Below are 115,343 nucleotides of genomic sequence, written 5' to 3' on the forward strand. Positions count from 1 at the left end.
CGCTTTTCCAGCAAGACGACATTGAACATATTTTAGTTCGTCATGAGCAAGCCGCCACACATATGGCCGATGGTTATGCGCGTGCTACTGGCGATGTAGGCGTAGTACTGGCAACATCAGGCCCAGGTGCTACAAACTGTATTACCGGCATTGCTACAGCCTATATGGACTCCATTCCAATGGTCGTGCTATCGGGGCAAGTACCTACCAACTTGATTGGTGATGATGCTTTTCAAGAAACCGATATCGTTGGTTGCTCGCGCCCTATAGTAAAGCACAGCTTTAACTGCAGAAGCGCAAAAGATATCCCAACTATTTTAGCTAAAGCTTTTTATATTGCCAGCACAGGCCGCCCAGGCCCAGTGGTAGTAGAGCTGCCAAAAGACATGCTAAACCCTGAGATAAAGTTTGATTATGAATTTCCTAAATCTACCGATTTAAGAACTTACAACCCAAACACTAAAGGCCACTCAAAACAAATACGCAAAGCCGTTACCGCCATACTAGAAGCAAAAAAACTGGTAGTGTACTCTGGCGGCGGAATTGTAATTTCAAACACTTCTGAGCAATTAACTCACTTGGTAGAGTCACTAAATGCGCCAATTACCAATACCCTTATGGGGCTAGGTGGCATTTCAGGTGTGCATCCAAACTTTGTAGGCATGCTAGGTATGCATGGCACCCTTGAAGCCAATAAAGCGATGGCTAATGCCGATGTAATATTAGCATTAGGGGCGCGTTTTGATGATCGGGTCACCAATAATGTGCAAAAATTTTGTCCCAACGCCACTATAGTGCATGTAGATGTTGATCCAACGTCTATTTCTAAAACAATTAAAGCTCACATTCCGGTAGTTGGCTGTCTTGCAACCGTACTAGAGCAGCTACAAGCTGGTATTGATAAGAGCCCTATTCAAATTGATCGCAGCGCCCAAGAAGATTGGTGGCGTCAAATTATCAGCTGGCGCGAACAAAAGTGCTTAAGCTATAACACCGATGGTGATGCAATTAAACCGCAAGCCGTTATTGAAGCAGTTTATAAAGCAACCAATGGCGACGCTTATGTAAGCTCTGATGTTGGCCAACATCAAATGTTTGCAGCCCAGTATTACCCGTTTAAACATCCGCGTCAGTGGATCAACTCAGGCGGCCTTGGCACTATGGGCTTTGGCTTACCTGCAGCCATGGGTGTAAAACTTGCTTTTCCGGATAAAGAATCGGTATGTATTACTGGCGACGGCTCTATTCAAATGAATATTCAAGAGCTAGCTACGTGTTTACAATATAACTTAGCGGTAAAAGTCGTGTCATTAAATAACCGCTCTTTAGGCATGGTACGCCAATGGCAAGATATGGTGTATGGCGGGCGTCATTCATCATCTTACATGGAGTCTTTGCCTGATTTTATTAAATTAGTAGAAAGCTACGGCCATGTAGGTATTAAAGTAAACACCCTAGATGAGTTACAACCGGCTATCGACAAAGCCATGTCGATTAACGATCGTTTAGTATTTTTAGACATTCTTGTAGACGAAAAAGAACATGTATACCCAATGCAAATTAAGTTTGGTGGCATTGATGAGATGTGGCTACGTAAAGGAGTAAAAGCATAATGCGTCGTATTTTATCTATATTATTAGAAAACGAACCGGGAGCACTGTCGCGTATTGTAGGATTATTTTCGCAGCGTGCTTATAACATCGACAGCCTAACAGTTGGCACAACGGATGATCAGTCTTTATCGCGCATTACTATTACCACTATGGGTGATGACCGTGTAGTAGAGCAAATTACCAAACAGGTAAACAAGCTTGTTGATGTACTAAAAATTATTGATTTAACCGAAATGAGTCATATTGAGCGTGAACTATTATTGGTTAAAGTATTTGCCCAAGACGAAACAACACGCGCAGCGGTTACCCGCGTAGCAGATGTATTCCAAGGGACTATTTTAGATATGGGCCGGCTAAGTTATAGCCTACAGTTAGTGAGTAGCACAGATAAAATTGAATCATTTTTAGATACGCTACGCCACGAAACCGACATTATTGAGGTAGTGCGCTCTGGGGCAGTTGGCATTGGCCGTGGCGATAAAGCCCTAAAAGCCAAATAAATAACTAAAAAGTTAATCCACCTTAATAAAGGTGGATTAACTTTATTACAATTATTAAATGTAATTATAACATTAACAAGGTTGGCAAATATTTTAGGCATAAAAAAAAGGGCTAAAAGGCCCTCTTTTCATTTAATTAGATAAACCTACAATTAAAGGTTTACTTGATCTTTAAGACCTTTACCTGCTTTAAAGCTTGGGATAGTTGCCGCTGCGATTTGGATCTCAGCACCCGTTTGTGGGTTACGGCCAGTACGTGCTGCACGTTCTTTAACTGAAAAAGTACCAAAACCAACTAACGCTACTGAATCACCTTCTTTTAAAGAAGAAGTTACAGCGCCAGTAAACGCGTCAAGAGCGCGTGTAGCAGCGGCTTTAGAGATTTCTGCATCAGTAGCAATTTTTTCAACTAATTGAGCTTTATTCATTATTTGATTCCTATTCGTTATTATTTTGCCTTCGCAAAACCTATCTTTATGCATTTTTGAAGAGTTAGCAACAGCAAATTGCATTTTTTGCTTAAAATCTTATAAAATGCGTAAAATTAAAATAATTATCGGTAAAATACAGCGTGTTGAGTTAACAAAGACTTAATTTAAGTGCAATTTTAACGCAAGCTAAGCCACAAAGTCACAAGCTATATTTTTTCGATAACCAAGGTAACTTCCCCAACTTCGATACCAAACTTAACAATAGACGTACGGTTTATCAAGCGAGTTTGTGTTACCAAGTACATCCAATCATCAAAGTTTACCGTTAAAGTGCTGCCATCGTACGGCAGTTCAACAGCGTAATTCCAATGAAATACACTGCCATCACTTTTCCCTTTAGCTGTGCCTAAAACATCATCTGCAGTGCCGGTTAAACTCTTGTCATCATTGAGTGTTACTTTCCAAATACGTTTTTGAGTTTCACCATCATCATAAATAAAATCTTCTTCTATAACGCCTTGGTTGCCCTCCCAGCTTGCATGCATGTCAACCACGAGCTTGCGGGTTAATTCACCTTTATAGTCTTGTACAACGCCATAGGCTTTTAAATTTCCGCTAAAAAACGTTTTAAAGTCAAATTCTGGAGAGGTGTTATTGTAATGTTCGACATTGGGGGCAGAGCAACTTACCAATAACAGCGCACATATAGCGGCAAAGGTTACTTTTGCATAATTTAAAATCGTCATATTAATTTCCTAATAATTGCTTTCGAAGTGCGGGCTCAGAGGTATTTTCGCTCAGCCAAATCGCCAAAAAGTCAGCGGCAAAGCCAGGCTCATTAATTTCACCAATGTGTTTATCATTATGATAAAAAACACTAAGCCCTTGCTTGTCTGTTACGAGCGTTAACGACTCGCCTTTTTTTATATTTGGCCACATCGCTAATAATTTATCGCTATATTGCGTTGTTAGCTGTTTTTTACCTAAATGTTGCCACTGCTCGTTGGTCGCTTTTACTATGTCTTTAGCAGCAAAGTCACGCAAATAAGTCAGCTTAAATTTAATCGGATTATCGCCTAGCTTATACTCTCCTGTTGTAGTAAATAATGTAGCGTCGTATACATCCCAAAATAAATACTCCATCCGCGCATCCCCTACCTTCGTTAAGCTAATTTGTGCCACAGCAACACAACTCGTTGTGAGTAAACAAATACACAGTACTTTAAATATAGCGTTCATGGTAAATCCCTTCAGGTAAGTGAATAATCATACGGGAGCGGCAAGGGCGAGGATCAGCGAGTAATAAGTAATTTAAGTTTTAAATTAGCTAAAATAATTAAAGTAAATACAGCAGCCCAAAGAGCACCGTATACCAGCCAAAACTCCAATAGTGGCAGGCCTAAATTTAGCACTTCAAAGCGCGCGCCGGCCCAGTAACTTGCAGGGGAAAACACAAGGCAAATAATAAATACTTGCCAAAGTTTTAGTGAGATTAAAAAGCGCATTGAGGTGTTTATGCTAAGCAGTAATGCAAACCACAATAAGGCAAGCCAAACAGGAAATGGGGATACTTTAAACTCTAATAAGCCACTTTTAACGGCAATAAACTCGCTCAATAAAGCCAAGGGCAAAGCCACTAAAACCAGTAATGCGTCGTGCTTCTTTTGTTTTGATAAATAAAACATCAACGCAATAATAGCGCTACTAAACACAACAGAGCTTGATTCAAGCAGTAAGGATAAAAACCACACTGCTTGAAATAACACAAAATTAATAACCGAGTGCAATTTCATCATCAGTACTGATAAAACGTGGTTTACGCGCCATTAAATGCACGGTACTAGTTGCACGTGCTCTAAATGCACCTTCGCAGTAAGCAAAGTAAAATAACCACAAACGATAAAAGCGCTCATCAAATTTAGAGCTGTCTAAGTCTGGCCAGCTTTGTATAAAGCGCGTACGCCAATCGGCAAGTGTACGTGCATAATGGGCACCAATATCGTTTACGGTATGAATAACCATATCGGTATTATTTTTAATTTGTTCACTCATTTCATTTAACGATGGCAAACAACCACCAGGAAAAATATATTGCTGAATAAAATCTGAGTTTTTTAAATAATGTTTATAACGCTGATCGCCAATAGTAATCGCCTGAATAAGCATAGCGCCATCATCTTTTAATAACGCACTACATTGAGTAAAAAAGCTTGGTAGGTAATCGTGCCCTACCGCTTCAATCATCTCAATTGAAACCAGTTTATCGTATTGCCCTTTAAGTGAACGGTAGTCTAATTTAAGCAAAGTTATTTTATGTTCAAGCCCAAGTTGCTTCACTTTTTGTTCAACATAGTCGTGCTGCTCATCAGATATAGTCGTGGTAGTAACATAGCAGTCGTAATGAGTAGCTGCATAAATTGCGAATGCCCCCCATCCGGTGCCTATCTCTATTACCGAGTCGCCTTTTTGTAGTTCAACTTGTTCACAAATTCGTTGTAACTTATATTGTTGAGCTTGCTCTAAGGTTGCTTCTTTTTCGGGATAGACTGCACACGAATAGAGCATTTCTTTGCTTAAAAACGATTCGTATAAATCATTCCCTAAATCATAATGAGCAATAATATTTTTTTTCGAACCCGATTCTGAGTTTTTGTTTTTTAAGTGATTTAAGCGATTGACAATATTACTGAAAAAAGAAAATTTTTTTTCAAAAGCATCTAATTGATTTTGATTAATCGCAAATATTTCGATCAGCTGAGTTAAGTTATCGCAAGACCATTGTCCTAAAATATAAGACTCGCCTGCGCCCACACTACCCGACAAACAAAATGCTTTGTACATTGCTTTATTATTAACAGTAATCGTTACTTTTGCAGCTGACGATAAATCGCCAAAAGTACTGCGTTCGTTATTATCAACTAACGTTATTTGCCCTGTTTGAATCGATGAAAAGGCTTTAAATACTATTTTTTTATATAAATTAGTAAGCCAGCTTCGATTATTTTGACAACGTAAATGCGTCGCTTTTTCCATAAAATCACCTATATTATTACTCTTAAACAACATAACAACTTGCTTTATGGCTTACCTGAGTGGCCTAAAAAAGGCACTCTTTTAATAAACAACTTTAATGCTTGATAATAAATACCCTTAAAAATTGACCAAGTCATCGCCGGAAAACGTTTAAGCAACCTACTTACTTGTTGCTCAGTTAATTCGTGGCGTTTTAACCTTAGTGTAGCGTCGAATAATACCTGCTCGTCGCGTATATTTTTAATCTGTATTAATGCTTTATCCTGCGTTTGTCGAATATGCCAGTGGTAGTTCATGTCCAAGTCCATAAAAGGTGATACGGAAAAAGTTTTCTTAAAGTTCACTTTTTTTTCTAACGGAACTAAATAATAGTGGCGTTCATTCCAAGGTGTGTTGCTAACCTCTGCAATCATGTAGCTAAATTTTGTATCGTTATCGCCAAAAAAATAAAAATTTACTGGGCTAAAGTAAATACCTAAACAGCGTAATTGCCCCAGCATATAAACATGGCTAAAGGTTTGTTTAACACCTAGCTTTGCAAGGTGTTTGCGCGCGCGCTCTACTAACGAAAAGGTATTTAATTGAGGGTCTTTATTTAGATAGTCTGCTTGGTTAAATTTAAGAGCTTTAAAACCTGAACTGCCCAATTGGCTATGCACACCGTTTAATTGCTGTGGGTTATTTAAATCAACCCACATCATGTACAATGGGTAACTAAAGCTATGGCTTTTAACCGCAAAACGGCGATGTTTTACATCGCCTAAATATACAGCGCTAGTCAAATTCAACCCCAAGCTGTTTGGCAACGTCTACGCCACTATGCACCCCATCTTCGTGAAAACCGTTATACCAATACGCACCACAAAAATAGCTATTATTTTTCCCGTCAATGCTGTGCTTTTGTTGCTGCGCGGCTATCGATTCTTGGTTAAATACTGGGTGATGGTAAGTAAATTCACGTAATATCTTACTCTTTTCTATTCCTTGTAGATGGTTCAATGTTACACAAAACTGCGTATCTGACTGTAACCCTTGAAGTATATTCATTTGATACGTAACAACAGCCGCTTTATCGGTATTATTATTGAGTAAATAATTCCAACTAGCCCAGGCTGCTTTTCTGTCGGGTAATAAATTAGTATCGGTATGAAGCACCACTGAATTTTCGGTATAAGGAATAGCGCCCAACACTGACTTTTCTTGCTCGCTGGCATCGCCCAATAACGCTAACGCCTGATTTGAATGACAAGCAAATATCACTTTATCAAACTCGCTTTGCTCACCATTAGCAAACACAATGGTTACTTTATCGGCAGCTCTAGTTACTGATTTAATATCTGTATTGAGTTTAATTTTGTCGGCAAAGCCTCTAATTAGCGGGTTAATATATTGACGAGAACCACCGGGTATTACATACCATTGCGGCCTGTTTACTACATCTAATAAACCATGATTAAAAAAGAATTTAACAAAAAATTCAACGCCTACATTTTGCATTTCTTTAATGCTGGTAGACCAAATAGCAGCGCCCATAGGTAAAATATAATGATATTTAAAAAAGTCGTTAAAATTATGCTCACTTAGTAGCTCACCTAATGAGTGATCGGCTTTATAGCTGCCTTGCTCGTGTATTGTTTTACATAATTTATTAAACCTAACTATGTCGTACAGTAAACGCCAAAACTTTGGTCTAAAAATATTACGACGCTGTGCAAATAAACTCGTAAAGGTATGGCCGTTGTATTCAAAACCTGTGGCATCGTTATGCACACTAAAACTCATTTCTGTTTCTTGCTTATCAACGCCAATACGCGCTAATAACTTTTCAAAATAAGGGTAGGTTCTGTTATTAAATACAATAAAACCAGTATCAATAGCGTGTTCAATACCATCAACTTGCACATCAACCGTAGCCGTGTGGCCACCAATGTAATTGTTTTTTTCAAATAGCGTTACATCATAGTGCTTATGCAATAAATGCCCACAGGTTAAACCTGAAACGCCAGTGCCAATTATAGCTATTTTTTTCAACGCGCTAGTCCTTTTGCAATTTTGAGCCACAGCGGCAATGGTAATATGCGCAGTGCTTTTAATATTAGTGTAAAACGATACGGAAAATGCACTTCTTTACGACGCTTGTGTATGCCTTTTATCATGTAGTCTGCCGCTTTTTGCGCTGTAACGGCCATAGGCATAGGAAAGTCATTTTTATTAGTTAGAGGGGTTTTAACAAAACCAGGATGCACTAAGGTTACATCAACGTCATTTAAATCAATTGCTAAGCTTTTAGCCAAGTAGCTTACACCCGCTTTAGAAGCGCCATACGCCTCTGAGCGCGGTAGTGCTAAATAGGTTACACTTGAGCTGACTAACACCAGCTGGCCACCACTATTTATTTTAGGTAATAAAGCTTCTAAGCAATACCCCATAGCCAGTAAATTAACGCTAATGACTCGCTCAAATAAGGCGCTGTCAAAATTTCGTGCATCGTCAACGTATTCGCAGTTACCAGCATTGAGTATGACCCGATCAAAATGAGCAAAGCCAATGGTAGCAGATTTTATTTGTTGTAAATTTGTGGCATCAAATTGGCAGGTTTGAATGTTGTTATGCTTAGCAAGCTCAGCTAACTTTTCGCTGTTACGACCGCAAGCAATAACAGTATCGCCTTGCTCGGCATATTTTATTGCTAATTGTTCGCCAATACCTGAGGTAGCACCGGTAATAAGTGTGATCATAATTAGCCCGCCCTTTTATCTATAAGCTTAATAATACGGCCTAATAAAGGAATATGCTGATACAGTAGCTCGCCTACGTTAAAATAGTCGCGGTGCTCAATTATTTTGTCACCGTTAAATGTAAGCTTACTGTGCCCCTGCACAGTAATGGTGTTTCCTGAGGCTAATTTAGGATGCACATAATGCATACTCCAATACACAAAGGCATTATTGGCAACACTGAAAGAATCAGTTATATCAAACTGGCAATGCGTAACATTGCTATACAAATTAGCAAAGTATTTGCGCAGCTCAACAATGCCATTAATGTTGTGCATTGGGTCGGTAAATTGTATATCGTCGCAGTAAATTTCACTTAATAAATCGAGGTTACTATTATTAAGTTTTTGATATATATCTACAAACTTATCTACTGGTAACTGGTTATCCATATCATACCTTAAATGCTGCTAGGGCACGCTCTCGCGCCGCTTTATGATCAACAATTGCTGGCCAATAACACGAATCACTTTGCCCCAATGAAGCTAAATAACTATGTGGAAAGTGAATGTGTTTATCTGGCACGTTTTCAAGCTCTGGTATGTATTTACGAATAAATTCGCCGTTTGGATCAAAGCGTTCACTTTGTCTTATAGGATTAAAAACTCTAAAGTAAGGCTGTGCATCACACCCGGTACTTGCCGCCCACTGCCAACCTCCATTATTAGAGGCCAAATCGCCATCTATAAGGTGTTGCATAAAAAAACGCTCGCCTTTGCGCCAATCTATAAGTAGGTGTTTAGTTAAAAAGCTAGCAACCACCATGCGTAAACGGTTATGCATCCACCCGGTTTGCAATAGTTGCCTCATCGCAGCGTCAACAAGCGGATAACCTGTGCGGCCTTCGCACCATGCTTTAAAGTCGTCATCGCTGCTACGCCAAACTACCGCGTTATACTTTTCGTTAAAATTATCGCCACGCGAAAGCTTTGGAAATTGCGCAATTAAATGCCGATAAAATTCACGCCAAATAAGCTCATTAACCCAAGTAAAGGTTTTGCTTTTTGAAGTGCTTAAGATATCGGGGTAGCGCTGCTGTATATTTATTAATAATTGCTTAGTACTAATAATACCTAGCGCTAAATAAGGGCTAAGGCCTGAGGTGCCTTTAATACTGGGAATATCACGGTGATCGTCGTAACTTGTTAGTTTATCGCAAATAAAGTTATCGACCACAGTGGCCAATGTTTTATCATCAACGGGCCATTTTTCAGAGCTGCTATCGCCTTTGAGTAAATTTGTTTCGTTTTTGCTTAACTGCGCACCGCCGCTAACGTGCTCTACAGGCCACTGCGGCAAAGAAAAATGCACCTCAATGTACTGTTTTAACCAAGCACGTTTAAATGGCGTAAATACTTTGTACATTTCGTTGCTTTGGTTTTTAACGCTGCCTACCGGGGCAATTAAATCGCCTTCGTACAAGGTAAACGTAATAGAAAGCTCATCGCACTTTGCTAAAATGGCTTTATCGCGGTTTACTTCGTTTAGTTCATACTCGGTATTGGCAATTACATGCTTAACATTATTAGCCTTACAAAAATCAATGAGTTGAGTTTCGCAATCAGCAAAGTATGGCGCATCAATAATGTGTAAGGTAATGCCGTGATCAGCAAGTTGCTGGTGCAGGTAAGTAATGCGACGTTTAAGTAAGTCAATTTGTATTGGCGCTGCTTGATGCTGCTGCCATTGTTTTTCGCAGATAAAAAAAATAGCGTGGTTAGCGCCATTATTAAGCGCTTGAATTAGCGCCTCATTAGAAAAAAGGCGCAAATCGCGCCTAAACCAAAATAATGTGTTCATTAAATACCGTAGCGTAGTTTTAATTCATTAGGATAAGGATTAAAAAATACTTGTTTTTCAAGATACTCGTTTGGGTGCACCTTTAAATGATGCTTTAGCAAAGTAAGTGGCACGTAAAGAGGCACTAAACCATCGCTGTATTCATCAATTGCTTCTCGCATTTCTTGTTTTTCGACTGACGATAAATCTTTTTTAAAGTAGCCCTGTAAATGCATTAAGGTATTACAATTATTTTTGCGTGAGGCTGGCTTTTTAAGTCCATTCATCAAACCTAAAATGTACTTATCAGCAAGCTCGGTTACGTCATCACCTAAAAACGTGCCTAACAAATGACCTAGATCGCGGTAAGCTTGGTAATTATGCGCCATTAACAAGTATTTATATTGCGCATGAAACTGGGTTAAGCGATGAACGTTCAATGGCTGTTGTATTAATTTTTGCCAATTTTTAAACGTATACACTCGCATTACAAAGTTTTCACGCAAGTGCATGTCGTTTAAACGGCCATTTTCTTCGCACGGTAATAATGGATTGTGCTTCATTATTTGCTCTGCAAAAAAACCAACACCTTCTGATGTGTTACCAGTGCCCGCTTCGTTGTATATTTTAATGCGCTCCATGCCACAGCTTGGGCTTTTAGCACAAAACACAAAGCCGCTTAACTCTTTCGCTTGTTCGGTAGCTACTTTAATACCGTAAGCAGTAAGTTGTGGTCCAACGTCGCCAGAACCATCAGGGCGACACACTTTTATTGTATCGCCTACTCGTACTTGGCGAATAGTTGGCCTTGGAATAGGTAAACCCACCGCCACCTCTGGGCAAAAGCGCGTATATTCAACATGCTTTGCAAACTCATCCATACAAAAGTTTGAGCGTTTATGGCCTGTGTCAAAACGCACTTTTTCGCCTGCTAAACAGGCACTAATGCCTATTTTAATTGTATCAGCTTGCATAATATCCCTAATAAACTGTTTATATTAGTAAATTAAATTACCAATTGGGTTAAGTAACTTACTCAGCCCTTTATTAAAATGTAGCGCACTACTGACTACTGTAAAGCATAAACAGCCTTCTTTTGTTACCGGTGTGTGCAGATGGCTGCCATCTTGCCAAATAAAATCACCCGGTACGTAGCTACCCTCTTCGTCGCTAAACTCGCCGTTTAGTAACAAAGTAATCTCAAATCCGGTATGAGTATGCTCTGGTATTTCTCCACCCGCAGCAATGTGCAATAAGCTGGTACGTAATGGGCCATCATCTAGGGCAACGCGCGAGCGGGCTAGTTTGCCAACTTGAGTAAATTTGCTGTGCGAAATACGTGTTAAAGCACGCGGCAGTTGATAGTTTTGCTGGTTTATTTCAACAGCAATTGGTTCAACTTCGTATACTTCATCAATACTGGTATCGCTGGTTATTAAATCAAATAAGCTTGAGCTTTCTTGCTCAAAATAACCACTAGTATCATCCTTAGCCTCTGAAGGTAATGCATCGTTAAACACTTCAGCTGCATTATCAGCTTCAAGCTTTGTTACTTTTTCTTGGCATACTGGGCACATATCTACGTGTATAGACACAGCTAAACTTAACGATGCGCTAAGTGATGCACTGCAATATTGTGTCAGTAAAGTATCACTCGGGTGATGTTTAATCATGCTGATCTCCCATTTCATTACGTAATTTTTGCAAGGCTAAACGTAACCGTGATTTTACCGTGCCTACTGGAATATTAAGTTGTTGTGCAAGTTGTTCTTGCGACATATCTTGAAAATAAACACCTCTTACTACTTCCCGCTGAGCTACTGGTAGCTTTTCAAGGTAGCGTTTAATTTGTTTATCTTCTAAATGATCTGTGTATTCGTGATGCGTATTTTGCGATTCGTTCAATAACGGCCAAATATCTTCGCTGATGTTTTCTTCTTTATTGCTTTTCATTTTGCGCAGCATATCAAACGAAGCATTTCGCATTACCGTGTAAACCCAAGTAGTCGCAGCCCCTTTGTCACTATTGTACAAATGTGCTTTACGCCAAACCGATGTTAGTGTTTCTTGCACTAACTCCATTGCTTGAGCTTCAATACCAAATTGCTTGATACCAAAACGTTTAATTTTTGGCGAAAAATATTCAAATAAATAAGCAAATGCTTTTTTATCGCGGCTTTGTGCAACATCAATTAATGCTTGCATCAATTCCTTACTTGGCGTTTCTGGCATGGCAGTGTACTTACCTGTATTAGGTTCACAACGTAATGATTGTTGTTGACTTACCATAGTAATTTATCCCGTTATTGCTTTAGTACATGTAAATACGGGCAATAATTAAATAAGGATCAAATTAAATTAGGCAAATTCGTTATTAATCACAGTATGGAGGAAACTTAGTAAGTTATCAAAGTTAGTTTCAAACGCAAGTTGCTGTTTTTTCTCAATAGATATAGGTAACAGCTCAAGCCATCGAGCAGCAACCCAAGTAAGCTTGTCAAAATAGGTTTGTTTATATAATGAACTAAGCTCTGGGTTATTAGTGAACACTTCACGCAGCGTATCTTGTAGGCGTTTATGCTCGCCAATATTATTGTTTGCCTCTGTGTACCAATAAGGCGTATTACAGTTCGACATTAAACCGTAGCGCAGTTCTTGCTCGTCTTGAAACACATCGTTTATTTGCACACTTTGAGTAGCACATACATCTATAAGTAGCATGCCATTATCATCTTGATCAAAGTCAATAATGTTCATTAGGCAACCTTGGGCGCTTATGTTAAATGGCGTGTCGTGCTCAAAACTACAAAGCACAAAGCCAATGTTTTCTTTTAAAGCGCTTTTAACCATATTTAAATAGCGAGGTTCAAATATGCGCAAACGCGTATAACCGTCAGGGAGCATAAATAAGGGTAATGGAAAAATCGCACGTTTCATAAAGTCTACTTGTTTAAAACATTCTGCCTTCATTTACGTGCGCTTTAACTAAGTCGATCAGCTTTTATTAAACCAATGTTAAATATTAAACCACGCTCCCATACTTTTAAGTAATTGCACCGAATAATAAGCGCTGATCATACTTACAACCGGCGCCAGCATTAAAGCAAATAATCCAAATTCACTGCTCATAGGGTTATTCCTTATAATTGACGTATATTATTGCACTGGTTTAACGGTATTTTCGGTTTTAATTTCAGCTTGAATATCGGTAATTAATGGCTCACTTAACCAGCTATTAAGCATAGTTTCGGTATTAAAAGTAAGCGTGTCTTTTATTGAGTTTTCAAGCTCTATGGTGGTTTGCGATATATAGCTGGTAATTGTTTGTGTGAGCATATCAGTTACATCAAGGTCAACTTCGGTTGCGTTTGCTTGCAACGAACCTAATACTAATAAACTTGCCATAGCGATTTTAATTGAATGTTTCATAATGGATTTCCTTGTTTGTGTATTGTTTCGACTCAATTACATATTCAAGGGATGTGCCACACTAAATTAAAAATATAACCCATTGTTTATAAAATATATTTAAATAGTAGTAGCCGAAAATGAAATTCAGCGTTGGTTAATATAACTAATTAATTTAACTTTTCAGCTAAATTTTAGTTAATATAACACGCTTTATTTATGCGCCAATACCGCTGTTTATTTAACCGCCTTTCTACCTAACCTGTAAGCATCTACTATGCTCAAAAACCAAATAACCAACATTAAGTAAATATACTGGTATTGCCCTAATGCTGCACAGTGCGCTGATGGGTGCTTTACTGCAGCCAAAATATCATCAAAGCTAGCACCGCCCCTTGTGTTTACTATGTCATTAGCTATGCATTGCGCCATTGCATACACCTCTTGTAAAGTTAACAGTAGTAAAACCGAAAATACTCCCGCAAAAATAGCGCCTATTAAATGCTTTTTTAACGCAAAGTGCCCAGCACCTGGGTAAATTAAAGCGCTAAGTAATGCTGCTTTAAAGCTTTTTTGCATAATTTTCCTTTAAGTAACAGTTGAGTGTTCAGCCTATTTTGTAGTAAAACATATTGAATTAATGAGCCTTTAAAGCAAGCGAAAGTTTGCCCTTATGTTTGCTTATAATAATTGAAAGATTCAGCGTACACACGTACACTGAAAACAATTAAAAGTGGTAGGATCAGTTATGTCATCGAATGCGCCCTATTCGCGTAAAGAAGAACAGCTCAATGTAATTAGCCATGCAATAGGTGTGTTATTTGCTTTCTGGGTAATGTGGGATCTGTTTAATCAATCAAGTAGCACTAAAGCCTATATAAGTGCAACGATTTATAGCGCCAGCATCTTTATTTTGTTTTTATCATCTACTTTATATCACGCCAGTGTACAACCTAGGCTCAGGGCATTTTATAAAAAGTGCGACCACTGCGCTATTTATATTCTTATTGCCGGTACTTACACTCCCTTTTTACACCTGTCGTTAACAGGTGTTTGGTCTTGGGCAACCCTCACCTTTATTTGGTCGGTGGCACTTGCTGGCGTAGCGTATAAAGTTTTAGTTCACAATGGTAATAAAAAAGTCTCCCTTGCCACCTACTTACTCATGGGATGGTTTGCACTCGCCATTATTTATCCGCTTTACTTAGTTATTAATGTAAACGCATTATATTGGCTACTCGCCGGCGGCATTTTTTATAGCCTAGGCACAGTATTTTACAGCGCCAAAAACACCCAATTTAGCCACGCCATTTGGCACTTATTTGTTATTGCCGGCTGCGTTTGCCACTATGTGGGCATTAGTCGTTATGTGTATTGAAGGGAAAGCGTCCTCTGATAAAGCCGATAAAATCGTGAATAAGGTTTATTTTATTTATTAAATTGATGCTTAGTTTAGCCAATTATTTAAGCCAATCTATAATGCAAAACGCCTAGATTAATTGATGCTGCCTTTTTTCGTTGGGTTCACTGCGCCTAAACCAACCTACGTAATTTCATATTAAAGCTATTGTTGTGGGGGAGTGTTCAGCAAAAATAAATTTTAAATACGCTACACTGTTTATTAATTCTACCTCTCCTAATTATGGTAAGGAAACCACACCATGGCGTTTGAATACTTTCATTTTATGAGTTTAATTGGGGTGGCCTTTTTTGCTATATCGGGCACTTTATTAGGCCACGAAAAAAACATTGGGGGTTTTGGTGTTGTAGTTGTAGGCTCAGTTACTGCGCTTGGCGGCGGTACATTGCGTGATATATTATTAAATCAGCCAGTGTTTTGGATTGCAGAGCCCGATTATTTATACGCCACCTATGGCGCAATATTTATTGCGGTGGTGTTTATTCGCCATTTACCGCACGTATCTAATTATTACATGCTGCTAGTTGATGTATTAGGCATGGCTATATTTAACATTGTCGGCATTGAAAAGTCGTTAATTGAAGGCACTACCATGATAGTTGCCATTACCATGGGTATGACTACCGGTATATTTGGCGGGCTAATGCGCGATGTAATTTGCAGAGAAATTCCGCTAGTAATGCGCGAAGAGCTGTATTCTACTGCGTGTCTGTCGGGCGGTTTAACTTATGCAGCGTTGTTTTTACTCGGAGTGTCTTATATATGGTGTATTTTAGGCTCCTTGTTTATTACCGTATTTTTACGTTTGGGCGCGCTGCATTGGGGTTGGCAGCCAAACATATTTAGAAAAAGAACAGTTAAAAATAAATAACGCTAAAAATTAACCGCTTTGTGTTTCGCTTTAGCGGCAGCTTATGCTCTACCTGCCGCTAAAATAAAATCAACGTGAAATATATAACATGAACTCTGATTAAGAGATTTTCAGTGAAAACAAGGCGAATTAACGCGCCAATAGCTAGGGGCTGTTGATCTTTGTAGTACATATATCAATCAGCCCACATTGGTAGCCACATCATAGTAAATGCTAAAGCGAGCATTGAATGATAATTTCGTTCAAGCTTTTCATACCGCGTGGCTATCCCTCTATATTGCTTAATACGGCCAAATGCATTCTCAACCAAGTGCCGATATTTGTACATGCACCAGTCAATATCTTCATTGCCTACTAAACTGTTGCCCTTACGTGGAATAACGGGTGTAGCGTTATTATCACGAACAAACGCTCTCAGTTTTTCACTGTCGTAGCCTTTATCTGCGACAACCATATTACTTGTTGGGCAATTAGCTACGAGTGACTCTGCATGGACGATATCATGCGTATTTCCACAGGATAATTCATAATAAACAGGCAACCCTCCGCTATCGACTGCAAGATGAATTTTCGTAGAATTTCCACCTCGGCTCTTTCCAATTGATTCATTGTCAGCAGTTCTTGCACCGCAACTATGTTGATGAGCCCTGACAATACTGCCATCAATGAAGACCCAATCCATGTCCGCATCACGAGATAATGCGCGAAACAGTTCATTCAAAATCCCTTTTTTGGACCATAAATTAAACCGTCTGTAGATAGCACTCCAACGGCCAAAATCAGAAGGTAAATCTCGCCATGGAATACCTGTGCGCATCTTATACAGTATGCCTTCGAGCGTTTTTCTATGGTCGGGCTTATTATAAATTCGACCACTTAAGTACATTACTTTTGATAAGACATTCCATGTCCCGTCTGTTAACATTAATCTTGGCATGTAGGTTCGGTGTAAAGTTTTCTGGCGAATTCAATTATACCTTATCTTCATGCTGTTTGTTTTTCATACCACAAAGATCAACACGCCCTAGCCTATTGCAAGTAATTTTAACGTAGTTAGCGCCGAAAATAGCTGCTTGAGATAGATTTGTTATCCATAGTTCAAGTTATGCTGGGTATTTTAATTGTACTGCCTACTTTAACGGGCTTGGGTAGTTGGCAAAATTGCTGCTCTATTACCTTTAAACGCTCTAGCACCTCACTTGGAAATGGAGATACTCGCCTGGTTGCTAAATCAATATGCAAATCTAAGTGCTCGCCCGCAGCGGCGCGATACCCTTTATTGGTGCAATATATTTCATGAAATGTATGAATACGTTTTTCATCAACGTACAACAGCCAAGACACAACCTCAATTTCATCGCCTTCGCACAACTCCCTTTCAAAAATACAATGGCTCTCTACTAATGCTTTGCTGCAGTTATTTGCATAACGGTATCGCTCACCTAAATCCAGATGTTCGGTAAAATCTATATGCGCATCGTAAATAACTAAACCATAATATTTTGTATTCATATGGCCGTTAAAATCAACCCACTGGGTGGGCACTGTGGCTGAATATTTTTTAAATGGGTAGAGCGACATTTTACTTCCTTTTAGGGTAACGATAAGGCTTAAGTTGCTATTGCTGTATTAACCAAACACTGAAAACTGGCTGTGTAATTACATTAAATAGCCGTCCTGTTGGTTGTTATTCGTTAGCGGAAAATTGATTTATATTAAATATTGAGCAGCACCAATTTCAGCATTTAATACTGTAAACCAAGCTAAATCACATAACATCCTCCATTTGTGTTAACATTAATTTCTTATGTGGGCGTTTTTGCTTACATTATTCTTTACTGATGATCGTATCAGCTATTTTTTGCTACTAGTTTTATTAAGCTATTTTATAAAGTTTTTAGTAGCCCTCTAATTATTTACGTGCGTTTTTAACTGCGTAAAATAAATAATAACCGTCACCTTATTATCTCTATTGTAATGACGAGTGACGCGGCGAAGGAGTCAAAATGTTTCAGTTTAGTACCAGCACTATACTGCTGGTTTTATTTGCTTTTTATGGTTTAACCTTTTTATTCACGCTAAGTATTGGCAAAAAACAAGAAAATGCCGATGGCTATATGGTTTCCAACGGATCCGTTGGATTTAGCATGTCTGCAGCGAGTATGACAGCCACATGGATATGGGCAGCATCGTTTTATGCTGCTGCAAGTTCGGGGTACAAATATGGTTTATCGGGGGCAATCCATTACGGTTTTTGGGGCGCACTGATGATTTTATTTATTTACCCCTTTGGTAAGCGCTTTAGAGAGCTTGCGCCAAATGCGCGTACCTTAGCCGAAATTATGCATGCGCGGCATGGCAGTGCTAGCCAAATGATTTTAGCCTCTTCAAACATAGTCGGCAGTATAATTAGTTTAATGGTTAACTTTACTGCAGCCGGTGCGCTGGTAGATATTTTATCACCACTGAACTTTACCGAAGGGGTATTAATTGCAGGCTCTGGCGTGCTTATATACACTTTTTGGTCGGGGTTTCGCTCCTCGGTTTTTACCGATTTTGGCCAGTTAATGGCTATGATGCTCGCCGCTGTGGTTATTATTCCTATGCTATTTTTTGAGCTCGACGGCCCCGACTTATTTACTCAAGGCATGAGTAACTTAACAATAGAACAAGCTGACTTTTTCTCTACTACTGCCATTTTAGAGCAAGGCGCGCCATTTTTTGTTGCAGTTCTTGCATACGCTATTGGTAATCAAACTATTGCCCAACGCTTATTTGCTGTACGCGAAGACTTAATAAAACCGAGTTTTATTACCGCAACCATAGGTTATGGCTCTATTGTTATAGGCTTAGGTATGCTGGGTTTACTGGCGTTACTAGCCGGCGTGCAACCTATAGACGGTGATTTAAATAACCTCATTCCACAGATGGCCGCCACCTACCTGTCACCTGTAATGGTATTAGTATTATTTGTGATGATTATTGGCTCGCTTTCATCCACCGCCGATTCTGACTTGTCAGCCTTATCCGCAATTATAATGACCGACGTATACGGTAAACATTTAAGTAAAAACAATCCTAACCCTAAAAAAATGCTTTGGGTTGGCCGCTTTACCATGGTTGTTGCCACCATGTTAGGCGTTATATTTGCAAGCCTTAAACTCGATATTCTCTCAATGCTAATTTTTGTTGGCGCACTGTGGGGCGCAATTGTGTTTCCGGTTATTTCTAGCTTATATTGGAATAAGGTGACAAATCTGGCGTTTACTGGCGCGGTAACCGGCGCGTTTTTACTCTTTATTATCGCACGCTTTGAGTGGCTGGAATTAACTGGCGCTGTCGCGTTATTTTTTGAGGTAATAGCAAGCGTAGGCGGCGGTGTTGTTATTGGCTTAATGTGTTTTGGCTTTTTTGGCCGCACTGCGGGGTTAATTTTGGGCGCAATAACAGCCGTAATACTACTGTTTTTTACTTTAGGTTTTTTACGCGACTATATTGTATTGCTAAGCTCACTGACCGCTTACGGTGCCAGCGCTATTATTTGTGTAGTGCTTACCTTAACCAGCAACAAAAGCGCGTTTGATTTTGCTTTAATTAAGCAACGTGTTGTTGAATTTAGTGACAATAAATAAGGAAAAATTATGTCTACAACATTACTTACTATTTATGTATTAATTTGGCCTGTGATTGCCTTTGGTGTATTTGTTATTTTACTTTGCTCACTTATAAAAGATCTTAAAAATGCGAAACAAAAAGGCAAAAACTTAGTGTAAAGCATGCACTTTACACGCAAACTAGGGCAAGCATTTAACTTGCCCTTTTTTATTGCGTTAAGCACTTAGTTATAAACACTTTAACGCTAGCACTATTTTAACAGCGCACTCATTAAGTAAGTGGCTAAGTAAACAGCAGGCAGATTAAACTTGTTATATTACTGCCATTGGTACACACGCATATTCACTCGCTCATTTTTAAATGCAATGCCTTCTAATAACAGTTTTTGTCGTTGCTCTTGATATTTATTACTGCCTATAGGAAACGATATTTTACCTTGGCTGTTTACTACTCTATGCCAAGGAATTGTTGAGTCGTTGGGCATTAGCTTTAATAACCGCCCCACTAAACGCGCATTTTGCGGATACCCCGCAATAGCGGCTACTTGCCCATAACTTGCAACTTGCCCTTTAGGAATACTACCAATAACGGTATAAATAAGCGTTTCTTTATCAATTTCCATGTTTTTTCAAATACGCCTGGCTAAGTTGAGTAAACTGCTGCCAAATAGTACGTGCTACTGGCCCATGATGGCTAGAGTGCTGCCTAAAAACGCGAATTTGCGTACTAAATTCATGCTCGCGATCAGTTATGCTGACTTTTTGTAATAACCCCGATTTAATTTCTTCAGCGCAATGCTCTAAGCTGATCATAGCCCAACCAGCGCCCGATAGTAAAAACGATTTTAAGCTCGATATATCGTCAATTTTCATCATTGCTGGGCCTTTAGAATAAGACAACCTATCACTGTCTATACTCAGGCCGCTTTCAAACATGGCTAAACACGGGTACGACTGTAATTCACTGTAGCTAAGTGTGTTGGGTATAATATTTTTTGCGCTAACAATACCAATGTCGAGCTTGCCTATGGGCAAGCTTTCTAAATCGCCGGTAGCATGAAACAAGTCAAACCAAGGGCCTATGCCAAGCTCTGCTTGGCCATTATTAACTTGCTCCAACGAAATAAAGCGTTTACCACTGGTTAAACTAAACTCAGTGCTATTAAATACTCTAAAAGTATTACTTATGATCTCATTGTAGCTTTGCACATGGCATATTTGTTCATAACAAATTCTAAATTGCGCTTCATTGCCCAGTGCTAGCTCTTTTGCAAGTTGTGCAAGCTCTTCGTTGTTATTGAGTAGTTGCTTAGCTTGGCGATGAAAAATCCGCCCTTTTTCGGTTAATTGTAAACGGTATTGCGAACGGTCGAGTAGCGCAAAGCCTATTTTTGTCTCTAAACTTTTAATTGCTAACGTAAGCGCTGGCTGCGTTTTGTGTAGTTTAAGTGCCGCTGCACTTAAGCTTGCGCTTTGTACAATGGCGTCTAATATTTGTAGCTGGTTGAGTTTCATAGCACTGCCAATAACAACATAAGTAAAACTTATTGAGTTTTTAAAATTTAATGAATTTTATTTTATATGTTTGCGGAGTATGCTGCACTGACTTTATTTAGCTTTTAATTTTCATGGAGAAAATATGCACCTCTTACGTCTATGTGTAGTAACGACGACTTTACTTGGTTTAATAGCCTGCTCAGAGCCTGAGCCGCAAGTAAAAGAAGAGCCAATACGCCCGGTAAAGTTATTTAATATTGGTCACGATTCGCAAGTTAACATTCGCAGTTTTCCTGGTGAAGTAGTTGCAAATCAAGGCTCTTACCTTGCATTTAGAGTAAGTGGTGAGCTGGTTGAGTTTCCGGTATTAGCGGGTCAGCATGTAAAAAAAGGACAGCTATTAGCTAAGTTAGACCCTGAAGATTTTCAGCTGCAATATAATGAGCGTAAAGCCCGCTACGAGCTGGCTAAATCACAATTAGGGCGCATTGAACAACTATTCGAAAAACGCATTACCAGCCAATCAGAGCTTGATCAGGCTATTGCTAACAAGCAAGTTGCCGAATCGGCCTTTAAAATTGCACAAACGAATGTTGAATATAGCCAACTTAGAGCGCCGTTTGCGGGCACGATTGCTAAAGTATTTGTAAAAAACTTTGAAAGCGTACAAGCAAAGCAAAATATACTGCGTTTAGAAACCCGCGATTTAATGGATGTTGAAATTCAAGTACCTGAAAGAATTGTGGCGCGCTTTATTAAAGGAACTCAATACCAACCAACGGTTATTTTTGACGGCTATCACGATAAAAAATACACACTCACACTTAAGGAGTGGGACACTCAAGCAGATCCCGCCACATTAACGTATAAAGTTGTGTTTTCGCTGCCAGTGCCAGAAGATTTTAACTTACTTGCCGGTATGACTGGCCGCGTACTTATCGATTTAAGTAAAGTAACGCAATCACAAACCGCTTACACTATTTTGCCCAACGAGGCGGTGTTTTCTGATCCGCAGCAATCTATTAGTAACAACGCTTATGTATGGTTATATAACGAGCAAACCGGCCAAATACATAGACAAGCAGTAAAAGTGGGCCAATTACACCGCGATGGCATTGAAGTACTCAGTGGGATTACAGAAGGACAGCAAATTGTTTCTGCCGGTGTACATTCATTAAAAGAAGGCATGCAAGTACGCCCATGGAATAAAGAGCGAGGCCTGTAATTATGAGCTTTGCACAACTATCTATAGAGAAAAAAGTTATTAGTTGGATGTTTACCCTACTGCTACTTATTGGCGGTGGTGTTTCTTATTTTGACTTAGGGCAATTAGAAGACCCTGAATTTACGTTAAAAAAAGCCATGGTTATCACCATGTATCCTGGCGCGTCGCCACAGCAAGTAGAGGAAGAAGTTACCTTTCCTATCGAAAATGCGATTCAGCAATTACCTTACGTTGATTACGTTACCTCTATTTCGTCAAATGGTAAGTCGCAAATTACCGTAGAAATGAAAAGTAACTACCGAAAACAAGAGTTAAGACAAATTTGGGATGAAATGCGGCGTAAAATTAACGACCTCAACCCATCTTTGCCCAGTGGTGTATACGCTAGTAAAATTATTGATGACTTTGCTGATGTTTACGGCGTAATGTATTCAGTAACCGGCGACGGCTATTCGTACGACGAGCTTAAAGACTACGTAGACTACCTTAAACGCGAACTAGTACTGGTTAAAGGCGTAAGTAAAGTAATTATTGCAGGAGAGCAACAAGCGCAAGTAATGGTGGAAATCTCTACGCAAAAACTTGCTCAATTAGGTATAGCGCCTAGTCATATTTTTCAATTATTACAATCGCAAAATACGGTTTCTAACGCAGGTAAAATTAGGGTCGGCAGTGAGTCTATTCGTTTACATCCTACTGGCGAGTTTAAAGATGTAAAAGAGTTAGAAACCCTGCTTATTTCTAAATCGGGTGCCAGCGAGCTAATTTATTTAGGTGATGTAGCTAAGGTATATCGCGAGTACGCCGAAGTGCCCAACAATATTATTCGTTACAACCAACAACAAGCATTGTTAATTGGCGTGTCGTTTATGTCGGGCGTTAATGTGGTTGATATAGGTAACGACATTGACGCGCACCTTGCGTCGCTTGAGTACCAGCGGCCACATGGGATTAAAATTAATGCTGTTTATAACCAACCAAACGAAGTAGAAAAATCGGTAAACGGTTTTATTGTTAGCTTAGTTGAAGCGATTGCTATTGTAATTATAGTGTTACTGCTGTTTATGGGGGTTAAAAGCGGGCTATTAATTGGCGGTATTTTACTGCTTACCGTTTTAGGTACTTTTATTTTTATGAAGTTATTTGCTATAGATTTGCAAAGAATTTCGTTAGGTGCGCTAATAATCGCACTTGGTATGCTTGTTGATAATGCCATTGTTGTTACCGAAGGTATTTTAATTAACCTCAAACGTGGGCAAACTAAGCTAAGAGCCTCTATTAATATTGTTGAACAAACTAAGTGGCCATTACTTGGGGCAACTGTGATTGCGATTACTGCATTTGCGCCGATTGGTTTAAGCTCCGACGCCAGCGGTGAGTTTGCCGGTAGTTTATTTTGGGTATTACTTATTTCGCTTTTATTAAGCTGGATCACTGCCATTACCCTCACACCATTTTTTGCCAACTTAATGTTTAAAGAAACGCAATTAAACGCTGATGGCGAGCAACAGTATGACGACCCATATCAAGGTTTTATATTCACCAGTTACAAAGCCAGCTTAAACCTTGCTATGCGCTTTAGAAAAAGCACTTTAGTTTTAATGTTAGTACTGTTGTGTAGTGCTGTTGTTGGTTTTGGCGCTGTGAAGCAATCATTTTTTCCGGCATCTAATACGCCAATGTTTTATGTCGATTATTGGCAAGAACAAGGCGCTGATATTCGCTCAACGCTTGAGGGGATTAAAAAGTTAGAAGCGTTTTTACAGCAAAACCCGCTCGTTACTGAAATAACCAGTACTGTAGGCCAAGGTGCTCCGCGCTTTATGCTTACCTATGCTCCTGAAAAATCATACCCCGCGTACGGGCAATTAATTATTCGTGTAACTGACCGTGAAGCAGTTGCCACTGTTATGCAAAAAGTACGAGACTTCGCACAGCACAATCCGGTTGCCGCACAGCTTAAAGTTAAACCTATGGAAATAGGCCCTTCAACTGATGCAAAAATAGAAGCGCGTTTTTCTGGCCCAGATCCAGTTGTACTTAGAAAACTATCTGCTCAAGCCAAACATATCATAGCGCAAGATACAGGTTCGCATAATATTCGTGATGATTGGCGGGCACGTACCAAAATGATCCGCCCACAGTTTAACGAACAAAAAGCGCGTCGTTTAGGTATTAGTAAATCAGACCTTGATCAAGTATTGCTTACTAACTTGTCGGGTAAGCAAGTAGGTGTATATCGTGATGGCACCCAATTACTGCCTATTATTGCGCGCTCTCCTGCTAACGAGCGCTTAAACGTAGAAAGTGTACACGACCTACAAATTTTCAGCCCAGTATTGGGGGTGTTTATACCGGTTACTCAAGTTGTTGATGAGTTTGTAGTTGAATGGGAAGACAGCTTGATTATGCGCCGCGATCGTAAGCGCACTATTACCGTTATGGCTGACCATGATGTACTAAGTGACGAAACGCCGGCTAAACTATTTGCACGCATTCGCACCGATATCGAAAACATTGAGCTGCCACGCGGTTACGAAATGCAATGGGGTGGCGAATACGAGTCATCGAGTAAAGCTAAAAAAGCTATCTTTGGCTCATTGCCGATTGGTTACTTAGCTATGTTTGCAATTACAGTATTGCTGTTTAACTCTGTTAAGCAGCCTTTAGTTATTTGGGCTACTGTACCACTGGCAATTATTGGGGTAAGCGCTGGGCTATTGGTCATGAATGCGCCGTTTAGCTTTATGGCATTATTAGGATTACTAAGCTTAAGCGGTATGTTAATAAAAAATGGCATAGTATTAGTGGATCAAATAAATCTTGAGTTATCTGAAGGTAAAGCGCCATACCAGGCGGTATTTGATTCAGGAGTAAGCCGTGTACGCCCTGTTGCTATGGCAGCAATAACCACTATATTGGGGATGATCCCACTATTATTTGATGTGTTTTTTCAATCAATGGCGGTTACCATTATGTTTGGCTTAGGTTTTGCTACCATATTAACTTTAATTGTAGTGCCTGTGCTTTATACCATTATATATAAAATTGAATATCAGCCACTTAAAACTCGAATTAAATAAAGCAAATAAGCTTTTAGTAAATTAATAAACGCAGCTAAAGCTGCGTTTATTTTATATACCACTTTATACCTGCCTTATAACTGCCTACTCTTAGTAATAAAGTACCATTGTGATTATGCCGCTCAAAAAACATCGTTTTTCTTATATTTTATATACATACAAACATTTTAAATATCTGGTATTTTGTTTTAATAATGCTAATGTAACTTTAAGGTTAATCATTTTAAGGACATGATAAAATAATGAGACTATCCCTAACTCAATCAGCAGCAAGTATATTGTATTTAGGTTTTATCCAATTTTTTCTTGTTGTTGCATTTTTGGGAGCTTTAGAAAGTGTTGTTGTTACGCAAAGCTTAATGCCTGTTATTTCTCTGCAACTTTCTTTGACTGCGTTAGGCTTAGCTATTTTATTGGCTTTTTTACCTAAGGTTTTACCTACAAAAAAAATTAAATATCTCATACCTATATTACTCATTACCGGCGCGATATTGTTTATTAACTTTGAGCTAAGTTTGTGGCGACACGATAGCAGTAGCTGGTTTTGGGACAGCCATAACCCTTTTATCTCATCTTTTAGTGCTGTAATGGTATTTGTGTTTTTTTTAGCTTTAATTATAAAAATTAAAAACCCAATTACTACCGTTAAAGGTTCTATAACCGCTAAAGTAATTACGTTTTTTGCTATTTTTATTGGCATAACACTTTGGCAAGTTACCGCGGTTAAAACGGTAACTAATGTAGCTGTAGATGCACAAAATAAAATTAAATTTGTTGAAACTATACTCAATAAAAACCTCGAAAGTCATATCACATCACTTACTCGCATAAAAACACGTTTAGAAGTAGTGAATGCCGACGACTTTATAAAAATGGCTAATATAGACTTAAAAATTTATACCCAAGACTTTGAAATTATTAGCAGTATGCTTCTTCTCGATGAAGACTTGAATTACATTAGCGGCACAACGTATTCTGAGCAATTTACTAATGACGGATTAATTGCAACCAGACCTATTACTAACTGGTTAAAAGCCGCTAAAAATGAAGTTAGATTTGCGGCTAACTCAGCAACATTAGACACTGACACGCCCATAATTATGTTCTCAATTCCGATAACAGCAACAAATGGTAAAAAATACCAAGTGCTGGCACTGTTAAATTTAAACTTGTTAATTGAAAACAGATACATAGATTATCTCAGCTCGTTTGATACTTTTATTGAGTTAACACCTAAAATTTATTTCGCAATCGACAAAAACCAAAAAAATGTTCAAGACTTAAATAGCTTATTAAGCCGTTATAGCAAGCATTATATAGTTAACGAAATTGTTGTAAGAGGATTAATTAAGCACAACGTTTATAGCTTTATTAAAAACTATTCAAAGCTTAAAGAAGCGGCACAAATTGAGCAAATGATCATATGGCTTACTTTTGCGTTTATTTATATTTTGATATTAGCCACTGACTCTACTTTTTTGCTCAGACAACAGTCTATTGTGTTACATAAAATGGCTAAATACGACGAGTTAACCGGCCTGCTGCGCCGTGATGCATTAAATGCAGAAATAGAGGCTAAGCAAGTTAACTGTGTCGATGTAAATTGTGCGATGGTGTTTTTTAATTTAGATGGCTTTAGCGCAGTAAACAATAGTTTAGGCCATAAATTAGGTGACATGGTTTTGCAATTAGTCGCTAAAAGGCTTAAGAAAAATGCTGTTGGGGCAGGCGCCATATCGCGTTTTGGTAATGATGAGTTTGTATTGCATTACTGTAATATATCTAAGCAGCAGCTATCGGATGAAATTACACTCGTAATAAAATCGCTAGCCGATATATATAACTTAGGTGAGGTTGATATCCACCTTACTGTGAGTGTTGGCATAGCCATGTCTGATGGAGAGGTCATTAGCCCTGCATTACTACTACAACAAGCTGATATAGCAATGGATAACGCTAAAGCTTTAGGCGGCAATCAATTTTGTTTTTACCATAAGCTTATGGATGAGAGCCATAATTTTATGGTTACAATTAGAAGTGAGCTACAAAAAGCGATTAAAAAAGAGGAGTTAGAGGTTTATTATCAACCCATTTATAACTTAACTACTCAATGTATTGTTGCTGTAGAAGCTTTAGTTCGCTGGAAAAATAATGGCAGTTATATTTCTCCTGCTGTTTTTATTCCTATTGCTGAACAAACAGGGCAAATATTACAAGTGGGCGAACAAGTCCTCACTCAAGTGCTAAACGATATGAGTACCATAGCTGAATTACAAAATATTTGTGTTGCGGTTAACTTTTCACCGCAACAAATACAACAGCGAAACTTTACCGAAAAGCTTTATAAGTTAACGTCTGAAAAAAACATACTGCCTAAGTTGCTCACCATCGAAGTGACCGAAATGATTATGTCAGAAAAAGGCGCTATTGAAGAAGTGCTTAAAGCTCTGATGAGTAAAGGTTTTAATGTAGCAATTGATGACTTCGGTACGGGTTACTCAAGCTTGTCTTATTTATCGCGTCAGCCGGCAAATATAATAAAAATAGATCGTGAATTTACCATTGGCGCCGAATTAGCTGGGCAAAAAAGAGCATTGCTAGAAGGCATTATTAATATTTGCACGCAGTTAAATAAAACAGTGGTAGTAGAAGGTGTAGAAAGTCCTGAGCTGATCGGTTATTTATCTAAGTTTAATAACATTAGAATACAAGGCTTTTATTACTGTAAACCTATGCCTCTGGATAAACTTATAGAATATATACATAGCAACAAATAGCGATTTTGATAATAAATTATTAAAATCGCAGGTTAATTAAGTTGTTGTACTGTACCTAATGTTATATCGCTTTATTTTTTAAGGCTCAATATTCCTTTTGAGTCGGATGATTTATTTGCTTTTATACTTTTAGGTTTACCAACATAAGTGGTTGAGCGCTTTTGATAAGGCGTTTTACTACGCTCTTTTTTACGTTCTTCAGTGCGCTCACCTTGATTAAAACGTTTAGGGTTTTCGCCCTGAAAATCACGTTTTTTATCACTTGTTTTTTGCGGCTTAGCTACAGCTTGCGGGCTTTGTTGCTGTAAAGCGTTTGCTTCATCGTATACTGAATGCTCTTGGGTTTTTCCTGAGTCAGAGATAGAGTTGTTTATAATCGCCATTTCTTGTTCAGTTAAGTGACGCCATTGCCCTACTTTTAAACCTTTAAGCGTCACATTCATAATACGTACGCGTTTGAGTGTGACCACTTCGTAACCTAAATATTCACACATTCTACGTATTTGACGATTTAACCCTTGGGTTAAAATAATAGTAAACTGCTGCGCACCGGTTTGGGTTACTTTACATTTTTTAGTGATGGTATCGAGTATGGGCACACCATTACCCATTTTAGCTACAAACTGACGATTTAATGGTTTATCTACAGTAACTACATATTCTTTTTCGTGATTATTGCCAGCGCGCAAAATTTTATTAACAATGTCGCCTTCGTTAGTTAAAAATATTAGCCCTTCAGATGGGCGATCTAAGCGCCCTATTGGAAAGATCCTATCGGGGTAATTAACTGCTTTAACAATATTACTTTGAATTTTTCGCTCTGTAGTACAGGTAATACCAACGGGTTTGTTATAGGCAATATAAACGCGTTTAGGGATTGCTTTAAGTGTTTTGCCATCTACCAATACAACATCAGTAGATGAAACTTTTACGCCCATTTCCGGGCGAATACCATTAACAGTAACACGACCGTCTTCAATATATTTATCAGCCTCGCGTCGCGAACAAAAGCCAGTATCGCTAATAAATTTATTTAATCGTTTTAAGTCTGTCATGGAAGCAATTCACCTTAATTTTAAAGGCTGCTAGTTTAAACCACCCACAATAATTTTTCGCCCTTAATTTAACCTTTGTAGCCGTTTAAGCAGTGATTTTTGCGTAGGTTAATTTTCGCCATATGTATTCTAAAGGGCCTTGTTGAAAATAGCGGCTATAAATGGCGGTAATAATAAGCTGAATAACGATTAGTAAGGTAGCAACTAAACAATAGTCAATACGATTAAAACTGAGCGCCCACTGCTTAAAAAACACTTTAAACAACACAAGTTGCATTAACGTTTGGCTTATATATAAACTAAATGCTAAACGCCCTACTTGTTGAATTAATTTTCCTGTGTTGGCATTGTTACTACACAACTTAACTGCAATGTGAATATAAATAACCGCCATACATAATGCTGCCACACTGTTAATTAATTCTTGCAGCGCATAAAATACACCACTGCTATATTGCTCTGTAGTTAGCCGTAAACTGGTAAATAGTAGCGCACTACTAATTACTAAAATGAGTTGCTTTGCCGATAAGCCACTAGCAAACACCTGTTGCTTATACAGATATATACCTAATAACATTAGCGCTGTCGTTACCCACATGGTAAGTATAGGCACCATAAACACCATTAAGGCGTTCATAGTTATGTTAGATAACAAGTGATCGCCATATGATTGAAAGTATTGGCTATACAAAGCATTAAACTCTGGCGAATCACGGTATATTAATGTCTCTGGTACGCTATACATAACTAAAGCGGTTGCCAAACCCGAGAGTAGAATAAACCCATAGGCGTGCTTTAAAAGTTGCTCATTGGTACTGCTTAAGTACCTTATAGCAAGCAACCCCGACACCCCATACAAAAACAAAATATCGCCGGCCCAAAGTAAAAAACCATGTAATAAACCAAAAACTAGTAACCAATATAGGCGGCTTTTAAGTGGTAAAACCAAGTTATAGCGTTGCCATTGTATGTATAAAGCCGCCCCAAAGAGTATGCTAAATATGCTCCTAAAACGCCCCTCTATAAATATTAGGTTTAATGTTTGAATCAGGCTATCGCTGCTTGGTGGGGTTGTTAGGGGCGTATAACCGAGTTCGAATACTCCAAAGGTGTATATATTCATAAACACCAAGCCAAGTACGGCAATACCACGAATGAAGTCTAAATTATAATTACGCATTATCTATTCCATTACGTGATATTTTTATAGCTATCGGCCCAGTCTACCGCTTGTTTATAAATGTTAGGTAGTAATTTACTATCTATATTTATTAATAAAACGGCCTGCTCTAATGCCCACCAGCTTCCTGATTCATATGCTTTTACGGTTTCAAGAATATAATGTAAGGTGTTTTTTTCACCCTGTAACGCTGCTTTAATGTCATCTGGAAATGGTAGTTTATTAACTAATAAACTCATAGGTTGATCTAATATGGCATCGAGTAACGAAAACAGCCCGGTTAAAAAGGCTTCACCTTTTTGCTGTTTACTTATTTGCGCGGCAATTAGCTCACAAAAGCGAGCACGGACTACGCACATTTTCATTAATTCGGCAGGCTTAGACTTAACTGTATAAGCAGTAACGATCAAACTTACAAACTTTTTTAACCGTTCCTGACCTAAGTATACTAATGCTTGTTTAAGGGAAGATATTTGGCTTTTAATAGGAAACACACCACTATTAATTAAGCGTAATAGTTTGTATGCCAGCGCAGCATCAAGCTCAAATAAACCAGAAATTACGCTTATATCTGGATTGGGTTTCATAACTTCTGCATAAATTGCAATTACTAGCGCGTAATTATAGTCAATATCGTTTTGTTTAAGCATAGTTGGCTTTGCAAAATAATAACCTTGAAAGTAATCAAAGCCCATTTTGTAGGCAAGTTCAAACTCCTCGGGCGTTTCTATTTTTTCGGCAAGTATTTTTATTCTTTTATGTTTTTTTAGTTTTTTAACAACCTGGGCAATTTCCGGTAATGGGGTTTGACGTATATCAAACTTAATCAGATTTACCAGCTTTAAAAATCGCTCCCACTGTGGGGTGTACACAAAATCATCTAACGCTAGTTTATAATTACTATGAAATAAATCACGGCATAACTCATAATTATCGTCTGTGGGCTCTATGGTTTCGAGTAACTCAATCACCACATCTTTACAGGGTAAAAATGCACATAAATCGAGCTTTAACGACTCTGGGCCTATATTAATCAGCGCTTTTTTACCTGACGTTATATGGCGGGTTCCTAAGTTAAGCTGATTTTCCATGATCAACCTTGCCGTTGCTTGGCCATCAGATATTTCTGGAAAATAGTTTTTATCACTATCACGAAATAATAGCTCATAAGCAACCACATTCTGGCGACGATTTAATATTGCTTGCCTTGCAACAAATACAGACACATTACCTACTTCTTAGTTTTTATACAGTACTTAGCTATTAATAGCGTAATCAGCAATAATTGTCACTTTTCTTCGACAAAATCATGTTAATTAACCTATTTAGTTTAAAATACATGCAATTTTAAGCAACCGTTAATAAACGCTACAAGATAAGTCTTTAGTTCTCTTCTACCATCAGCGATAATAACGATATATTAATTAACATTCTGAAATATATTAATTTGATGTTGAAAAAAAGCATTCTACTTTCTATTGCTGCTCTGTTTATTTTTAGTGCCACATATATAGGCTCTGCTATTTATACCTTGTATAGCAAAAAAATGATTTCTGTTGACCCTAGGCTCAAAGAAGTATCTGGTATTGAGTATGATAAGCATAAACGCTTATGGGCTATTAACGATAGCGGCGACGAGCCTAAACTTTACCGACTCAATGATGATGGCTCAATTGCTAAAGAAATATTAGTGACTAACGCTAAAAATATAGATTGGGAAGATATGACCCAAAATAAATTTGGTCACTTTTTTTTAGGTGATTTTGGTAATAACACCAATGAGCGCCGCTGGCTTACTATTTATAAAATAGAAAACCCCATTGATATTAAAACCGATACCACCGAAGCTGAAATAATTAAGTTTACCTACCCCGAGTTAGACGGTACACCGGTTGCTCCAGATAACCGCAATTATGACTTAGAGGCGTTTGTAGCATTAGGTAGACACTTATATTTATTTACCAAAAATCGTACTGAACCCTTTGATGGCATTACAAATGTATATAAAGTGGGTGATCATGCGGCTAATTTTAACGCAGAACTAATCGACTCATTTAAAACCTGTACCACCATGGAAAAGCTCTGCTGGATAACCTCTGCTGCACTGAGCCCTGATCGGAAAAAACTAGTGTTATTAGACTCAACTAGCCTTTGGTTATTTGAGAATTTTAAAGGGGATAAGTTTTTCTCGGGTGACGTGTCGCGAATAGACCTAGGCATTGTTACCCAAAAAGAAGCGGTTACTTTTTACGACGACAACACCATAGTATTTACCGATGAAGAATTTAAAGGTATCGGCGGTAATGCCTATGTTATAAAACTCGACGAAGCCAAAAAGCAAATCATTAGAAAAGCCCCTTTAAAACCATAATAACTAATGGTGCTTAATGTATTACTTTAAAGTGCTGAGCTTAGGTAGCTCAGCAAAATAAATATCAATAAAAAAGGCTCTAGCCTTCTTCTTCTACTAGCGACTCTAGTAGGTCGTGTATTTCTGCTTTAAGCTCTTTATCCGAAATTTTATTAGCGCTGATTTTAGCATCTTGAAGGTTTTTAATTGCAGCCTCTTTTTGGCCTAATTCTAGCTGCAAAGTTGCCATAGAGAATGCAACCGACGACATATGATCTTTAGAGTTAATGGCTATCGATTTTTTTAAGGCTTTTTCGTAGCCTTCAATTGCTTCTTCTAACTCTTCGGTAAAATCAGCCAGCGTTTCCCATTGTACTGGGTGATCTTTGCTGGTGTTTTCGTTTTCAATACAAATTGCTTTAAGCTGCGCGTAAAGTGACTCGAATTTTTTTGTATCGTTTTTATTTGCAGCCGCCATTAGCTCTTCAGCTAAGTCGTGTACTGCTTTATATACTTTGGTGTTCATCATTGCTAATTACCTTTTGCTACCACTAAATAGTGGGTAAATTAATCATTCTCTCTTTAATAAACTTATTTTAGCAAATTAAGAAATATAAGCTGCAATGAAGTGCACTTTATCAAGGTTAATACCAATACCATTGATTAAGAGAGCTATTTAAATGACGAGAAAGCCACTAAATTATTAGTGACAAGTTTAACGCATTTACCCGAGCAAAAGATAAGTAATTAAAATATTACGAACTTACGCAGTCAATAAACTTTTCTGCGACTAAGCTAACCGGTGTTTTTTTATCGTAAAATGCTGAGTTATGCGCCGTTAAAAACTGTGCGCATTTTGCTTTTGATTGATGAAACTTGAGTTTGCAAGAGTCAACCGTTTTCCCTAAAACCTGCTGATAAACTGCATCATCGCACATTGAAAGTGCAAATTGTGAAGCTCCAGCAATAATTTCATCTATGCTCACTGAGTCTGGGGCCGAATCTGAGCCTAGTTTATAAAATAAATCGCTATACTCTTTAACTTCAATAGTTTTGTTCGCATTAAAAATGGCGGCATGAACACTAAGGTAATAGCCACTCGTTATTATTAATAAAACAATGATGGTTATAATAACTTTCACAATTTGTCCTTATTATGTCAGCAGATTGCTGATTCCTTGGCAGTGCGGCTAATGAAATAAACTACCCAATGTACTGTAAATTGATTGCTATTAATTGAATTAAAAAGGGAGAGTAAAATTCAACTTTCCTAAGTTTATTTAAACAGTCCTTGTTTACAAAGTACAAGCTAATAGTATCCACTTTCATGACATTAGAGCTTGTACTCTATGCAATAACTTTATTATAAATTGCTTGCTATATCAATGCGTAATCGCTACCTGTTTACATTTTTATACAACAAACCTAACGTTTAAATTTGGTTTCTAAAATAACAGATGAAGTAGTGCGTTCTACACCATCTAAGTTGCCAATATCATCGAGTAAGTGGCTAAGTTGTTCTAAGTTTTGTGCTTGCACAACTGCAATTAAGTCAAACTCGCCACTAATAGCATAAAGCTGCGATATAGCATTAATTTGCTTTAGCTCTAAATTGGTTTTTGTCGTCAGTTTTTGCCTTACTTTAATAGACACATGAGCGGCTACCATACTATTTAAAAAGTCATCGCCGTAATCAACGCTATAACCTTTAATTACGCCACTTTCCTCTAGCTTTAACATGCGGCTTTGTACAGTTGAGCGTGATAAATTAAGGTGCCTAGCTAAATCTGAAATACTCGCTCTGGCATTAGTTTTTAAAATAGATAATAGCTTTTCGTCTTGTGGAGTTATCATAATGCACAAACCCTTCGTTAATTTGACTTTTATTCTAATCATTTTTCACAAAATAGCACTGCAAATTTCATTCACAACCTTCGATAATGACACTTATAACAAAAAACACAGTGTTTACTGAAGAATACAGGCTAAGTTCTTCTTTGTTTTAGCAACACTTTTTTAAGTAGCCACATAATTTAGGTGTAAAAATGCAAGTAACTAGAGACTTATTTAACGATGTAATGGTGCCAAATTACAATCCTTCAGCAGTTATTCCGGTACGCGGCGTAGGTTCGCGTGTATGGGATCAAGATAATAACGAGTTTATTGATTTTGCCGGTGGTATTGCGGTTAACTGTTTAGGACATTGTCATCCGGCTTTAGTTAATGCACTAAAAGAGCAAGGTGAAAAAATTTGGCATTTATCAAACGTAATGACTAATGAGCCTGCTTTGCGTTTAGCTAAAAAAATGGTTGATGCTACATTTGCTGAAAAAGTGTACTTTGCCAACTCAGGTGCCGAAGCTAACGAAGCAGCGCTAAAATTAGCGCGTCGTTTTGCCCTAGACGTACACGGTGCTGAAAAAACGCAAATTATTGCTTTTAATAAAGGCTTCCACGGTCGTACCTTTTTTACCGTAACGGTTGGTGGTCAAGCAGCTTATTCAGATGGTTTTGGCCCTAAGCCTGCCGATATTGTGCATTGCGATTTTAACGACATTAGCGCATTTGAAGCCCTTATTAGCGATAAAACCTGTGCGGTAATGATGGAGCCACTACAAGGTGAAGGCGGTATTATTTCACCCACTGACGATTTTGCACACAAAGTACGCGAGCTATGTACTAAGCACAACGCGCTGCTTATTTTTGATGAAGTGCAAACGGGTGTTGGCCGTACTGGCGATTTATACGCGTATCAGGGCTTAAACGTAGTACCTGATATTTTAACTACAGCAAAAGCGTTAGGTGGAGGCTTTCCTATCGGTGCCATGATCACCACCACGGCAATAGCAGCGCATTTAAAAGTTGGCACACATGGCTCTACATACGGTGGAAATCCATTAGCCTGCGCCGTAGCCGAAGCCGCTTTTGATACAGTAAATACCACAAAAGTACTTAGCGGCGTAAAAGAGCGCGAACAGCTGTTTCGTGATGGCCTAAATGCGATTAACGAAAAATATAATGTATTTAGTGAAATTCGCGGTAAAGGTTTATTAATTGGTGCTGCACTAAACGACAAGTTTGCTGGGCGTGCACGCGACTTTTTAATAGCCAGTGCTAACAATGGTTTAATGAACTTAGTAGCCGGTGCGGATGTTATTCGTTTTACTCCGTCTTTAGTTATTCCGTTAGAAGATATTAAAGAAGGCCTAGAGCGCTTTGATAAAGCCGTAAGCGATGTAGTTAACGGTTAATAATAGTAAACCAGCACGCCTTTGGGCGTGCTATTGGAGCAAGTAATTAATGCAAGTATTACGTCCTATTACAGCCAACGACTTTGATGCGCTTAAGCAAATAGCAATAGAGTCTGGGCATGGGTTTACCTCTTTGCCCGTAGATGACACCCAGCTAAAAGAAAAAATTGATCGCGCTGAAAAAAGCTTTGCTAAAAACATTAATAAACCATTGGACGAGAGCTATTTATTTGTTTTAGAAGACAGTGAAACAGGTAAAGTGATTGGCACAACCGCAATAGAAGCCGCTGTAGGCTTAACTGTGCCGCTATATCATTATCACTTAGGTAAAACAGTGCATCACTCGCCTACATTAAATGTATACAACACTGTTGATATTTTGAGCATGTGTAACGACTACACGGGTTGCTCTGAAATATGCACTTTGTTTTTACGTGAAGACAGCCGTACAGGCTTAACTGGGCGCTTTTTATCGCGCTCGCGCTTTTTGTTTATGGCGCAGCACAGTGAACGCTTTGCCGATACCGTCATTGCCGAAATGCGCGGTGTAAGCGACGAGCACGGCCATTCGCCATTTTGGCAATGGCTACAAGAGCACTTTTTTAGTATTGAGTTTCCACAAGCAGATCATTTAGTCGGTTTAGGCGACAAGGTATTTATTAGCGAGCTCATGCCTAAGTACCCTATTTACGTAAATTTACTGAGTAAAAAAGCCCAAGCTGTGATCGGTCATGTTCATGAAAAAACCAAACCCGCGCTTAAACTTCTCGAAAAAGAAGGTTTTGAACATCGCGGCTATGTTGACTTATTTGATGCCGGCCCCACTGTAGAAGCTAAGCTAGGTAATATTCGCAGTATTCGCGAGTCTCAAGTGTGCCCTATTACCATAGGTGAACTTGAACATATAACACAAAACAGTTCCGACACGCTCGCTATTTGTAATCATGGTGTGAGTGACTTTAGAGCTACATTTACTAAACACGCGCATTATAATCATGCAAAGCATACGTTAATCATTAGCCAAGCAGTGGCTGATGCACTTAAGTTAAGCCAAGGAGATGCAGCACGATTCTTTCGTCTGTAAATATATATGAATACACAACTTGTAAATAACCAATGGCAAGCAGGCCAAGGCCCAGCGTTTGCCTCAATTAATCCAAGCAATGGCGAAACAATTTGGCAAGGTAATGGCGCCAGTGCTGAGCAAGTAAATAGCGCAATAAAAGCCGCAAGAGCAGCGCAGTTACAGTGGGCTGATACCCCGCTTGAGCAACGCATTACCATACTAGAGAACTTTGCTGCACAACTAAAAGAACACAGCGAAGAGTTTGCCGTTATTATTGCCCAAGAAACCGGGAAGCCTTTATGGGAAACCCGTACTGAAGTAGGCGCGATGACAGGTAAAGTCGCTATTTCGGTAAAAGCATATAATGAGCGTACCGGTACCACAGAAAACCCAATGCCAGGTGCTAAAGCATTTATTAGGCATAAGCCGCACGGTGTAGTGGCTATTTTTGGCCCTTATAACTTCCCTGGGCACTTGCCTAACGGGCATATTGTACCCGCTATTTTAGCGGGTAACACTGTGGTATTTAAACCCTCAGAGCTTACTCCTCATGTAGCACAATTTACTTTATCGCTGTGGTTAAAGGCGGGCTTACCTGCTGGTGTAATTAACCTAGTACAAGGCGAAATTGAAACAGGTAAGGCATTGGCCGCTCACCAAGATATAGATGGCTTATTTTTTACCGGTAGTTCTAATACAGGTCATTTATTACATAAACAGTTTGCTGGCCACCCGGGTAAAATTTTAGCGCTTGAAATGGGCGGCAATAACCCGCTGATAATTAAAGACGTAAACGATGTTAGCGCCGCAGTACACGACATTATTCAGTCGGGCTTTATTACTTCTGGCCAACGCTGTACCTGTGCACGCCGTGTATTTATTGAAAACTCGAGTAATGGCGATGCCATTCTAGTTAAGCTTATTAGCGCCACTAAAAATATTGTAGTTGATGACAGCTTTGCAACAGAGCAGCCATTTATGGGTGCTATGATCAGCGAAAAAGCAGCATTAGGTATGGTGGCTGCGCAAAATGAACTTGTCGCTAAAGGCGCTGAGATTTTAGTTGAACTTAAGCAATTAAAACCAGGTACTGGTTTTGTCAGCCCAGGTATTATCGATGTGACTAATGTTAATGATATGCCAGATGAAGAGCATTTTGGGCCATTAATTAAAATATATCGCTACAGCGATTTTGACAGCGCCATTAATGAAGCAAATAACACCAGCTTTGGTTTATCTGCCGGCTTACTCGCCGATAGTGAAAACGATTATAACCACTTTTTAAAGCGTATTCGTGCTGGCATTGTTAACTGGAATCGCCCCATTACCGGTGCGTCTAGCGCTGCACCATTTGGTGGCATTGGCGCCAGTGGTAATCACAGAGCAAGCGCCTATTACGCTGCCGATTATTGCGCCTACCCGGTAGCTTCTGTTGAATCAGATAAAGTAACTTTACCGCAAACCCTCGCGCCGGGCTTAATAATTGAATAAATACAACTTAACTAGCGTTAAGGTATATAACAAAATTTAAGGATTTAAAATGCATACTGATGTAAATACATTATTTGATAACCTATGGCAAAACTACTTAAACGTAACGCCATCGGCAGACAAAATTCATGATCTATTAGGTTCAACGCAAAAAGATGACATTATTAACGATCATATTGCTCTGCGTACCTTTAACATTGAAAAAGTGGGCTTAGAAAAGCTGGCAGCACACTTTTTAGCTTTGGGTTATAAAGAATGTGGTGAGTATCACTTTGAAGCTAAAAAACTATACGCAAAGCACTACGAGCACAGTGATTTAACACTGCCAAAAGTATTTATTTCTGAGTTGTTGGTAGATAAATGCTCTGCTGAGTTACAAACAATTGTAAATGATATGGTGAGTCAAATTGACGAGGACGCAGTGACTGCCGATAACTTTTTATACTCAGGCACGCACTGGCAAGTAAGCACAGACACTTATAAGCAACTTCTTGCCGAGAGCGAATACGCAGCGTGGATGTCGGCATGGGGTTACCGAGCTAATCACTTTACGGTAAATATTAATACCCTTGATAAATTTGATAACATTGAAGATGTTAACCAAGCGCTAAAAGATGCAGGCTTTACACTTAATAGCTCAGGCGGCGAAGTAAAAGGCTCGCCAGAGGTATTACTTGAGCAATCGTCGACCCTTGCTGATGAGTACTCAGTAAGCTTTAGCGATGGTGAAATGAGCATTCCTAGCTGTTTTTATGAGTTTGCTATTCGCTACCCTAAAGCCGATGGCGAGCTTTACACCGGGTTTGTAGCAGCCTCTGCCGATAAAATTTTTGAAAGTACCAATGCGCGCTAACTAGCCTGCATTTAGTCACTCTTTAAAAAGCCCGTAAAGGGCTTTTTTTATGCCTATTTAACCGGAGCTCTGGTAAAGAGGTTTACTAACGTAATGGCGCTTTCGATTAATTTTACTTATCCATTAGATGATTTAAATTAACAACCCAAACTACTGTTTTATATTAACTTAAATTAATTCCAAGCTATTTAAAATTAACTATTGCACACATTAAAAACACGTTTTATTATTTCGCTGCTTCTTGATTATAATCAATCTGAGTAGATTACAAACCTAGTTTGTAGCAAGGCAAATCACCAACTATACAGCCAAGTTTTACCTGGCTAATTACTAGCAAACTTTCCTCAACTATAGTTACGTTGGCTTGTAACTATATACTTAAACGCAGTTGCTCATTCCAACTGCGTTTTTTTTGCTTTAAGGGAGAAAAGCTCCCAGTAGTTATTATAAAAACAGCGGCTTATAATCGTTTTCTAATTGTTCAAACGACAAGTCTCCAATAAAGCGCCCAAAGCTGAGCCAAGTTGCTAAACCGCGTAAGTCTTTAAAGTGTGGAGGTACAAACTTAGGCGATTCGATTACTCCTAAACTATGCAGTTGCGTAATCAGCCTAAAGTCATCAATCGATATTTTTCCAACCAGTAATAAAGGCAGTTGATCGATTCTGCCCAGTTGTATGGCAACCCGAATTAAGTTGTACACCAAAACAAAGCCTTTAATGTAGGCAATGTCTTTAGTAAACGGCAAACCTGTGGGGGTACTGCCCCTAAATACACGCTGAGCTAAAGTATAGCTTTCATCTTGCGATAACCCTTGCGCTACATAATCGCGGTAAATATCAACAAATTCAGCACCATCAATTACCTTGGTCACCGCTTGAATACGGTTAACTAATTTAGATAAGCGCCGTGGTGTTGATTTTAAGGTAATAATTTCGGTTAATACCGCAAGGCCCTCTTGGGTCACTGTTGAGCTTGGCGTGCCTTTACTTAAACAGGTTAAGTAAGGTTGCGCTAGGCCATTTTGCGTCGTGCCTACATGTATCCAGCCTTCGTGCACTTCTAGAATATCGAGTTCACGCTGCGAAAACTTCACATCTTTGTTTAGCTTAATGTTATTAGCCCCAGCTGCTGCATCGCTCACTATGCCATCGCTTAGCATTACCTCTACGTTGATCCCTACCATACTGGCATTAACTTGCTCAGATAAAATACGCACAGCATCGCTTGCTGCTATATTTTTAGGATCGTCTGGCAGTATATCGGCAATTAATAAGTTTTTAAGCGGCCGCTCTAACATGTTTGCCAGCTCAGTAAGTGAAGGCTCACCAGCATGAAACAAATCTTTAGGGTGCCCAAATAGCTCTACTGATAGGTCATGAAATTCAGGCGTTCCTCGATATTCCAGCATGCTTAATACGGTTTTATACTCGCTGCACATTTTTCCCATATATTGAGCTATTGGGTTTAGCTGTCCTAACTGGTTAATAATGTTACGCTGCAAAGTAGAAAACGCTTGGCGTAGTTCGCTGGGCACAAATCCTAAATCGCGCTGCTGATAATAAGCACGATCGATAACTGGATTTTTTTGACATTTCTGTCTAAAAAATTCTTCTTTAATTTGTTTATCCCAATTAATCGCATCCAGTATTCTTATAGGTGTTTGCAGGGCAACTAATTGATCTGATAATTCACGAGTTTTAAGTAGTAACGCCTTGTCTATCATGGTGTAAGCTCAACAAATAATGAACCGTGAGCATAATTTAAAATAACCAAATTACAAAGTAATATCATCATTTTTAACCATTGTTTTTAAGATGATCGGACCACATATCTAAAACGTATATACTTGCAAAGTTAAGGATTAATTAATGAAAAATGAAATCGACAACAAGCAAATTTTAGCTGTGTATGAACGCATAATACAACGCGGCGAAATGCAGGATGATGGTAAGCATTATCAAGGTGTTACCGCGTATTCAGACGCAGACGGTTATACCATTTATTTACAAGGCAGCGGCGTAGAACTGCGTTTTGGGTTTCATAATACGTATCATCTTGATTACGAACATGAAAAACACAAAGATGACTTTTTAAAAAAATTACACAATATTGCCAATGAAACCTAATGCTGCCACCCAGGCTTAAAAAACGCGCCACTAGCAAGCTCAATACTTCCTTTATTACGCAAGTAATTATTGAGCTTGAAGCTAACCCGCACAAGCTCGAAATTATTCGCCACAACCTAGCTTACTACCGTACCCAAACCCATTTAAAAAAAGGCTTTCTCCTCGCTATTGAGCGATTTGACTGGGTGTTTGCAGCATGTAATAACGTGGATGAAATTTGCGCACAAATTATGGCCGATGACTACATTGGAAATCGTCTTAGGCGTTATCCTCTTTTGTTCAAAGGTATATTAGCGCCTTAAATTAAGCTGTAACAATACGTCTGCTTTGTACCTATATTAGCCCTTCTTGCTTTGCTATATTTACAATTAACTTTATAAAACCAGCCTGTTGTTATAATTATATCCATTGCAATTTTGGCTATATAAACAGCAACACATACCGTTAGTGCTCTAATGATTACCGTACTAAGCATATTATTTGAAATTATTTACATTTTATTTCTTAGCCAAAATAACCCTCCCCTATTGCACTACAAAATAACACGTAAACTCTTGTTTTTAAATAATATAAAACAAATTCAATGTTTGTTATTTACGTATACTAGATCACCTTTCTTGTTAATATTTCATCTACATTTAGGCATCCGATCATTTACCTGCGCCTTGAATTGTTAGAGCTATTACCTTAAACTTATGTTTATTGAACGGTCAATTAATAATAAATATGCCTAAAGTTGGAATGGAACCTATAAGACGTCAGCAGCTAATTGACGCAACAATTGAGTCGGTTGCACAGCGCGGTTTACAGGCAACCACTATTAACAGTATTAGTAAAAATGCGGGATTATCCTCTGGCATTATTAGTCATTACTTTGGTGGTAAGCAGGGATTAATTGAAGCAACGGTGAGGTATTTACTTACGAGTTTAAAACAGGAGCTTGTTTGCAAACTTGAAGCAAATACCAACGCAACGCAGCGCTTAATGTTTATTATTGAAGCCAACTTTGCACTTGTGCAACAGCGCTCAGATACTACACGAACTTGGTTGAGCTTTTGGGCACAATCAATGCACGATGCCGAATTACACCGGCTACAAAATGTAAACAGCAAACGCTTGCAAAGTAATTTAGCATTTTCATTTAAGCAATTAATGCCCGCTGAGCAAGCAAAACAAGCCGCCGAACTTAGCGCCGCCATGATCGACGGCCTATGGTTACGAGCAGTACTTAGTAAATCAAACGAACATCAGTTTAATCACAGTGAAAAGCTAGCAAAAAGTTATGTGCATTCACTCATCAAGCAATATGGAGCCTAGCGTGACAACACCTGTCTATCAAAATTTTATTAACGGCCATTTCCTTGCAAATAAAAGCGGCAAAACATTTGATGTAACTAACCCTGCTACGGGTGAAGTTATTTATGCAGTAGAAATTGCTGACGAGTTTATTCAAAACGCTGCCATTGCAAGTGCAAAGCAAGGTTTTGCTCAGTGGTCGGCCATGTCGCCTATTGAGCGCAGTCGCATTTTACTCAAGGCCGTAGCAATTTTACGCGAGCGCAATGATGAGCTAGCGCTGGTAGAGGTACTTGATACCGGCAAACCAATGCAAGAAGCAAACTGTGTAGATATTGAAACAGGCGCTGATGTTATTGAATTCTTTGCTGGTTTAGCACCGGCACAAGTTGGCCAACAACAAATGGTTGGCAGCGACTTTTACTATACCCGTAAAGAGCCTTTAGGTATTTGCGCTGGTATTGGTGCGTGGAACTACCCGCTACAAATTGCCTGTTGGAAATCGGGCCCTGCTCTTGCCGCTGGTAATGCGTTTATTTTTAAACCATCGGAAGAAACACCACTTGGCGCAATTAAGCTAGCTGAAATTTTTGTAGAAGCTGGCGTACCCGCAGGTGTATTTAATGTAGTACAAGGTGCAGGCGATGTAGGCCAATGGCTAACACAGCATACTGATATAGATAAAGTGTCGTTTACTGGCGAAGTGGGTACAGGTAAAAAGGTAGTTGCGAGCGCTGCGGGATCTTTAAAAGATGTCACCATGGAGCTTGGTGGTAAGTCGCCATTAATTGTATTTGATGATGCCAATATTGAACAAGCAGTAAGTGCTGCAATGTTAGGCAACTTCTATACTCAAGGCGAAGTGTGTACTAATTGTACCCGTATTTATGTTCATAAAAATGTATATCAACAATTTATTGATGAGCTTAAAACCCGTACTGAACAAAATATTATTGCCGGCGATCCTCAAGATTTAAATACTAACTTTGGCGCGCTAATTTCTAAAAAGCATCAAGACTTAGTAATGAGCTACGTTAATAAAGGTATTGCAGAGGGCGCAACGCTACTAACAGGTGGTACAACACTTTCACCTGCATCTGCACCTAACGGCTATTTTGTTGCCCCTACTGTGTTTATTGATTGCAACGATGACATGAGCATAGTTAAAGAGGAAATATTTGGCCCAGTAATGAGCGTGTTGGTATTTGATGACGAAGACGATGTGATTAAACGTGCAAACGGTACTCACCTTGGTCTAGCTGCCGGTGTATTTACTAGCGACATTAAACGTGCACACCGTGTTATTCATCAACTACAAGCGGGTATTTGTTGGATTAACGCTTATGGTAACTCACCTGCAGAAATGCCAGTGGGTGGTTACAAGCAATCGGGCATTGGCCGCGAAAACGGCATAGAAACCCTCGATACTTATACCCAAACTAAATCTGTTTATGTTGGTATGACCGACATAGAAAGCCCATTTTAAAGGATACTGATTATGAGTAATTCGTATGACTATATTATTGTGGGCGCAGGCTCTGCAGGTTGCGTGTTAGCAAATCGCTTATCAGCCGATAAAAACACCCGTGTATTACTACTAGAAACGGGTGGCAGTGATAAAAGCATTTTTATAAAAATGCCTACCGCGCTTTCTATTCCAATGAATAGCGATAAGTACGCGTGGCAGTTTCATACCCAACCTGAGCCGCATTTAGACAACCGCGAAATGCATTGTCCGCGCGGTAAAGTACTCGGTGGTTCGTCATCTATTAATGGCATGGTGTATGTACGCGGCCATGCAAAAGACTTTGACGAATGGCAACACAATGGCGCAAACGGCTGGGATTATCAGTCGTGTTTGCCGTATTTTCAAAAAGCAGAAAGCTTTTACTTAGGTGAAAATAAGTACCGTGGCGGTAAAGGCCCGCTGGGCGTTAATAACGGTAACGAAATGAAAAACCCTTTGTACAGCACCTTTATTAAAGCGGGCATTGAAGCGGGTTACGCACACACTAACGACTACAATGCCTCGCAGCAAGAAGGCTTTGGGCCAATGCACATGACGGTAAAAGACGGTGTACGTAGCTCAGCCGCGCGTGAATATTTAGACCCAGTCAAATCGCGTAATAATTTAACTATTGTTACCGGTGCACTTGCCCAGCGCGTTGTTTTAGAGGGCAAAAAAGCCACTGGTATTGAATACAAAGTAAATGGCGAAGTTAAAACCGCTGTTGCTGCAAAAGAAGTGATATTAAGCGCCGGCTCTATTGGCTCGCCACATATTTTACAACTGTCGGGTATTGGCGATAGCGAAGTGCTTAAAAAAGCAGGCATTGAGGTAAAACACCATTTACCCGGTGTAGGGCAAAACTTACAAGATCATCTTGAGTTTTACTTTCAATATAAGTGCAAACAACCTATTACCTTAAACGGTAAATTAGGGTTAATTTCAAAAGGTTTAATTGGTGCACGTTGGTTATTAACCCGCAAGGGACTGGGCGCTACAAATCACTTTGAATCATGTGCTTTTATTCGTTCTAAGCCTGGAGTTGAATGGCCAGATTTGCAATACCACTTTTTACCTGCCGCAATGCGCTACGACGGACGCAGTGCCTTTGACGGCCATGGTTTTCAAGTACATGTAGGTCATAACAAGCCAAAAAGCCGCGGCAGCGTTACTATTGCATCGGCAGATCCTGAGCAACCACCTAAAATTGTATTTAATTACCTACAACATCAAGATGACATTGAAGGCTTTAGAGCCTGTGTACGCCTAACTCGTGAAATTATTGAGCAAAGTGCCTTTGATGATTATCGCGATGAAGAGATTCAGCCAGGTAAGCATATTCAAACCGATGCAGAAATAGATGCCTTTGTACGTCAAACGGTTGAAAGCGCTTATCACCCTTCTTGCTCTTGCAAAATGGGTGAAGATGAACTGGCAGTCGTTAATTCAAACACCCAAGTACATGGGATTGCAGGTTTACGAGTAGTTGACTCGTCTATATTTCCAACCATACCAAACGGTAACTTAAACGGCCCTACCATTATGGTGGCCGAAAAAGCCGCTGATATTATTTTAGGTAATAAGCCACTAGCAAAACTCAATGCATCTGTAGCAATGAGCGCTAACTGGCAAACAACACAACGTAATAGCAAGATATAAATTAAGCCACTGGCAAAGGTTTAGCTACTTAGGTAGTTAACCCTTTGTGAGGCTCGCCGTGGCTCACGATATAAATTGGTTATGTTGTGTTAACGCGAGAAAAACAATAAACGGAGTATTTATGAATTACTTTTATTTATTTTGGGAGGGCGATAATGACTATTTGGCTTAGTGCTGGGATTATTTTCACCTTATTAGCTGTAATCGCTATTTTATTTAAATGGGGCAATGTACGTGTTGTAGGCGTAACGCCAGTTAGAACATTTACCTTTATAGCCATATTATTTACCTCAGGCCTAGATGTTGGCCTTATTATGTTTCCGTTAACCGAATTTGCCGGTTATGCAGACATAAAAGCAAGCCCAGAGTACGCATTTGCAAATCCGCTAGCTATTGAGTTTGGCTATTGGGGGTTTTTAATCTGGGGATTTTACTTTCTTACGTGCTTTTATTTCTGTGTAATAGAACCTAAAGTTAAATTTTTCGACATTCCTTGGGTTAAGTTTATTAATAACGTTGTCATCATTGGCACCTGTGCATTTACTGCTTACTTACTACTGACTAACTTACCTTGGTACTTACCCGACTTCGGTGATGGCTCAAGTGTTATTCCGGTGTTTTATTTAATTGTGTTGGCTGCAATATCGTTTGCTGCCTACTCGAGTACCGACATTAAGTATGTACGTATTTTAAGTATTTCTACTACTTGGATGTTTTTAGCGCTCATTGCCTTTATGTGGGCGGGTGCATTTGTATTTGGTGACAGTGAATTGTCTGCCTTTTCGAATAACTTAGGCGCTATTGGTACTTATTTTGCCAATATTAATGAGTTTGTTTTACCGCTGAATGACTACCATGAGTTTTATTTATTTTGGTGGTTTGCATGGAGCATTATGATAGGTCAATTTACTGCACGCTTTGTGGGTGGATTAAGAACGTATCAAGTATTAGCTGCGATGTTGATTTTCCCATCAATTCCAATTGCTACCTGGTTTAGTGTGCTTTATCACTACCACGAAGCTGGTATTCCTACCGAAGGTATTAAAAACTTTGCCATGGTATTTGTTGGTATTATTTTTGTAATTAACTCTCTTGATTCGCTTATCCGGTTATACACAGATAACTTAAACTTGACGGTTAAACGCTTAGGTAAATTTAAATACTTAACTATGAATATTGTTGCTTTGTCGTTGTTAACATTACTATTTAAGTTAGAGTTTTTACAAATTCAATGGGTTGGCGCATTAGTTATTGCCTTGTTCTTTATTTGTATTGCTTATATTGGCTACAACAAATTAAAAACGGTGAACGACATTATAGGCTCACCAAAAGCAAACAAAATTGATTACACCAAAATTGAAAATATGAGCTAGGAAAAACACTATGCATAATAAACTAAAACAACTTTTTATCGCTTTACCTTTTACACTTTTATCTACAACTGCAGCGGCTAATTGGTCAACAACCATTACTGCCGCTTCTGACTATACTTTCAATGGTGTAACGCAAACAGATAACGACCCTGCAATTCAAGCAAGCCTAGATTACGCATTTGATAACGGTGTGTATGCAGGTATTTGGGCCTCTAATGTAGATTTTGGTGATGATACTGATTTTGAACTTGATGCTTATGTAGGTAGATACATTCAGCTTGATGAACACTTTAGTGCTGATTACGGTATTGCTTATTACACTTACCAAGGCAATAACAGTGATGGTAATTATGGCGAAGCCTATACAAAATTTGGCTATGCGAGTGATTATGGCCAAACAGAGCTTAACTTTTGGTATAGCTGGGACTACTTTGGCAGCGGTGCAAGTCATGTTATTTCAATGATCGCCCATACTTATGAACTTGCGCCTAACCATGCACTACGTGCAAGTTTTGATATTTCAAACTCATTAGACGGTAAAAAATACGCGTGGGATAGTAATGAAAAAAAATCTTACAACCATTACCGCTTAGCATACCAAACTAGCTATGAAGGCTTTAATATTGAAGTTGCCGCTGAAAACACCAGCTTAGATTACGACTACGCAGATGAGCGTCTAGTATTGGCCGTATCACGTACGTTTAATTTATAATCTTAATTAAATGAATGCTATTTATTAGCAAAAAAGTGCCACTTAAGTTAAGTGGCATTTTTATGTGCGGCTGTTAAATAAGCAATTTACTAATTACTTATTTCCCAGGCACTGGTTCCTGAGCCTGACATATTGCTCACATTTTTGTTGAGTAGTTTATTACCTACATTAACAGATGACTCTGGCCTACTTACTAAATAGCCTTGTACAGAGCTCACACCTATACGCTTTACTAATTCAAACTGTGCTGGCTCTTCTACTCCTTCGGCCACTATTTTAAGCCCCAGCTTTTGTCCAAGTTCGCAAATAGTTTTTAATATATCGAGGTACTTTTTACTTTTATTTGCTTGAGTAATAAAAGAGCGATCAATTTTAATCACATCTATAGGTAAATCAGCCAAAGTGCTTAAAGAGCTAAAACCAGTACCAAAATCATCAATGGCAATCGTAATGCCCTCTTTACGTAATTTTTCAAGCTCTTTAATTATTAAAGAATCTGCTTTTATAAGCGTTGATTCTGTAATTTCTAGCATCAGTGAGTTAGGTGACAGCCCGGTTTTGGTAAGGGTTGCCATAACCCAGTCATATATAGATCTATGTTTTAGCTGCACTCCCGACACGTTTACCGATATTCTTACTTTGCGCAAACCAGCATTATGCCATGCAGCCATTTGTCTACATGCCTCTAACATAATCCAATCGCCTAATTCTAAAATCAAATTAGACTCCTCAGCTATAGGAATAAATTCAACAGGCGAAATCATTCCCTCAATTGAATGGTTCCAACGTGTTAGTGCTTCAAAATAATCTATCATGCAATCTTCAACATGTACGATAGGTTGAAAGTTTAAATAAAAGTCTTTGCGGGCGACCGCTAAACGCAGCTCTTCTAGCAAATAATGATAGCGGCGCATTTTATTACCCATTTCGGGAGAGTAGACTTTAAAAATACCTTTACCATCGTGCTTTGCTCTATACATAGCTACATCTGCAAGTTGCAGTAAGGCTTGCGGCGTTGAGGCACTCTCTGGGTATTTTGCAATACCTATGCTGGCACTTATTTTTATAATTTTATTACCTAACACAAAGTCTTTTTCTAACTCGTTTAATACATTCCTTGCAATATCTAAAACTTGCGCTTCTGACTCAACTGACTCTATAAAAATAGAGAACTCATCGCCCCCTAGTCGAGATAAGTTTTGCTCTAACTGATTGGCTGGATTTATGTTATTTAACTTATTATGGCGTATCACATTGGCTAAACGAGTTGCCACTTGAACTAATATTTCGTCACCAAAACTATGCCCAAAAGAGTCATTTACTTTTTTAAAACCGTCCAAATCAATAAACAATAAAGCACATTTTAAATTTTCAATATTTACTTGGCTAATTTGTCTATCTATATGTTTAATATAGGCATGGCGGTCTATTAGTAGGGTGAGTTTATCTTGGTAAATACTGGTTTGAGTTTGCTTTACATAGTGCTCAACATGGCTATTAAGGGTGCTTATAGACTCACTCAGCGTTGTAATACTATTAGCGTTAGCTGCTGACTTTGTTTGTAAGTTAAATGCTTTGAGTAAGGTATCTGTTTGTTTATTAAGTTGGATAATTTTTTTTGTGTAGTAATGTTTTTTAAGCTCTTTTTTTAAATACACAAAGCCAATGAGAAAAATCACAAAAAATATAAATAGGTTTCGTGGCGATGTAAGCGTAATTAAAATTAAATCGTTAGCTTTAACCGCTATAAATTCTGTTTTGCTGGTTTTCAATACTATAAAGTTTATATTGTTTTGCTTAACAATATAATAGCCATTTAATATTGGGTTATACCAAGGGGCCAATGTCAATGTGGTGGTATCTATTTCAAAATTACGAACATCGATATTAGAGTGAAATAAATTAATTTTATCTATCTGATTACTTATACCTAAATTAATACTAAAACATAAAGAAATAGCCATTATTATAATTACATTTATAGATTTTAATTTATTCACTTAAAGGTCCATCTAACGTTGTTAACATATTAAAGCATAAGCAAATAAAACATCATATAGGCTGTTTTTACTACTAATTAAGTTATTATACAATCCTTAATGATTGCAAGGCATTCATTATTATCTAATTAAGTGCATTTTAAAGCTGCCATGCGTAACTGACTTTAGTAAAAAAGGTGCGCTGGTCGCGCTCTAAGCTTTTAAGTGAATCATCTTGGTAACCTTTATCTGAATACCCTAAGTAAAATAATGTTTGCGCATTAATTTTGTACGAATAAACGAGTTGGCTGCCGTAATCTTTATTAGTTTGGTTCACTTGATAAAAATAAGCATTTTCGTTGCGATCAATATCTTCAAATTGCCAAATAAGCTTTAGCATTGAGCGCATATTAAATTTATAGTAAAGCCTAAAATCAATTAGGTTAGCTGTAAAAACACGCTCCCCTTGTGGGTTGTCTAATTGGCTGTAGCTATGCTTTATGTCAACTTGCCAATGATTGTTTATATCCCACACCGCTTGAGTTTGGGTATCAAAGGCGTCACCTAGTTGCTCATTACTGTAGTCAATGCGACTCCCGTATTCAACATACAAAGATAGCCTGAGATCTTTTGTTGGTTTAAATCCGCTGTAAATATAACCAATGTTTTGATTGTAAAAATTAGTGTTATAATTTTCATACCTATGTATCAGCCCTATTTCGAAAATAGACTGTTTTTGGCCTTTAAAGCTTAAATAACCTTCGTACTCTTGCTCAAGTAAATCGCCATTTTTCGCCCAGGTTTTATCCCAATCAGCTACATATGACCAAGAGGTAACTAAATCATTTTCATCTCGATACCAGGTTTGCCCGCCTCCTAAAATAACTTTTTCGTAATCGACCTTAGCTTGATAGCCTAAATCGGCACGATAATCTGCGCCAATATTTTCGTACTCTGCGAATAATTTATAATCGCGTTTATCGCGGGTGAGCTTAATTGCATACGCTTGATCGGATTGTGCTTGTGATAGGTTATAATTTTCAACTAAAAATGCTGAGTTGCGGGTATCACTGCTCGCAACTTGATAACTTAAGGTGTCTGATTGATTAAACCAGTAACTACCGTCAACTGATAAAACCGTATTGCGATAGTCATCACCTTCACGATGCGTACTTGAAACCCCTATAGTGCTTTGCTGGCCAATATCGTACTGGTAACGCGCCACTGCCACTTTGGTATTTTCGTTTAAGCTTGCAAATCCTGAGCCCTGATTAGTTGGCAGTAAAATATTGCTATTGTCGTCATCGGCAAACATCACCGCATAACTGTGATTAGCTGTTTTGCCGGTTAATTTAGCGCCTAGATTAGGCTCTGCAATGGTGCGAGTATATAAAAGCTCAAATAAACTACTTTTAAAATATGACGCACCGTCTAAAAAAAACGGCCGTTTTTCTTCATAGTATATAGAGTAAGTGGTATTAATATCCAGTGCCAGAGAGTCGGTTTCCACTTGCGAGAAGTCTGGATTTATAGTGGCGTTTATAACGGCGTCTTGGCTTAAGCCCCAGCGTAAATCTATACCCACTTCGGCGTTTACATCGCCATTTTCCCAATCACCCGGTAACTGTGATTTGGTATCGTTACGCAGCGCAGTTAAAGTAGGCGTTAATTGCAGGTTTTTGCTGGCCGTTATTTTTTCAAAGCCGGTAAGTTTATCAAACTGACAAAGGCTGCACTTAATATCGCGATCAAACCCAATGTTTGATAACTGATAAAGCACATCTCGTTGATAATTGCGCATTAGGGCAAAACCCCAGGTTAATTGCTCTTTATTTTGTGCAAAACGCAGCGCTTTAAAAGGAATACGCATTTCTACCACATAACCTTGCTCAGTAATCTTGCCTGCGCTATCCCAAATGGCATTCCAAGAAAGGTCTTGTTGCCAGCCATCGGTGTCGGTCATGCGAATATCGCCCTGAGCCCCTAGCGGGTTCACATAAAATTCATAACCAGAGCGCTCATCATTAAAGGTATCAATTACTAGTGCCACGGTGTCATCTTGCCACAGAGTATCGCGATCTCGCAGTGCAGCGCGAATGTGCGTTGGGTCAGGATCGTGTGCAACAAACGCTACATATAAGTTACTGCCGTCTTCGTATATATAAGCATCGGTTTTTACCGGTGGCGTACCTTTTTCATTTGGTTCATCTTGAAACTGCAATGCAATGCGCGTGGCATCTTGCCAATGCGCCTCATTCATTACCCCATCTACTGTTATATTTTTATTAATACGCGTGAGTGAATAGTGTTGTTTATTGGCAAGCGCGCTTGGAGTGGTGAGTAAAAGAAAGAAAAAGCTTAAAATAAAGAACACTGATTGTTTTTTTATTATTATTAAGTACTGCATAAACATCCATTTAGACTTAAATTACTCAATAAGAGTAATTTCTGGCGTGGATTGTAGTTTATACCAATGGATTTGTTAATACCTTGCAAAAAGTTTTTTGCATAACATTAACTAATTAATAATAAAGAAGTATTTAAGCGCAGCGATTAGGTTTCAATAAGCTTGAGCTTATCAGCAATACCATTCCACTCATCAGCATCGGCTGGGGCTGGTTTTGCCTGCGTAATGCGTGGCCATATAAGTGCAAGCTCGGCATTTAGTTCGGTAAACTCTTGTTGTGACTCTGGTAATTCATCTTCTTGATAAATAGCATCAGCTGAACATTCAGGTACGCATAAACCACAGTCAATGCAATCAATTGGGCTTATAGCTAAAAAGTTAGGGCCTTCAAAAAATGCATCTGCTGGGCACACTGATACGCAATCTGTGTACTTACATTTAATACAGTTTTCGGTGACTACAAATGCCATAATGGTTCAATGCCTAAGGTTTTATAACGACAACGGCGGATCATACCCAACCAAGGCTAAAATACAATATATAAGTGCCATAATAGCGTAATTTAACGTAAAATAAGCGCCTTATGTTTTGTGGTGCAATTTGCGCTACTTCCCTTATTGTGAGCGGTAATTAAAAGCCCGCTAAGACACCTAAAAGAGACAAAATGATACGTTTAACCGAAATAAAACTACCGCTAGATCATGACGAGAATGCAATTAAAGATGCCATTGTCAGTAAGCTAAAAATAACGCCAGAACAGTTACATAGTTTTAATGTGTTTAAACGTGGTTACGATGCCCGTAAAAAAACAGCTATTTTACTTATTTATACCTTAGATATAAGCGTTGATAACGAAGAGCAGTTACTCACAACTTTTGCCAAAGATCAGCATGTAAAAGTAGCACCCGACACCGCTTATAAGTTTGTTGCCCAGGCAAATAACGATTTAAAAGAGCGCCCTGTCGTAATAGGCTTTGGCCCTTGTGGTTTATTTGCAGGTTTAGTGTTGGCACAAATGGGCTTTAAGCCAATTATATTAGAGCGTGGTAAAGAAGTACGCGAGCGCACTAAAGATACCTTTGGTTTTTGGCGTAAGCGCGCACTAAATACCGAGTCAAATGTACAATTTGGTGAAGGCGGCGCAGGTACATTCTCCGACGGTAAATTATACAGCCAAGTAAAAGATCCAAAACATTATGGCCGTAAAGTTATTACCGAGTTTGTTGCCGCTGGCGCGCCAGAAGAAATTTTATACGTAAGTAAGCCACACATAGGAACCTTTAAACTGGTAACTATGATTGAAAAAATGCGCGCGCATATTGTAGAACTTGGCGGCGAAATTCGCTTTAGCACTCGCGTAGACGACATTCATTTAGAAGACGGCCAAGTAACGGGCTTAACCTTGTCAAATGGCGAGCAGCTAAATACCCGCCATGTAGTGCTTGCTGTGGGTCACAGTGCCCGTGATACCTTTGATATGCTATATAAAAAAGGTATTTACATGGAAGCTAAACCATTTTCGGTGGGCTTTAGGATCGAGCATAAGCAATCTATGATCGATGAGTGCCGTTTTGGCGACAATGCAGGTAACCCCATTTTAGGCTCTGCTGATTACAAACTAGTTCACCACTGTGATAATGGCCGTACCGTATATAGTTTTTGTATGTGCCCAGGGGGGACTGTGGTTGCAGCCACCTCTGAAGAAGGCCTAGTTGTTACCAATGGTATGAGCCAATATTCTCGTAGTGAGCGCAATGCAAACAGCGCTATTGTTGTAGGTATTTCGCCAGAGCAAGACTTCCCGGGTCACCCATTAGCGGGTATTGAGTTACAACGTAAACTTGAAAAACAAGCATACGAACTTGGCGGCAGTAATTACGATGCGCCAGCACAACTTATTGGCGACTTTTTAAAGGGTAAATCGTCATCAACTTTAGGCGATGTGCAATCATCTTACACGCCGGGTATTAAATTAACCGATTTAGCAGATGTATTACCTAAATATGCAATTGATGCTCTGCGTGAAGCAATTCCGGCATTTAATAAGCAAATTCGTGGTTTTTCAACTAATGATGGCTTACTAACAGGGGTAGAAACACGTACCTCTTCGCCGGTAAGTATTAAGCGCGATAAAACACTTCAAAGTATTAATACTAAAGGGCTTTACCCTTCTGGCGAAGGCGCAGGCTATGCCGGTGGTATTTTATCGGCAGGTATTGATGGTATTAAAGCCGCTGAAGCGGTGGCGCTTTCAATGCTAGAAAACGCAAAATAAGCGTTTTATTAATTTAAGCCATAAAAAACCTGAGCAAGCTCAGGTTTTTTTGTAACTGCAAATAACCATATTAGGTTAGCGCATTATTAATTACTTTTTAAGCGACAGTTTTTCGCCTTTTAAGCTTTTACGTATTTTAGATATACGTGAGCGATTTACTGCTCTTGCTTCGCCAGTTGCTTGACCAGATGGCTTATTAGCACGAGTACGACGTAAGTGTGCAGGCTTTTTGCCAATTTTATCAATTAATACTTCACGGTTACTTACTGCATAGCCTTCTAAGTAAACACGTTTAATTTTTTGACCAATTAAGGTTTCAATTTCAAACAACATGTTTTCTTCTTCACGGCTTACAAACGAAATTGCTTGGCCTTCTTTACCTGCGCGGCCAGTACGACCAATACGATGTACGTAGTCCTCTGCAAGCCAAGGTAAGTCAATATTAATTACACGCGGTAAACCGTCTATATCAATGCCACGCGCCGCAACTTCTGTTGCCACTAATACACGTACTTTACCTTCTTTAAATTCACGCAGCGCACGACGTCGATTACCTTGTGACTTATCGCCATGACAAACCGCAGCCGGAATACCATCAAGGTTAAGCTCTGTTACTAGCTCATCGGCTGTTTCTTTCATGTTTACAAATACTAACACTTGCTGCCAGTTTTTCTTACCAATTAGCTCAGAAAGCAGCTCTTGCTTACGGCGCTCTTCAACTGGGTAAACCACATGCGCTACAGTGCTAGCAGTACTGTTTGTTTGATCAACACGTACTATTTCTGGCTGTTTTAATACTTTAGATGCAAACTGTTTAATTGCTGCTGGGAAAGTGGCTGAAAACAACAAGATTTGACGATCGTCAGCGCAGCTTTTTATAACGCCCTGCATCTCTTCAATAAAGCCCATATCGAGCATACGGTCGGCTTCATCAAGTACTAAGTGCTTTACGCTGGCAAGGCTTAAGTTACCTAAGCGAATATGATCAAGTAAACGCCCTGGCGTTGCTACTACAATATCAACACCTTCTTTAAGTGCATTAGCTTGGCCTGCGGTGTTAACACCGCCAAATAAGCTGACTACTTTTAACGAAGTATGTTTTGCGAAGTCTTTAAAGTTATTTGCTATTTGCTCTGCAAGTTCGCGCGTAGGCGCTAAAACTAAAGCATGCGGAGCATTAGTAGTGCTTACTTCAGACTCAAATAATTTTTGAATAATTGGTAGCGCAAACGCGGCGGTTTTACCCGTCCCCGTTTGTGCACTTGCTAAAACGTCTTTACCTTTACGAACAGCAGGAATTGCTGCGCGCTGAATGGGCGTAAGGGTGTGATAGTTAAGTTCGTCTAACGCCTGAACAAGTTCAGGAGCAAAACTAAAAGATTTAAAATTCATGGTATATAACCTGCGGCCACATTATCAAGGGTCGCAAATTATACAGTAAAAAAGTGCTAACAGTTAGTCATTACTTTACTTTTGCATGCTTTAATCTGTTTTATAGCGTTTAAATATTAAAGAGGTATTAATACCGCCAAAAGCAAAGTTATTACTCATTACATAATCGGTGTTAATTTCTCGCCCTTGCTCTGTTATGTAGTCAAGTTGAGCGCACTCGTTATCCACCTCGGTGAGGTTTATTGTGGGGGCAAACCAGTTATCATTCATCATATTAATCGTCGCCCACGCTTCAATAGCACCGCATGCGCCCAAAGTGTGGCCTAAATAACTTTTTAAAGAGCTAATGGGTTTTGCCCCTAATGCGTTAAAAGTGGCATGCGACTCTGCTATATCGCCTCGATCGGTTGAGGTGCCATGCGCACTTACATAACCAATTTGCTCGGCGGTTAAATTAGCATCGTGTAGGGCTTGTTCAATCGCTATTTGCATTGTTTTAGAGGTAGGTTGAGTAACATGCTCACCATCACTATTACAACCAAAACCAACCACCTCTGCCAGTATAGTGGCACCGCGCGCTTTTGCGTGTTCATACTCTTCTAAAATCAGTGTGCCAGCACCTTCGCCAATCACTAATCCATCACGGTCTTTATCAAATGGCCTGGGGGTTAACTTGGGTGTGTCGTTTTTTGTACTGGTAGCATATAAGGTATCAAATACTGCGGCTTCGGTAATACATAACTCCTCTGCACCACCAGCAACCATCACCTTTTGACGACCAAATTTTATTGCTTCATAGGCATAACCAATACCTTGTGAGCCTGAGGTACAAGCTGAGCTTGTGGTGATCACTCGCCCTTTTAAGCCAAAAAACACTCCAACATTAACCGGAGCAGTATGCGCCATCATTTGAATATAACTAGTGGCTGTTACCCCAGACATAGAGCCCGACTCCATCATATTAGCAAACGCGAGTAACGGCGGGGTTGACCCTATAGATGAACCATAAGAAACCCCCGTAGAGCCATCGGTTAAGCTACTATGATTGAGTAACTGGGCTTGCTCTAACGCGCACTCTGTAGCGCGTGTTGACATAAGCGCCACTCGCCCCATTGAGCGTATTTGTTTACGTTTATAATGACTCGGTCGCTCAAAATGAGTAACCGGCGCCGCTAAACGCGTATTAAGCTCTGGTGCTTTGTCCCACTGTGGCATAGTGGTCACTGCATTTTCGCCTCTGATCAGTGCTTGTTTAAATACCGACCATTCATCGCCAAGTGCGGTGATCACCGACATACCTGTCACTACAACGCGCTTCATTACACCATACCGCCGTTAACTGAAATGACTTGGCGGGTAATGTAGGCCGCATCATCTGAGATTAAAAATGCCACAGTACCCGCAACTTCCTCTACTGTGCCCATACGCTTAAGCGGGATCATTTTTAGCATTTCGTCTACCGGTAACTCGTCAGTCATTGCGGTTTCTATTAACCCAGGTGCAACGCAGTTTACGGTTATTTTTCGCTTAGCCAACTCTAACGACAACGCTTTTGTAGCGCCAATAATACCGGCTTTTGCCGCACTGTAATTTACTTGCCCACGGTTACCGGCAATGCCCGATACAGAAGCCATGGTTACAATACGCCCACCTTTACGGTTTTGCACCATAGGCATTACCGTGGGGTGCACCACATTATAAAAGCCATCAAGCCCGGTACGAATAACGCAATCCCAGTCCTCGCCTTGCATAGCCGGAAACGCCATATCATTGGTAATACCTGCGTTACATACCACGCCATAATAAGCACCATGCTGGGCTATGTCTTGCTCTATTTGTGCTTTGGCGGCGGCTCTGTCGCATACATCAAATTGTAATAAGCTAGTAGCTTGGCCTAATGCCTGTATTGCTGTGCAAGTTGCTTGTGCATCTGCCACACCACTTTTACAATGCACTGTAATGTCATACCCTTGGGATGCTAATTTAAGCGCAATAGCCCTGCCTATGCCACGGCTTGAACCTGTGACTAAAATTCGTTTTGTCATTGATTATCTCTTATAAATTCCAGCGGATTTTCGGGCTGAAAAACATTAATTTTTGCTTCACATGCTAATGTATCGCCGTGGATTATTTGGCATTCAAACACACTCAATCCCGACTCTTCTTGATATAGCTTATGCACTTTAATAGTTAAACTACTATTAACTTTAAAACACGCTTGATGGGTTTGATATTTACGCGTACCAATTAAAAAGCCTATTTTAGGAAGCTCATTTGCATCGTTTGCTAATGCGCCTGCGTAAGCGGCTATTGACTGCGCCATATACTCAACCCCAATATAACTGGGTACACCGGCAATATCGGCATTATAAAACGCACTTTGCGGTGTAATCGTTACCTGGCAACGCGCACTCTCGGCGCTATAATGCGTTAAAGTGTCAATTAAAATCATTGGTGCGTCGTGGGCAAGCAACTGCTCAATTGCGTAATGATTACTGCTCAGCTCATTCATCGGCAATACCTAAAATTAAACTGGCGTTATTGCCACCAAAGGCAAATGAGTTTGACAAGCAGTAACGCAATTTGGGCTTAAATGCTTGTTTTATTATTTTTACATCGGCCAAGTTACCGCCTGTTGATAATACGTTATACGGCAATGCATACTGGCCTTGCTCTTTAAGAAGTAGCCAGCATAGCGCGGCTTCAATTGCGCCTGCAGCTCCTAAGGTATGCCCAGTTAAGTGCTTGCTTGAGCTAAGTGGCGTATTGTTGCCAAACACACGATTAATTGCAAGTGCCTCCATTTCATCATTTTTTAGCGTTGCGGTACCGTGTGCATTTATGTAGTCAATTTCATGGGCAGCTAATTGCGCTTGTTTTAGTGCTTTTTGCATTGCAGATTGCGCGCCCATACCATTGGGATCGGGCGCTGAAATATGATGTGCATCAGAGCTTTCGCCGCCACCGTACAGTGCAATTGCTTTATCTGTAATTGCGCTTACGCCTTTACTCATTACAAATAATGCTGCACCTTCACCAATATTAATGCCGTCTCGGTTACTTGAAAACGGCTGGCAAACTCCGCTACTTAACGACGCTAACGAATCAAAACCATTGAGAGTAAGTTGGCATAGGGTGTCAACGCCACCGCATATAACAACATCGGCCATATCAGCTTTTAGCAGTGCGCGGGCACTTAGCAATGCTTTTGCGCTTGATGTACAGGCTGTAGAAATACTATAACAGGGTCCTTTTGCATCAAGCTTTTGCGCAATATAGTGTGCTGGGGTGGCAAGTTCTTGTTCATAATAATGAAAGTCATTTGGCCATTGCGCTGTGTGTTCAAAATGAGCACGAGCCCGTTCACCATCTGCAATACCCGAAGTACTCGTGCCTAACACCACCGCAATACGGGATTTATCGATATGCGAAAATTGCTCAATAGTTGTTTGTAGTTGCGCTAAGCACATATCAATAAAGGTATTTATTCGTTTTTTTTGCGCCAACGCAACCGAGGTTACTTGGCCAACATATAACGGCTGTTGTTGCGCGCTAAGTGTAGAATTTATAGTTAATATAGGCGTTGCAGAGTTATAACTGTTTAAGCTATCGAGAGTTGCCTGCGGGCCTACTCCCATCGCACTAACAATACCTAAGTTATTTAGCCAATATGTCACTGAGTTACCTTTTTAAATATTATTTTATAATCACGTACAATATTATGCAGCGTAATTGCATCATCGTTATAGTCAATGGTGATCAGGGTTTTATGATTTTGTAGTACTTGTCTGTGTGTGCCTACTTGCTCCACCAGTGCGCCGCTCAGCTGCTCATTTATAAACGCGACAGGCCAATGTACTAAGGCAATGTCGGCCAATACATAAGCAGGATTTATATCGACGCCTACAAGCATTTTTTTAGCTTTAATTGGCTCTTTGGGTGATTTTTCAAGCTCTACAATTGGAAAGCCCTGGCTGGTCATCATCAGCAACTTGACCCCTCCCGCCTCATTAACCGCTAATTGCGATAACAAGGTATGCTGCTCTTGCCCAGTGGTAATAAATAACACTTGTTGCCAAGAGCGGCCATACATTGATGGCGCCATGCTATTTAAATTTAGGCTAGCCGCAGGTGCTATGCTTATAGCTGCACTGGAACTAAACTGACTCGCACAGGCTGACAGCACTATGCAGGTTAGCAATATCAGCGCACGCTGGAGTATTAATTTCAACATATTAGGTTCGGCACAGCTGAGCTAGCACATTTAAGCGGCGCTCACTTTGTGCAACAAATGGGTTACTCGTGTCCCATGCGTATCCGGCTAAAATTGCACTGATCATTTCTCGCACTTGTTTGTTTTGCTCTGTATGAAATATTACGTCTTGAAAGCGCGTATCGTACCAGCCTGTAACAAAAGTTCTAAAACAGTTAACTCCCGCTTGTAGCGGTTTTGCATAATGCTGCTCAAAGTCAATCGTCTCACCTTTTAAATACTGATCGACCAAAGGTGCAATTAAACTTGCTGATTTAAGCGCAATGGTTACTCCTGATGAAAACACCGGATCTAAAAACTCTCCCGCATTGCCTAATAGCGCAAAGTGCTGTCCATACAGCTTACTCACATTAGAGGAGTAGCCTGTTATGCTACGAGCTGGCCCAATTAATTCGCGTTTAGCTAGCAGTGCTTTTAAATGTGGATCTTGTTCTAAAAAGCGATTTAACATTACCTCTGCTTCGTCGTCATTAAAGCGCTCAGACTCTGCTACAACACCAATACTTGCGGTGCCATCACTAAAGGGAATTAGCCAATACCATATATCTCGGTGCTCTGGGTGTACGGTAATGAGGATTTTATTACGATCAAAATTTTCATCGCTAATATTATCTACAAAGTGGCTAAAATAAGCACTGCGTACCGGAAAGTTAGAAGGTAACTCTAAGTTTAGTAGTTTAGGTAATACTCGGCCAAAGCCGCTGGCATCTAACACAAAGCGTGCTTGAACTTGGTAAGGCTGCTGCTGCGCGTCGTGTACTAATAAGGTTGCACCACCATTTTTATCGGTACTATCTTTATTGGTATTACCTTTATCGGAACTGTTTTCAAAAACATCAGTAACCTTGTAGTCTTTAACACTGTGCTGATAACGAATAACAGCCCCTTGCAGCTGTGCATTATCGGCTAGTAATTTATCAAACAGCCCTCTTTTCACTTGATAAGTAGTACCTGGCCCTGGTGATGATTTTTCGGTAAAATTAATAGCGGTATTTTCACCCGCTCGATGAAACGCAGCGCCGTTTTTAAACTGAAACCCCAAACTAGCAGCGTGTTCATGCAATGGAGCGACTAAATTAGCGTCGGCCAAATACTCCATACATTGCGGTAACAAGCTCTCACCTATAGTAAAGCGCGGAAAAATCTGTTGCTCAAGTACTAATACTCGCCAGCCTTTTTGCACTAAAAGGCTACTTGCAAGTGCGCCAGAGGGGCCCGCACCAATTACAACAACATCAAACTGCTCAGGGTTATTCACTTTATCCTTCCTTTTGCGAGGGTAATACACTCAGCGGCGATAAAATATATACCGCTAAAATCCCTACCATTACGGTAAGTCCAAAACTAAAAATAGCAGGGGTGCTTGAGGCACTTAACATACCAAACACCCACATAGAAGACGCTGCAGATAAACTAATTGCCAATATATTTTTTGGCTGTAACTTATTTATTTGATAAAAAACAAGGTAGTCAATAGCTAAGGCTACCACTAGCAACGCGCCCAACATATTAAATAACGACAGGCTGCCTTGAATTGCATTACACACCCACAGCATGCTAACAACTACTAATAACAAACTTAACAGTTGTAAAGTGGCAATTTTTACGCCAAAACGCCAACTAAAAAGTAACCAACAAATGGCCCCTGCAAGCACTAAGCTTAACAATAAGTATGCTCGGTAATCGCTTAATAACGCACTAATTTGCTGCGGTTTATTATATAGCAATAAGCCATCATCTTTTAAAAGCGCGGCGCTTAAGCTCTGTGTATTAATATTGGTAATTGTCATCCAGGTTATGGCTTGCTGCGGCTCAACATGCATTTGCGCTAACAATAAGGGTTTAAATTCGCTATTTAATAATGCGTTATAGGTAATAAATTGCGCGGGGCCGCTACTTAATTGCCGCCCAGTTAATTGCTCGCTTAGTGCAAATACACCACTTTTTTTAGCTTGATTAAACACCGCTAAATTATTTTTTTGCTGCTCAATACTAGGCAGCCATCGGTTAATGGCATTGTGTTTAATATGCGGGTTACTCGCGGTTAAATCGCTAACTAACCGCTGTTGTTTTTGTAACACGTGTTGTGCATTGTCGCCAATAATAAATACTATATGGCTGCGCCATTGATCTAGTAAAGTTAAGTGTTTTTTTTCACTTGCCATTAGCTGCTCAGAGCTGGCATTAAGCAATCTAATATCATCATTAAACTCAATCGGTTTTAATACCAATAAGCTTGCAAGCACTATACTTAGCACAATAAACAGTGGTTTTTTTATTTTATTACAGTACAAAAACACCCGCGTTATTTTTTTACTGAGTAATAAACTTGATGTCGATACACGCAGTGTTTGCTGCCAAAATGGTAAAATTAACACAGTAAACAGCCATGCACTAAATAAGCCCGCTATAACAAACACAGCCACTTGCGCTAATAAGGTTAACGGTGCACCTAATAAGCAGCTGTAGCCTAATGCAGTCGTAATAAAAGAGAGTAATAACGCTGATTTCACCCCTTTGCTATAGCCGTTAGAAGAGGCTTGCTGTGCAGTTTCATTTGCTACTTTGGCTAAATCGGTCATGCCATGAAAGGCGTAATCAATAGCAATGCCTATTAAGGTTACGGCAAATACCAAGGTTAATAAGTGAATGCTGTTAAACACCAATAACATAACAATAGCGCCGCCCATTAATGCGCTAAGCACTGTAAAGCTCGCTAATAAAATACTGCTAATCGCTCTAAATACCCAAAACACCATAACCATTAGTGCCATTAGGCTAATACCACCAAACAAACTCATTTCGTATTTTGCTTGTTGGGCATTTTCAGCCGTATGAAACAGCACCCCTGAATAGGAAATAGTGGTATTTGGGTGCGCTTTACTTAGGGTGTTTATTTGCGTTTTAATTTTAGCAGCTAAGCTAATTGCATTATTAATGCTCAAGTTTGGCTCTGGCAGTGTGGCAAAAAGCATTGCATATTCAACCCCCTCATACTGGCGAGTGAGGCGGTTTTGTTTAATAGTAAAAACTTGGCTTTGGCTTAAGTTTTCGCTAATAAAGCCAGCTAAACTTAAACTAATATCAGTACTTAATGTAGCACTAACAAATGGCGATCCTAACTGATTTAATTGCTGCAGGTAAAACTGCTCAAAGCTGGCTTTGTCTGCTATTTTTTGCTTATAGGGCTTACTTAATAGTGCATATTTATAAGGCGCAAATGTGGTTGTTAAAGCGTTTATAGAGGGAAAATTAAATGTGCTTGTTATACCTTGCTGCTCAAGCCAATTGTTAAATTCATCGTGGGCGTTATTTTTTTGCTCACCAGCAAATGAAAACACCACACGGTGGGCATTTTTTTCAAAAAACAGCTGTTCGCCATAAGCTAATTGAGAATGCGATTTTGGCAGCAAACTAAACATATCAGCACTAAATGTAGGTTTAGTCAGCCAAAATATACTGGTTAAAAGCAAAATTAAACCACTAAACCAAATAAAAACAATGCCAATTCGTTTCTTCAATCCACTATTCCATTAATTAACTATTTAAACGATTGAGCCGTTAAGGCTGCTCAGGGTAACTAAACTCAATAGTTGTTTTACTACCTGAATGCTCATAAAGGATGATGCTGTGTACCGTTTTATCACTTTCACACAAAGTAAAGTGGCTAAATAATTGCTGTAACAACGCTTCTTTTGGGGTTAGTTGCAGGCAATTGTTTTGCGCTTTTATACTAAAGCGTGTTGCAAGGGCGCTCATATCTACACTGAGTAAGTCAGTTAAAAGCCCTACAAACTGCTCACTGCCTGGCTGTGGTACAAACTCCCCTTTAGCATTTTCAACCAATACCTGGCCATTTTCTACAATCAATGCGCTTTTTACCGGTTGTTCTACTTGCCATACTAGCTTTTTGGCATTTAGAGAAAACACTCCAGAGGAGACGAACGGCGATGCAAAACCAGCAAGTTGTTTATATTGTTTAAACTCACCCGTTACTGTATCAGCCTTTAATGTGGTATTTACCTGCGATACAGTGTTTGCTTGCAATGCACTACAAAATAGCAGCAATACGCTGGTTATAAATAATTTAAACATTGTCATTCCTTCTCCTTTAATTGCCAGCTACTTTAAAAAAGGGGCTAGTTTTTCATAAAGTATTGGGGGTGAAACAAATTGCATTTCTTTGGAGCTAATTTCTACCGCCACTTGTGTAGTGGACGCCTTGGTAATGCGCTTATTACTGATTGCATCGGTAATAACATAATCAATACGTAAGCGGTTTTCATACTCTTTTAAATACGCTGCCACTTTAATTTTTTGTGTAAATACAGCTGATGCTACGTATTTAATTTGCATATCAACAATGGGCCACGCAAATCCAGAGTCTTTCATTTGCAGGTAGTCGTAGTCAAATATTCTGAGTAACTCACAACGAGCAATTTCTAAATAGCGTGGGTAATTACCATGCCACACTACATTCATTGGATCGCAATCATGAAAAGGGATTTCTATTTCTACGCTGTGCGAAAGTAATGCGCCTTTATTATTCATAAAGCGCCCAGCGTTTGCTTTGAATATAGCTAATAGTTTGTCTTAGCACCGCTTCCATTGGTCTGTCTTCGGTCAGGTTTTCAAAGTAACCTGTTATATCGCTATACATATGCTGCATATCGTCAGTTAAACTCGTAAATTCTAATTCGCCTTGTTTAATTCGCAGCCTTAACCCTTGAATAGCGGCTAATAAGGTACTGGCCATCACTTGCTCGGTAAGCTGTAAAATACGTAAACAATCGCGCGAGGCTATGGTACCCATACTTACTTTGTCTTGATTGTGACACTCGGTAGAGCGCGAAAATACACTGGCAGGCATAGTTAATTTTAATGCCTCAGCAGTATAAGCACTGGCACCAATTTGTACCGCTTTAAAACCATGATTTATATAACGACGCTCAGGGGCACTGTCTGATAAATTAGACGCCAAACCATTGTTATATTTAGTATCAACCAATGAGGCTATTTGTCGATCGGCTAAATCAGCTAAGTTAGCTACTGCGGTTTTCATGCTGTCCATTGCCATGGCAATGTGGCCGCCATAAAAATGCCCGCCGTGCAGTACATGCTCCCCTTCGCCATCAATAATTGGGTTGTCGTTGGCTGAGTTTAATTCGTTTTCGATCATTTGCCTAAAAAACGGCAAGCTGTCTTGCAGCACACCAATAACATGCGGTGCACAGCGAATTGAGTAGCGATCTTGCAGGCGGTCGGCATTACGTGGATGGTCGTGATGATTTAAATCATCTCTGATCCAACGTGCTATTTGCTGCTGCCCTGGGTGAGGTTTTACCGAGAATAAAATTTCATCAAAATGATGGCTATTTCCTTTGAGCGCTAAGCTAGCAATGGCGGTAATACGACTGGCTAATTTGGCTAAATAATTGGCTCTGTCGAAGGCTAAGCAGGCTAATGCGGTCATTACCGCGGTGCCATTCATTATTGCAAGGCCTTCTTTTGGGCGCAGCACGAGCGGCGTTAAGCCAACTTCTTGCATTACCGCTAAGCTATTACGTACGGTGTCTTTATAATATACGTCGCGCTCGCCTATCATAGCACCAGCAACATAAGATAATGGCGTTAAGTCGCCACTGGCACCTACCGATCCCTCTTGAGGAATAACCGGTACAATATCGTGATTTAAGTAGTCGCGCAGTAAATTCAGCATTTCCCAGCTAATACCCGAGTAGCCTTGCGATAAAGACGTAAGCCGCGTGGCTAAAATTGCTCGTCCTTGTACTTTATTAAATACGTCGCCTAGTCCACATCCATGAAATCGCGTTAAATGTAGGGGGAGTTCATCTACTAAATTTAATGGTACTGCTACGGTTACTGAGTCGCCATAACCGGTCGTTACACCGTAAATAACGCCGTCTTCTTTTAATAATGTATCTAAAAAACTCAGCGCACTATTAATTTTGCTACTAAATTCGCTGCAACCACTAATTTGCACTTGGGTGTGGTTATGTGCAATATCAACAATGTTTTCGATTGATAATCGCTGCTGACCAAAAAGCTGTGTGTTTTGAACTGGCACTTCTATTTCTCCTTTGCTTGATCGCGGGCGACTTGCTGATCATTTTGCCAAAAATCGTAAAAATTAAACCATTGATAAGGATATTGCGCCGCATAGTGACCTAAACGCTGCGCATAGTCTGTAATAACTTGGTTTAAAATTGCCTGTCGTTGGGTGCGTGGCATTTTTAAGCTATTGCTGTATTGCTCAAATATTACGTGGTACTTATTGATTTTCTTATCTTTTAAACAAAACAAAAAATAAACTGGGCAATCAAGTAATGCCGCTAAAATAAAAGGTCCTTGAGAAAACGGGGCTGGCTTGTCTAAAAAAGGCACTTGTACAGAGCGCGCGGCAGTGGTGGTACTGGTGCGATCGCCAACAATAACAATAATTTCGCCTTGCTCAATTTTTTCTTTCAATAAAATAGCTAAACCTGGGCCTAAGTCAGTTACTTGAATTAAATTAACCGCTACGTTGGGGTTAATTTTTTTCAGCATTTTATTAAATTCAACTGCATGATGAGTAAACACCAGCACATTAATAACTTTGCCACTGCGATGTTGGCTAAGCGCTCGGCACACTTCTAAATTACCCAAATGCGAGCCAATAAAAATAGCCCCTTGGCGTTGCTCATTTAATTGGCTAAATAAATGCTCGTTGGTATATTCAATATCACTTAAGCTAATACGCCCAAGCCAACCATCTATTTTATCAAAGGCGCTGTCGGCAAAACTACAAAAGTGCTTTAGTTGCTGCTTAAGTGTCACGCTTTGCCCAGTGCCGGTGTACAAATTAACTTGCTGTAAAAACTGTTTTGAAGCAGCACGGGCAACCCTACCAGTAATAAAGAGATACACCACCACAGGAAACAAAATTAGCCACAGCCCTTTGCGACCCAGTATTTTATGTGTAAATAGCAGAGTTTGAATGCCTAAATAATTACCGCGCTCTTGCATTTTAGACCAATGTTTAACGGCCATAACGTCTCTTTAATTTGTGTGCTATAAGCCAAGGCGAGCGCACTAACATACCAAAAAACAATCGCGTGTGTAGCCAAGATATACGCACGTTGTCGTGCAATGGCTGAAAATGAGAAAGCCCATTTTCTGGATAGATCACTTGGCTAGGTAAAAATATAAACGGCACATTACGCCAATATAAACGCACTAATATTTCAGGATCAAAGTCCATCCGCTTGCCCAGCTTAACTTCTTTTAACAGTTTTTCGCAGGCTCCCAGCGGATACACTCTAAAGCCACACATAGAGTCAACAATTTCAAAACTAAGGGTTTCAATCCATACCCACACATGGGTTAAGTACCGTGCTAAATAGCGATGCTTAGGCACTGAAGCGTCGTATATTGGGCAACAGCTTACTAATGCCTGTGGATTGGCGTTTGACAGGCGCAAAAGCTGCGCTAAATCGGCCAAGTTATGTTGGCCGTCGGCATCAACTTGAATAGCATGGGAATACCCTTGCTGATACGCATAATGCAAACCGCTTTGTACCGCCCCACCTTTACCTTGGTTGTGCTCATGGGTAACAATGGTAAGTAACGGGTGCTGCTGTGTAAGTGCAGAAAACACTGCTTTAGCTGCCTCATTACTTGCATCATCTACCATAATAATTGGTAAGTTATATTCAGCTAGGCTGGTTAATACCGCCGCTATCACAGAGGTATGATTGTAGTTTGGAATGACAATACAAAACTTATTCATTTAAACAACACTTTCAAAAACAATCCGCCCAGACGCATGTTGCCCCTTAGCCGAGCGATAAGAAAACACATACTTATTAAGCGCTTTTTGCTCTATGGCTAATACCATAGTAAGGCCTGGCGTAATCACCACCTGAAACTTTAGCACTTCGACATTCTTTACCGCTAATTGAATATTATACTGCTTACAAATTGCAGCAACCGCCCAATCTAGCTGCACTACGCCTGCTAAAATAGGGCCGTCTTTAAAATGGCCATTAAAGTAATCTAAATCCTTGGGCACAAATAAACTTAATTGATAACCTTGCTCGGTTTGCTCACATTTAAGTAGTTGCGGCTGCGTTTTAATCAACTTTGTCAAAAAGGTGCTCCAATGCTTTTAAGTTTAATTTAGCTTGGCTGTTATAAGGTAACTGCTCTATAAAACGCCACTTTTTAGGCGTACAAATGCGCTCAAAACGCGTTAGTGCATGCTCTTTTAAAAGCTTATTAGTGGCTAATTTACTTTCACTTTGTAAATGTTTTACCCCTTGCTGGCTAAGCACAACTACCGCACCTATTACTTGCCTTGCCCCAGGTAATACAATTACTTTAACGTCGTTTACCCACTCACTGCTTACTAGGTGGTGTTCTAGTTCATCCAAACTGAGGCGTTTTTCTTCTAATTTTATGATTCGGTCTAATCGACCAAGCAGTTTAAATTGACCACTTTTAAGCACCAAACCTCTATCGTCAAGCGGGTAATCTTTGTGGTTCACTAACGGTGAATTTAAAAGGAGTCTATCGTTTGTGCCAACACTCATTTTTATACCTGAAAACGGCTGCCACGAGCTCACGTTTTCAAGCGAGGTAACTTGTCGATACGCTATACCACCGGTTTCGGTACTGCCAAACACTTGTGTTATTGGTTTATTTAACTGACTGAATAGCGATACTGCATCTTCGTTTGCCAGCGGCCCACCAGATGAAAATATCCATTGTAAGTGAGATTTTTGTTCAATTAATACGTTGTCTGCGCGTAATCGTTTTAGCTGTGCTGGGCTAGAAATTAACACCACTTGTTTAGCGCCCTTGAGCTTGGCGGCTATATGCTCTGGGTAGTGCAGTAAGTCGGTATCAACGACATGTCCGGTACTAAGTGGCCATAACAACCTAAATAGCAGCCCGTAAATATGCTGATGCGATACGCTAGCAATAAACATTGGCATACATTTTAACGCATAACTGCTTGATAAAATGCTCAGCTCTTTATTAATTGTTTGCCACGACTTTACAATTGGCTTAGCTTTACCTGTTGATCCTGAAGTGTAAAACACCAAGTTCCCTTCTTTAGGCCAAACAAGTTGCGCTAAAGGAAAAAAGCCAGGCTGTTCAGGCAAGTTTTCTATATTGATAAAGTCAATACCCAGTGGTTCAACAAGCTCTGAGTCACCTAAAAAACAAGGCGTTTGCTGTAGTAAGGCTTTGAGTGTTTCGGGTTGACCATTAGGTGGCAGTATAACCGTGCAACCGCGCAAGGTGAGTGCCATTAAACTCACCGCAAACTTATAAGTGTTAGTGCTATATAACACCACAGATGTGGGCGCTGTGGCCGGTGAATACTTAGCTAATAGCCGATTAACATCGCTAACAAACTGGCGTTGTGTCACTGCCTTATTTTCATGATTAAAGCACACACTAACATTATTACTTTGAAATACTTTACTTTGAAAGGTACTAAACACGCGCTTTCCTTTTTACTTTTAGCCTGACTAGCCACTCTAAGGCAAACAACACGCCCATAGCTACATAGGCAATCACACCATTATAAAAAGCCCACACTGCCAAACTAGCAAACAGGCTGGTATATAAGGCAATACCACCATTAACTATAAAAAAAACGCACCACAACTGAGTTACTTTTTTAGTGTATTGCACACCTTGCTCATCGAGCTCAGGCTCAGTGATGCGGGCAAAGGTTTCTATTATTGATGGCCCTTTATAAAGTGAGTAGCTAAACACGAGCAACATCACAGTGTTAATAATCACCGGGTATAAACGTAAACCCACATCACTGTCGAACACTTTTGACAATACGATTGCTATCACAGCTAAAAATGTCGCTGGCTTTAACCACGGCATTTTGTCAAATAATGCTTTGCTTAACCACAAGCGTAGTGCAAGCAAAAATAATAATACGATCGATAGCAGTTGGCTATTAAACTGCGTCAGGCCCACATACACAATAACTGGGTAGCAGGCCAAACAAAGCATAATAAGGGTGGTTAACAAGGCTTTAAGCATTTATTTAGTTAACGAGCTTTTCTATTTCGCTAACTACATTTTGCACAGTACGTACTTGCTTAAATGCATCAGGATCAATTTTTTTACCGGTGATTTCTCTTAGTTTTACTACCAAGTCAACAGCGTCAATGCTGTCTAAATCAAGGTCTTGATATAAGTTGGCGTCTAGGTTTATGTCGGCTGGGTCTATCTCAAAATCGTTTTCTAAAATGCCGTGTAATACATCATAAATTTCAGCAGCGGTTTTCATTGTTATTCCTATATATTTTTATAATTTAAGAACGTGCTTGTTCTATAAAGTGTGCTAAAGAATTCACCGAGGCAAAGTGCGCTTTTGTTTGCTCTGAATTGGCATCTATTTTCACATCAAATTGTTTTTTTATTGCCAAACCAAGTTCTAGTGCATCTATGCTATCGAGCCCTAAACCATCAACAAATAATGCTTCATCATCAGCAATGTCTGCAGTTGTCATATCTTCTAGATCAAGGCTGGATATAATTAATTGTTTAATTTGTACTTTTAATTCAGTCATAAATTGCTCAGTTCTTCTGTAAAATAATGTTGTAAGCTGTTAGTTAAATGCCGAGATTGTATAGCGGGTGTGTCACTAACATAAGGCAGGTTACTGTTAAACTGCTTGCTGGCCAGCTGCAAGCTAAAGTGCGCTTGATAAGGCGCTACTTTATACCAAGGTGTACCCTTGGTTAAGGTATTAGGCTGCATTTTTATTAATACTGTAGCGATTGGCACATTACATCTAAGTGCTATATTGGCCGCTCCTCGTTTAAACTTAAGTGCAGTATGGGGCTGTGAACGTGTGCCTTCAGGAAAAACTATTAAGTTATTTCCTTTGCTTATACTGCGCTCACATTCACGTAATAAACCTTCTGGATCTTCGTTACTTATATAACCAGTACCTTTAATTACACCGCGCATAAATGGGTTTTTAAATAAATGGGCTTTTACTACGCAATCTGCATTTTTAATCACAGATATAAGCACAACCACATCAATTAAAGAGGGGTGATTGGCAAGTACTAATTTTCCGTTTAAATTAGCAAGCTGGGTTTTGTCTTTAATATTAAAACGAATAACGCCTGTGTAATGCATTAACCCAACAAAAAATTTAAAACAGTAATGTACTGTCGCTCTTGCTCTGTTTTTACGGGTGTTTACATCTGCTTCTAATACGTTTTGCAGCGGAAAAACCACTAATGTTAGTACTAAACCACCTATGCCAAACACGCTAAAACAAACACCGGTTGCAAGCACACGCCAACAAAGCCCTGTTATTCTTATAATGTGTTTAATCATGGTAGGTAAGTTGCCAATGATGAGCCAATGTAGTGTGGGTTAATATCGCACTTTTTTTATCGTGTAGGGCTTTAGCACCTTGCAGGCTCATTGGTAAGTTACTATTTTTTGCAGCAGGGTTAAGTACTTTATTTAAACTAAAGCACGGCTCATTTGCTTGAGCAAGGCGCACTATCATAGCAGTGGAATGAGTAATTTGTAGCTCGTCAGCAAATTGGTTATATATATCGGGGAGGATTTCATCGCTATGGACTACTAACATGTACGGCTCATTGCTATCAACAAGGCGAATGTAGGCCTCTACAATTGCACACATAAAACTCTCAGCCCCTGCTGCAATAGCATTCATTGCACAGGTATTACTTTTGATAATACTAAAAAGTCCGGCTGCGGCATTATGCACACTCAGGCCAAAACCTGTGGGCGATAATGGTTGCTGATTAACTATATCAACTAATAAATTGGCTGTTTTATGAAAGTCCCCGTGGCGCGATGAGAACACCGCCGATAAATTAGTATACTGATCAGCGCTACTTACTTGCTGGGCACTGTGTAATACCATTTTGCTAAAACGAGTCATACGCCGGCGTTGCATAGGTGCAACCCAATCAAGCGTTATAGGCGAGTTATCATACCAATGATCGCTTTCTATTTGTCGCTGTTCTGGCTGGATCCATGTAGCGAGTTGTTCAACAACAAATTTCACAAATATACATATTTAGTTAATGATAGGACGCAGGATCTTACATTTTTTAACAAAAAAAGTAAAATAAACAATAAAAAAAGCCAGCGCTGAATTTTCATTCAGCGCTGGCTAATAATTCTATGATATTAAAAAGAATTCTTGTTCATTTATGCAGCGAGCATGGCCACCAACAACATCACTTGCGCTTAGCTGATTAATCAACTTTTCACCTTGTTGTTGCTGTGCGTCGTTAAGGGGTAAGTAAGGTAATCTAAATACCGGTTTAACTGCCTCTGTCATCATGAGTGCAGTATTAATCGCAATTGGATTTGGCTCGCAAAACAACCAATTTATTAATGGTTGTAATGACGTATTTAGCGCATCATTTGGCGCATCCATTAACTGGCGAAACAATTCTGGCATAAGATTAGAACTAACCGAAATAACCCCATGAGCGCCATGAGTATGACGAGCATCGTGGCTTTCATCATCATTACCCGACCAACACGCTATGCCTTGCTTCTCATAATGAGCTATACGTTCGTTACCACCACACTCTTTAACACCAATAAAATGTTCGTGCTTTGCTAATGGTTCAATAATATCAGGCGTTAAGTCTTGTCCTGTACGCCCCGCTACGTTGTAAATAAATGCAGGGCCAATATCAAGAACACGCTTTAAATGCTCTTTTACACCCGCAATAGAGGTGCGCCCATAGTAAGGGTTAATTTGCAACGCAGCATCCATACCACTGGCAAAACCATATTTAGTGGCTTTAATCGCTTCTCGGGTATTATTACTGCCCGTATTGCCTACAATTACCAGCTTACTGCTAAACTTATTTACGCTATGCGCTATAAGCATTAAGTGCTCTTCCCAGTTCATTAACTGGCCTTCGCCGGTAGTGCCGCCTACAACGATACCGTCAACCCCAGCTGCTATTTGTAACTCAACAAGGCGATCGTATGTTGCAAGGTCAATTTCGCCACTCGATAAATAAGGTGTTTTAATTGCTGTAATAAGACTTGCTTGTTTAATTTGTTCTAGGCTGCGCATAAAAAATCATTCTTTATAAAACTTGCGCTATTTGTACCATATTTATGTGTGCTTTTGCAGCTGTAAACGCATATTTTGTAATAAAATGGCTTGTAATATTAAGTTTGATAATACAAAATGAACAACTGTATATATAAACAGTGTTTGTATTTTTAATATTAGGCGAGCTTTTATGCGTTTATCTCAGTACTTAACAACCCATTTTTATCATACCGACGAGCTATGCCAGGCACTCAATATTGATGCAGATAAGCTTGAGCATTGGCAACAGCAAAGTGTATTTCCTAAGCCTAGTTATTGTATTAAAAACCAACTAAGTTGCAGCTCATATTCGGGTTTGTACGAATGCGAAGAGTACGACGATTATTACCCTCGAGGTTGTGTAAACTGGGGCCAAGGGCTGATAAAACAAAAAATCGATTCATCCAGCCAGGCATTTAATTACTTTGCCCAGCAATATACCGCCAGCTTAACCAAACTTGCTCAGCAAGGGTTTGAATTTAACGAAGAGCTATTTGGTTGTGAAATAGAAGAACATGTTCAACAAGTATGGCAACAATTTTTATGCAGCAAATATGGCGTGCTTACTCAAAATGGCTTAATAGACGAAATAGTGGCTGTTGATATAGGCCGCCTGGTGGTTGATGACATAACCGAATTACGCAGTAAAGCGGGGTTAGATCAAGATGAGCGTGCAAAACTGCACCCCGCTATAAAGTTACTCAACCGGGCTTTGAGCCATGGTGCCGATCACGAAAAACAACACACACTTAGAACCCGCTATATAGATACCCTTATTTTAAAATACGACTTATCGATAAAGTAATTATTAATGTACTACTACTTTAAGATTAACTATGCCAATTTATAATTAACGAATATACGTATAGCGGCCAGTAGCTTAAGAAAATACAGCCTATAGGATTAGTGTTTGTTTGCGTTACAGCACCCTCAATACAAGTATTCCTATATAAAGTATGTAACAAAGTCAGATGATCAAAGTGCTATGCGTAAAACTAAACTTAAAATAAAGCTTGATATCCGCCAGAGGTTGCTGTTAAAGTACGTCGCATCGGGTTGATAGAAAGCCCTGTTTATTTGTAAGTACCACGTTGTTATTAGTAATAATCCTTCGCGCTATCCTCAGTTAAATATATGTTTTCTTACTCTTTATATTGCCTTATATAGGGCGCACTTTAATTTTTTAGGATACTACTATGTCTACAACAACTGGTTCAGTTAAATGGTTTAATGAAGCAAAAGGTTTTGGTTTTATTGAGCAAGAGTCTGGCCCTGATGTTTTTGCTCATTTTAGCGCAATTACTAGCGATGGCTTCAAAACATTAGCTGAAGGCCAACGTGTACAGTTTACTGTTACACAAGGTCAAAAAGGCCCGCAAGCTGAAAATATTGTTTGCATCTAAATTGTTTAATTTAATGGGTTAGTAATAACCCGTTAATGAATATTAGTTTGAAAGAAGTTCTGTTTATTTGTACGTACCACGTTGATATTAGTAATAATCCTTTGTGTTATCCTCAAGTTAAATATTTATTTTTTCCAGCTTAATCGCCTACTTTCAGGCACATTTTTTATTAATTTCTTAGGATACAATTATGTCTAATACAACTACTGGTACAGTAAAGTTTTTTAACGAAGCTAAAGGTTTTGGTTTTATCGAGCAAGAATCTGGCGCAGACGTTTTCGCACATTTCAGTGCAATCTCTGGCGACGGTTTCAAAACTCTAGCTGAAGGCCAACGTGTACAGTTTACTGTTACACAAGGTCAAAAAGGTCCACAAGCTGAAAACATCGTTTGTATCTAAGATGTTTAAGTTGATGGGTTATTTATAACCCATCTATTTATATAAGTTTGAAAGAAATACTGTTTATTTGTAAGTACCACGTTGATATTAGTAATAATCCTTCGCGTTATCCTCAAGTTAAATATAGGTTTTTTCCGGCTCAATCGCCTATTTTCAGGCACACTTTTATTAATTTTTAAGGATATTATTATGTCTAATACAACTACTGGTTCAGTAAAATGGTTTAACGAAGCAAAAGGTTTTGGTTTTATCGAGCAAGAATCTGGCGCAGACGTTTTTGCACATTTTAGCGCAATTTCTGGCGACGGTTTTAAAACTCTAGCTGAAGGCCAACGCGTACAGTTTACTGTTACACAAGGTCAAAAAGGCCCACAAGCTGAAAACATCGTAGCTATCTAAGCTGTTTTAGCTGATGCGTTTTTAAAGCGCACTAAAAACCTACTCATAGCTTGGCTATAAGTGGGTTTTTTGTTTTTCTATACTTATATAGCATTGTTATTTAGCTTTCATAGCAATAAATAAGATTATTATTAGGCTAGTTTTGATGTTCGTATTGCCCACGGTACACTTCAAATACTTTTAGTACTGTATGCTGCTCTTTAGTTAGATTATCAAACCAGTGATCAAATAGATCATCGTTATCCTGTTCACTTAATGCCATATATTGGGCAAGTAACTCAATAATATCATTATGGGTGCAAGTTAAGGGGTTTACTTGTTGTGCTAAAACACTATGGTCGCGCTCTTTTAGAGTATCCATTACTCCTTGATCTATTTGTTGTTGTTTTTGTATTGCGTCGCTCATATGTTACCTCTGAGATCTACTGTTTATGCTATTTTTAACGAATGTAATTATAGTTATAACAGGCTAAACGCCAATAGCCAGCACTTTTGGTTTAACTGCTCATTTTTTGATTTGTTTGCATAAATAGCCAGCAATTATGGTTTTTAAATGCTTATTAAATAATTTTTGAGTGGCTATAGATCCCGATGAATAAAATGATACAATATCACATAACATAATACTGTTATGAGAATTTCCCTATTTTATTTATTAATGAGGTATAAAATGAAAGTATTAAGCTCACTTAAAAGTGCTAAGCAGCGTGCAGGGTGTCAAGTTGTAAAACGTAAAGGACGCGTGTTTGTGATTTGTAAGGAGAACCCGCGCTTTAAAGCTGTTCAGGGTATGAAAAAGAAATAGCATTTAACCACTATCACTTTATAAAGCAGTCACTCAGTGTTGTGTGCAACACTGAGTGACTTTATTTAACTAGTTATTTAACTACCACTGAAAATTCAGGTACTGCCTGAATTACTTTTTTCACGGTACAGGTATTTACCGCGGCAACCAGTGCTTTTTTATACTTATCAGGGAATCCATCTGGGAGTGTTATCTCAATAGAAAATAACTTTTTACCATCTTCATCCACATTTTCGTTATTTTGCTTAAGTGACATCCCTTGTGTCGAAATATCGCGTTGTTGGCAAAACTTTCTTGCATAAAAACCTGCACATAACACCATACTCACTAAAAAGTAATCAAACGGTTCTGGGTGCTCTGCGTTGCCACCTGCAGCCAAACTCTGATCGCTTATCACTTCATGATCGCCAAATTTAGCACTGAGCTTTTGGCCATCTAACATTGCAACTGAAATTTCCATCGAGGGTCCCTTATTTTCCAAATAGTAATTCAAAAAAGCCTGGAGGCTCATGTAACTCATGGTACTTTTTACGTAAATTATCTATGTTTTTTAGTGGCTGTTTAGCCGCACTCAAACCTTGCAGGTTAGCAGCTTGTTTTGCAAGCTCAGCCTGAGCAATGACTTTATCAAGCCCTTGTAATGATTGCTCTGGTTCTTTATAAAACTTAGCTGTTTTACTTATTTCCACTAACGAGATGAATTCATTAATCGCAAGGTTAAACTCGTCAATATTAGTCGCTTGCACTGCTTGTTTATATGCAAGCCCCGTGTTTTTCATATTAATTTCAAGGTCAACTGGCGCGCTGGCAATTGAGACTGATGACGTGAGTAAAATAAAAACAAAATAAAAGTACTTCATGATAAACCTTTCAATTAAAAACTCCGTCGATTATACCAATAATACGCTAGTAAGTAACCGCAAATGAAAGTGTGTAATGTTTAGCCTTGTTCGCTGTGTAAAGCCCCTTTACACTTTAGATGCAAACTTAAAGAGTAAAGAGCGACTTTTTGGAGGAGCTTAGTAAACTCAACCTTGTTATAGCAAGCCACAGTAGCTGCTGACATAACATTTTAATTAATCAGCTTTAAACTCCAAGCAACTAATTTCCCGTTGCTCGTTAAGTGTTACAAGGGCGTTTGCTGTTGATGCTAGTGTGTTTAAATTTTCTCGAGTGACACGCTCAAAATGAGCAATAAAGTATCTAAGTTGGGCGTCATTCATAGTGCCTGCACCTTGCCCTTTTAAGGCTATAAGCTTTTGCTCTTGCTCTTTTCGCCATGCAAATACGGCAGCAAAACTAGGGGCTTTAAGCATCACTAAATAATCAACTTTAGCAAAAATGTTTAAATATTCTGTTTTTAAACAATTGTTCACATAGTTACGCCAAACACCTTGGCTATCTGCATTTTGCTCTAACTCATTTAATGGTGCAGTTAATGCTGATGCCGATTGTGCCTTACTACCTACGCACCACCCTTCTAAAATAATAATATCGACAGCGGCATTATTACGCGGCCACTCGTTATGTGGTGCACTGTCATCTAAATGCTTATTAAAATGAGGTAGAGGCACACCACTGTGCCCTGCTAGTAACTTCTCAAGTGTGCTTTTCATTAAAGCTACATCGTGCGTGCCGGGTACACCGCGAGTAGCAAGTAGCGGGTGTACATCTTTTGCAAGCTGCAGTCGGCGCTGCTTAGTAAGGTAAAAGTCATCAATAGAAAGCGCTATGCTATTAAACGAACTATTTTTTGCCAACCAAGTTACTAAAAAATCAGCCAAGGTGGTTTTACCCGAGCCTTGGCTGCCATTAATAGCAACAAATAACGGAGTATTGGTTTTTTTAGCGTGCAATATATTTTTTGCTACCGGAATAAAAAACTGTTCACACTGCTGTTGATAGCTTATTGGTAATTGATGTTTTGCTAAAAAATCACTGATATCCATATTTCTATTGCGCCTTTATTTTAGCTAAAAAAATAGCGCATATATATGCGCTATTAGGTTAGTTTAACTTATCTATAAATTTAAGCTGCGGTTTTCTTCTCGGCTTTTGGTAACACTAAGTTTAGCACTATGCCTAATATGGCACATAAACTTACGCCTTCTAGGCTAAACTGACTACTGCCAATATGCATTCCACCAATACCACAAATCAAAATAAGCGCTACTATGCTTAAATTACGCGGTTCGCTTAAATCATCCCCAGATTTAACTAAAGTGTTTAATCCGATCACTGCAATTGAGCCAAACAATAAAATCATAATGCCGCCCATAACCGGCACTGGAATTGTTTGTAAACTTGCGCCCATTTTAGCTATAAAGGCTAAAGTAATGGCAATAATTGCAGTCCATATCATCACTTTAGGATTAAAGTTTTTAGTTAGCATTACTGCACCGGTTACTTCTGAGTAAGTTGTGTTTGGCGGCCCACCAAACAATGATGCTGCTGAGGTAGCTAATCCGTCGCCAAATAGAGTGCGATGTAGCCCTGGTTTTTTCAAAAAATCTTTATTAGTAACTTGGCTAATCGCCATCATGTCGCCAATATGCTCAACAGCGGGAGCAATCGCCACCGGCACCATAAACAAAATGGCTTGCCATTTAAACTCAGGTAAAACAAAGTTAGGCACAGCTAACCACTGTGCATTGGTTACGGCGTCAAATTGTACTACGCCCATAGCAAGCGATAAACTATAACCTGCTATCACCCCTGCTAATATTGGAATAAGTTTAAATACACCCTTACCCCATACCGCTAATATAAGCGTAACCACTAAAGAAAATAATGAGATGTAAATAGCACTATCATAAGCAATAATTTGCGTGCTGCCGTCACCACTTTTGCCCATGGCCATGTTTACCGCAACCGGTGCTAAAGCTAGGCCAATAACCATAATAACCGGCCCGACTACTATTGGTGGTAATATTTTATGTAGCGTTTCAGTGCCTTTAAATTTAACTAAAAAGCTCAATAGCATATAAGCAAAACCAGCCGCCATTAACCCCCCCATAGTGGCAGGTATGCCCCACATTTGTATTGAGGCAATAATCGGTGCAATAAAAGCAAACGATGACGCTAAAAATATGGGTACTTGGCCTTTAGTAACAAACTGAAATAATAGCGTACCTAAGCCCGCAGTAAAAAGAGCAACACTTGGATCAAGCCCTGTTAACAGCGGTACTAATACTAATGAACCAAATGCTACAAACAACATTTGCGCACCAGTAAGTATCGTTTTTATTGAGAACATGGCATTGTTTTTCATCGTATCGTTTTGCACTGTTTTCACTTAAACCGTACCGAAAATTTTATCACCTGCATCACCTAAACCAGGCACAATATAGCCTTTATCGTTTAAGTGGCTGTCTACCGATGCGGTATATATTTCTACATCTGGATGGGCAGCTAATGTTTTTTCAACCCCTTCAGGAGCAGCAACTAATACAATTACCTTGATTTCTTTACAGCCTGCTTTTTTAAGCATATCAATAGTGGCAATCATAGTGCCGCCTGTTGCAAGCATAGGATCTATCACTAAGCTTAAACGCTCATTAATATTACTTACTAGCTTTTCAAAGTATGGAATTGGCTCTAATGTTTCTTCGTTTCGCTCAAGGCCTACAACACTTACTTTGGCAGCCGGCAATAACTGCATCACACCGTCCATCATGCCTAAGCCCGCACGTAAAATAGGCACTACAGTAATTTTTTTACCTTTAATATGCTGCACATTTAACTTTGTGCCATCCCAGCTGGTAATTTCGTTATCTTCTAACGGTAGGTTTTGAGTTGCTTCGTAGGTTAATAAAGTACCTACTTCTGAGCACAATTCACGAAAGCTTTTAGTGCTAATTCCATGGGAGCGCATTAAGCCTAATTTATGTTGAACAAGGGGATGAGTTATAACGTGAATAGCCATATTAAAAAAACCTAGTGATAAAATTTGCGATATTTTATAGTAAAAAAGTGCATTTGGCCTGCAGTTTTCGTTAAGTTTTCACAATTGCTGCCAAATAACATTATTTTGCCTGATATTAAGGCAATATACCTAATTCAAGCGTTAATTAAATGTGTTTTTTTAACTCACTCTTTACGTGAAGCAACATGTAACTGTTTATTTTTTTATGCTCTGGGCTCCACCCTGCTAAAAAACGATAAAAATCGGCCCATGCAACACTCCATAAATTGCGCCAATCGTTAATCACTTTACTTGCCTCTACCTTAGGATGATAAACGCCTAATGCTAACTTCAATTCGCTAAAATACCACTCTAAACAACTATCAGCATGCTGATGCAATTGTGTTTCGTTAAAGCAGCTTGTCATAAAATACATCACGTCTATAACCCCAACACCAGCACCTACATATTGAAAGTCGTACCCTAGCACGTGCTGCTGTTTGTTTATGGCAAAATTTGCCAGCTTGGCATCACCATGAATTACTGTTTTATATGCACTATTGCATAATGTCGTATTTAGCTTAGCTGCAACCTGCTTAATAGCTGATTGCTGGAGCTTTGTAAGCTCATCGGGACGCGTACTTAAATGCCAATAATTGCCCTGTGGCCATAACTTTTCAGCCGCGTGAGTAACAGCTTCAATTGTTAGATTAAACGCATGAAAATGCGCTAACCATTTAATAACCTCGCGATAGTCTTGAGGCAAAGCTTGTACATAGCCCTGCTGGGTAAAATCGTTAAACGCCAGCACATATTGCTGATCATTTTGGATTGCGGCTAAACAGCCAATAGCAGCAGCGTTATTAGGTAACTGCTGGCTGCAATCATTATAAAAGTAGTATTCAACATTATAAGATTTACGCTTACGATTAACAGCAAACGCCGTTTGTTTAATCTTTGGGTGATTTATAATCTCAGGAATATTCACCGCCTTTATAACACACGCCTGTCCGTCAAGCTCACAAGCCACTATGCTGCCACAACCACTCCACAAAGAAGTCAGCGTAGCCCCCACTTTTATCTGTTTAAACTGTTGCTGTAATAAAGAAAGGTAAAAAGCCATAGCCGCACTTAATATTAATAAATTTTAGTTAGTTTAACGCAAAGCGTTGTTATTATAAAAAGTGTTATTTAATAGTAAAAACTACTTAAGTGACAAAGAACAATTTTATTTATAAATTTATTTTCATTAACGTTAGCTATTACCTCTATTCATCTTTAAATCAAAAAACAGAAAACAATTAGCAGCATTGCTCAATACACGCTCACATACCGCTCACAATTAGTATGATAAGTATCCCAACCACACCACCATTGCAAATAACCAAATAAATACAACAACTTAACATTAGACACTTGCTTTTGTATGCGCTATTCTCTCGCCGATTTCATCTCTATAACATCATACATGCTGCTTACTTGGTGTAACGGGCTAAATTTTTTAGTCGTTAAAACCTGAATATGCTTTATGAGAATTATCTTTAAATCGTACTTTTAAAATATCAAAATAGGAAAAATAATGAAAAAAACATTCCAGGGAACTTTGCTGCTATCTTCTTTATTACTAGGCTCTTTTGTACAAGCGAATGAGCTAGAACCAGTACCTCAAAAACATTGGAGTATTGGAGCGGGTGCTTACGCGTTCACATTAGCCAATGACAATAGCTCAAGCGAAGATTTGGATTTTAGTGGTTTTAATATAGCTGCTGGTTATGCTGTTAATAATCACTTTCAAATTAGAGCTACCTACTTCTCATTAGAAAACGACGATTTTTCAGCGATAGAAAGTGATGGATTCGACCTAATGGCTTACGGGGGTGTGGGTTTGTCTAAAAAAGGCTTTAGGGGCTATGGCGGTGCTGGTTTCTTTTCAGATAAGTGGAGTGCCTTGGGTGAAAATGAGACTATGTCAGGCTTTCAACTTGGTGGCGGCTTAGGCTACAACTGGGGCCCTGCGGCTTTAGATTTTGTTTTAACTCTACGCCAAGCTGATGAATATGAAGATTTTATGTACCGCACAGGCACCTACGTTGCTGTATCGGGTAACTTAACTATTTCTTATTTATTTTAAATAGCTCCTCATTAAGTTACAAAAAGCCCCTCAATTAACTTTTGTGGGCTTTCTTTAAAAACGTAAAAAGCGCCCAAACTACAGGCGCTTACATTGTTGAATTTATTTACACCGGGTGATTACTGGTTTACAACACTTTTAAGTGGGTTAACCGGTTGTGCGTTGTCGTCAAGTAAGTTCATATCAAAATCGAACTCATCTACACGAATCGCTTTTTCGCGCTTAGTGTTGTAATCAATAAGCTGAGTATGTTCAGCTGCTGTAATTACATTAGCCGCAAGTGCGTTATCAAGTGTGATTGAAAAACGAATACCCGCTTTAATTGTTTTAGCACGCAGTGCTTTTTTAACTTTAGCCAACTCACCAAGCGATGCCATTTTAGCTTTGTACGCTTGCTCGTTAATGTAATGTCCATCACCTTTAACTGGCTTAACTAAATGCGTAATTTGCGCTTTAAAGGCCGTATCTAGCTGAGCTTGCTTAGCTAGTTCACGAATTAAGTCGTCGCTAATTTTTGGCATTTTAGTTGAGTAATTCATGGTAATAAAACGCATGAACTTACGCGTGCCACTTGCAGGGAAGTTATCTAAAAACTTGTGCAGCGCTTCTTCAGCACTTTGTAGTGCAAAGCGAGTTGCATAATGAAAATACGGTGCTGCTTGCTCACGTTCACTACTTGATACTTTTTGCTCGTAGTATTTAATTGATGCCATTGCTGCGTATAAAAAGCTCATTACATCACCTAAACGTGCCGACAACATTTCTGCTTGCTTAAGCTTACCGCCAAGTACAAGTAGCGAGAAATCTGCATATACCGCTAATTTAGCTGACAGTTTATGTGCTGCTTTTTCGTATTCACGTACTTCTGGTAACGTTGAGCTTGCACCCGCTGTAAATGGTAATACACCCAAGCGGAACGCACGTAAGCTGTTTGCTACGCTGTAACTTACTGTTTTACGTAAAATACGGTTAAATTCTTTATCTGCATTTTTATCTTCGCTATGAATTGATTCAACCATAGATTGTAAGTATGGATGACAACGCATTACACCTTGACCAAAGATCATCAGGTTACGAGTAAGAATATTCGCGCCCTCTACCGTAATGGCAATTGGCTGTGCTACATAACCGCTTGCTAGCGTGTTTTGTGGGCCATTTTGAATTGCTTTACCCGCTTGAATATCCATTGCAGAGTCGAGTACATCACGGCCCAACTCAGTCATGTGGTATTTAGCAATTGCAGTTACTACCGATGGTTTTAAGCCCATGCCTAAGCCTTCAGTTGTAAGCACTCGCATTGCTTCTTGTAGGTATGTTTTACCTGCAATATCGGCAAGCTTTTCTTGAATACCTTCAAACTGGCCTATTGCTAAACCAAATTGCTCGCGCACAGCAGCGTACTCAGATGCTGATTTAAATGCAACTTGCGCCGTACTTACACCCAGTGCTGGTAATGAAATACCACGCCCTGCGCCTAAACAACTAACTAGCATTTGCCAACCGCGACCAATGTTTTTCTGGCCACCAATGATAAAGTCCATAGGTACAAATACTTTGTTACCACGCGTAGTACCGTTATAAAAACGAATATTCATAGGATCATGGCGATTACCTAACTCTACACCCGGGTGCTCTTTAGGAATAAGCGCACAGGTAATACCTAGGTTTTCTTTGCCGCCAAGCAAACCATCAGGGTCAACAACTTTAAATGCTAAACCCAATACAGTCGCAATAGGCGCCAGTGTAATGTAACGCTTGTCCCACGTAATTTCTAAACCAAGTACTTCTTCACCGTTGTACATGCCTTTAGTAACTGTACCTAAATCTGGAATACCACCTGCGTCAGAACCCGCTTCTGGGCTAGTTAATGCAAAACATGGAATGTCTGTACCATTTGCTAAACGTGGTAGGTAGTGTGCTTGTTGCTCTTGCGTACCAAAATGCAGTAATAGCTCACCTGGGCCTAACGAGTTAGGTACCATTACTGTTACCGCTACTGCAGAGCTTTTAGTGGCAATAGTGGCTACAATTGTTGAGTTAGCGTATGGGCTGAACTCTAAACCGCCAAACGATTTAGGAATGATCAGCGAGAAGAAACGCTCTTTCTTTAAAAAGTCTAAAATGTAATCCGGTAAATGAATGCCATTTTGAATTTCGGTGTCATCAATCATACCCAACAAGTCTTGCAGTGGGCCATCAATAAAGGCTTTTTCGTCTGCGCTTAATACTGCAGCTGGCACGGCGCGTAGTGCACTAAAGTCAGGTTTACCTTGATAGATAGACCCTTCTAACCATACATCGCCGGCGTCTAGCGCTTCTTGTTCAGTAATTGAAATACTTGGTAATACTTTTTTTAATTTTGTACGTAAACTCATGATTGAACTCATCCGACCAGATAATAATAACTACATTACGTCATAAAAATTCGATTAGATCAATTACTCTATGCAAATAATTAACAGTTTTTTCAATTTATTTTCTTTACGTGAACGTAAACTGTTTAAACACAAGGGCTTACGGCTATGCGCTGAAAAACATTATTTTTCTTCATTTGGCTAATTAAACAACAAAACTTAGCTAAATCACGCCTTAAAAATAAAGCGACTTTAAACGGGCATAAAAAAACGCAGCATAATTATATGCTGCGTTAATTAGTATCCGCTCAATTATAAAATTAACTAAGTGCTTATTTTAACCACTTGTTTGCCGGTAAAACCGCCGTCTAATTGTTTATGTAGTGCTGCTGATACTGCTTGTGCGTTAAAGTCGACAGCTGTAATTTCGGGTGTTTTAATGTCACCACTCAAAGCACCTTCTATTAATAAGTTACCCATAAAACTTAAACGTTGCTGGGCACATAAACTATTTGCCAACCAAGCACCTCCTAAGGATACAACACCAATATTGGGTGCTCGACGATACATTAGCTCTTGTTCAAAATGTGGCAATGGGTTTAAACAAGCAATTCGCCCACAAAAACGCATTAGTTCTATATTGCGTATTGTAGAGGCGCCACCAACGGTGTCTATTACCGCATCAAAGCCTTGTGGGCCAAGCTCTCGGCGAATTTTTTCGCATAAGTCTTTATCCTGGTAAGCAAATACCACATCGGCGCCTAATTGTTTCACCAATTTATGATTACGCTTAGCTGCTGTGGTAAATACGTCGGCACCGCGCTGCTTTGCAAACTGAATGGCAAACTGCCCTACAGCCCCTGCGCCACCGTCAATTAATACGGTATCGCCCTCGGTAATATTAATTTTATCTAGGCTTATAAGTGCAGCCATACCGGCACAAGGTAAAGTAGCCGCCATATCGCCTGCAAGCTCAGCAGGAACAACCGATACAGCATAGTTAGCTACTTTGGTATATTCACTCAACGCCCCTTGATCGCCAATACTGGCATGCCACATTACACGCGTGCCAACGCCCGGGAAAACACCTTTACCAGCCTTTACCACTACGCCAACGGCATCAAGCCCTAAAATATGTGGATATTGCCACTTACAAAAACCCGATTTAGCAAACAAGCCATCAACTGGGTTTAAGCCAACATATTCAACTTTAATAAGCAGCTCGTTGTCTGCACACTCAGGAACAGCGTACTCAACATCGGCTAAACAAATTTTTTCATTAGGCTCAGGCAATACAATTGCTCGCATAGTCTGCGGTAGCGTGTATTGCGGTGAAATATCAGTATCAGACATCAAAAAACTCTACTGGTTAGTATTATTTAACGCATAACTCCATCGCCCGTTAAATGATTGGTAAGCATTTACTTTAGCGAGCAGTGATGAAATCGTTGAATCAACAGCATTTTCTTGAGCTATTAGAACATCCCGACGCGCATCTAACAACTCTAAGTAAGGAATTTGCCCTTCTTCGTACATTGCTTGCGCTTGTAAAAATGCATTATTAGCAAACTGATAACGCTGCTCAGCAAAGCTCTTTTGCTGAGCTTGGTTGACCAACAATTGCAAAGAAAGTTCACTTTCGCTCAGCGCTTGGAGTATCACTTGTTGATAATCGCTATAAGCCGCTTGAGTTAAAAGTTGCTGTGCATCGCGCTGCGCTATGAGTGCCGGGTAGCTCAGTATTGACCACTGAATTTGCGGAGCCACCTGCCATTGCTGCTGTGTATCACTAAAGCTATTACTACCAATACTAAGCACGCCTGCAAAACCACTTAAGCTTATATCTGGTAATAACGCTTTACTTGCAGCAACACTTAAACTATTTGCTTGGCTAAATGCATAAAGTGCTTGGCTAATATCGGGCCTAAGTGCGATAGATTCATTAGCATCATTTAACGATACGGTAAATTTATGCTCTAAAATGGCTTGCTCATTAGTGAGTTTAACATTTTGTGCTAGCCGTCCGCTAAGCACAGCCAGTGTAGATAAATCACGATACTTAGCGTATTCAATTGCCGGCATTAGTGCTTGTTGTTGCTTAAGTTGTGCCATAGTACGGTTTAAATCAAGCTCGTTTGCTACGCCTTCATCAACCTGGGCTTGAAGTACCGCAATACTTTGCTCTAGTGCGTCTATTTGCAACGTAACAATGTGCTGCTTTTGTACATTACCTTGATAGCTCACAAAGCCTTTAACAACCGACGAAACCACTTCAATTTGCAATAAACGCACTTGCTCGGCTTGGCTCATGGCCGATGCATTCGCTGCATCAACCAATGCCGTAATACGACCAAATAAATCGAGCTGCCAATTAAGTGCTAAATTAGCACTCGATTGACGACTGTTAGTATCGCCTAAACCACTGCGCTGCGCGCCAATTTCTACCCCGCCTTGCGGTAAATACTGCGCTTGTTGCTCACCTAAGCGCGCCAAGGCGCTTTTAAGTACTAACTGACTGGTTTGTAAGTTGTGGTTATTGGCTAATGCGTCTGTAACCAACTGATTTAACTGAGCTGATTCTAGCTTTTGCCACCAGTTTGTCTCATCAATATTATTAAGCTCGCTGGCTATATTGGCACTAGCTATAAACTCACTAACCACGTTTTGCTCGCTGGCAGCGTCAATTTTAGCGGCGCAACCCGATAACATAGCAGCAATTAATATAGCGCTTGTGGTAAGCGACGTTTTAAGGCTTTTTTGCACTAATTTAATCATGTGATACCTGCTGTGCTTTTTGCTTTTTATTGGCTACTAACATATAAAATACCGGGGTAAATAATAAGCCGAATACGGTTACTCCTATCATGCCTGCAAATACAGCATTACCCATAGCGTGGCGCATCTCGGCTCCCGCACCCGTTGCTAATACTAATGGTACAACGCCCGCGGTAAAGGCTATTGAGGTCATTAATATGGGGCGTAAGCGCATTCGACATGCCGCTAACATGGCATCTAAATGTGATAAACCGGTTTCGTGTTGATCTTTGGCAAACTCCACCATAAGTATCGCGTTTTTAGAGGCCAAAGCCACCAGCACAATTAATGCAATTTGCGTAAATATGTTATTGTCTGAGCCCACAAACCACACCCCAATTAGCGCCGAAAATATGGTCATAGGTACAATCATTATAATTGCCAGTGGTAAACGTAGGCTTTCGTATTGTGCAGCCAGCACCATAAATACCAGCAGTACCACTAACGGAAATACATACACCATAGTATTACCCGCAAGTACTTGCTGATAGGTTACTTCGGTCCACTCGTATTCAATACCTGAAGGTAGCGTATCGGCAAGTACTTTTTCAATCGCAACTTGCGCTTGGTCTGAGCTATAACCTGGCGCTGGGCTGCCATTAAGTTCTGCACTTGGGTAGCCGTTGTAATGCATTACTCTGTCTGGGCCTATGGTAGGAGTTACCGTTAACACTGATCCTAATGGCACCATATTACCCGCACGATTTCGTACTTTTAAATGCAATATTTGTTCTGGATCAACGCGATAATCGGCGTCAGCTTGCGCATTGACTTGGTAAGTACGGCCAAATAAGTTGAAGTCGTTTACATACACTGAGCCTAAATATATCTGTAGCGCATTAAACACTTCATCCAGTGGTATGCCTTGAATAAGTGCTTGTTCACGGTCTATATCTATATCCATTTGTGGCACTTGAATACGAAAACTTGAGTACAGGCCAACTAATGCAGGGTCTTGTTGCGCTTTGGCTATTACCGCCTGTAGGCTATTAAATAATGCTTCAAAGCCTTTGTTTGCTCTATCTTCAATTTGTAATTTAAAGCCACCTGTGGTGCCTAAACCTTGAATAGGCGGCGGCGGAAATACCGCTACAAATGCTTCGTCAATTGCTGCAAAGCGCTGATTAAGTTGCGCTGCAATTGCCATGGCAGATAGGCTAGGATCAGTCCGCTCACTAAAAGGAGCTAAGGGCGTAAATACAATACCGCTGTTAGGGCTGTTGGTAAAACCGTTAACCGATAACCCCGGAAAGGCAACCGTATGGGCAACGCCAGGCACTTCTAGCGCTATTTGTTGCATTTGTTTAATAACCGCTTCGGTACGATCTAGGCTCGCAGCATCAGGGAGCTGTGCAATCGCCACTAAATACTGTTTATCTTGCTGAGGAATAAAGCCACCGGGTACAGAGTCAAATAACTTAATAGTACCGCCCACTAAAGCAACGTAAGCAACCATGACCACCACGCTCATGCGGATCAGCTTTTGTACCAGTTTTTCGTAGCCTTTAGCGCCACGATTAAACACGCGATTAAAGGGTGCAAATAACCAACGACCAAATAGTTTATTTAACAACCGCGTAAAAGCGTCTGGCTTTGCGTCATGGGGTTTTAATAATAATGCAGCGAGTGCTGGGGATAAAGTCAGCGAGTTAAAAGCTGAAATAATAGTTGAAATAGTAATGGTTAAGGCAAATTGCTTATAAAACTGCCCAGACAACCCGGTAATAAACGCTGTAGGAATAAATACCGCACTAAGTACCAAGGCAATTGCAATAATAGGGCCGGTTACTTCACTCATGGCAACGCGGGTTGCTTCAAGTGGCGACAGACCTTTTTCAATATTACGCTCAACGTTTTCTACCACTACTATGGCATCATCTACCACAATACCTATGGCCAATACTAAACCAAACAGCGACAAGGTATTAATAGACACTCCCAGCAACTGCATCACTGCAAAAGTACCAATGAGTGAAACAGGCACCGCAATCAATGGAATTATAGATGCACGCCATGTTTGTAAAAATACAATCACCACAATAACAACCAATGCGATTGCTTCTAGCAAGGTAGTAATTACCGCATCGATAGAGCCGCGTACAAATACTGTAGGGTCGTACACTATGTCGTATTCAACACCGGTAGGAAAGTCTTTCGCTAAACGCGCCATGGTTTCGCGTACTTGATCAGAGAGCTCAATTGCATTAGAACCCGGGCGTTGGAATATTGGCATAGCCAGTGCTGGTTGATTATCAAGCTCAGCGCGCAGTGCATAAGTGTCTTGCCCTAAATCTACACGAGCTATATCTGATAAACGGGTTAACTGCCCTTGCTCACCTACTTTAATAATAACTTGTTCAAATTCTTCAATACTGTTTAAACGACCTTTAACATTTAACAATATTTGAAACTGGCTGTCGTTCGAAATTGGCTGAGCGCCTAAGCTACCCGCAGCAACCTGCTGGTTTTGTGAGCGCAGTGCACTTACTACATCCGATGCGGTTAACTCGCGCGATGCTAAAGCATCGGGATTAAGCCACACACGCATAGAATATTTACCGCCACCAAACAGGCGAATATCACCTACGCCCGATAAGCGTGCAATTTCATCTTTAATATTTAAATCGGCATAGTTTGATAGATACGCCGTATCGTGGGTGTTTTCAGGAGAATATAAATGCACCACCATGGTTAAGTCGGGCGATGATTTTTCGGCTACCACGCCTAAGCGCTGTACTTCTTGTGGTAAACGCGGCAATGCGCTATTTACTCGGTTTTGTACTTGTACTTGTGCTCGGTCTAAATCGGTGCCAAGCGCAAACGTCACCGTTAAGGTCATACGACCATCACTAGTGGCTTGTGAAAACATATACAACATGTTTTCGGTGCCATTAATTTCTTGCTCTAATGGTGTTGCTACCGTTTGTGCAATAACGGTTGGGTTTGCCCCCGGGTAACTGGCTGTTACCACTACGGTAGGTGGAACAACTTCTGGGTATTCACTTACTGGCAGTTGAAATAATGAAATTCCCCCTGCTATTAAAATGATTAACGACAACATCGCCGCAAATATTGGGCGCTGGATAAAAAAGTGCGAAAACTTCATCAATAAACCTTATTGTTTAGCGACTAACTGGTTGTTGCTATTACCTAAAGTAAATGCAATTCCACTGGTATCAATAGTGACGGTATTAGGAGAAATTGGCATACCAGGTCCGACGCGAGCGGGGCCATTTACAGCAATCACATCACCCTCTGTAAGGCCTGCAGTAATCGCGCGTAATGAGCCATAACGCTCTCCAACGGTTACTAATTTATATTGCAGAACATTGTTTTCGCCGACCGTAAGTACAAAGCGATTTTTTAAATCTGTACCTATTGCTCTATCTGGCACTATCACTGTTTCAGTAATTGCATTAGCGGCTAACTTAATACGCGCAAACGAGCCTGCACGTAACTGCCCGCTATTATCTGCAAACACTGCTCGCACGCGTAAAGTACCCGTAGCGGCGTTAATTTGGTTGTCAATAAAGTTGATGTAACCTGAATAAGCAAAATCATCTTGACCTACCTTTTGCATTACCACAGGTTGGCGGCTTGCTGCACTAACATCATTAAACGATGAATTCCAAGTGCGCTCGTCTATATCAAAATAAGCGTACATTTTTTCATTTGAAACAATCGACGTTAATACGCTTTGCCCCGCTAAAATATTATTACCTTTAGTAATATTAGCGCGCGAAATAATGCCATCTATAGGCGATACAACTGAGGTAAATTCTAAATCAAGCTGCGCCGATGTTAACTGTGCTTGTAGCGCCGCTAGTTGCGCTTCGCGTTGGCGCAGTGTTGAAGTACGTGCTTGTGCTTGCTCAGTTGAAATAGCTTTACGCTGCGTTAAGCGTACCGCACGGGTTGCTTCACTGCTTGCTTGTTCAAGCGCTGCTTTTGCACTGTTAACTTGCGCCTCAAGGCTGGCAACCTTGGCTGTAAATGAACGGTTATCTAATTGAAATAACACGTCGCCCTTATTTACCAAGTCGCCTTCGTTAAACTCGATGCTGTCGATAACACCCGATACTCGTGGCATTAAAGCAACTTCTTGAGGCGATTCTAAGCGAGTTGTGTAGGTGTGCCAGCTTTGTACCGGTTTAACAATAACCTTGGCAACATCTATTGGCTGATGTTGCGCTGTTGGAGCCGACTGAGCCGTGCTTTCATCGGCACAACTTGTAAGTGTTAAGGATGCTGTGGCCAGTGCTACAGCAATTAAATGTTTGTTCATTACGACGCTCCTTTATAATTAGCGTTGCATGGTACGGAACAATCGTGCTGACAAAAATAATAGATTTCTAAATTCATTAATGCCAAAATGGCATCAATAAACTCTTTTAGGTAATATTATGGATACAACTAGTCGACTTTTAATGTTACTTGAAGTGGTTGAACAAGGCTCTTTTGCCAAAGCAGCTGAAATACGTAATATTGACCGCTCCGTTATATCAAAACAAATTAGCCGTTTAGAAGATGAGCTTGGCGTGAGGTTGTTAAACAGAACAACACGTTCTTTTTCGCTTACTGCAGCGGGCGCCGAAATGATAAAAAAAGCAGCCGACCTTAGAGAGCTGCTAGGTGAAACCCTGCGCATGGCCGAAAACTATCACCAAGAGCCGCGTGGATTATTAAAAATAACAGCGTCAACCATTATTGGTCGCCGTTATTTACAACCTGTTATTAATGATTTTCAAAAACGCTTTCCACAAGTAGAAGTAGAATTACGTTTAGATGACCGCTTGGTCGATATAGTATCTGAAGGGTTTGATTTAGCATTTAGAATTGGCGAGCCAAAAGATTCATCGCTCATTGCGCGTAAAATTGCCCGTAATCGTTTATTAATATTAGCAACACCTGAATTTGTAAAAACCTATGGCATGCCTAAAACTATGAGCGATCTGGCTCAATTACCGGCGGCAAGCTATAAAAGCAATGCATTTAGAGTGGATGCAATAAATTACTATAACGATAAAGGTGAGGCTTGCGAGCAAAAAATAAGGAGTGTGTTTCGGGCTAACGACGCTGAAGTATTGCTAATGAAAACACTCTCTGGCACCAGTTACTTTTTGGCGCCTGCATTTTTACTCGATAACGAAGTTATTGATGGCGAGTTAGTGCCATTACTTACCAATATAAAAATAATGGACCACAGTGCTATGTATGCGTTATATCCGCATCGCGACTTACCGGTCAGAACGCGACTATTTTTTGATGCTGTGCGCGAGTATTTAGGCAAAGATAAACCGATTTGGGAAAACAGTATCCCAAATTTTGATCACATGTATTAATCGTTATATAAGCGCTGTTTTGTCACTTTTAACCGCTGGATAATAAACGCTATTGCGCCCTAAATCTTTGGCTTTATAAAGCTGTTTATCGGCTGCTTTAAGCAATTCATTGAGTGATTGTTGGGGTTTATAATTTGCAACGCCAATACTTGCTGTTAGGTTTATTTTATAGTTATCAACGTTTATGTATTTATTTTCCAGTGCAGCTCTTACTTTTTCGGCAACAGCAAGCGCTGCATGCTCACTATTAAACGAGCTTATAAGTGCAAACTCCTCGCCCCCGACCCTAAAAACATAACCTTTAGCAAAAGTAACTTTTAATAGCGTGGCTACTTCTATCAATACTTTATCGCCCACATCGTGGCCGTATTTATCATTTATTTGCTTAAAATAATCTAAATCAACTAAAAACAAGTAAAGCTGGGCACGCTCACGTAACTCAACCGAAAAATAATGATTCATTGCCAAACGATTACCCGCTCCGGTCAGAGGATCAAGCATGGCAAGGTTTTTAAGTCTTTTTGAAAACTGCGAGCGGCTACTTTCAAATGTATGTGAAATAGCCCAAATAACAATATAAGCAAATAATATATTTAAACATAAATTAAGAGAAGTAAAAGGAGCTAACGAGGATTTATTAATTAATACAATACTTTGCAAGCTGAGCAAAACAATGGAAAAAATAAATCCATAGTTTTTTCCTAGTAATAAATAATACAAAGTAGGCAGCACAAACGCCCAAACAAACACCCCATTACTAGGTGCGGCTATATAAGCTCCAAAAACCACAATAAAAGAAATAAAGGCACACATAACAACAGACTGCCAAACTTGCACCGGGTGTTTACCCAAACGAAAATAAATGCAAAAACAATACAGCGAAAAAACAACTTCAAAATAACCAAGCACACTTAAATTATTCACAGTAAGATTAAAACCTGCAAATACCAACGCCAAGCAACCAAAGCATAAGCTGACCCATTTGAGAACATTTTTCCTTAAAAACTCTGTACTATTAAGTGCTGCTATATCCATTTATGAAACTTGATAAAAAATAAAAAATTAGTTTAACGTGAAACATAAATATAACAAAACAGCATGCCCATAACATTAGGCATATTAGTAAATAATTATATACAAATTCGTTACTGTACTGCGTAAAAAACCTAATCAGCAATAAGATCGTCCACCGTCTCTATCAACTCAGCAAAGTGCTTATTTACGTGGCGGCGTTGTTTATCCGATAAAGTACTATTTAAACTAACAAGCAAATTTACATGAGCCATTAAATTAGCTTGGTTTTTGGCCGCTAATTCTTCACTAATAAAATATTCACGATCGGTAATTATAATGCTCATTTGCTGCTCAAACTGTTCAACATTACGTAATTCATAACTAAAAGCCTGTTGCAGTGCGTTTAACCTATTTTGCTTATAACGCTGCCAAAGCACAAAGGTATTAATATACTGCTCGTTAGCTACTGTTATGAGCTGTGTTTGCTGCTTAGTTAATTTCCCTAACCAATCTTTATAATAACTAAGCTGCTCTTTTAGGCGCTCTTCGCTAAGTTGTTGCGTCGTTTGCTCTTGATACTGTTTTAACTCGTCAGCTAAGTTAGCTTGTATGTTAGTTACAAGCTCTTGTTGTTGCTTGGTACTGAGTGTTTTAGCCAATTCTATTAAAGGCGCTTTAACCTGTATTAATAAATTGCTCCAATGCAATTTAGCTACAGTAACCTGCTGTGTTAAATCGCTGATATTAAACTCACTATTAAATGTTTTTTGTAACTTGAGAAGATCTTGCTTGTACTTAGGCAGCTCTACCTGACGATGCCAATTACGGGTTTGTTTAATTATAATTTTAAGCTGTTTTGCTTGGCTACTGTTTAGGTCTATGTAGTCATCTACCCAAAATGATGATAGCCAAGGTAAATTGTTATAAGCAAAAGAAGTAGAGCAGCTAGCTAAAAGTAAAAAGCTGATGACTACCATTGCATGTATTATTTTTTTTGTATTTATTTTAATTAACATAATTCTCCTGCGCACACACAAACTTGATAATGGTTTTTATTTGCATTTGACTTTAATTTAAATCTAACTGATAATCACTCGCATAAGTTAAATGTACCGACCTCAGTGCCCAAGGATGAACTTTCAGCACGGATGCTGTTATTTTATTTAAGCACGTAATACTTATGTAGCTCAGGTTTTAATAAACAAAGTTTAGCTTACATCTTCATTTTTCATATTAGTGACGGTTGATATGACCCAAAAGCCCGAAAGGGCTTTTTTTACTGCTTTAAATTTTTTGTAATATCTGTATCTTACACTGCTAAAACAACTCTGCTCGGCTTTAAGCTATAATAAGCGTACTTTGCATTTGCTAATGCGGTGCTTAATACTAAGGCCAGCGTAATGCATAACAAGCAATAAACTTTGCACTTAATTTTTAAACGTTGCATTACCTCATTTAGCGCAAAATTTAAAATAGAATAATGTTTAAATAGTACACATTGCAACTATCACTTATTGGAGACATTCTTATGTCACAGTTTAATTTAAAAACCTTACTCCTAGCGGGCATTTTACTTAGTAGCCCTTTCGCTCATGCTGGGTTAGAGGAAGGGATCAAAGCCGCTAATGAAGGCGAATTTGCACAAGCACTAAAAGAGTTTAATTACCTAGCAGATAAAGGCTTTGCCCCTGGTATTTATGAGCTGGGTAAATTATATGAAGGTGGGTATGGTGTAACGCGTGACTACCGTAAAGCTGCTCAACTTTATCAACAAGGGGTAGCAAAAAATCACCCCGATTCTATGTTTGCTTTAGCCGTTTTATACGATGAAGGCAACGGGGTAAAACTCGACAAACAAATGGCAATAAAGTTATTTGAACAAGCGGCAAACAAAAACCTACCCGCTGCACAATTTAACCTAGGCGTTATGTATGCCAATGGTGATGGCGTAAGCGTAGATTATGAACTTGCTAAAACGTGGTATGAAAAAGCTGCAGCCAATAATTATACTTTGGCGCAATTTAATTTAGCTTTAATGTACTTTGAAGGCTTAGGCATGCCTAAGAATTTAGAAAAGTCATATATTTGGAACACCATTGCCGAGTATAACGGCAATATGCAAGCAAGCCATAGTCGCAAGCTCGACGAGCAAAAAATGCTGCCTAAAGAAGTTGAAGAAGCAAAAGAAAAAGCCGACGCTATTTATACCAGAATTTTAGCCGGCACTTACGCTGGTGAAGGGCGGTTGTTTTAATAAACTGCTTTAAACGCTGTTTTAATTAATTGCTCTAAAACAGCGTTTAAATAACAAGGCTAAGCTCGCTAATACTAACTAATGCAGTAAGATGAGTTTAGCCTTTTTGTTATATTCACTACTTTTTAATATAAAGCCACTTTAATAACTTAATTAGTACTTTGCTTTGTTTAAGTAGCATGCCGATACGTGGATTGAATGATCCAGAAACCAGCGTGTTTTTAGCATGGCTAAAGGTTAAAAACCCTTCATTAGCATGATAATGCCCCATTCCAGAATGCCCCACTCCACCAAACGGCGCATCATCGGCAGTTACTTGCACTAAGGTGTCGTTAACCGCAACAGTACCACTTAGTGTTTGCTTTATAATATATTCTTGAATTTGTTTATTTTGCCCTAAAATATACAAGGCTAATGGGTGATGATGCTGCTTTATATAACTTATTGCGTGCTCTAAGTTGGTGTAACTCATTACAGGTAATATTGGGCCAAATAGCTCATCTTTCATTAATTGCATGTCATCGGTTACTTGGGTGACAATATGTAGCCCCATTCGATGTTTATCTGGGTCTTGCTGGTTATCTTCAAGAGGTTTAATTATGGTTGCGCCTAGCTGCTGTGCTTGTTCTAAATAACCAGATAAGCGTGCATAGTGAGCGTCGCTTACAATAGAGGTTAAATTTTTACCTTCTACCCCTTGTTTGTAGTGTTTTTTATATAATTCACACAAGTGTTGCACCAATTGATGCTCAAGCTCTTTGGGTACAAATACATAATCGGGGGCAACACAAATTTGCCCAGCATTGGCCATTTTACCAAAGAGTATTGCTTGCGCCGCTTTTTTAATATCTGCTTTTTCAGTAATAATAACAGGCGATTTACCGCCAAGCTCTAAGGTAACTGGCGTTAAATTAGCACTTGCAGCGCCCATTACTAACTTACCTACCGCAATTGAGCCTGTAAAAAACAGGTGTGCAAATGGCAGCGATGAAAACTCACTAGCAACGTCACTCCCCCCTTGTATTATTTTACAATGCTGCTCTAGTTCACCACTAAATAGCTTTTCAAGCACTTGATTGGTGTGGGGGGTAAACTCACTGAGCTTCAACATTGTACGATTACCCGCTGCCAATGCGGTAATAACAGGCACAATGGCAAGCTGTATTGGGTAATTCCAAGGCGCTATAATGCCAACCACGCCTTTAGGCTGGTATGTTACGCTCACCTTTGAAGGCCATAAGCTTAAACCTACTGAGCGTTTGCTTGGTTTAGACCACTTTGGTAGTTTTTTTATGGTGTGCGCTAAGGCTTGCATGGTGGGTAATATATCGCCTAGCAAGGTGTCAAATGCGGTGCGATAACCAAAGTCTTTTGATACTGCGTCTATCAGCTCTTGCTCAAACTCTACAATACGACTGCGCAATTGCTTTAACACTGTGATGCGTTTATTAATCGACAAGTAAGGAGTTTTTATAAAGTACTGTTGTAACTCATCAAATTGTGTAGTTAACGAAGGTGTTTGCGGTGCGTCGATAGTCAAAATAGATTACTCAAATTTTAAAGTTATTTGAGACTATAACCTTGTTCTGTAATACGAGCAATAAAGAGTAATTTTGCATAGTATTGAACTATATACAAAACTACTCTGGTTTTGGTTGGAACTAAGTGGTAACTGTTGCAGCTATTGGCTGTTGTTTAGCAGCCAATAGCTGCGTAATTTAAAAGCCAAATACTTGCGCTGCAATTGTCATTGTTACTAAGGTAATTAAAACAATTGCCACAATATTAAGCACAAAGCCTGCGCGTATCATGTCGCGCATTTGTATTTGCCCTGAGCCAAACACAATTGCGTTTGGCGGAGTGGCTACTGGCATCATAAATGCACAACTACAGGCAATCGCCGCCGGAATAACCCACACAAGTGGTGAGCCTGCAATGGATTCTGCAACGGGGCCAAGTAAGGGTAAAAAACCAGCCGCGGTGGCGGTGTTACTGGTGATTTCGGTTAAAAATGTAATTAATGCAACGACCACTAAAATACTCATAACGAGAGGAATAGCACTCGCGCCTTGAATCATTTGTGCAATATATTGCGCCAAGCCCGATGACTTTATTTGCGAGGCAAGTGTTAAGCCACCACCAAACAATAATAATACGCCCCATGGCACTCTAGCAGCACTTTCCCAATCTAAAATACGCTCGTTAGTGCCTTTATTTGCAGGCAATACAAATAATAATAACGCCGCTGCAATCGCAATAGTGGTGTCTGAAATACTCAAACCACTAAACTCGCCTAGCAAAGGTCTAAATATCCAACACGCGGCAGCAAGCACAAATACAAATAACACGCCTTTTTCGGCGCGTTGCATTTCACCAAGTGCTTTTAATTGTTCAGTAAATACAGCTTTGGTGTCTATTTTTTGATTATTTTTAATACCTGCGTCTACTTTATAAGCAAACTTTGTAAGCCAAATCCAACTAATAAACAGCATACTTACCGCCAGTGGCACACCGACTAGCATCCACTGTGCAAAGCCAATTTCTATTTGGTAGCTATCGGACAAGTAAGCTGCCATTAAAGCATTAGGCGGAGTACCGATCAATGTTGCAATACCACCAATACTCGCACCATAAGCAATAGAGAGTAGTAAAGCTTTACCAAATCCTTCATTGCTAGGATCTGACTGCTTTACTAAATGTGTAATAGACAAAGCTATTGGTAGCATCATCACTGCAGTGGCTGTATTTGACATCCACATAGATAAAAAAGCCGTAACCAGCATCATAGCTAATATTTGTAAGCTAGGCTTAGTGCCTGCATACAACATGGTGCTCAGTGCTATGCGTTTATGTAACCCCCAGCGCTCCATTGCGATAGAAATTAAAAACCCACCTAAAAATAAAAATATTAATGGATGAGCATAAGGCGCGGCTACACTTTTCATACCTGCTATACCAGCCAGTGGCGATATAACAAGTGGCAATAAAGCAGTCGCCGGAATAGGCACTACTTCGCTTACCCACCACGACGCCATCCAAAATGCTAACCCAGCAGTTTTAAACGCGGCACTGGACATGCCCGTAGGGGGATCGAGTAAACAGGTCAATAGCATTATGCTTGGCCCAAGTAGCAGTAATAACCATTGCTTCAATTGGTTTTTAGGCGCGTTATTTTGCAAAATTTGTTGTGTCATTTATCTAAACCTTAAAATTTGTACCTAAGACCAAGCGCTAAGCTGCTATCGGCGTTTTCTTCTAAGTCTAAGTCTGTATATAAAAGATAAGCCGTGGTTTGTTTATCAAATACATAGTCTAAACCTGTACTCCACTGAGTGGCTTCTGACTCTTGACGCAGTGCTGAGTCATCTTTTGCAAACTGTAATTTAGGAACCCATTTATCTAATGTATAGCTTGCACTTAGTACATAGCCATTGCCTGATTTAGTGCCATCTATTGACTCTGAGTGTTGATACAAAGCACCTAGCTGTAACTGCTCAAACTTATAAACACCTGCAATCCGACTCGCTTTAATATTATTAAGTGAGTCAACATGGCTTAAAGAAATATAATATGGCGTATTGTTTAAATTACGATCACCGTAAATAAGTGTAGCGGCAAAACCCGCTTGGTTATCTTTATTATCGTCTTTGGGGGCATAAGTAAATGAAAACTGAGCATTATGCCAATAGTTTGAAGTGTAAGTGATGGTATCGCCAAGGCGGTCTTGCCCAGCAATAACTTGTGCTATATCGGCTTGTGTTTCGTTAAAATTATCCAGCTTACCTTCTGAGTATTTAAAGCGGGTATCGTTTCTACCGACAACTATTTCACCAAACGCACCTTTTAAACCTAAATAGGTATTACGCGCTGCAAACGGCTCGTTAGTATCGTCATGTTCAAAGCCCTTTACTTGTACTTCGTATTTAAATACTGCGCTAACGTACTCGTTAAGTGTGTGTTGTCCTTTGATCCCTATGCGTGAAAATGGCGCGTCTATTTGTGTGCCTTCATCGGCGTAGCGCATAACGCCTGTATCGGTTTTAGCTATTTGTACTTCTGCTTTACCATACACAGAATATTCAGCAGCTAATACCATATTAGGTAAGGCAGTTATGCTACACAATAAAGTAAGCGCAGAGCGTTTAACGTGTGTGTTGTTTATCATCATGTGTCCTAAAAATTAGAATCTACTTATTGTTGTACACCCATTAAGCAAAATGATGGCCAACTACTAAATAAACATAAATTTCAGAAAGTTAAATGATTAACACTCTTTTTAAAGCAAAAAAGTGTGCGGATATCCGCACACTTTTATTTAAAAACATCACCTTTATCGCACACTACTACATGCCCTAATCAGTAAACATATCCCGATTTAGACCATATTTACTCATTTTGTCGTACAAGGTTTTACGCGCAATTTGCAGCGTGCCCATGGTGTTTTTTATACTGCCATGGTTACGCTCTAACGCTTCTTCTATTAAAGATTGCTCATAATAACTGACCTTTTCGGCCAAACTTAAATCTTGTGATAACACTTGCTGATCAGCTGAATCACTTTGCGCAAATGCTAATTCAGGCCCTAACAATACTGCTCGTTCTGCTTGGTTTCTTAGTTCACGCACGTTACCTGGCCAGTCATAGGCTAATAAACGTTGTTCTAACTCTACATTTAATGCCCCAAGTGGTTTGTAAAACCGCGTTGCCGCAATTGAGCTAAAATGCTTAAATAATAAAGGAATATCAGCTTTTCGATCGCGCAGCGCTGGAATGCTTACTTTGACCAAACTAAGGCGATAATATAAATCGGCTCTAAACCCACCTTCATTCACCAATGCCAGCAAATCAACTTTAGTAGCAGCAACAATGCGAATATCTAAGTTAACGGTATGATTAGCGCCAACCGGCGTTACCTTTCGCTCCTCTAGTACACGCAGTAACTTTACTTGTAACGACAACGGGGTGCTTTCTATTTCATCTAAAAAAACAGTGCCACCTTGGGCAAATTCAAATTTACCCTTTCTATTTTTTGTGGCCCCAGTGTATGCACCGCTTACAGCACCAAACAGTTCACTTTCTATGAGCTGCTCTGGCACAGCACCACAGTTAATCGCCACAAATTGACAGCTTGAACGGTTACTGTGGTCGTGTAAGTAACGTGCAACCAGCTCTTTGCCAGTCCCGGTTTCGCCTTCAATTAATATATCTGCAGGAGTATCTATCACGGTATTAAGCAGCTTCATCATGTGCTGCATTTTAGGCGTATCACCTAAAATACGCACACCCGGCGCTGAGGTTTTTTCTACCGCGCGTTTAAGAGCGCGGTTTTCCATTACCAAGCTGCGTTTATCGCACGCTCTGGCAATACAATCTATTAAATGCTCGTTAAGGGGTTTTTCAAATAAATCATAAGCGCCTAACTGCATCGCTTTTACCGCCACCGACACATCGGCATACCCAGTTAAAAATATAACCGGTAACTCACTATCAAACGCTTTTATTTGCTCAAGTAACGTAAGCCCGTCCATTGCTGGCATATTAATGTCGCTAAGTACCACGCCGCTATAGCCTCGGCTTAAGCGACTAAGCGCCGTTGCCCCATCACTAAAACATTGAACTTGGTAGCCTTCCAAAGTGAGTAATTGATTTAACGAATCGCGGATCATCGCCTCATCATCAATAACCATTACCTGTTTACAAAGCAGTGGCTCAATCATGTTGTGACTCCGCAGTACTCCAAAGACAAATAATAAACTGCGCCCCCCCTTCTGGGCGATTATGCGCACTTAAACGACCATCAAACGAGTCGATGATTTGCTTAGATATTGATAAACCAAGGCCTAAACCGGTACTCGACTTGGTACTATAAAATGGTTCAAAAATAGAGCCTAAAGTATGGTGTTCTATGCCAGATCCTGTATCTAATATCGATAGTTTTACGCGTCCATCAAAGCATTCAACTTCAAAACTTAATTGCCGCGTTGCGCAGTTACTCATTGCCTGCGATGCATTAGTAATAACGTTAACTAATACTTGTTCAAACTTAAGCGAATCGACCAAAACGGTAATATTTTGCTCAAACTGCGGAGGAATAACGCTAATATCATCTTGTTTTAGTTGTGAATGAGTGATCATTAAAGCGTTATTTAATAATGCCGACAAGGGGTGCGGCCTTAGTTGCATTTTTGAAGGTTTACTAAAGTGTTTTAATTGCGCAACAATTTTATGCACCCGCTCTACTAAGCCCTCAATAATGACTAAGTTCTCGTTTAATGCTGTTAACTTACCTTTATTTAGCAATATTTTTGCACTGGCTAAATAAGCGTTCATGGCACACAAAGGCTGGTTAATTTCATGGTTTATGCCTGCGCTTAATTGCCCTATGGTGGCAAGTTTTGCAGACTGTACTAAAGCGGTTTGAGCTTTTTCAAGTGCTTGGGTACGCTCAATCACTTTTTGCTCTAAACTGTGCCTAGAATAAAGTAGTTTTTTATAACCAGCAAAACGTGCAAGTAAGCTATAAACGATAAAAATAAACACACAATAAAAAATCATCAACCATAACAACCGAGGTAACTGCATGGCTGCTATGTTAGAAACATCTACTAATACGTTCATTTGAGCATTAAAGTGTTTTAATGGCTTAGAGGCCACTACATATAAACGCTTAGCAATTTTAAATTGTGCAATGTTTTGGCTATTAAATTGTTGTAAAGGAATAAGACCCGGCTGGTAGTCTAAATAAGCACGACGTTGATTTATTTCCCGCCTGGCTGCAATATCCAGCTCTTGAAAGCTGTTTAAACGCCAATTAGGCTCATCCGACATAGCAATAACATTATCTGCTAATTGTAAATAAAAATGACTACCTGCTGCCGTATTAAGCAGCGATCTGTCGTCTTCAAACTTAGCAACATTTACTTTTAGCGCCACAACCCCAATTGCTTTACCTTCATGATAAATAGCCTGCGAAAAATATAATCCACGCTCTTTTGAACGCTGACCAAGCGCAAAATAAGCTACCTTTTCACCCGCAAATGCTTGTTTAAAATACGGTCGAAATGAAAAGTTACTCCCTAAAAAAGTATAATCGGCCTGCCAATTGCTGCTCGCAACAACCTCGCCCTGAGTATTAAGTATATAAATATCAGATGCGCCACTGGCTTTTTGTATATCCGCTAAGTAGTTGTTAATAGCGCTATAATGCTCTTCTTCGTTATTAGTAAAGCGAATGAGTAAGTTGTTATTGGTGAGTAATTGCGGGATCGCAGCAAATCGAGCAAGCTCATTATCAATGTAGTTATTTAATTGGCTTACTTGTTGGTTGGCTTGTTTTTTTGCTTGCTCTAAGTCATGTATTCGACCAAACCAAAAAGTGACTGTTAACAACAAGAGTAGCAATAAAAATGCGAAAATAATTTTTTTAGGAATGAAGAACATAAACGCCTATAAAACGGGTAATGTTAGCTATTAATAATGGGGTATAGTTTATCTGCATAATGCAAAGAGAGATATAAACTTTTTGTTAACAATTGTATTAAAAACATAAAAACCGTGAAATAAGGCAATTTCACGGTATAAAAGTATAATTAAGCTTTGGCTAGCTTTGGTTTATTTTTAACATATTTATATAAACCAATTAAAGAGGCTGCAATCCAAAATATTTCAATTACAAAACTGGCTAAATTAAAGTTATAACAAAGACTAATAAGCAGCAATATAGCGCCGGTTAAGTTCATCATGTTATAAAGCAAACTCGCTGGTGATACTTTATTTAGTTGTAACAAAAAAAATGAACCCACTACTAAAGCAGTACCCGTCATACCTACAATATCAAATAAAAGTGCAATCACACGTCTATCCTTTTCCATTTTAAAAACCCAATTGACTGGCCCGATCCGTGGGGAGGGTATTTTTCAATCATTGAAACAGCAAAACCGGTTAAGTTTATCAATGTAGCAAATTCAATCAAGGGCTTATGTCCGCCCTAATCGGAATATTGAAATAAACAGATGCCTTATTTAAAAGTAACTTTTCCACCAATCATTTTATACGCAGCAGTGCCTTTAATAATCGCGGGCCGCGCAAATGGGCGTTCGCATTTTGGGCAAATACAAGGCTGCTTAGTATAGTCTTGGCTAATGCGCTCAATAAAACATTTAACTAACGCACCTTTTCCCCCTTTACGGTACTTAAATAGAGGTGCCCTGCAGCTTGAGCAAAATATATCGACCGTTTTGGTTGGCCCTTTTTTATTTGGCTTTGCCATTTGTCCTCCATTTTTGCAGTAATTTAATTAACTAAGCGTTATAAAATCAATGCTGATTAAAATTTCCCCAACACTGCTGCTGTTAATTTGGCTAACTCATGGGGGTTAATTGCAATGTCTAAGCCTCGTTTACCTGCACTTACATAAATACATGCAAATTGTGCAGCACTGCTGTGCAAAAAAGTGGCAAGACGTTTTTTTTGTCCCAGTGGGCTCACGCCTCCTAATACATAACCTGTGCTTGCTTGCACTTTTTTTGCCGCAGCCATAGCTACCTTTTTAGCGCCACACAATGAGGCAAGCAGCTTTAAGTTAACTTGCTGAGAAACAGGTGTAATGGCGACTATGAGCTGTCCATCTTGGTTTTCCAGCACTATGGTTTTAAAAACCTGATCCCTATTAAGGTTTAGCTTTTGGGCTGCTTCAAGGCCAAAGTTAGTGGTGTTTGGATCGTGCTCATAGCTTAATAATTCAAAACCAATTTTTTGTTTTTTCAGTAACTCTATTGCTGGTGTCATATGTTGCTACGCTATTATTTTAAGCAAAAAAAACGACGCTCTAAAAAGCGCCGTTTAATATTATAAAACACATTAATTATTTAGTTAAATCATCAAAAAACTTTTTAACACCGTCAAAAAAGCCTTGCTCTTTAGGACGGTTTTTTGAGCTATCTTTGCCCATGCTTTCTTCTAATTCTTCTAATAATTCACGCTGACGTTCGTTCAGGTTTATTGGTGTTTCAATAACCACTTTACAAATTAAGTCGCCTATTGCACCACTGCGAACAGATTTAACGCCTTTGCCACGCATACGGAACATTTTGCCCGTTTGTGTTTCAGAAGGAATTTTAAGCTTAGCGCGTCCATCAAGTGTTGGCACTTCAATTTCGCCACCAAGACCCGCTGTAGTAAAGCTAATAGGAACTTCACAATGTAAGTTATTTGCGTCACGTACAAAAATACGGTGTTCACGAACAGATACTTGCACGTACAAGTCGCCAGAAGGCGCACCATGCATTCCCGCTTCGCCTTCGCCCGTTAAGCGAATACGATCGCCGGTATCAACACCCGCAGGAATTTTAACCGATAAGGTTTTCGTTTTTTCTACGCGGCCTTGTCCATGACAGCTGTCACAAGGGTTAGATATAATCTGACCTTGCCCCTGACACGTAGGACACGTTTGCTGAACAGCAAAAAAGCCTTGGCGCATTTGTACTTGCCCAGCACCATGACACGTAGTACATGTTTTAGGCTTGGATCCGGCTTTTGCACCGCTGCCATCACATGGATCACAACCTACCCAAGTTGGTATTTTAATTTCGACTTCTTTACCACGAACCGCTTCTTCTAAGCTTAAGTCCATGTTGTAACGCAAATCAGATCCACGTTGCTGACGAGATTGACGTCGGCCACCGGCGCCACCAAAAATATCGCCAAAAACATCACCAAAAACATCGCCAAAGTCGCCATGACCGCCGCCAAAACCACCATGACCACCACCGCCGCCACCTTGCTCAAAAGCTGCATGGCCGTATTGGTCGTAAGTTTGACGTTTTTGCGCGTCAGTTAATATCTCGTAAGCTTCTTTTACTTCTTTAAACTTTGTTTCAAGCTCTTTGTCGCCTGAAGTACGATCTGGATGATATTTCATCGCTAAGCGTTTATACGCTTTTTTAATGTCTCGCTCACTCGCATCTTTGCTTACGCCGAGGACTTCGTAATAATCGCGTTTTGACATATCTACCACACTACTCTTTTCTATTTGCAGCTAGGCTGCTTGATAAACCGATAAATCGTATCGATTTACCACCTAATTCTCATGCAAAAGGCGCGTCAAGCTATTGCCTGCGCGCCTCAATCGTTCATTCTAACTTAAACACTTAACTAAGTTACAGTGCTTTGTGTTAGCTAGAAGCGTAAGCAACAATTACTTGTCGTCTTTAACTTCTTCAAACTCTGCATCAACTACGTCGTCATCTTGCTTAGCAGATTGTTGTTGCTCGCCTGCGTCAGCTGAACCTTGTTGAGCTTTAGCTTGTGCAATTTCCATAAGCTTTTGAGACTTTTCAGCAAGCGCTTGAGTTTTAGCTTCAATTTCGTCTTTCTTGTCACTCTTAATAGCAGTTTCAAGGTCAACTACAGCCGCTTCAATCGCTTCTTTGTCTTCACTTGGAAGTGCATCGCCAGCTTCTTCAATTTGCTTGCGTGTACCGTGAACCATTGCATCTGCTTGGTTACGAGTCGCTACTAGCTCTTCGAATTTTTTGTCATCTTCAGCATGCGCTTCAGCATCACGAATCATTTGTTCAACTTCTTCATCACTTAAGCCTGAAGATGCTTGAATCGTAATTTTTTGCTCTTTACCTGTATCTTTATCTTTAGCAGATACATGTAAGATACCATCGGCATCCACATCGAATGTTACTTCGATTTGTGGTGTACCACGTTGTGCTGGACGAATACCTTCTAGGTTAAATTGACCTAGAGATTTGTTGTCGCTTGAACGCTTACGCTCACCTTGCAGTACATGAATTGTTACTGCAGACTGATTATCTTCAGCTGTTGAGAAAGTTTGCGATTTCTTAGTAGGAATCGTGGTGTTCTTCTCAATTAGTGCTGTCATTACCGAGCCCATTGTCTCAATACCTAGAGATAATGGAGAAACGTCTAGTAATAGTACGTCTTTAACGTCACCAGCTAGTACACCACCTTGAATTGCCGCGCCTACTGCAACAGCTTCATCAGGGTTAACATCTTTACGTGGCTCTTTACCAAAGAACTCAGCAACTGTTTTTTGTACTAAAGGCATACGTGTTTGGCCACCAACAAGAATAATGTCGTTGATGTCGCTTACTGATAAATCAGCATCAGCAAGTGCACGTTTTAATGGTTCAATTGACTTAGTTACTAAGTCTTCAACAAGTGACTCAAGCTTAGCACGTGTTAGTTTCACGTTCATGTGCTTAGGACCTGTCGCATCTGCAGTTACATACGGAAGGTTTACTTCTGTAGATTGTGCAGAAGATAGTTCAATCTTCGCTTTTTCAGCTGCTTCTTTAACACGTTGCATTGCAAGTGGGTCAGTTTTTAAGTCTAGACCTTGGTCTTTCTTAAATTCAGCTACTAGGTAGTTGATTACGCGGTTATCGAAATCTTCACCACCTAAGTGCGTGTCACCATTTGTAGCAAGTACTTCAAACGTGTGCTCGCCTTCAACTTCATCAATTTCAATAATTGATAAATCGAAAGTACCGCCACCTAAGTCGTATACTGCAACAATGTTTTCACCACGGTTTTTGTCCATGCCGTAAGCAAGTGCTGCAGCAGTTGGCTCGTTGATGATACGTTTAACTTCAAGGCCTGCAATACGGCCCGCATCTTTTGTAGCTTGACGCTGTGAATCGTTAAAGTATGCCGGTACTGTGATAACTGCTTCAGTTACTGCTTCACCTAAGAAGTCTTCAGCCGTTTTCTTCATTTTTTTCAGGATTTCAGCAGAGATTTGTGGTGCAGCGCGTTTTTCGCCGCCCGCTTCAACCCATGCATCACCGTTATCGGCTTTAACAATTTTAAATGGCATGATGCCGATATCGCGCTGTACTTCTTCGTCTTCAAAACGACGACCAATTAAACGCTTAATAGCAAATACTGTGTTTGTTGGGTTAGTAACCGCTTGACGTTTAGCTGGCTGACCAACTAAAGTTTCACCGTCTTGCGTATAAGCAATAACAGACGGGGTTGTGCGATCGCCTTCCGCGTTTTCAATAACACGTGCTTTGCCACCATCAAGTACTGCAACACAAGAGTTTGTAGTACCTAAGTCTATTCCAATAATTCTACCCATGAAATTTCTCCAACTTCAATATTCGTTAATACGTTCGATGACTAGTTAATAGGGATGCTGCAAACTTAATTCAACTGTAAAAATGAAAAAAATATCATTTTTTTTGATTTTTTTACAAAATAAGCTAAATAAAGTGCAATATTTGCTAGCAACGCTGGTTTTTACGCCGTTTGTATTGAACTTTTATTGCTGGTCTGACAAGTTTGGCTGTGTTATATATTTAGTAATTCGTACTTTTAAGGACACGCTAACTAATGAATTTCGATCATTTACTGCAACAAGCCGCTAATATTAATAATCAAGACGACACTAATAATGTGGCAAACACCATGCAGTTTGAAGCTAATTGGTGCCAAGGGCGCACCGCTTTTGGTGGGTTATCTGCAGCACTTTTATATCAAGCAATGAGAGCTCAAGTAAATAGTGAGCGCCGGTTATTATCTTTAAGTACTAACTTTGTTGGCCCGCTGCTTGCCGATACGCCATTTTCTTTATCGGTAGAAATACTGCGTGAAGGCAAAAGTAGTACTCAAGTACTGGCCAAAGCAATTCAAAATGAACAAGTGTGTGTAATTGTACAAGCCTGCTTTGCTAGTAACCGCAACTCAGCTATTAATGTACCCGTTGCAAAGTCGTTAGGCTTACAGGAAGTTAATGAGCGCCATACATTGCCATTTATACAAGGGCAAATGCCGGAGTTTTTTCAACATGTTGATTTATGCCCACAACAAGGTGCTATGCCTTTTAGCAGTGCAGAAACCTCCCATTTAGGTGGGTGGATGCGCTTTAAAGAAACTCCAGCGGCCATTACAGAAGCACATGTTATAGCGCTAACCGATGCATGGCCTCCTACCTTATTACAAATGTTTAAACAACCAGCGCCTGCTAGTAGTATGTCGTGGTATTTAGAGTTTGTGCAAGCGCCTAACTTAACTCCTGGTCAATGGTTGGGCTTTGAAGCAATTACCCATCATGCAAAAGGTGGTTACGGCTTAGAAGACGGCTGTATTTGGTCGCAATCGGGTGAGCTGATTGCCCTTACTCGCCAAACAGTGGCATTATTTGATTGATGTATAAGCAGTGGTATTAGCTATATATAATGTAGCGAGTGCCACTGCAATGCACTCTTAACTAATAATTAATTACGCTCAACAACAGTTATAACATTTGTATTTAGGCGATAATTATAGCAAAATTTAACTCTTTGTTTAATTCTAAGCGAACACTTTGCAAATAGCGTGTCCTTGTTGCGACTATATTATTGAGGTCCCCCTGGTTGAGGCTAAAAATGTCGCAACGTGCCCCCATTGCGGGCATAAGGTTTCTGACTCAGATACAGATCACGACAGCCGAGTTGTAGCGCTGAGCTTTAGTGCCTTGCTAATGCTACTCAGCAGCATGTTTTATCCTTTTATTTCGTTTAGCAGCAGTGGTATTACGCAAACTATAACCTTGCCCGATGCCGCGCGTATTTTATTTAATTATGATAGTAACTTATTAGGGCTGTTTATTGATTTAAGTATTATAGCCTTGCCTATGAGCTTACTTATTATACTAATACCATTACACTTAGGTGCGCTTAGAGCGCTACCTCAAGGTATTGCTCGACGATTATTAAAATTTACCCTAGCGCTTGAGCCTTGGATTATGTCGGAGATTTTTCTCATTGGCGTACTTGTTAGTATGGTTAAAATAATGTCTCTCGCCGATATTAGTTTTGGGGTGAGCTTTTGGGCTTATGTGGGCTTTGTTATTTTATATATTAGTGCGTTAACACATTTAAACCGCCCCCGCTTGTGGGCACAAATTGGCCCAGTAGAAAAACTTGAAAATATAAACCTTACTCATCGCGCCATTGATAACGATATAAAAGCTTGCCATGTGTGCCATCAACTATGCACGCAAAGTGTTTGTAATCGTTGCCATAGTAAAACCTATCTTAGAAACCCCAACAGTGTACAAAAAGCTACGGCTTGGCTAATTACCTCTATTATTTGCTATATTCCAGCCAATGTTTTACCCATTATGTATACCACCAGTTTAGGTGATGAAAGCCCTTCAACCTTAATTGCTGGTGTTATTGCACTGTGGCAAAATGGCTCGTACCCTATTGCTATGATTATATTTATTGCCAGTGTTGTAGTCCCACTTGCAAAGGCTTTAGTATTGAGCTTTTTGTGTTTTATGGTTGCCAAACCCGCAAATGATCACACCATAGGGTATACACGTATTTATCAACTTACTGAATTTATTGGGAAATGGTCTATGATTGATGTGTTTGTTGTGGCCATTTTAGTTGCTTTGGTACAATTGGGTAACTTAATGTCGGTAACGCCCGGCTTAGGCGTTGCCTTTTTTACTGTTATGGTACTATGTCAAATGATGGCAGCTCACGCCTTTGACCCACGTTTGCTATGGGATTCACCTAAAAATAATAACGCAGAGAATAATGCATGACCGAAACCGCTAATATTACACAAAAATCAAAAATTTCTGCAATTTGGATTATTCCCGTTATTGCCCTGTTTGTGGGTGTTTGGATGCTTTATCAATACCAAACTAATTTAGGCCCCACTATTTATATAACCATGCCACAAGCGGAGGGGATAGTTGCGGGAAAAACCGAAATTAAAGTACGCAGTGTTAAAATTGGCCAAATAGATCATGTGCGTTTATCCGACTCGCAAGACAGTGTTATTGCCCGCGCTCAAATAGATAAAAACTACGATAACTTACTCACCGAAGATGCCAAAATTTGGGTGGTAAAACCGCGTATAGATGAAACCGGCATTAGTGGCATGAGTACGCTTTTATCAGGTGTATATTTAGAGTTTTCGCCTGGGGAAAGTAAAAAGAAAAAAGAAAAGTTTGAACTACAAGACGAGCCTGCCTTAATTGGTAAAGATGTTAAAGGCGGACGCTTTAAGTTATTAAGCTACAACGCTGAGGTACTTGAAGTAAGTACCGGTATATTTTTCAAAAACTATAAAATTGGGCAAATAGAAACCGCGACATTTGATTGGAAAAACCAAGCCATGAAGTACGGTATTTTTATTAAAGCACCCTACGAAAACCTGATCACCTTAAATTCTATTTTTTGGGTTAACTCAGGTATAGAAATTGACCTTTCTGCTGATGGCATAAACATTAATACCGGATCGCTTAGTAAACTTTTAAAAGGCGGTATATCGGTGGGCTTACCCGATCAACAAGCACCTGGCGATATTGCCCAAAATGAGCATAGCTTTTCGCTTAGTCAAAGCTATAAAGAAGCACTAGAAGAGCGCTTTTATGACTTTGACTACTATCTTATTGAGTTTGAGCAATCAATTCGCGGCCTGCGCGCTGGCGCTCCGGTTGAATACCGAGGAACTCGAATTGGTACAGTAGTAGAAGCCCCTGCCAATGTGATTATTAACGGCAAACCAGCTCACTTTAAAAACCAAAATACGGCTGTACCTGTGCTTATTAAAATAGAATATGGGCGCCTGTACCACGATAACGATTTAGCTAAAGAGTATTGGCAAACGAGTTTAAATGGCTGGGTAAGCAATGGTATGCGCGCTTCGCTTAAACCGGGTAATTTACTTACCGGTGCTGTGTATGTCGACTTTGACATTTATACCGATGCGCCTGATGCAAAACTAGAAAAACTGGCTCAATATGATGTTTTTCCAAGTATATCTAGCGGTATTACTGTATTAGCCGATCAGGTTTCTGATGTACTTAATAAGGTAAACGAGCTAAAAATCGAAGATAGCCTAGCACAAATGCAAGCCACTTTTAGCGACTACCAAGGGTTGGCCAACGACATGCGCGATTTGCTAAACCAAAAAGACACACAAAATTTACCGGGTGACTTTAATCAAAACTTCAAAAAAATGACCAAGAGTATGGAACAATTTGAAGTCACTATGCGCCAATTTGATAAAACCATGGCCAGCTACCAAGCAGGTTCGCAGTTTAATAATCAGCTACAGCAAACCTTGCAAGAGTTTAAACGTTTAAGTGAGCAGCTACAGCCGCTAACTAAAGGCCTAAATGAGCAGCCTAATATGTTTATATTTGATAAAGCATTACCCGCAGACCCAAAACCAAGGAAGCAATAATGGTTAAATCATCTTTTTTTGTTATTTTACTCGTTTTACTGCTTAGTGGTTGCAGTTCATCAATTCAAACTGCCATCGCGTATTATCAGTTTGAACAACCTATTGTTGCCTCCTCAAGAGATGTAAGTGCAACTGATGCGCAATTAAGAGTACAAACAGTTGTACTGAGGGGCGCCTTAAATAATCGCGGCATTGCTATGAAAATAGATCACAATCAAATTCATGCTGCAAACTATCACTTATGGGGTGAGTCACCTGATTCGATGCTCACCGTAAGTGCCCAACAAACACTCTTTAATGCCCTACCTAACTGGATGGTAATAAAAGGTTTACCGGTGATCACCGAGCTAGATCAACAAACTTTTTATGAATTAGAATATGAAATTCATCATTTTAATGGCGACCTACAAGGCAACGCAGATATATCTGGGCTATGGCGTTTATATTATACCCATCCCGAAACAGGCCGACGCTTATTAAGTTTGCACAATTTTGCTAATGTAACGCAACTCGACGGTGACGGCTATGATGCGCTGGTAGCAACGCTTGAAAAAACCTGGCAAGAAATCAACCTAGCAGTAGGCAAGCAAATTGAACAAACGCGGTTTAAATAATCATTACTAAAATTATTTAATGATATAAAAATAAAGAAACAACGCTGCGGCTTTCTTTATCTATTATTACTTGCCCTTGTGGCTTAAAGCCAAGCTTAATTAACACATTTTGTGATGCGCTATTATCTATTGAGGCAATGGCGCATAATTTATTAATGCCATATATACTTTTATTTTCAACTAACGCTTTTGCAGCTTCGTAAATATACCCTTGTTTTTCAAACGCTGTTAATAACGCAAATCCTATATCGGGGTGCTGCAACATTGCACGGCTATAAAAACCAACAACCCCCACTAACTGCTGATTTTTTAAAGTGATCACATAAGGGCCAAACCCTTGCGATTGGTGCGCCTCACTAAAAGCTTGCTTAATATAGGTTATAGCATCCTCAAGGGTATAAATTTTTTTATCCCCAATGTATTTTATAAAACTTTTTTGATTTACTAACTTTAATAAATCGCCAGCATCTGCTTCAACAGCATGGCGAATAATTAATCTCTCGGTATTAAATTGCCTTCGCATGTATTGTTATCCTTCTGGTTTGTAGCGTTATATTCAGCCAAATAATAAAAATGAGTCAATTAAAGCATTTATTTGTTGACTGAAGATGTAAAGCAGATTACTTTTGCGCCGATGTTTTTATAGGCATAACAAAAGCGGTTGCACTCCTTGCACCGTCTGGCGCCAAGCCAACGCATATTACTGCTGATTATTAATTTAAAATAACAGTTCCCTAGTGATATCGCGTGCAAAAGCAGTGACTTGGAAAGTGATAAGACAACTAACTTATCATCTTCTTTGTTTTTGTTAAGCAGTTTAAATTTTTAAATATGCTTTTAATTTTGTGAATACTTAAATGCTTGAACCTTCTGCGTTAAGCTTACTGCCGCCTTTAGTGGTAGTTATTTTGGCTGTAGTACTACGCCGCCCTATTTTATCTTTATTAATTGGTGCCCTTGTTGGGCTCATAATGGCTGATCCCTCGCAGGTATTGGCTAATTTTGCCAGCACCTCACTTAAAGTAATGAGTGACGAAACCATTGGATGGCTAATATTGGTGTGTGGTGGTTTTGGTGCGTTAATCGCCTTATTAGTCCGTACCGGTGGTGCTTCTGCATTTGGTAAGTTGGCACTTAAATACACTAAGGGCAAACGCTCTTCATTATTTATGACCTTTTGCCTTGGATTAGTTATTTTTATTGATGACTATTTAAATGCGCTTACTGTGGGTGAAACCATGAAACGCATTACCGATAAATTTAAAGTAAGCCGTGAAATGCTAGCCTACGTTGTCGACTCAACTGCGGCACCAATTTGCGTACTTGTGCCCCTATCTACGTGGGCGGTATTTTTTGGTGGTTTACTCGTAGATAACGGTATTGCTGAAGAAGGCAAAGGCATTGCTGTTTACATTCAGGCTATTCCGTATATGTTTTACGCATGGTTTGCGGTACTCGTTGTGCTGTTAGTGGTACTTGGTGTGATCCCTGCTTTTGGCCCGATGAAAAAAGCAGAACAGATGGCACAAATTGAGCAAGCACAAGTCGATCCGGCGCAATACAGTGAAGTACAAACAGCAGACGAGTACGCGGTAAAAGCAGTAGAAGAAAACTTTGAAGATGCTGATCCTAAAGGTAAATTACATAACTTTTTATTGCCTATTATTTTATTAGTCGGCTTTACCGTTTACTTTGAGATAGACGTTTATAAAGGTTTACTGGCCACTATGGCTATAATTTTGCCATTTTATGCGTTACAAAAATTAATGTCGTTTAGTGAAATGATTGAACGTATGCTCGATGGATTTAAAAGCATGATACCGGCTATAGGCACGGTTATAGCCGCGTTTATATTTAAAGATGTGTGTGATTTAATTGGCTTGCCGCAATATGTTATTAATAGTTTAAGCCCATACATGACCGCGGGTTACTTGCCTGCAGTGGTATTTATTGCAATGTCTGTTTTAGCATTTGCAACGGGCTCAAGCTGGGGAATATTTGCTGTGTCTATTCCTATTGTTATGCCGCTGGCAACGGCGGTAGATGCTAATATTCCATTAGTCATTGGCGCGTTATTATCAGCATCATCATTTGGCAGCCAAGCATGTTTTTATTCAGACTCAACGGTATTAGCAGCCCAAGGCGCTGGCTGTAACTTAATGAGCCACGCTGTTACACAATTGCCTTATACGCTTATTGCTGCAGCACTTGCGGTGATAGGCTTTTTACTAATGGCTTAAATAAAAAAAAACCCAATGTAGCAAT

At 39.6% G+C, this 115,343-nt stretch carries 111 protein-coding genes (1 of these 111 running past the window's edge); 35 read left to right on the top strand and 76 right to left on the bottom strand.

Going from position 1 to position 115,343, the window contains the following annotated elements; genetic code table 11:
- Together RB215_RS15895 and ilvN are read left to right on the top strand one after the other, a co-directional pair.
- A protein-coding gene (locus tag RB215_RS15895; RefSeq protein WP_309217423.1) for an acetolactate synthase 3 large subunit crosses the window boundary here: on the top strand, positions 1 to 1,613 show its 3' portion. It extends 112 nt beyond the left edge of the window; the window shows 1,613 of its 1,725 coding nt (coding positions 113-1,725); its start codon lies off the left edge, out of view; the stop codon is at positions 1,611 to 1,613.
- Entirely contained in the window at positions 1,613 to 2,113 is a 501-nt protein-coding gene (ilvN, locus tag RB215_RS15900) for an acetolactate synthase small subunit (protein WP_011330087.1), read from the top strand. Before RB215_RS15895 ends, ilvN begins: the two co-directional genes overlap by 1 nt.
- Before the next feature lie 152 nt (positions 2,114 to 2,265).
- On the opposite strand, the gene RB215_RS15905 is transcribed toward ilvN, so the two are convergent.
- The 16 genes from RB215_RS15905 to RB215_RS15980 form a co-directional block, all read right to left on the bottom strand.
- Complete coding sequence (locus RB215_RS15905; RefSeq protein ID WP_008166804.1) at positions 2,266 to 2,541, bottom strand: HU family DNA-binding protein; 276 nt, start codon at positions 2,539 to 2,541, stop codon at positions 2,266 to 2,268.
- Positions 2,542 to 2,750: 209 nt separating this feature from the next.
- On the bottom strand, positions 2,751 to 3,290 hold the full coding sequence (locus tag RB215_RS15910) for a DUF3833 domain-containing protein (RefSeq protein ID WP_182678660.1): 540 nt from the start codon (positions 3,288 to 3,290) through the stop codon (positions 2,751 to 2,753).
- Between the two features lies 1 nt (position 3,291).
- Positions 3,292 to 3,783 carry a chalcone isomerase family protein gene (locus RB215_RS15915; protein WP_041454935.1) on the bottom strand — a complete coding sequence of 164 codons (492 nt, stop codon included), beginning with the start codon at positions 3,781 to 3,783 and terminating at the stop codon, positions 3,292 to 3,294.
- 53 nt (positions 3,784 to 3,836) lie between these two features.
- Complete coding sequence (locus RB215_RS15920) at positions 3,837 to 4,337, bottom strand: DUF2878 domain-containing protein (protein WP_011330084.1); 501 nt, start codon at positions 4,335 to 4,337, stop codon at positions 3,837 to 3,839.
- Positions 4,315 to 5,577 (bottom strand): cyclopropane-fatty-acyl-phospholipid synthase family protein, encoded by a 1,263-nt coding sequence (locus RB215_RS15925; protein ID WP_011330083.1) that lies wholly within the window; start codon positions 5,575 to 5,577, stop codon positions 4,315 to 4,317. The genes RB215_RS15920 and RB215_RS15925 overlap by 23 nt, the downstream gene beginning before the upstream one ends.
- A 44-nt stretch (positions 5,578 to 5,621) precedes the next feature.
- On the bottom strand, positions 5,622 to 6,359 hold the full coding sequence (locus RB215_RS15930; protein WP_011330082.1) for a DUF1365 domain-containing protein: 738 nt from the start codon (positions 6,357 to 6,359) through the stop codon (positions 5,622 to 5,624).
- Complete coding sequence (locus tag RB215_RS15935) at positions 6,352 to 7,608, bottom strand: NAD(P)/FAD-dependent oxidoreductase (protein WP_011330081.1); 1,257 nt, start codon at positions 7,606 to 7,608, stop codon at positions 6,352 to 6,354. The genes RB215_RS15930 and RB215_RS15935 overlap by 8 nt, the downstream gene beginning before the upstream one ends.
- Positions 7,605 to 8,315: an SDR family NAD(P)-dependent oxidoreductase gene (locus RB215_RS15940; RefSeq protein WP_011330080.1), complete on the bottom strand. Its 711-nt coding sequence runs from the start codon at positions 8,313 to 8,315 to the stop codon at positions 7,605 to 7,607. Before RB215_RS15940 ends, RB215_RS15935 begins: the two co-directional genes overlap by 4 nt.
- A gap of 2 nt (positions 8,316 to 8,317) precedes the next feature.
- Entirely contained in the window at positions 8,318 to 8,746 is a 429-nt protein-coding gene (locus tag RB215_RS15945; RefSeq protein ID WP_309217428.1) for a nuclear transport factor 2 family protein, read from the bottom strand.
- A gap of 1 nt (position 8,747) precedes the next feature.
- Positions 8,748 to 10,154 carry a deoxyribodipyrimidine photo-lyase gene (gene phrB / locus RB215_RS15950; protein WP_011330078.1) on the bottom strand — a complete coding sequence of 469 codons (1,407 nt, stop codon included), beginning with the start codon at positions 10,152 to 10,154 and terminating at the stop codon, positions 8,748 to 8,750.
- Positions 10,154 to 11,107 carry a DUF523 and DUF1722 domain-containing protein gene (locus RB215_RS15955; protein WP_011330077.1) on the bottom strand — a complete coding sequence of 318 codons (954 nt, stop codon included), beginning with the start codon at positions 11,105 to 11,107 and terminating at the stop codon, positions 10,154 to 10,156. The genes phrB and RB215_RS15955 overlap by 1 nt, the downstream gene beginning before the upstream one ends.
- 24 nt (positions 11,108 to 11,131) lie before the next feature.
- Positions 11,132 to 11,806: a ChrR family anti-sigma-E factor gene (locus tag RB215_RS15960; RefSeq protein ID WP_011330076.1), complete on the bottom strand. Its 675-nt coding sequence runs from the start codon at positions 11,804 to 11,806 to the stop codon at positions 11,132 to 11,134.
- Positions 11,799 to 12,422 (bottom strand): sigma-70 family RNA polymerase sigma factor, encoded by a 624-nt coding sequence (locus RB215_RS15965; RefSeq protein ID WP_011330075.1) that lies wholly within the window; start codon positions 12,420 to 12,422, stop codon positions 11,799 to 11,801. The genes RB215_RS15960 and RB215_RS15965 overlap by 8 nt, the downstream gene beginning before the upstream one ends.
- A 69-nt stretch (positions 12,423 to 12,491) precedes the next feature.
- Entirely contained in the window at positions 12,492 to 13,070 is a 579-nt protein-coding gene (locus RB215_RS15970) for an LON peptidase substrate-binding domain-containing protein (RefSeq protein ID WP_309217430.1), read from the bottom strand.
- Positions 13,071 to 13,289: 219 nt separating this feature from the next.
- On the bottom strand, positions 13,290 to 13,562 hold the full coding sequence (locus tag RB215_RS15975) for a hypothetical protein (RefSeq protein ID WP_011330073.1): 273 nt from the start codon (positions 13,560 to 13,562) through the stop codon (positions 13,290 to 13,292).
- Positions 13,563 to 13,778: 216 nt separating this feature from the next.
- Positions 13,779 to 14,120 (bottom strand): hypothetical protein, encoded by a 342-nt coding sequence (locus RB215_RS15980; RefSeq protein ID WP_011330072.1) that lies wholly within the window; start codon positions 14,118 to 14,120, stop codon positions 13,779 to 13,781.
- A gap of 169 nt (positions 14,121 to 14,289) precedes the next feature.
- Here RB215_RS15980 and RB215_RS15985 point away from each other — a divergent pair, with 169 nt between their 5' ends.
- Both RB215_RS15985 and RB215_RS15990 read left to right on the top strand, forming a co-directional pair.
- A complete protein-coding gene (locus tag RB215_RS15985; RefSeq protein ID WP_011330071.1) occupies positions 14,290 to 14,919 on the top strand; it encodes a hemolysin III family protein in 630 nt (209 codons plus the stop codon).
- A gap of 283 nt (positions 14,920 to 15,202) precedes the next feature.
- Positions 15,203 to 15,832, top strand: coding sequence for a trimeric intracellular cation channel family protein (locus RB215_RS15990; protein WP_011330070.1), 630 nt, complete (start codon positions 15,203 to 15,205; stop codon positions 15,830 to 15,832).
- Positions 15,833 to 16,007: 175 nt separating this feature from the next.
- Here the strand turns inward: RB215_RS15990 and RB215_RS15995 are convergent, their stop codons facing one another.
- Together RB215_RS15995 and RB215_RS16000 are read right to left on the bottom strand one after the other, a co-directional pair.
- Positions 16,008 to 16,769, bottom strand: coding sequence for an IS5 family transposase (locus RB215_RS15995; protein WP_024600859.1), 762 nt, complete (start codon positions 16,767 to 16,769; stop codon positions 16,008 to 16,010).
- Between the two features lie 161 nt (positions 16,770 to 16,930).
- Positions 16,931 to 17,413 carry a thioesterase family protein gene (locus RB215_RS16000; RefSeq protein WP_011330069.1) on the bottom strand — a complete coding sequence of 161 codons (483 nt, stop codon included), beginning with the start codon at positions 17,411 to 17,413 and terminating at the stop codon, positions 16,931 to 16,933.
- 425 nt (positions 17,414 to 17,838) lie between these two features.
- Here RB215_RS16000 and RB215_RS16005 point away from each other — a divergent pair, with 425 nt between their 5' ends.
- Both RB215_RS16005 and RB215_RS16010 read left to right on the top strand, forming a co-directional pair.
- Positions 17,839 to 19,464: a sodium:proline symporter gene (locus RB215_RS16005; RefSeq protein ID WP_309217431.1), complete on the top strand. Its 1,626-nt coding sequence runs from the start codon at positions 17,839 to 17,841 to the stop codon at positions 19,462 to 19,464.
- Between the two features lie 9 nt (positions 19,465 to 19,473).
- On the top strand, positions 19,474 to 19,605 hold the full coding sequence (locus tag RB215_RS16010) for a putative transporter small subunit (RefSeq protein ID WP_011330067.1): 132 nt from the start codon (positions 19,474 to 19,476) through the stop codon (positions 19,603 to 19,605).
- Positions 19,606 to 19,763: 158 nt separating this feature from the next.
- Here RB215_RS16010 and RB215_RS16015 read toward each other — a convergent pair whose 3' ends face one another.
- Together RB215_RS16015 and RB215_RS16020 are read right to left on the bottom strand one after the other, a co-directional pair.
- Positions 19,764 to 20,069, bottom strand: coding sequence for an MGMT family protein (locus RB215_RS16015; RefSeq protein WP_011330066.1), 306 nt, complete (start codon positions 20,067 to 20,069; stop codon positions 19,764 to 19,766).
- A complete protein-coding gene (locus RB215_RS16020; RefSeq protein WP_011330065.1) occupies positions 20,059 to 20,961 on the bottom strand; it encodes a LysR family transcriptional regulator in 903 nt (300 codons plus the stop codon). Before RB215_RS16020 ends, RB215_RS16015 begins: the two co-directional genes overlap by 11 nt.
- A 124-nt stretch (positions 20,962 to 21,085) precedes the next feature.
- On the opposite strand from RB215_RS16020, the gene RB215_RS16025 reads away from it, so the two are divergent.
- The 3 genes from RB215_RS16025 to RB215_RS16035 all read left to right on the top strand — a co-directional run bounded on the left by RB215_RS16025 (position 21,086) and on the right by RB215_RS16035 (position 28,028).
- Complete coding sequence (locus tag RB215_RS16025) at positions 21,086 to 22,168, top strand: efflux RND transporter periplasmic adaptor subunit (RefSeq protein ID WP_309217432.1); 1,083 nt, start codon at positions 21,086 to 21,088, stop codon at positions 22,166 to 22,168.
- Between the two features lie 2 nt (positions 22,169 to 22,170).
- Positions 22,171 to 25,251 (top strand): efflux RND transporter permease subunit, encoded by a 3,081-nt coding sequence (locus RB215_RS16030; protein WP_309217433.1) that lies wholly within the window; start codon positions 22,171 to 22,173, stop codon positions 25,249 to 25,251.
- Between the two features lie 242 nt (positions 25,252 to 25,493).
- Entirely contained in the window at positions 25,494 to 28,028 is a 2,535-nt protein-coding gene (locus RB215_RS16035) for a bifunctional diguanylate cyclase/phosphodiesterase (RefSeq protein ID WP_309217434.1), read from the top strand.
- Positions 28,029 to 28,099: 71 nt separating this feature from the next.
- Here the strand turns inward: RB215_RS16035 and rluF are convergent, their stop codons facing one another.
- The 3 genes from rluF to RB215_RS16050 all read right to left on the bottom strand — a co-directional run bounded on the left by rluF (position 28,100) and on the right by RB215_RS16050 (position 31,489).
- Complete coding sequence (gene rluF / locus RB215_RS16040) at positions 28,100 to 29,083, bottom strand: 23S rRNA pseudouridine(2604) synthase RluF (RefSeq protein WP_011330061.1); 984 nt, start codon at positions 29,081 to 29,083, stop codon at positions 28,100 to 28,102.
- Between the two features lie 85 nt (positions 29,084 to 29,168).
- Positions 29,169 to 30,263: a DUF418 domain-containing protein gene (locus RB215_RS16045; protein WP_182683615.1), complete on the bottom strand. Its 1,095-nt coding sequence runs from the start codon at positions 30,261 to 30,263 to the stop codon at positions 29,169 to 29,171.
- A gap of 11 nt (positions 30,264 to 30,274) precedes the next feature.
- Complete coding sequence (locus tag RB215_RS16050) at positions 30,275 to 31,489, bottom strand: EAL and HDOD domain-containing protein (RefSeq protein WP_182683616.1); 1,215 nt, start codon at positions 31,487 to 31,489, stop codon at positions 30,275 to 30,277.
- 224 nt (positions 31,490 to 31,713) lie between these two features.
- Here RB215_RS16050 and RB215_RS16055 point away from each other — a divergent pair, with 224 nt between their 5' ends.
- Positions 31,714 to 32,634 carry a hypothetical protein gene (locus tag RB215_RS16055; protein WP_041454933.1) on the top strand — a complete coding sequence of 307 codons (921 nt, stop codon included), beginning with the start codon at positions 31,714 to 31,716 and terminating at the stop codon, positions 32,632 to 32,634.
- 79 nt (positions 32,635 to 32,713) lie between these two features.
- Here RB215_RS16055 and RB215_RS16060 read toward each other — a convergent pair whose 3' ends face one another.
- The 3 genes from RB215_RS16060 to RB215_RS16070 form a co-directional block, all read right to left on the bottom strand.
- Positions 32,714 to 33,142, bottom strand: a complete 429-nt coding sequence (locus RB215_RS16060; RefSeq protein WP_011330057.1) for a hypothetical protein — start codon at positions 33,140 to 33,142, stop codon at positions 32,714 to 32,716.
- A gap of 226 nt (positions 33,143 to 33,368) precedes the next feature.
- Positions 33,369 to 33,755, bottom strand: coding sequence for a hypothetical protein (locus RB215_RS16065; RefSeq protein ID WP_011330056.1), 387 nt, complete (start codon positions 33,753 to 33,755; stop codon positions 33,369 to 33,371).
- Positions 33,756 to 34,038: 283 nt separating this feature from the next.
- On the bottom strand, positions 34,039 to 34,467 hold the full coding sequence (locus RB215_RS16070) for an Lrp/AsnC family transcriptional regulator (protein WP_011330054.1): 429 nt from the start codon (positions 34,465 to 34,467) through the stop codon (positions 34,039 to 34,041).
- Between the two features lie 191 nt (positions 34,468 to 34,658).
- Here RB215_RS16070 and RB215_RS16075 point away from each other — a divergent pair, with 191 nt between their 5' ends.
- From RB215_RS16075 to RB215_RS16090, 4 genes are read left to right on the top strand one after another with little or no spacing between them, the layout of a single operon-like run.
- Positions 34,659 to 35,864, top strand: coding sequence for an aspartate aminotransferase family protein (locus RB215_RS16075; RefSeq protein WP_309217435.1), 1,206 nt, complete (start codon positions 34,659 to 34,661; stop codon positions 35,862 to 35,864).
- Between the two features lie 49 nt (positions 35,865 to 35,913).
- Positions 35,914 to 36,948 carry an arginine N-succinyltransferase gene (gene astA / locus RB215_RS16080; RefSeq protein ID WP_011330052.1) on the top strand — a complete coding sequence of 345 codons (1,035 nt, stop codon included), beginning with the start codon at positions 35,914 to 35,916 and terminating at the stop codon, positions 36,946 to 36,948.
- Between the two features lie 6 nt (positions 36,949 to 36,954).
- Positions 36,955 to 38,421 (top strand): succinylglutamate-semialdehyde dehydrogenase, encoded by a 1,467-nt coding sequence (gene astD / locus RB215_RS16085; RefSeq protein ID WP_309217436.1) that lies wholly within the window; start codon positions 36,955 to 36,957, stop codon positions 38,419 to 38,421.
- A 49-nt stretch (positions 38,422 to 38,470) separates the two neighbouring features.
- Positions 38,471 to 39,274, top strand: coding sequence for a DUF1338 domain-containing protein (locus RB215_RS16090; RefSeq protein ID WP_011330050.1), 804 nt, complete (start codon positions 38,471 to 38,473; stop codon positions 39,272 to 39,274).
- A 444-nt stretch (positions 39,275 to 39,718) separates the two neighbouring features.
- Here the strand turns inward: RB215_RS16090 and RB215_RS16095 are convergent, their stop codons facing one another.
- Entirely contained in the window at positions 39,719 to 40,999 is a 1,281-nt protein-coding gene (locus RB215_RS16095) for a flavohemoglobin expression-modulating QEGLA motif protein (protein WP_011330049.1), read from the bottom strand.
- 145 nt (positions 41,000 to 41,144) lie between these two features.
- On the opposite strand from RB215_RS16095, the gene RB215_RS16100 reads away from it, so the two are divergent.
- From RB215_RS16100 to RB215_RS16130, 7 genes are all read left to right on the top strand, one after another.
- On the top strand, positions 41,145 to 41,402 hold the full coding sequence (locus RB215_RS16100) for a DUF3081 domain-containing protein (RefSeq protein ID WP_011330048.1): 258 nt from the start codon (positions 41,145 to 41,147) through the stop codon (positions 41,400 to 41,402).
- A complete protein-coding gene (locus tag RB215_RS16105) occupies positions 41,402 to 41,704 on the top strand; it encodes a hypothetical protein (protein ID WP_011330047.1) in 303 nt (100 codons plus the stop codon). The genes RB215_RS16100 and RB215_RS16105 overlap by 1 nt, the downstream gene beginning before the upstream one ends.
- 439 nt (positions 41,705 to 42,143) lie before the next feature.
- Positions 42,144 to 42,719: a transcriptional regulator BetI gene (gene betI / locus RB215_RS16110; RefSeq protein ID WP_050754485.1), complete on the top strand. Its 576-nt coding sequence runs from the start codon at positions 42,144 to 42,146 to the stop codon at positions 42,717 to 42,719.
- A gap of 1 nt (position 42,720) precedes the next feature.
- The gene (gene betB / locus RB215_RS16115) at positions 42,721 to 44,184 is read left to right on the top strand and encodes a betaine-aldehyde dehydrogenase (RefSeq protein WP_197107559.1); all 1,464 of its coding nucleotides are present in this window, start codon (positions 42,721 to 42,723) and stop codon (positions 44,182 to 44,184) included.
- A gap of 12 nt (positions 44,185 to 44,196) precedes the next feature.
- Positions 44,197 to 45,864, top strand: a complete 1,668-nt coding sequence (betA, locus tag RB215_RS16120) for a choline dehydrogenase (protein ID WP_309217439.1) — start codon at positions 44,197 to 44,199, stop codon at positions 45,862 to 45,864.
- A 155-nt stretch (positions 45,865 to 46,019) separates the two neighbouring features.
- Positions 46,020 to 47,237 (top strand): BCCT family transporter, encoded by a 1,218-nt coding sequence (locus RB215_RS16125; protein WP_309217441.1) that lies wholly within the window; start codon positions 46,020 to 46,022, stop codon positions 47,235 to 47,237.
- A 10-nt stretch (positions 47,238 to 47,247) separates the two neighbouring features.
- The gene (locus tag RB215_RS16130) at positions 47,248 to 47,949 is read left to right on the top strand and encodes a TorF family putative porin (protein WP_182678611.1); all 702 of its coding nucleotides are present in this window, start codon (positions 47,248 to 47,250) and stop codon (positions 47,947 to 47,949) included.
- An 89-nt stretch (positions 47,950 to 48,038) separates the two neighbouring features.
- Here RB215_RS16130 and RB215_RS16135 read toward each other — a convergent pair whose 3' ends face one another.
- From RB215_RS16135 to fdxA, 3 genes are all read right to left on the bottom strand, one after another.
- Positions 48,039 to 49,949: a bifunctional diguanylate cyclase/phosphodiesterase gene (locus RB215_RS16135; RefSeq protein ID WP_197107565.1), complete on the bottom strand. Its 1,911-nt coding sequence runs from the start codon at positions 49,947 to 49,949 to the stop codon at positions 48,039 to 48,041.
- 139 nt (positions 49,950 to 50,088) lie between these two features.
- The gene (locus RB215_RS16140; RefSeq protein WP_309217443.1) at positions 50,089 to 52,335 is read right to left on the bottom strand and encodes a DUF5916 domain-containing protein; all 2,247 of its coding nucleotides are present in this window, start codon (positions 52,333 to 52,335) and stop codon (positions 50,089 to 50,091) included.
- A 146-nt stretch (positions 52,336 to 52,481) separates the two neighbouring features.
- On the bottom strand, positions 52,482 to 52,805 hold the full coding sequence (gene fdxA / locus RB215_RS16145) for a ferredoxin FdxA (RefSeq protein WP_011330038.1): 324 nt from the start codon (positions 52,803 to 52,805) through the stop codon (positions 52,482 to 52,484).
- Between the two features lie 194 nt (positions 52,806 to 52,999).
- Between fdxA and RB215_RS16150 the strand changes: the two genes are divergently transcribed.
- Positions 53,000 to 54,610, top strand: coding sequence for an NAD(P)/FAD-dependent oxidoreductase (locus RB215_RS16150; RefSeq protein WP_309217445.1), 1,611 nt, complete (start codon positions 53,000 to 53,002; stop codon positions 54,608 to 54,610).
- A gap of 90 nt (positions 54,611 to 54,700) precedes the next feature.
- Here RB215_RS16150 and RB215_RS16155 read toward each other — a convergent pair whose 3' ends face one another.
- The 21 genes from RB215_RS16155 to dapA form a co-directional block, all read right to left on the bottom strand.
- Entirely contained in the window at positions 54,701 to 56,002 is a 1,302-nt protein-coding gene (locus tag RB215_RS16155) for a DEAD/DEAH box helicase (protein WP_011330036.1), read from the bottom strand.
- A gap of 90 nt (positions 56,003 to 56,092) precedes the next feature.
- Entirely contained in the window at positions 56,093 to 57,322 is a 1,230-nt protein-coding gene (locus RB215_RS16160; RefSeq protein ID WP_208833953.1) for a beta-ketoacyl-ACP synthase, read from the bottom strand.
- Positions 57,322 to 58,047, bottom strand: a complete 726-nt coding sequence (locus tag RB215_RS16165) for a 3-ketoacyl-ACP reductase FabG2 (RefSeq protein WP_011330034.1) — start codon at positions 58,045 to 58,047, stop codon at positions 57,322 to 57,324. The genes RB215_RS16160 and RB215_RS16165 overlap by 1 nt, the downstream gene beginning before the upstream one ends.
- Complete coding sequence (locus RB215_RS16170; protein ID WP_041454930.1) at positions 58,044 to 58,514, bottom strand: hotdog family protein; 471 nt, start codon at positions 58,512 to 58,514, stop codon at positions 58,044 to 58,046. The genes RB215_RS16165 and RB215_RS16170 overlap by 4 nt, the downstream gene beginning before the upstream one ends.
- Positions 58,507 to 59,679, bottom strand: coding sequence for a beta-ketoacyl-ACP synthase (locus RB215_RS16175; RefSeq protein ID WP_041454929.1), 1,173 nt, complete (start codon positions 59,677 to 59,679; stop codon positions 58,507 to 58,509). The genes RB215_RS16170 and RB215_RS16175 overlap by 8 nt, the downstream gene beginning before the upstream one ends.
- Positions 59,676 to 60,095: a DUF3261 domain-containing protein gene (locus RB215_RS16180; RefSeq protein ID WP_231613330.1), complete on the bottom strand. Its 420-nt coding sequence runs from the start codon at positions 60,093 to 60,095 to the stop codon at positions 59,676 to 59,678. Before RB215_RS16180 ends, RB215_RS16175 begins: the two co-directional genes overlap by 4 nt.
- 142 nt (positions 60,096 to 60,237) lie before the next feature.
- Positions 60,238 to 61,533, bottom strand: coding sequence for an NAD(P)/FAD-dependent oxidoreductase (locus RB215_RS16185; protein WP_011330030.1), 1,296 nt, complete (start codon positions 61,531 to 61,533; stop codon positions 60,238 to 60,240).
- A gap of 1 nt (position 61,534) precedes the next feature.
- Entirely contained in the window at positions 61,535 to 63,796 is a 2,262-nt protein-coding gene (locus RB215_RS16190; protein WP_309217446.1) for a transporter, read from the bottom strand.
- Between the two features lie 40 nt (positions 63,797 to 63,836).
- Positions 63,837 to 64,376 (bottom strand): outer membrane lipoprotein carrier protein LolA, encoded by a 540-nt coding sequence (locus RB215_RS16195; RefSeq protein ID WP_011330028.1) that lies wholly within the window; start codon positions 64,374 to 64,376, stop codon positions 63,837 to 63,839.
- A gap of 21 nt (positions 64,377 to 64,397) precedes the next feature.
- Positions 64,398 to 64,826 (bottom strand): thioesterase family protein, encoded by a 429-nt coding sequence (locus tag RB215_RS16200; RefSeq protein WP_011330027.1) that lies wholly within the window; start codon positions 64,824 to 64,826, stop codon positions 64,398 to 64,400.
- The gene (gene hutH, locus RB215_RS16205) at positions 64,819 to 66,363 is read right to left on the bottom strand and encodes a histidine ammonia-lyase (protein ID WP_011330026.1); all 1,545 of its coding nucleotides are present in this window, start codon (positions 66,361 to 66,363) and stop codon (positions 64,819 to 64,821) included. Before hutH ends, RB215_RS16200 begins: the two co-directional genes overlap by 8 nt.
- Positions 66,364 to 66,365: 2 nt before the next feature.
- On the bottom strand, positions 66,366 to 67,325 hold the full coding sequence (locus RB215_RS16210) for an acyltransferase (RefSeq protein WP_011330025.1): 960 nt from the start codon (positions 67,323 to 67,325) through the stop codon (positions 66,366 to 66,368).
- The gene (locus tag RB215_RS16215; protein ID WP_011330024.1) at positions 67,315 to 68,064 is read right to left on the bottom strand and encodes a glycosyltransferase family 2 protein; all 750 of its coding nucleotides are present in this window, start codon (positions 68,062 to 68,064) and stop codon (positions 67,315 to 67,317) included. Before RB215_RS16215 ends, RB215_RS16210 begins: the two co-directional genes overlap by 11 nt.
- Positions 68,065 to 68,424: a thioester dehydrase gene (locus RB215_RS16220; protein WP_011330023.1), complete on the bottom strand. Its 360-nt coding sequence runs from the start codon at positions 68,422 to 68,424 to the stop codon at positions 68,065 to 68,067.
- Positions 68,408 to 69,787 (bottom strand): AMP-binding protein, encoded by a 1,380-nt coding sequence (locus tag RB215_RS16225; RefSeq protein ID WP_309217447.1) that lies wholly within the window; start codon positions 69,785 to 69,787, stop codon positions 68,408 to 68,410. The genes RB215_RS16220 and RB215_RS16225 overlap by 17 nt, the downstream gene beginning before the upstream one ends.
- On the bottom strand, positions 69,780 to 70,346 hold the full coding sequence (locus tag RB215_RS16230; RefSeq protein ID WP_086995804.1) for a hypothetical protein: 567 nt from the start codon (positions 70,344 to 70,346) through the stop codon (positions 69,780 to 69,782). Before RB215_RS16230 ends, RB215_RS16225 begins: the two co-directional genes overlap by 8 nt.
- Before the next feature lie 4 nt (positions 70,347 to 70,350).
- Positions 70,351 to 70,596 carry an acyl carrier protein gene (locus tag RB215_RS16235; protein ID WP_011330020.1) on the bottom strand — a complete coding sequence of 82 codons (246 nt, stop codon included), beginning with the start codon at positions 70,594 to 70,596 and terminating at the stop codon, positions 70,351 to 70,353.
- A gap of 25 nt (positions 70,597 to 70,621) precedes the next feature.
- Complete coding sequence (locus RB215_RS16240) at positions 70,622 to 70,879, bottom strand: phosphopantetheine-binding protein (RefSeq protein ID WP_011330019.1); 258 nt, start codon at positions 70,877 to 70,879, stop codon at positions 70,622 to 70,624.
- Complete coding sequence (locus RB215_RS16245) at positions 70,876 to 71,661, bottom strand: lysophospholipid acyltransferase family protein (protein WP_309217449.1); 786 nt, start codon at positions 71,659 to 71,661, stop codon at positions 70,876 to 70,878. Before RB215_RS16245 ends, RB215_RS16240 begins: the two co-directional genes overlap by 4 nt.
- The gene (locus RB215_RS16250; protein ID WP_309217450.1) at positions 71,654 to 72,367 is read right to left on the bottom strand and encodes a beta-ketoacyl synthase chain length factor; all 714 of its coding nucleotides are present in this window, start codon (positions 72,365 to 72,367) and stop codon (positions 71,654 to 71,656) included. The genes RB215_RS16245 and RB215_RS16250 overlap by 8 nt, the downstream gene beginning before the upstream one ends.
- Before the next feature lie 117 nt (positions 72,368 to 72,484).
- Positions 72,485 to 73,402 (bottom strand): 4-hydroxy-tetrahydrodipicolinate synthase, encoded by a 918-nt coding sequence (dapA, locus tag RB215_RS16255; RefSeq protein ID WP_182683632.1) that lies wholly within the window; start codon positions 73,400 to 73,402, stop codon positions 72,485 to 72,487.
- Between the two features lie 172 nt (positions 73,403 to 73,574).
- Between dapA and RB215_RS16260 the strand changes: the two genes are divergently transcribed.
- From RB215_RS16260 to RB215_RS16275, 4 genes are all read left to right on the top strand, one after another.
- A complete protein-coding gene (locus RB215_RS16260; RefSeq protein ID WP_011330015.1) occupies positions 73,575 to 74,228 on the top strand; it encodes a DUF6058 family natural product biosynthesis protein in 654 nt (217 codons plus the stop codon).
- A gap of 391 nt (positions 74,229 to 74,619) precedes the next feature.
- Positions 74,620 to 74,826, top strand: a complete 207-nt coding sequence (locus RB215_RS16265; RefSeq protein WP_011330013.1) for a cold-shock protein — start codon at positions 74,620 to 74,622, stop codon at positions 74,824 to 74,826.
- Between the two features lie 190 nt (positions 74,827 to 75,016).
- Entirely contained in the window at positions 75,017 to 75,226 is a 210-nt protein-coding gene (locus RB215_RS16270; protein ID WP_011329603.1) for a cold-shock protein, read from the top strand.
- A 189-nt stretch (positions 75,227 to 75,415) separates the two neighbouring features.
- Positions 75,416 to 75,625 carry a cold-shock protein gene (locus tag RB215_RS16275; protein ID WP_011330012.1) on the top strand — a complete coding sequence of 70 codons (210 nt, stop codon included), beginning with the start codon at positions 75,416 to 75,418 and terminating at the stop codon, positions 75,623 to 75,625.
- Between the two features lie 136 nt (positions 75,626 to 75,761).
- Here RB215_RS16275 and RB215_RS16280 read toward each other — a convergent pair whose 3' ends face one another.
- Positions 75,762 to 76,031, bottom strand: a complete 270-nt coding sequence (locus tag RB215_RS16280) for a hypothetical protein (protein ID WP_011330011.1) — start codon at positions 76,029 to 76,031, stop codon at positions 75,762 to 75,764.
- 264 nt (positions 76,032 to 76,295) lie between these two features.
- On the opposite strand from RB215_RS16280, the gene ykgO reads away from it, so the two are divergent.
- Positions 76,296 to 76,430 carry a type B 50S ribosomal protein L36 gene (gene ykgO, locus RB215_RS16285; protein WP_011330010.1) on the top strand — a complete coding sequence of 45 codons (135 nt, stop codon included), beginning with the start codon at positions 76,296 to 76,298 and terminating at the stop codon, positions 76,428 to 76,430.
- A 73-nt stretch (positions 76,431 to 76,503) separates the two neighbouring features.
- Here the strand turns inward: ykgO and RB215_RS16290 are convergent, their stop codons facing one another.
- The 6 genes from RB215_RS16290 to RB215_RS16315 all read right to left on the bottom strand — a co-directional run bounded on the left by RB215_RS16290 (position 76,504) and on the right by RB215_RS16315 (position 81,457).
- Complete coding sequence (locus RB215_RS16290; protein ID WP_011330009.1) at positions 76,504 to 76,890, bottom strand: OsmC family protein; 387 nt, start codon at positions 76,888 to 76,890, stop codon at positions 76,504 to 76,506.
- 10 nt (positions 76,891 to 76,900) lie between these two features.
- The gene (locus RB215_RS16295; RefSeq protein ID WP_011330008.1) at positions 76,901 to 77,290 is read right to left on the bottom strand and encodes a cytochrome b562; all 390 of its coding nucleotides are present in this window, start codon (positions 77,288 to 77,290) and stop codon (positions 76,901 to 76,903) included.
- 216 nt (positions 77,291 to 77,506) lie between these two features.
- Positions 77,507 to 78,379, bottom strand: coding sequence for a kinase (locus RB215_RS16300; RefSeq protein WP_011330007.1), 873 nt, complete (start codon positions 78,377 to 78,379; stop codon positions 77,507 to 77,509).
- Positions 78,380 to 78,459: 80 nt separating this feature from the next.
- Entirely contained in the window at positions 78,460 to 79,701 is a 1,242-nt protein-coding gene (locus tag RB215_RS16305) for a uracil-xanthine permease family protein (protein ID WP_041454985.1), read from the bottom strand.
- Positions 79,702 to 79,725: 24 nt separating this feature from the next.
- Complete coding sequence (upp, locus tag RB215_RS16310; RefSeq protein ID WP_011330005.1) at positions 79,726 to 80,355, bottom strand: uracil phosphoribosyltransferase; 630 nt, start codon at positions 80,353 to 80,355, stop codon at positions 79,726 to 79,728.
- Between the two features lie 145 nt (positions 80,356 to 80,500).
- Positions 80,501 to 81,457, bottom strand: a complete 957-nt coding sequence (locus RB215_RS16315; RefSeq protein ID WP_011330004.1) for a phosphotransferase — start codon at positions 81,455 to 81,457, stop codon at positions 80,501 to 80,503.
- Between the two features lie 456 nt (positions 81,458 to 81,913).
- Between RB215_RS16315 and RB215_RS16320 the strand changes: the two genes are divergently transcribed.
- Positions 81,914 to 82,465 (top strand): outer membrane beta-barrel protein, encoded by a 552-nt coding sequence (locus RB215_RS16320; protein WP_089369233.1) that lies wholly within the window; start codon positions 81,914 to 81,916, stop codon positions 82,463 to 82,465.
- A gap of 119 nt (positions 82,466 to 82,584) precedes the next feature.
- Here the strand turns inward: RB215_RS16320 and RB215_RS16325 are convergent, their stop codons facing one another.
- The 5 genes from RB215_RS16325 to RB215_RS16345 all read right to left on the bottom strand — a co-directional run bounded on the left by RB215_RS16325 (position 82,585) and on the right by RB215_RS16345 (position 91,918).
- The gene (locus RB215_RS16325; RefSeq protein ID WP_011330002.1) at positions 82,585 to 84,840 is read right to left on the bottom strand and encodes an acyl-CoA dehydrogenase; all 2,256 of its coding nucleotides are present in this window, start codon (positions 84,838 to 84,840) and stop codon (positions 82,585 to 82,587) included.
- 303 nt (positions 84,841 to 85,143) lie between these two features.
- A complete protein-coding gene (locus RB215_RS16330; RefSeq protein ID WP_011330001.1) occupies positions 85,144 to 86,172 on the bottom strand; it encodes a zinc-binding dehydrogenase in 1,029 nt (342 codons plus the stop codon).
- A gap of 9 nt (positions 86,173 to 86,181) precedes the next feature.
- A complete protein-coding gene (locus RB215_RS16335; protein ID WP_309217451.1) occupies positions 86,182 to 87,594 on the bottom strand; it encodes a TolC family protein in 1,413 nt (470 codons plus the stop codon).
- Entirely contained in the window at positions 87,587 to 90,739 is a 3,153-nt protein-coding gene (locus RB215_RS16340; protein WP_089369231.1) for an efflux RND transporter permease subunit, read from the bottom strand. Before RB215_RS16340 ends, RB215_RS16335 begins: the two co-directional genes overlap by 8 nt.
- A gap of 9 nt (positions 90,740 to 90,748) precedes the next feature.
- Positions 90,749 to 91,918: an efflux RND transporter periplasmic adaptor subunit gene (locus tag RB215_RS16345; RefSeq protein ID WP_309217453.1), complete on the bottom strand. Its 1,170-nt coding sequence runs from the start codon at positions 91,916 to 91,918 to the stop codon at positions 90,749 to 90,751.
- Between the two features lie 118 nt (positions 91,919 to 92,036).
- Here RB215_RS16345 and RB215_RS16350 point away from each other — a divergent pair, with 118 nt between their 5' ends.
- Positions 92,037 to 92,975, top strand: coding sequence for a LysR family transcriptional regulator (locus tag RB215_RS16350; RefSeq protein WP_011329997.1), 939 nt, complete (start codon positions 92,037 to 92,039; stop codon positions 92,973 to 92,975).
- A gap of 3 nt (positions 92,976 to 92,978) precedes the next feature.
- Here RB215_RS16350 and RB215_RS16355 read toward each other — a convergent pair whose 3' ends face one another.
- On the bottom strand, positions 92,979 to 94,010 hold the full coding sequence (locus RB215_RS16355) for a GGDEF domain-containing protein (protein ID WP_192532311.1): 1,032 nt from the start codon (positions 94,008 to 94,010) through the stop codon (positions 92,979 to 92,981).
- A 131-nt stretch (positions 94,011 to 94,141) separates the two neighbouring features.
- Positions 94,142 to 95,005, bottom strand: a complete 864-nt coding sequence (locus RB215_RS16360; RefSeq protein WP_309217455.1) for a DUF6279 family lipoprotein — start codon at positions 95,003 to 95,005, stop codon at positions 94,142 to 94,144.
- A 512-nt stretch (positions 95,006 to 95,517) separates the two neighbouring features.
- Between RB215_RS16360 and RB215_RS16365 the strand changes: the two genes are divergently transcribed.
- The gene (locus tag RB215_RS16365) at positions 95,518 to 96,243 is read left to right on the top strand and encodes a tetratricopeptide repeat protein (protein WP_011329994.1); all 726 of its coding nucleotides are present in this window, start codon (positions 95,518 to 95,520) and stop codon (positions 96,241 to 96,243) included.
- Between the two features lie 118 nt (positions 96,244 to 96,361).
- Here RB215_RS16365 and RB215_RS16370 read toward each other — a convergent pair whose 3' ends face one another.
- The 10 genes from RB215_RS16370 to dnaK form a co-directional block, all read right to left on the bottom strand.
- Positions 96,362 to 97,783, bottom strand: a complete 1,422-nt coding sequence (locus RB215_RS16370) for a coniferyl aldehyde dehydrogenase (RefSeq protein WP_182683641.1) — start codon at positions 97,781 to 97,783, stop codon at positions 96,362 to 96,364.
- 178 nt (positions 97,784 to 97,961) lie between these two features.
- Positions 97,962 to 99,437 carry a DASS family sodium-coupled anion symporter gene (locus tag RB215_RS16375; RefSeq protein ID WP_309217456.1) on the bottom strand — a complete coding sequence of 492 codons (1,476 nt, stop codon included), beginning with the start codon at positions 99,435 to 99,437 and terminating at the stop codon, positions 97,962 to 97,964.
- A gap of 11 nt (positions 99,438 to 99,448) precedes the next feature.
- Positions 99,449 to 100,408, bottom strand: a complete 960-nt coding sequence (locus RB215_RS16380) for a porin (protein WP_192532308.1) — start codon at positions 100,406 to 100,408, stop codon at positions 99,449 to 99,451.
- 187 nt (positions 100,409 to 100,595) lie between these two features.
- Entirely contained in the window at positions 100,596 to 101,960 is a 1,365-nt protein-coding gene (locus RB215_RS16385) for a sigma-54 dependent transcriptional regulator (RefSeq protein ID WP_011329990.1), read from the bottom strand.
- Positions 101,953 to 103,683, bottom strand: coding sequence for an ATP-binding protein (locus RB215_RS16390; RefSeq protein ID WP_309217457.1), 1,731 nt, complete (start codon positions 103,681 to 103,683; stop codon positions 101,953 to 101,955). Before RB215_RS16390 ends, RB215_RS16385 begins: the two co-directional genes overlap by 8 nt.
- Before the next feature lie 149 nt (positions 103,684 to 103,832).
- Complete coding sequence (locus tag RB215_RS16395) at positions 103,833 to 104,096, bottom strand: hypothetical protein (RefSeq protein WP_058374978.1); 264 nt, start codon at positions 104,094 to 104,096, stop codon at positions 103,833 to 103,835.
- Between the two features lie 164 nt (positions 104,097 to 104,260).
- Complete coding sequence (locus RB215_RS16400; RefSeq protein WP_041454920.1) at positions 104,261 to 104,512, bottom strand: hypothetical protein; 252 nt, start codon at positions 104,510 to 104,512, stop codon at positions 104,261 to 104,263.
- 56 nt (positions 104,513 to 104,568) lie between these two features.
- Entirely contained in the window at positions 104,569 to 105,030 is a 462-nt protein-coding gene (gene ybaK, locus RB215_RS16405) for a Cys-tRNA(Pro) deacylase (RefSeq protein WP_309217458.1), read from the bottom strand.
- A gap of 76 nt (positions 105,031 to 105,106) precedes the next feature.
- A complete protein-coding gene (gene dnaJ, locus RB215_RS16410) occupies positions 105,107 to 106,249 on the bottom strand; it encodes a molecular chaperone DnaJ (RefSeq protein ID WP_309217459.1) in 1,143 nt (380 codons plus the stop codon).
- Positions 106,250 to 106,438: 189 nt separating this feature from the next.
- A complete protein-coding gene (dnaK, locus tag RB215_RS16415; protein WP_011329985.1) occupies positions 106,439 to 108,355 on the bottom strand; it encodes a molecular chaperone DnaK in 1,917 nt (638 codons plus the stop codon).
- A 254-nt stretch (positions 108,356 to 108,609) separates the two neighbouring features.
- On the opposite strand from dnaK, the gene RB215_RS16420 reads away from it, so the two are divergent.
- The 4 genes from RB215_RS16420 (at position 108,610) to RB215_RS16435 (ending at position 113,078) form a co-directional block, all read left to right on the top strand.
- Entirely contained in the window at positions 108,610 to 109,425 is an 816-nt protein-coding gene (locus tag RB215_RS16420) for an acyl-CoA thioesterase II (RefSeq protein WP_011329984.1), read from the top strand.
- 157 nt (positions 109,426 to 109,582) lie between these two features.
- Complete coding sequence (locus RB215_RS16425; protein ID WP_197182297.1) at positions 109,583 to 110,812, top strand: paraquat-inducible protein A; 1,230 nt, start codon at positions 109,583 to 109,585, stop codon at positions 110,810 to 110,812.
- Complete coding sequence (pqiB, locus tag RB215_RS16430; protein WP_193038797.1) at positions 110,809 to 112,464, top strand: intermembrane transport protein PqiB; 1,656 nt, start codon at positions 110,809 to 110,811, stop codon at positions 112,462 to 112,464. The genes RB215_RS16425 and pqiB overlap by 4 nt, the downstream gene beginning before the upstream one ends.
- Complete coding sequence (locus RB215_RS16435) at positions 112,464 to 113,078, top strand: PqiC family protein (protein ID WP_309217183.1); 615 nt, start codon at positions 112,464 to 112,466, stop codon at positions 113,076 to 113,078. The genes pqiB and RB215_RS16435 overlap by 1 nt, the downstream gene beginning before the upstream one ends.
- A 16-nt stretch (positions 113,079 to 113,094) precedes the next feature.
- Here the strand turns inward: RB215_RS16435 and RB215_RS16440 are convergent, their stop codons facing one another.
- Positions 113,095 to 113,601, bottom strand: coding sequence for a GNAT family N-acetyltransferase (locus RB215_RS16440; RefSeq protein WP_309217184.1), 507 nt, complete (start codon positions 113,599 to 113,601; stop codon positions 113,095 to 113,097).
- 334 nt (positions 113,602 to 113,935) lie between these two features.
- Here RB215_RS16440 and RB215_RS16445 point away from each other — a divergent pair, with 334 nt between their 5' ends.
- Complete coding sequence (locus tag RB215_RS16445; RefSeq protein ID WP_011329979.1) at positions 113,936 to 115,318, top strand: Na+/H+ antiporter NhaC family protein; 1,383 nt, start codon at positions 113,936 to 113,938, stop codon at positions 115,316 to 115,318.
- Positions 115,319 to 115,343 lie beyond the last annotated feature (25 nt).

The sequence above is a fragment of the Pseudoalteromonas sp. HL-AS2 genome (genome assembly GCF_031198805.1).
GTDB lineage: Bacteria > Pseudomonadota > Gammaproteobacteria > Enterobacterales > Alteromonadaceae > Pseudoalteromonas > Pseudoalteromonas nigrifaciens.

Bases quoted from the DNA above. Each gene is read 5' to 3' on its own strand.
- fdxA (WP_011330038.1), bottom strand. From the start codon at position 52,805: ATGGCATTTGTAGTCACCGAAAACTGTATTAAATGTAAGTACACAGAT.
- ilvN (WP_011330087.1), top strand. From the start codon at position 1,613: ATGCGTCGTATTTTATCTATATTATTAGAAAACGAACCGGGAGCACTG.
- RB215_RS16105 (WP_011330047.1), top strand. From the start codon at position 41,402: ATGCTGCCACCCAGGCTTAAAAAACGCGCCACTAGCAAGCTCAATACT.
- ykgO (WP_011330010.1), top strand. From the start codon at position 76,296: ATGAAAGTATTAAGCTCACTTAAAAGTGCTAAGCAGCGTGCAGGGTGT.
- RB215_RS16210 (WP_011330025.1), bottom strand. From the start codon at position 67,325: ATGGCCGTTAAACATTGGTCTAAAATGCAAGAGCGCGGTAATTATTTA.
- RB215_RS15920 (WP_011330084.1), bottom strand. From the start codon at position 4,337: ATGAAATTGCACTCGGTTATTAATTTTGTGTTATTTCAAGCAGTGTGG.
- RB215_RS16330 (WP_011330001.1), bottom strand. From the start codon at position 86,172: ATGTCTGATACTGATATTTCACCGCAATACACGCTACCGCAGACTATG.
- RB215_RS16305 (WP_041454985.1), bottom strand. From the start codon at position 79,701: ATGAAAAACAATGCCATGTTCTCAATAAAAACGATACTTACTGGTGCG.
- RB215_RS15940 (WP_011330080.1), bottom strand. From the start codon at position 8,315: ATGATCACACTTATTACCGGTGCTACCTCAGGTATTGGCGAACAATTA.
- RB215_RS16215 (WP_011330024.1), bottom strand. From the start codon at position 68,064: ATGAATAAGTTTTGTATTGTCATTCCAAACTACAATCATACCTCTGTG.
- astA (WP_011330052.1), top strand. From the start codon at position 35,914: ATGCAAGTATTACGTCCTATTACAGCCAACGACTTTGATGCGCTTAAG.
- dnaK (WP_011329985.1), bottom strand. From the start codon at position 108,355: ATGGGTAGAATTATTGGAATAGACTTAGGTACTACAAACTCTTGTGTT.
- RB215_RS15905 (WP_008166804.1), bottom strand. From the start codon at position 2,541: ATGAATAAAGCTCAATTAGTTGAAAAAATTGCTACTGATGCAGAAATC.
- RB215_RS16010 (WP_011330067.1), top strand. From the start codon at position 19,474: ATGTCTACAACATTACTTACTATTTATGTATTAATTTGGCCTGTGATT.
- RB215_RS15980 (WP_011330072.1), bottom strand. From the start codon at position 14,120: ATGCAAAAAAGCTTTAAAGCAGCATTACTTAGCGCTTTAATTTACCCA.
- RB215_RS16270 (WP_011329603.1), top strand. From the start codon at position 75,017: ATGTCTAATACAACTACTGGTACAGTAAAGTTTTTTAACGAAGCTAAA.
- astD (WP_309217436.1), top strand. From the start codon at position 36,955: ATGAATACACAACTTGTAAATAACCAATGGCAAGCAGGCCAAGGCCCA.
- RB215_RS16345 (WP_309217453.1), bottom strand. From the start codon at position 91,918: ATGAACAAACATTTAATTGCTGTAGCACTGGCCACAGCATCCTTAACA.
- RB215_RS16385 (WP_011329990.1), bottom strand. From the start codon at position 101,960: ATGATTGAGCCACTGCTTTGTAAACAGGTAATGGTTATTGATGATGAG.
- RB215_RS16075 (WP_309217435.1), top strand. From the start codon at position 34,659: ATGCAAGTAACTAGAGACTTATTTAACGATGTAATGGTGCCAAATTAC.
- RB215_RS16375 (WP_309217456.1), bottom strand. From the start codon at position 99,437: ATGACACAACAAATTTTGCAAAATAACGCGCCTAAAAACCAATTGAAG.
- RB215_RS16165 (WP_011330034.1), bottom strand. From the start codon at position 58,047: ATGACAAAACGAATTTTAGTCACAGGTTCAAGCCGTGGCATAGGCAGG.
- RB215_RS16295 (WP_011330008.1), bottom strand. From the start codon at position 77,290: ATGAAGTACTTTTATTTTGTTTTTATTTTACTCACGTCATCAGTCTCA.
- RB215_RS16155 (WP_011330036.1), bottom strand. From the start codon at position 56,002: ATGAATTTTAAATCTTTTAGTTTTGCTCCTGAACTTGTTCAGGCGTTA.
- dnaJ (WP_309217459.1), bottom strand. From the start codon at position 106,249: ATGTCAAAACGCGATTATTACGAAGTCCTCGGCGTAAGCAAAGATGCG.
- RB215_RS16000 (WP_011330069.1), bottom strand. From the start codon at position 17,413: ATGTCGCTCTACCCATTTAAAAAATATTCAGCCACAGTGCCCACCCAG.
- RB215_RS16365 (WP_011329994.1), top strand. From the start codon at position 95,518: ATGTCACAGTTTAATTTAAAAACCTTACTCCTAGCGGGCATTTTACTT.
- RB215_RS15955 (WP_011330077.1), bottom strand. From the start codon at position 11,107: ATGCAAGCTGATACAATTAAAATAGGCATTAGTGCCTGTTTAGCAGGC.
- RB215_RS16035 (WP_309217434.1), top strand. From the start codon at position 25,494: ATGAGACTATCCCTAACTCAATCAGCAGCAAGTATATTGTATTTAGGT.
- RB215_RS16180 (WP_231613330.1), bottom strand. From the start codon at position 60,095: ATGTATGGCCGCTCTTGGCAACAAGTGTTATTTATTACCACTGGGCAA.
- RB215_RS16340 (WP_089369231.1), bottom strand. From the start codon at position 90,739: ATGAAGTTTTCGCACTTTTTTATCCAGCGCCCAATATTTGCGGCGATG.
- RB215_RS16025 (WP_309217432.1), top strand. From the start codon at position 21,086: ATGCACCTCTTACGTCTATGTGTAGTAACGACGACTTTACTTGGTTTA.
- RB215_RS15995 (WP_024600859.1), bottom strand. From the start codon at position 16,769: ATGCCAAGATTAATGTTAACAGACGGGACATGGAATGTCTTATCAAAA.
- RB215_RS16130 (WP_182678611.1), top strand. From the start codon at position 47,248: ATGCATAATAAACTAAAACAACTTTTTATCGCTTTACCTTTTACACTT.
- rluF (WP_011330061.1), bottom strand. From the start codon at position 29,083: ATGACAGACTTAAAACGATTAAATAAATTTATTAGCGATACTGGCTTT.
- RB215_RS16150 (WP_309217445.1), top strand. From the start codon at position 53,000: ATGATACGTTTAACCGAAATAAAACTACCGCTAGATCATGACGAGAAT.
- RB215_RS16260 (WP_011330015.1), top strand. From the start codon at position 73,575: ATGCGTTTATCTCAGTACTTAACAACCCATTTTTATCATACCGACGAG.
- RB215_RS16320 (WP_089369233.1), top strand. From the start codon at position 81,914: ATGAAAAAAACATTCCAGGGAACTTTGCTGCTATCTTCTTTATTACTA.
- ybaK (WP_309217458.1), bottom strand. From the start codon at position 105,030: ATGACACCAGCAATAGAGTTACTGAAAAAACAAAAAATTGGTTTTGAA.
- pqiB (WP_193038797.1), top strand. From the start codon at position 110,809: ATGACCGAAACCGCTAATATTACACAAAAATCAAAAATTTCTGCAATT.
- RB215_RS16005 (WP_309217431.1), top strand. From the start codon at position 17,839: ATGTTTCAGTTTAGTACCAGCACTATACTGCTGGTTTTATTTGCTTTT.
- RB215_RS16060 (WP_011330057.1), bottom strand. From the start codon at position 33,142: ATGATGAACACCAAAGTATATAAAGCAGTACACGACTTAGCTGAAGAG.
- RB215_RS15945 (WP_309217428.1), bottom strand. From the start codon at position 8,746: ATGGATAACCAGTTACCAGTAGATAAGTTTGTAGATATATATCAAAAA.
- RB215_RS15970 (WP_309217430.1), bottom strand. From the start codon at position 13,070: ATGAAACGTGCGATTTTTCCATTACCCTTATTTATGCTCCCTGACGGT.
- RB215_RS15915 (WP_041454935.1), bottom strand. From the start codon at position 3,783: ATGAACGCTATATTTAAAGTACTGTGTATTTGTTTACTCACAACGAGT.
- RB215_RS16360 (WP_309217455.1), bottom strand. From the start codon at position 95,005: ATGTTAATTAAAATAAATACAAAAAAAATAATACATGCAATGGTAGTC.
- RB215_RS16300 (WP_011330007.1), bottom strand. From the start codon at position 78,379: ATGGATATCAGTGATTTTTTAGCAAAACATCAATTACCAATAAGCTAT.
- RB215_RS16030 (WP_309217433.1), top strand. From the start codon at position 22,171: ATGAGCTTTGCACAACTATCTATAGAGAAAAAAGTTATTAGTTGGATG.
- RB215_RS16015 (WP_011330066.1), bottom strand. From the start codon at position 20,069: ATGGAAATTGATAAAGAAACGCTTATTTATACCGTTATTGGTAGTATT.
- phrB (WP_011330078.1), bottom strand. From the start codon at position 10,154: ATGAACACATTATTTTGGTTTAGGCGCGATTTGCGCCTTTTTTCTAAT.
- RB215_RS15960 (WP_011330076.1), bottom strand. From the start codon at position 11,806: ATGATTAAACATCACCCGAGTGATACTTTACTGACACAATATTGCAGT.
- RB215_RS16290 (WP_011330009.1), bottom strand. From the start codon at position 76,890: ATGGAAATTTCAGTTGCAATGTTAGATGGCCAAAAGCTCAGTGCTAAA.
- RB215_RS16200 (WP_011330027.1), bottom strand. From the start codon at position 64,826: ATGAATAATAAAGGCGCATTACTTTCGCACAGCGTAGAAATAGAAATC.
- RB215_RS16240 (WP_011330019.1), bottom strand. From the start codon at position 70,879: ATGACTGAATTAAAAGTACAAATTAAACAATTAATTATATCCAGCCTT.
- RB215_RS16100 (WP_011330048.1), top strand. From the start codon at position 41,145: ATGAAAAATGAAATCGACAACAAGCAAATTTTAGCTGTGTATGAACGC.
- upp (WP_011330005.1), bottom strand. From the start codon at position 80,355: ATGGCTATTCACGTTATAACTCATCCCCTTGTTCAACATAAATTAGGC.
- RB215_RS16335 (WP_309217451.1), bottom strand. From the start codon at position 87,594: ATGATTAAATTAGTGCAAAAAAGCCTTAAAACGTCGCTTACCACAAGC.
- RB215_RS16355 (WP_192532311.1), bottom strand. From the start codon at position 94,010: ATGGATATAGCAGCACTTAATAGTACAGAGTTTTTAAGGAAAAATGTT.
- betI (WP_050754485.1), top strand. From the start codon at position 42,144: ATGGAACCTATAAGACGTCAGCAGCTAATTGACGCAACAATTGAGTCG.
- RB215_RS16380 (WP_192532308.1), bottom strand. From the start codon at position 100,408: ATGATAAACAACACACACGTTAAACGCTCTGCGCTTACTTTATTGTGT.
- RB215_RS16140 (WP_309217443.1), bottom strand. From the start codon at position 52,335: ATGCAGTACTTAATAATAATAAAAAAACAATCAGTGTTCTTTATTTTA.
- dapA (WP_182683632.1), bottom strand. From the start codon at position 73,402: ATGCGCAGCCTAGAACAAATTAAACAAGCAAGTCTTATTACAGCAATT.
- RB215_RS16125 (WP_309217441.1), top strand. From the start codon at position 46,020: ATGACTATTTGGCTTAGTGCTGGGATTATTTTCACCTTATTAGCTGTA.
- RB215_RS16420 (WP_011329984.1), top strand. From the start codon at position 108,610: ATGAATTTCGATCATTTACTGCAACAAGCCGCTAATATTAATAATCAA.
- RB215_RS16435 (WP_309217183.1), top strand. From the start codon at position 112,464: ATGGTTAAATCATCTTTTTTTGTTATTTTACTCGTTTTACTGCTTAGT.
- RB215_RS16160 (WP_208833953.1), bottom strand. From the start codon at position 57,322: ATGAAGCGCGTTGTAGTGACAGGTATGTCGGTGATCACCGCACTTGGC.
- RB215_RS16230 (WP_086995804.1), bottom strand. From the start codon at position 70,346: ATGCTTAAAGCCTTGTTAACCACCCTTATTATGCTTTGTTTGGCCTGC.
- RB215_RS16315 (WP_011330004.1), bottom strand. From the start codon at position 81,457: ATGGCTTTTTACCTTTCTTTATTACAGCAACAGTTTAAACAGATAAAA.
- RB215_RS16440 (WP_309217184.1), bottom strand. From the start codon at position 113,601: ATGCGAAGGCAATTTAATACCGAGAGATTAATTATTCGCCATGCTGTT.
- RB215_RS16275 (WP_011330012.1), top strand. From the start codon at position 75,416: ATGTCTAATACAACTACTGGTTCAGTAAAATGGTTTAACGAAGCAAAA.
- RB215_RS16195 (WP_011330028.1), bottom strand. From the start codon at position 64,376: ATGACAATGTTTAAATTATTTATAACCAGCGTATTGCTGCTATTTTGT.
- RB215_RS16325 (WP_011330002.1), bottom strand. From the start codon at position 84,840: ATGAGTTTACGTACAAAATTAAAAAAAGTATTACCAAGTATTTCAATT.
- RB215_RS15985 (WP_011330071.1), top strand. From the start codon at position 14,290: ATGTCATCGAATGCGCCCTATTCGCGTAAAGAAGAACAGCTCAATGTA.
- RB215_RS16095 (WP_011330049.1), bottom strand. From the start codon at position 40,999: ATGATAGACAAGGCGTTACTACTTAAAACTCGTGAATTATCAGATCAA.
- RB215_RS15990 (WP_011330070.1), top strand. From the start codon at position 15,203: ATGGCGTTTGAATACTTTCATTTTATGAGTTTAATTGGGGTGGCCTTT.
- RB215_RS16055 (WP_041454933.1), top strand. From the start codon at position 31,714: ATGTTGAAAAAAAGCATTCTACTTTCTATTGCTGCTCTGTTTATTTTT.
- RB215_RS15910 (WP_182678660.1), bottom strand. From the start codon at position 3,290: ATGACGATTTTAAATTATGCAAAAGTAACCTTTGCCGCTATATGTGCG.
- RB215_RS16245 (WP_309217449.1), bottom strand. From the start codon at position 71,661: ATGATTAAACACATTATAAGAATAACAGGGCTTTGTTGGCGTGTGCTT.
- RB215_RS16265 (WP_011330013.1), top strand. From the start codon at position 74,620: ATGTCTACAACAACTGGTTCAGTTAAATGGTTTAATGAAGCAAAAGGT.
- RB215_RS15925 (WP_011330083.1), bottom strand. From the start codon at position 5,577: ATGGAAAAAGCGACGCATTTACGTTGTCAAAATAATCGAAGCTGGCTT.
- RB215_RS16390 (WP_309217457.1), bottom strand. From the start codon at position 103,683: ATGTTCTTCATTCCTAAAAAAATTATTTTCGCATTTTTATTGCTACTC.
- RB215_RS16090 (WP_011330050.1), top strand. From the start codon at position 38,471: ATGCATACTGATGTAAATACATTATTTGATAACCTATGGCAAAACTAC.
- RB215_RS16445 (WP_011329979.1), top strand. From the start codon at position 113,936: ATGCTTGAACCTTCTGCGTTAAGCTTACTGCCGCCTTTAGTGGTAGTT.
- RB215_RS15975 (WP_011330073.1), bottom strand. From the start codon at position 13,562: ATGAAACATTCAATTAAAATCGCTATGGCAAGTTTATTAGTATTAGGT.
- RB215_RS15965 (WP_011330075.1), bottom strand. From the start codon at position 12,422: ATGGTAAGTCAACAACAATCATTACGTTGTGAACCTAATACAGGTAAG.
- RB215_RS16400 (WP_041454920.1), bottom strand. From the start codon at position 104,512: ATGGCAAAGCCAAATAAAAAAGGGCCAACCAAAACGGTCGATATATTT.
- RB215_RS16235 (WP_011330020.1), bottom strand. From the start codon at position 70,596: ATGAAAACCGCTGCTGAAATTTATGATGTATTACACGGCATTTTAGAA.
- betA (WP_309217439.1), top strand. From the start codon at position 44,197: ATGAGTAATTCGTATGACTATATTATTGTGGGCGCAGGCTCTGCAGGT.
- RB215_RS16070 (WP_011330054.1), bottom strand. From the start codon at position 34,467: ATGATAACTCCACAAGACGAAAAGCTATTATCTATTTTAAAAACTAAT.
- RB215_RS16170 (WP_041454930.1), bottom strand. From the start codon at position 58,514: ATGAATGAGCTGAGCAGTAATCATTACGCAATTGAGCAGTTGCTTGCC.
- RB215_RS16350 (WP_011329997.1), top strand. From the start codon at position 92,037: ATGGATACAACTAGTCGACTTTTAATGTTACTTGAAGTGGTTGAACAA.
- RB215_RS16280 (WP_011330011.1), bottom strand. From the start codon at position 76,031: ATGAGCGACGCAATACAAAAACAACAACAAATAGATCAAGGAGTAATG.
- RB215_RS16020 (WP_011330065.1), bottom strand. From the start codon at position 20,961: ATGAAACTCAACCAGCTACAAATATTAGACGCCATTGTACAAAGCGCA.
- RB215_RS16045 (WP_182683615.1), bottom strand. From the start codon at position 30,263: ATGCGTAATTATAATTTAGACTTCATTCGTGGTATTGCCGTACTTGGC.